The organism is uncultured Jannaschia sp. (assembly GCF_947494025.1).
In the GTDB taxonomy this organism is placed as follows: domain Bacteria; phylum Pseudomonadota; class Alphaproteobacteria; order Rhodobacterales; family Rhodobacteraceae; genus Jannaschia.
In genome coordinates, this window is sequence record NZ_CANLTQ010000006.1 from 1 (window position 1) to 111,597 (window position 111,597).

Annotated in this window: 104 protein-coding genes, 1 tRNA gene and 2 pseudogenes (1 of these 107 only partly in view); 52 read left to right on the forward strand and 55 right to left on the reverse strand. The window is 69.5% G+C overall.

What is annotated here, in order from left to right:
• Nucleotides 1-101: 101 nt before the first annotated feature.
• Nucleotides 102-760 (forward strand): annotated as a pseudogene (locus Q1B08_RS10240) (IS5 family transposase); the annotation flags it as partial.
• A 324-nt stretch (nt 761-1,084) separates the two neighbouring features.
• A pseudogene (locus Q1B08_RS22020) lies at nt 1,085-1,420 on the forward strand (hypothetical protein); the annotation flags it as partial.
• Between the two features lie 33 nt (nt 1,421-1,453).
• On the opposite strand, the gene Q1B08_RS10250 reads toward Q1B08_RS22020, so the two are convergent.
• Nucleotides 1,454-1,813, reverse strand: coding sequence for a hypothetical protein (locus Q1B08_RS10250; RefSeq protein WP_299817868.1), 360 nt, complete (start codon nt 1,811-1,813; stop codon nt 1,454-1,456).
• A gap of 55 nt (nt 1,814-1,868) precedes the next feature.
• Between Q1B08_RS10250 and Q1B08_RS10255 the strand changes: the two genes are divergently transcribed.
• Together Q1B08_RS10255 and Q1B08_RS10260 are read left to right on the forward strand one after the other, a co-directional pair.
• On the forward strand, nt 1,869-2,420 hold the full coding sequence (locus tag Q1B08_RS10255) for a hypothetical protein (RefSeq protein ID WP_299817871.1): 552 nt from the start codon (nt 1,869-1,871) through the stop codon (nt 2,418-2,420).
• Between the two features lie 652 nt (nt 2,421-3,072).
• Nucleotides 3,073-4,212, forward strand: coding sequence for a calcium-binding protein (locus tag Q1B08_RS10260; protein ID WP_299817873.1), 1,140 nt, complete (start codon nt 3,073-3,075; stop codon nt 4,210-4,212).
• Between the two features lie 94 nt (nt 4,213-4,306).
• On the opposite strand, the gene leuC is transcribed toward Q1B08_RS10260, so the two are convergent.
• Nucleotides 4,307-5,710 (reverse strand): 3-isopropylmalate dehydratase large subunit, encoded by a 1,404-nt coding sequence (gene leuC, locus Q1B08_RS10265; RefSeq protein ID WP_299817876.1) that lies wholly within the window; start codon nt 5,708-5,710, stop codon nt 4,307-4,309.
• 245 nt (nt 5,711-5,955) lie between these two features.
• On the opposite strand from leuC, the gene Q1B08_RS10270 reads away from it, so the two are divergent.
• From Q1B08_RS10270 to Q1B08_RS10300, 7 genes are all read left to right on the forward strand, one after another.
• A complete protein-coding gene (locus Q1B08_RS10270) occupies nt 5,956-7,320 on the forward strand; it encodes a mechanosensitive ion channel domain-containing protein (protein ID WP_299817879.1) in 1,365 nt (454 codons plus the stop codon).
• A 247-nt stretch (nt 7,321-7,567) separates the two neighbouring features.
• Complete coding sequence (gene rsfS, locus Q1B08_RS10275) at nt 7,568-7,888, forward strand: ribosome silencing factor (RefSeq protein WP_299818319.1); 321 nt, start codon at nt 7,568-7,570, stop codon at nt 7,886-7,888.
• A 1-nt stretch (nt 7,889) separates the two neighbouring features.
• Nucleotides 7,890-8,354 (forward strand): 23S rRNA (pseudouridine(1915)-N(3))-methyltransferase RlmH, encoded by a 465-nt coding sequence (rlmH, locus tag Q1B08_RS10280; protein ID WP_299817883.1) that lies wholly within the window; start codon nt 7,890-7,892, stop codon nt 8,352-8,354.
• Nucleotides 8,355-8,394: 40 nt separating this feature from the next.
• Nucleotides 8,395-9,903, forward strand: coding sequence for a 2,3-bisphosphoglycerate-independent phosphoglycerate mutase (gene gpmI / locus Q1B08_RS10285; RefSeq protein ID WP_299817886.1), 1,509 nt, complete (start codon nt 8,395-8,397; stop codon nt 9,901-9,903).
• 268 nt (nt 9,904-10,171) lie between these two features.
• Nucleotides 10,172-11,512, forward strand: a complete 1,341-nt coding sequence (locus Q1B08_RS10290) for a S41 family peptidase (RefSeq protein WP_299817889.1) — start codon at nt 10,172-10,174, stop codon at nt 11,510-11,512.
• Between the two features lie 43 nt (nt 11,513-11,555).
• The gene (locus Q1B08_RS10295) at nt 11,556-12,041 is read left to right on the forward strand and encodes an RNA pyrophosphohydrolase (RefSeq protein WP_299817892.1); all 486 of its coding nucleotides are present in this window, start codon (nt 11,556-11,558) and stop codon (nt 12,039-12,041) included.
• A 110-nt stretch (nt 12,042-12,151) separates the two neighbouring features.
• Nucleotides 12,152-12,631, forward strand: a complete 480-nt coding sequence (locus Q1B08_RS10300) for a hypothetical protein (protein ID WP_299817894.1) — start codon at nt 12,152-12,154, stop codon at nt 12,629-12,631.
• A 4-nt stretch (nt 12,632-12,635) separates the two neighbouring features.
• Here the strand turns inward: Q1B08_RS10300 and ggt are convergent, their stop codons facing one another.
• Nucleotides 12,636-14,375, reverse strand: a complete 1,740-nt coding sequence (gene ggt / locus Q1B08_RS10305; RefSeq protein WP_299817897.1) for a gamma-glutamyltransferase — start codon at nt 14,373-14,375, stop codon at nt 12,636-12,638.
• Between the two features lie 59 nt (nt 14,376-14,434).
• Nucleotides 14,435-15,685: an MFS transporter gene (locus tag Q1B08_RS10310; protein ID WP_299817900.1), complete on the reverse strand. Its 1,251-nt coding sequence runs from the start codon at nt 15,683-15,685 to the stop codon at nt 14,435-14,437.
• Nucleotides 15,686-15,769: 84 nt separating this feature from the next.
• On the opposite strand from Q1B08_RS10310, the gene zapE reads away from it, so the two are divergent.
• Nucleotides 15,770-16,816 carry a cell division protein ZapE gene (gene zapE / locus Q1B08_RS10315; protein ID WP_299817903.1) on the forward strand — a complete coding sequence of 349 codons (1,047 nt, stop codon included), beginning with the start codon at nt 15,770-15,772 and terminating at the stop codon, nt 16,814-16,816.
• 65 nt (nt 16,817-16,881) lie between these two features.
• On the opposite strand, the gene Q1B08_RS10320 is transcribed toward zapE, so the two are convergent.
• The 5 genes from Q1B08_RS10320 to Q1B08_RS10340 form a co-directional block, all read right to left on the reverse strand.
• On the reverse strand, nt 16,882-17,244 hold the full coding sequence (locus Q1B08_RS10320) for a hypothetical protein (protein ID WP_299817906.1): 363 nt from the start codon (nt 17,242-17,244) through the stop codon (nt 16,882-16,884).
• Between the two features lie 267 nt (nt 17,245-17,511).
• Nucleotides 17,512-18,069, reverse strand: coding sequence for a hypothetical protein (locus Q1B08_RS10325; protein ID WP_299817909.1), 558 nt, complete (start codon nt 18,067-18,069; stop codon nt 17,512-17,514).
• Nucleotides 18,070-18,120: 51 nt separating this feature from the next.
• Nucleotides 18,121-19,383, reverse strand: a complete 1,263-nt coding sequence (locus Q1B08_RS10330; protein ID WP_299817913.1) for a folylpolyglutamate synthase/dihydrofolate synthase family protein — start codon at nt 19,381-19,383, stop codon at nt 18,121-18,123.
• Nucleotides 19,380-20,315 carry an acetyl-CoA carboxylase, carboxyltransferase subunit beta gene (gene accD, locus Q1B08_RS10335; RefSeq protein ID WP_299817916.1) on the reverse strand — a complete coding sequence of 312 codons (936 nt, stop codon included), beginning with the start codon at nt 20,313-20,315 and terminating at the stop codon, nt 19,380-19,382. The genes Q1B08_RS10330 and accD overlap by 4 nt, the downstream gene beginning before the upstream one ends.
• Nucleotides 20,316-20,381: 66 nt before the next feature.
• Nucleotides 20,382-21,272 carry a type II CAAX endopeptidase family protein gene (locus Q1B08_RS10340; protein ID WP_299817919.1) on the reverse strand — a complete coding sequence of 297 codons (891 nt, stop codon included), beginning with the start codon at nt 21,270-21,272 and terminating at the stop codon, nt 20,382-20,384.
• Between the two features lie 137 nt (nt 21,273-21,409).
• Between Q1B08_RS10340 and Q1B08_RS10345 the strand changes: the two genes are divergently transcribed.
• From Q1B08_RS10345 to Q1B08_RS10365, 5 genes are all read left to right on the forward strand, one after another.
• Nucleotides 21,410-22,057 (forward strand): VPLPA-CTERM sorting domain-containing protein, encoded by a 648-nt coding sequence (locus tag Q1B08_RS10345; RefSeq protein ID WP_299817922.1) that lies wholly within the window; start codon nt 21,410-21,412, stop codon nt 22,055-22,057.
• Between the two features lie 111 nt (nt 22,058-22,168).
• Nucleotides 22,169-23,932: a dihydroxy-acid dehydratase gene (gene ilvD, locus Q1B08_RS10350; RefSeq protein WP_299818322.1), complete on the forward strand. Its 1,764-nt coding sequence runs from the start codon at nt 22,169-22,171 to the stop codon at nt 23,930-23,932.
• Between the two features lie 11 nt (nt 23,933-23,943).
• Nucleotides 23,944-24,711 (forward strand): DUF6478 family protein, encoded by a 768-nt coding sequence (locus tag Q1B08_RS10355; protein WP_299817925.1) that lies wholly within the window; start codon nt 23,944-23,946, stop codon nt 24,709-24,711.
• 4 nt (nt 24,712-24,715) lie between these two features.
• On the forward strand, nt 24,716-25,072 hold the full coding sequence (locus tag Q1B08_RS10360; protein ID WP_299817928.1) for a hypothetical protein: 357 nt from the start codon (nt 24,716-24,718) through the stop codon (nt 25,070-25,072).
• A gap of 207 nt (nt 25,073-25,279) precedes the next feature.
• Nucleotides 25,280-26,185: a LysR family transcriptional regulator gene (locus Q1B08_RS10365; RefSeq protein WP_299817931.1), complete on the forward strand. Its 906-nt coding sequence runs from the start codon at nt 25,280-25,282 to the stop codon at nt 26,183-26,185.
• Nucleotides 26,186-26,188: 3 nt separating this feature from the next.
• Here Q1B08_RS10365 and Q1B08_RS10370 read toward each other — a convergent pair whose 3' ends face one another.
• The 3 genes from Q1B08_RS10370 to Q1B08_RS10380 form a co-directional block, all read right to left on the reverse strand.
• Nucleotides 26,189-27,070 carry an OmpA family protein gene (locus Q1B08_RS10370; RefSeq protein ID WP_299817934.1) on the reverse strand — a complete coding sequence of 294 codons (882 nt, stop codon included), beginning with the start codon at nt 27,068-27,070 and terminating at the stop codon, nt 26,189-26,191.
• A 121-nt stretch (nt 27,071-27,191) separates the two neighbouring features.
• On the reverse strand, nt 27,192-27,923 hold the full coding sequence (locus Q1B08_RS10375) for a GNAT family N-acetyltransferase (protein ID WP_299817937.1): 732 nt from the start codon (nt 27,921-27,923) through the stop codon (nt 27,192-27,194).
• Nucleotides 27,920-28,651 carry a molybdopterin-binding protein gene (locus tag Q1B08_RS10380; RefSeq protein WP_299818324.1) on the reverse strand — a complete coding sequence of 244 codons (732 nt, stop codon included), beginning with the start codon at nt 28,649-28,651 and terminating at the stop codon, nt 27,920-27,922. The genes Q1B08_RS10375 and Q1B08_RS10380 overlap by 4 nt, the downstream gene beginning before the upstream one ends.
• A 148-nt stretch (nt 28,652-28,799) precedes the next feature.
• Here Q1B08_RS10380 and map point away from each other — a divergent pair, with 148 nt between their 5' ends.
• On the forward strand, nt 28,800-29,633 hold the full coding sequence (gene map / locus Q1B08_RS10385; protein ID WP_299817940.1) for a type I methionyl aminopeptidase: 834 nt from the start codon (nt 28,800-28,802) through the stop codon (nt 29,631-29,633).
• Between the two features lie 35 nt (nt 29,634-29,668).
• Nucleotides 29,669-30,415: a DNA repair protein RadC gene (radC, locus tag Q1B08_RS10390; protein WP_299817943.1), complete on the forward strand. Its 747-nt coding sequence runs from the start codon at nt 29,669-29,671 to the stop codon at nt 30,413-30,415.
• Nucleotides 30,416-30,524: 109 nt separating this feature from the next.
• On the opposite strand, the gene Q1B08_RS10395 is transcribed toward radC, so the two are convergent.
• From Q1B08_RS10395 to Q1B08_RS10410, 4 genes are read right to left on the reverse strand one after another with little or no spacing between them, the layout of a single operon-like run.
• Entirely contained in the window at nt 30,525-31,448 is a 924-nt protein-coding gene (locus Q1B08_RS10395; protein ID WP_299817946.1) for a Gfo/Idh/MocA family oxidoreductase, read from the reverse strand.
• Nucleotides 31,445-32,074: an HAD family phosphatase gene (locus Q1B08_RS10400; protein WP_299817949.1), complete on the reverse strand. Its 630-nt coding sequence runs from the start codon at nt 32,072-32,074 to the stop codon at nt 31,445-31,447. The genes Q1B08_RS10395 and Q1B08_RS10400 overlap by 4 nt, the downstream gene beginning before the upstream one ends.
• Entirely contained in the window at nt 32,071-32,871 is an 801-nt protein-coding gene (gene fghA, locus Q1B08_RS10405; protein WP_299817952.1) for an S-formylglutathione hydrolase, read from the reverse strand. The genes Q1B08_RS10400 and fghA overlap by 4 nt, the downstream gene beginning before the upstream one ends.
• Nucleotides 32,868-33,806 carry an AEC family transporter gene (locus Q1B08_RS10410; RefSeq protein ID WP_299817955.1) on the reverse strand — a complete coding sequence of 313 codons (939 nt, stop codon included), beginning with the start codon at nt 33,804-33,806 and terminating at the stop codon, nt 32,868-32,870. The genes fghA and Q1B08_RS10410 overlap by 4 nt, the downstream gene beginning before the upstream one ends.
• A gap of 186 nt (nt 33,807-33,992) precedes the next feature.
• Here Q1B08_RS10410 and hisD point away from each other — a divergent pair, with 186 nt between their 5' ends.
• From hisD to Q1B08_RS10435, 5 genes are all read left to right on the forward strand, one after another.
• Entirely contained in the window at nt 33,993-35,300 is a 1,308-nt protein-coding gene (gene hisD / locus Q1B08_RS10415) for a histidinol dehydrogenase (protein WP_299817958.1), read from the forward strand.
• A gap of 39 nt (nt 35,301-35,339) precedes the next feature.
• Complete coding sequence (locus Q1B08_RS10420) at nt 35,340-36,323, forward strand: alcohol dehydrogenase catalytic domain-containing protein (RefSeq protein ID WP_299817961.1); 984 nt, start codon at nt 35,340-35,342, stop codon at nt 36,321-36,323.
• A 35-nt stretch (nt 36,324-36,358) separates the two neighbouring features.
• Nucleotides 36,359-36,856 (forward strand): sulfopyruvate decarboxylase subunit alpha, encoded by a 498-nt coding sequence (locus Q1B08_RS10425; RefSeq protein WP_299817964.1) that lies wholly within the window; start codon nt 36,359-36,361, stop codon nt 36,854-36,856.
• Entirely contained in the window at nt 36,856-37,410 is a 555-nt protein-coding gene (gene comE, locus Q1B08_RS10430; protein ID WP_299817967.1) for a sulfopyruvate decarboxylase subunit beta, read from the forward strand. The genes Q1B08_RS10425 and comE overlap by 1 nt, the downstream gene beginning before the upstream one ends.
• Nucleotides 37,411-37,475: 65 nt before the next feature.
• Nucleotides 37,476-38,606, forward strand: coding sequence for a carboxylate-amine ligase (locus Q1B08_RS10435; RefSeq protein WP_299817970.1), 1,131 nt, complete (start codon nt 37,476-37,478; stop codon nt 38,604-38,606).
• Here the strand turns inward: Q1B08_RS10435 and Q1B08_RS10440 are convergent, their stop codons facing one another.
• From Q1B08_RS10440 to Q1B08_RS10465, 6 genes are all read right to left on the reverse strand, one after another.
• A complete protein-coding gene (locus Q1B08_RS10440) occupies nt 38,607-39,530 on the reverse strand; it encodes a Gfo/Idh/MocA family oxidoreductase (protein ID WP_299817973.1) in 924 nt (307 codons plus the stop codon). It lies immediately after the preceding gene.
• A gap of 2 nt (nt 39,531-39,532) precedes the next feature.
• Nucleotides 39,533-40,756, reverse strand: a complete 1,224-nt coding sequence (mmsB, locus tag Q1B08_RS10445) for a multiple monosaccharide ABC transporter permease (RefSeq protein WP_299817977.1) — start codon at nt 40,754-40,756, stop codon at nt 39,533-39,535.
• 10 nt (nt 40,757-40,766) lie between these two features.
• On the reverse strand, nt 40,767-42,287 hold the full coding sequence (gene mmsA, locus Q1B08_RS10450; protein ID WP_299817980.1) for a multiple monosaccharide ABC transporter ATP-binding protein: 1,521 nt from the start codon (nt 42,285-42,287) through the stop codon (nt 40,767-40,769).
• A gap of 55 nt (nt 42,288-42,342) precedes the next feature.
• Entirely contained in the window at nt 42,343-43,371 is a 1,029-nt protein-coding gene (gene chvE, locus Q1B08_RS10455) for a multiple monosaccharide ABC transporter substrate-binding protein (RefSeq protein WP_299818327.1), read from the reverse strand.
• A gap of 173 nt (nt 43,372-43,544) precedes the next feature.
• On the reverse strand, nt 43,545-44,375 hold the full coding sequence (locus tag Q1B08_RS10460) for a metallophosphoesterase family protein (RefSeq protein ID WP_299817983.1): 831 nt from the start codon (nt 44,373-44,375) through the stop codon (nt 43,545-43,547).
• The gene (locus Q1B08_RS10465) at nt 44,375-45,271 is read right to left on the reverse strand and encodes a diacylglycerol kinase family protein (protein WP_299817986.1); all 897 of its coding nucleotides are present in this window, start codon (nt 45,269-45,271) and stop codon (nt 44,375-44,377) included. Before Q1B08_RS10465 ends, Q1B08_RS10460 begins: the two co-directional genes overlap by 1 nt.
• 195 nt (nt 45,272-45,466) lie before the next feature.
• On the opposite strand from Q1B08_RS10465, the gene Q1B08_RS10470 reads away from it, so the two are divergent.
• Nucleotides 45,467-46,771, forward strand: coding sequence for a hypothetical protein (locus tag Q1B08_RS10470; RefSeq protein ID WP_299817989.1), 1,305 nt, complete (start codon nt 45,467-45,469; stop codon nt 46,769-46,771).
• 30 nt (nt 46,772-46,801) lie between these two features.
• Nucleotides 46,802-47,836, forward strand: a complete 1,035-nt coding sequence (locus Q1B08_RS10475; protein WP_299817992.1) for a TAXI family TRAP transporter solute-binding subunit — start codon at nt 46,802-46,804, stop codon at nt 47,834-47,836.
• A 583-nt stretch (nt 47,837-48,419) separates the two neighbouring features.
• Here the strand turns inward: Q1B08_RS10475 and Q1B08_RS10480 are convergent.
• The 10 genes from Q1B08_RS10480 to Q1B08_RS10525 all read right to left on the reverse strand — a co-directional run bounded on the left by Q1B08_RS10480 (nt 48,420) and on the right by Q1B08_RS10525 (nt 59,527).
• Nucleotides 48,420-48,824 carry a hypothetical protein gene (locus tag Q1B08_RS10480; RefSeq protein WP_299817995.1) on the reverse strand — a complete coding sequence of 135 codons (405 nt, stop codon included), beginning with the start codon at nt 48,822-48,824 and terminating at the stop codon, nt 48,420-48,422.
• Nucleotides 48,825-48,838: 14 nt separating this feature from the next.
• Nucleotides 48,839-51,130, reverse strand: a complete 2,292-nt coding sequence (locus tag Q1B08_RS10485) for a xanthine dehydrogenase family protein molybdopterin-binding subunit (protein ID WP_299817998.1) — start codon at nt 51,128-51,130, stop codon at nt 48,839-48,841.
• Nucleotides 51,130-51,582, reverse strand: coding sequence for a (2Fe-2S)-binding protein (locus tag Q1B08_RS10490; RefSeq protein WP_299818001.1), 453 nt, complete (start codon nt 51,580-51,582; stop codon nt 51,130-51,132). The genes Q1B08_RS10485 and Q1B08_RS10490 overlap by 1 nt, the downstream gene beginning before the upstream one ends.
• 180 nt (nt 51,583-51,762) lie before the next feature.
• Nucleotides 51,763-52,809 (reverse strand): glycosyltransferase family 4 protein, encoded by a 1,047-nt coding sequence (locus Q1B08_RS10495; RefSeq protein WP_299818004.1) that lies wholly within the window; start codon nt 52,807-52,809, stop codon nt 51,763-51,765.
• Nucleotides 52,806-54,344: an ABC transporter permease subunit gene (locus tag Q1B08_RS10500; RefSeq protein WP_299818330.1), complete on the reverse strand. Its 1,539-nt coding sequence runs from the start codon at nt 54,342-54,344 to the stop codon at nt 52,806-52,808. Before Q1B08_RS10500 ends, Q1B08_RS10495 begins: the two co-directional genes overlap by 4 nt.
• A gap of 62 nt (nt 54,345-54,406) precedes the next feature.
• Nucleotides 54,407-55,204, reverse strand: a complete 798-nt coding sequence (locus Q1B08_RS10505) for an ABC transporter ATP-binding protein (protein ID WP_299818007.1) — start codon at nt 55,202-55,204, stop codon at nt 54,407-54,409.
• Entirely contained in the window at nt 55,194-56,207 is a 1,014-nt protein-coding gene (locus tag Q1B08_RS10510) for an ABC transporter substrate-binding protein (RefSeq protein WP_299818010.1), read from the reverse strand. Before Q1B08_RS10510 ends, Q1B08_RS10505 begins: the two co-directional genes overlap by 11 nt.
• Nucleotides 56,208-56,238: 31 nt before the next feature.
• Nucleotides 56,239-57,153: a lysylphosphatidylglycerol synthase transmembrane domain-containing protein gene (locus Q1B08_RS10515; protein WP_299818013.1), complete on the reverse strand. Its 915-nt coding sequence runs from the start codon at nt 57,151-57,153 to the stop codon at nt 56,239-56,241.
• Nucleotides 57,150-58,763, reverse strand: coding sequence for a sulfatase-like hydrolase/transferase (locus Q1B08_RS10520; protein WP_299818015.1), 1,614 nt, complete (start codon nt 58,761-58,763; stop codon nt 57,150-57,152). The genes Q1B08_RS10515 and Q1B08_RS10520 overlap by 4 nt, the downstream gene beginning before the upstream one ends.
• Complete coding sequence (locus tag Q1B08_RS10525; RefSeq protein WP_299818018.1) at nt 58,760-59,527, reverse strand: CDP-alcohol phosphatidyltransferase family protein; 768 nt, start codon at nt 59,525-59,527, stop codon at nt 58,760-58,762. Before Q1B08_RS10525 ends, Q1B08_RS10520 begins: the two co-directional genes overlap by 4 nt.
• Before the next feature lie 148 nt (nt 59,528-59,675).
• On the opposite strand from Q1B08_RS10525, the gene Q1B08_RS10530 reads away from it, so the two are divergent.
• Nucleotides 59,676-60,260 carry a YceI family protein gene (locus tag Q1B08_RS10530; protein ID WP_299818021.1) on the forward strand — a complete coding sequence of 195 codons (585 nt, stop codon included), beginning with the start codon at nt 59,676-59,678 and terminating at the stop codon, nt 60,258-60,260.
• Nucleotides 60,261-60,544: 284 nt separating this feature from the next.
• Here Q1B08_RS10530 and Q1B08_RS10535 read toward each other — a convergent pair whose 3' ends face one another.
• Together Q1B08_RS10535 and Q1B08_RS10540 are read right to left on the reverse strand one after the other, a co-directional pair.
• On the reverse strand, nt 60,545-63,664 hold the full coding sequence (locus Q1B08_RS10535) for an efflux RND transporter permease subunit (protein ID WP_299818023.1): 3,120 nt from the start codon (nt 63,662-63,664) through the stop codon (nt 60,545-60,547).
• The gene (locus Q1B08_RS10540; protein WP_299818027.1) at nt 63,661-64,827 is read right to left on the reverse strand and encodes an efflux RND transporter periplasmic adaptor subunit; all 1,167 of its coding nucleotides are present in this window, start codon (nt 64,825-64,827) and stop codon (nt 63,661-63,663) included. The genes Q1B08_RS10535 and Q1B08_RS10540 overlap by 4 nt, the downstream gene beginning before the upstream one ends.
• 672 nt (nt 64,828-65,499) lie before the next feature.
• Here Q1B08_RS10540 and Q1B08_RS10545 point away from each other — a divergent pair.
• Genes Q1B08_RS10545 through Q1B08_RS10560 form a run of 4 tightly spaced genes read left to right on the forward strand, consistent with a single transcriptional unit; the run spans nt 65,500 to nt 69,605 of the window.
• Nucleotides 65,500-66,669, forward strand: coding sequence for a hypothetical protein (locus tag Q1B08_RS10545; protein ID WP_299818032.1), 1,170 nt, complete (start codon nt 65,500-65,502; stop codon nt 66,667-66,669).
• A gap of 2 nt (nt 66,670-66,671) precedes the next feature.
• Nucleotides 66,672-67,511, forward strand: a complete 840-nt coding sequence (locus Q1B08_RS10550; RefSeq protein WP_299818035.1) for a mechanosensitive ion channel domain-containing protein — start codon at nt 66,672-66,674, stop codon at nt 67,509-67,511.
• Between the two features lie 13 nt (nt 67,512-67,524).
• Nucleotides 67,525-68,685 (forward strand): M20 aminoacylase family protein, encoded by a 1,161-nt coding sequence (locus Q1B08_RS10555; RefSeq protein WP_299818038.1) that lies wholly within the window; start codon nt 67,525-67,527, stop codon nt 68,683-68,685.
• Nucleotides 68,682-69,605, forward strand: a complete 924-nt coding sequence (locus Q1B08_RS10560; RefSeq protein ID WP_299818041.1) for an acetamidase/formamidase family protein — start codon at nt 68,682-68,684, stop codon at nt 69,603-69,605. The genes Q1B08_RS10555 and Q1B08_RS10560 overlap by 4 nt, the downstream gene beginning before the upstream one ends.
• A 7-nt stretch (nt 69,606-69,612) precedes the next feature.
• On the opposite strand, the gene Q1B08_RS10565 is transcribed toward Q1B08_RS10560, so the two are convergent.
• The 6 genes from Q1B08_RS10565 to Q1B08_RS10590 all read right to left on the reverse strand — a co-directional run bounded on the left by Q1B08_RS10565 (nt 69,613) and on the right by Q1B08_RS10590 (nt 76,209).
• Nucleotides 69,613-70,470, reverse strand: coding sequence for a hypothetical protein (locus tag Q1B08_RS10565; RefSeq protein ID WP_299818044.1), 858 nt, complete (start codon nt 70,468-70,470; stop codon nt 69,613-69,615).
• A gap of 121 nt (nt 70,471-70,591) precedes the next feature.
• The gene (locus Q1B08_RS10570) at nt 70,592-71,542 is read right to left on the reverse strand and encodes an ABC transporter substrate-binding protein (RefSeq protein WP_299818047.1); all 951 of its coding nucleotides are present in this window, start codon (nt 71,540-71,542) and stop codon (nt 70,592-70,594) included.
• Nucleotides 71,543-71,571: 29 nt separating this feature from the next.
• A complete protein-coding gene (locus tag Q1B08_RS10575; RefSeq protein WP_299818050.1) occupies nt 71,572-72,534 on the reverse strand; it encodes an ABC transporter permease in 963 nt (320 codons plus the stop codon).
• Nucleotides 72,531-74,027, reverse strand: coding sequence for a sugar ABC transporter ATP-binding protein (locus Q1B08_RS10580; RefSeq protein WP_299818053.1), 1,497 nt, complete (start codon nt 74,025-74,027; stop codon nt 72,531-72,533). Before Q1B08_RS10580 ends, Q1B08_RS10575 begins: the two co-directional genes overlap by 4 nt.
• On the reverse strand, nt 74,024-75,133 hold the full coding sequence (locus Q1B08_RS10585; RefSeq protein ID WP_299818333.1) for a Gfo/Idh/MocA family oxidoreductase: 1,110 nt from the start codon (nt 75,131-75,133) through the stop codon (nt 74,024-74,026). The genes Q1B08_RS10580 and Q1B08_RS10585 overlap by 4 nt, the downstream gene beginning before the upstream one ends.
• Before the next feature lie 17 nt (nt 75,134-75,150).
• Nucleotides 75,151-76,209 (reverse strand): sugar phosphate isomerase/epimerase, encoded by a 1,059-nt coding sequence (locus Q1B08_RS10590; protein WP_299818056.1) that lies wholly within the window; start codon nt 76,207-76,209, stop codon nt 75,151-75,153.
• A 106-nt stretch (nt 76,210-76,315) separates the two neighbouring features.
• On the opposite strand from Q1B08_RS10590, the gene Q1B08_RS10595 reads away from it, so the two are divergent.
• The gene (locus Q1B08_RS10595) at nt 76,316-77,311 is read left to right on the forward strand and encodes a LacI family DNA-binding transcriptional regulator (RefSeq protein WP_299818058.1); all 996 of its coding nucleotides are present in this window, start codon (nt 76,316-76,318) and stop codon (nt 77,309-77,311) included.
• Here the strand turns inward: Q1B08_RS10595 and Q1B08_RS10600 are convergent.
• Nucleotides 77,304-78,332: an L-idonate 5-dehydrogenase gene (locus tag Q1B08_RS10600; protein ID WP_299818060.1), complete on the reverse strand. Its 1,029-nt coding sequence runs from the start codon at nt 78,330-78,332 to the stop codon at nt 77,304-77,306. The two genes, Q1B08_RS10595 and Q1B08_RS10600, sit on opposite strands and share 8 nt — an antisense overlap.
• Nucleotides 78,333-78,385: 53 nt before the next feature.
• Here Q1B08_RS10600 and Q1B08_RS10605 point away from each other — a divergent pair, with 53 nt between their 5' ends.
• Both Q1B08_RS10605 and Q1B08_RS10610 read left to right on the forward strand, forming a co-directional pair.
• A complete protein-coding gene (locus Q1B08_RS10605) occupies nt 78,386-79,153 on the forward strand; it encodes an SDR family oxidoreductase (RefSeq protein WP_299818062.1) in 768 nt (255 codons plus the stop codon).
• Nucleotides 79,154-79,191: 38 nt separating this feature from the next.
• On the forward strand, nt 79,192-80,154 hold the full coding sequence (locus tag Q1B08_RS10610; protein WP_299818064.1) for a DNA topoisomerase IB: 963 nt from the start codon (nt 79,192-79,194) through the stop codon (nt 80,152-80,154).
• Nucleotides 80,155-80,181: 27 nt separating this feature from the next.
• Here the strand turns inward: Q1B08_RS10610 and Q1B08_RS10615 are convergent, their stop codons facing one another.
• Nucleotides 80,182-81,345 (reverse strand): HupE/UreJ family protein, encoded by a 1,164-nt coding sequence (locus Q1B08_RS10615; protein WP_299818066.1) that lies wholly within the window; start codon nt 81,343-81,345, stop codon nt 80,182-80,184.
• On the opposite strand from Q1B08_RS10615, the gene Q1B08_RS10620 reads away from it, so the two are divergent.
• The 7 genes from Q1B08_RS10620 (at nt 81,344) to Q1B08_RS10650 (ending at nt 87,215) form a co-directional block, all read left to right on the forward strand.
• Nucleotides 81,344-82,153 (forward strand): DUF4198 domain-containing protein, encoded by an 810-nt coding sequence (locus tag Q1B08_RS10620; RefSeq protein ID WP_299818068.1) that lies wholly within the window; start codon nt 81,344-81,346, stop codon nt 82,151-82,153. The genes Q1B08_RS10615 and Q1B08_RS10620 overlap by 2 nt on opposite strands.
• 28 nt (nt 82,154-82,181) lie before the next feature.
• Nucleotides 82,182-82,787: a 3-isopropylmalate dehydratase small subunit gene (gene leuD, locus Q1B08_RS10625; RefSeq protein WP_299818070.1), complete on the forward strand. Its 606-nt coding sequence runs from the start codon at nt 82,182-82,184 to the stop codon at nt 82,785-82,787.
• Between the two features lie 247 nt (nt 82,788-83,034).
• Entirely contained in the window at nt 83,035-83,871 is an 837-nt protein-coding gene (locus Q1B08_RS10630) for a hypothetical protein (RefSeq protein ID WP_299818072.1), read from the forward strand.
• A 98-nt stretch (nt 83,872-83,969) separates the two neighbouring features.
• The gene (locus Q1B08_RS10635; protein WP_299818074.1) at nt 83,970-84,848 is read left to right on the forward strand and encodes an endonuclease/exonuclease/phosphatase family protein; all 879 of its coding nucleotides are present in this window, start codon (nt 83,970-83,972) and stop codon (nt 84,846-84,848) included.
• A gap of 55 nt (nt 84,849-84,903) precedes the next feature.
• A complete protein-coding gene (leuB, locus tag Q1B08_RS10640) occupies nt 84,904-86,010 on the forward strand; it encodes a 3-isopropylmalate dehydrogenase (RefSeq protein ID WP_299818076.1) in 1,107 nt (368 codons plus the stop codon).
• A 54-nt stretch (nt 86,011-86,064) separates the two neighbouring features.
• Nucleotides 86,065-87,051, forward strand: coding sequence for a DMT family transporter (locus tag Q1B08_RS10645; RefSeq protein ID WP_299818078.1), 987 nt, complete (start codon nt 86,065-86,067; stop codon nt 87,049-87,051).
• An 87-nt stretch (nt 87,052-87,138) separates the two neighbouring features.
• Nucleotides 87,139-87,215 (forward strand) — tRNA-Pro (locus Q1B08_RS10650).
• Between the two features lie 110 nt (nt 87,216-87,325).
• On the opposite strand, the gene Q1B08_RS10655 is transcribed toward Q1B08_RS10650, so the two are convergent.
• Nucleotides 87,326-87,829 carry a DUF4334 domain-containing protein gene (locus Q1B08_RS10655; protein ID WP_299818085.1) on the reverse strand — a complete coding sequence of 168 codons (504 nt, stop codon included), beginning with the start codon at nt 87,827-87,829 and terminating at the stop codon, nt 87,326-87,328.
• A gap of 255 nt (nt 87,830-88,084) precedes the next feature.
• On the opposite strand from Q1B08_RS10655, the gene Q1B08_RS10660 reads away from it, so the two are divergent.
• From Q1B08_RS10660 to Q1B08_RS10670, 3 genes are all read left to right on the forward strand, one after another.
• Entirely contained in the window at nt 88,085-90,172 is a 2,088-nt protein-coding gene (locus Q1B08_RS10660; RefSeq protein ID WP_299818088.1) for a hydantoinase/oxoprolinase family protein, read from the forward strand.
• The gene (locus tag Q1B08_RS10665; RefSeq protein ID WP_299818091.1) at nt 90,169-91,878 is read left to right on the forward strand and encodes a hydantoinase B/oxoprolinase family protein; all 1,710 of its coding nucleotides are present in this window, start codon (nt 90,169-90,171) and stop codon (nt 91,876-91,878) included. Before Q1B08_RS10660 ends, Q1B08_RS10665 begins: the two co-directional genes overlap by 4 nt.
• A gap of 94 nt (nt 91,879-91,972) precedes the next feature.
• The gene (locus Q1B08_RS10670) at nt 91,973-92,806 is read left to right on the forward strand and encodes an NAD(P)-dependent oxidoreductase (protein ID WP_299818094.1); all 834 of its coding nucleotides are present in this window, start codon (nt 91,973-91,975) and stop codon (nt 92,804-92,806) included.
• A 143-nt stretch (nt 92,807-92,949) separates the two neighbouring features.
• Here Q1B08_RS10670 and Q1B08_RS10675 read toward each other — a convergent pair whose 3' ends face one another.
• Genes Q1B08_RS10675 through Q1B08_RS10710 form a run of 8 tightly spaced genes read right to left on the reverse strand, consistent with a single transcriptional unit; the run spans nt 92,950 to nt 99,921 of the window.
• The gene (locus Q1B08_RS10675) at nt 92,950-93,075 is read right to left on the reverse strand and encodes a hypothetical protein (RefSeq protein WP_299818096.1); all 126 of its coding nucleotides are present in this window, start codon (nt 93,073-93,075) and stop codon (nt 92,950-92,952) included.
• A gap of 4 nt (nt 93,076-93,079) precedes the next feature.
• Complete coding sequence (locus Q1B08_RS10680) at nt 93,080-94,306, reverse strand: formate dehydrogenase subunit gamma (RefSeq protein ID WP_299818099.1); 1,227 nt, start codon at nt 94,304-94,306, stop codon at nt 93,080-93,082.
• 51 nt (nt 94,307-94,357) lie between these two features.
• The gene (fdh3B, locus tag Q1B08_RS10685; protein WP_299818101.1) at nt 94,358-94,963 is read right to left on the reverse strand and encodes a formate dehydrogenase FDH3 subunit beta; all 606 of its coding nucleotides are present in this window, start codon (nt 94,961-94,963) and stop codon (nt 94,358-94,360) included.
• 12 nt (nt 94,964-94,975) lie between these two features.
• Complete coding sequence (locus Q1B08_RS10690; RefSeq protein WP_299818104.1) at nt 94,976-97,957, reverse strand: formate dehydrogenase subunit alpha; 2,982 nt, start codon at nt 97,955-97,957, stop codon at nt 94,976-94,978.
• A 13-nt stretch (nt 97,958-97,970) separates the two neighbouring features.
• Nucleotides 97,971-98,150, reverse strand: a complete 180-nt coding sequence (locus tag Q1B08_RS10695) for a twin-arginine translocation signal domain-containing protein (protein WP_299818107.1) — start codon at nt 98,148-98,150, stop codon at nt 97,971-97,973.
• Nucleotides 98,151-98,177: 27 nt separating this feature from the next.
• Nucleotides 98,178-98,792, reverse strand: coding sequence for a molecular chaperone TorD family protein (locus Q1B08_RS10700; RefSeq protein ID WP_299818110.1), 615 nt, complete (start codon nt 98,790-98,792; stop codon nt 98,178-98,180).
• The gene (locus tag Q1B08_RS10705; RefSeq protein WP_299818113.1) at nt 98,789-99,373 is read right to left on the reverse strand and encodes a DUF3306 domain-containing protein; all 585 of its coding nucleotides are present in this window, start codon (nt 99,371-99,373) and stop codon (nt 98,789-98,791) included. The genes Q1B08_RS10700 and Q1B08_RS10705 overlap by 4 nt, the downstream gene beginning before the upstream one ends.
• Entirely contained in the window at nt 99,370-99,921 is a 552-nt protein-coding gene (locus Q1B08_RS10710; RefSeq protein ID WP_299818116.1) for a DUF3305 domain-containing protein, read from the reverse strand. Before Q1B08_RS10710 ends, Q1B08_RS10705 begins: the two co-directional genes overlap by 4 nt.
• 110 nt (nt 99,922-100,031) lie before the next feature.
• Between Q1B08_RS10710 and Q1B08_RS10715 the strand changes: the two genes are divergently transcribed.
• From Q1B08_RS10715 to Q1B08_RS10735, 5 genes are read left to right on the forward strand one after another with little or no spacing between them, the layout of a single operon-like run.
• Nucleotides 100,032-101,945, forward strand: a complete 1,914-nt coding sequence (locus Q1B08_RS10715) for a 4Fe-4S binding protein (RefSeq protein ID WP_299818118.1) — start codon at nt 100,032-100,034, stop codon at nt 101,943-101,945.
• Nucleotides 101,946-101,954: 9 nt separating this feature from the next.
• Nucleotides 101,955-102,146: a DUF6494 family protein gene (locus Q1B08_RS10720; RefSeq protein ID WP_299818121.1), complete on the forward strand. Its 192-nt coding sequence runs from the start codon at nt 101,955-101,957 to the stop codon at nt 102,144-102,146.
• The gene (locus tag Q1B08_RS10725; RefSeq protein ID WP_299818124.1) at nt 102,143-103,207 is read left to right on the forward strand and encodes an Mrp/NBP35 family ATP-binding protein; all 1,065 of its coding nucleotides are present in this window, start codon (nt 102,143-102,145) and stop codon (nt 103,205-103,207) included. Before Q1B08_RS10720 ends, Q1B08_RS10725 begins: the two co-directional genes overlap by 4 nt.
• Nucleotides 103,200-103,847 carry a biotin/lipoate--protein ligase family protein gene (locus Q1B08_RS10730; protein WP_299818127.1) on the forward strand — a complete coding sequence of 216 codons (648 nt, stop codon included), beginning with the start codon at nt 103,200-103,202 and terminating at the stop codon, nt 103,845-103,847. The genes Q1B08_RS10725 and Q1B08_RS10730 overlap by 8 nt, the downstream gene beginning before the upstream one ends.
• Entirely contained in the window at nt 103,844-104,317 is a 474-nt protein-coding gene (locus tag Q1B08_RS10735) for a DUF6505 family protein (RefSeq protein ID WP_299818130.1), read from the forward strand. Before Q1B08_RS10730 ends, Q1B08_RS10735 begins: the two co-directional genes overlap by 4 nt.
• Before the next feature lie 46 nt (nt 104,318-104,363).
• On the opposite strand, the gene Q1B08_RS10740 is transcribed toward Q1B08_RS10735, so the two are convergent.
• The 3 genes from Q1B08_RS10740 to Q1B08_RS10750 are packed head-to-tail and all read right to left on the reverse strand — an operon-like array spanning nt 104,364 to nt 106,572.
• Nucleotides 104,364-105,167 carry a substrate-binding domain-containing protein gene (locus Q1B08_RS10740; RefSeq protein WP_299818133.1) on the reverse strand — a complete coding sequence of 268 codons (804 nt, stop codon included), beginning with the start codon at nt 105,165-105,167 and terminating at the stop codon, nt 104,364-104,366.
• Entirely contained in the window at nt 105,164-105,874 is a 711-nt protein-coding gene (locus Q1B08_RS10745; protein WP_299818139.1) for an ATP-binding cassette domain-containing protein, read from the reverse strand. Before Q1B08_RS10745 ends, Q1B08_RS10740 begins: the two co-directional genes overlap by 4 nt.
• Nucleotides 105,868-106,572, reverse strand: coding sequence for an ABC transporter permease (locus tag Q1B08_RS10750; RefSeq protein WP_299818142.1), 705 nt, complete (start codon nt 106,570-106,572; stop codon nt 105,868-105,870). The genes Q1B08_RS10745 and Q1B08_RS10750 overlap by 7 nt, the downstream gene beginning before the upstream one ends.
• A 134-nt stretch (nt 106,573-106,706) precedes the next feature.
• Between Q1B08_RS10750 and Q1B08_RS10755 the strand changes: the two genes are divergently transcribed.
• Nucleotides 106,707-108,536 carry a DUF4422 domain-containing protein gene (locus Q1B08_RS10755; RefSeq protein ID WP_299818145.1) on the forward strand — a complete coding sequence of 610 codons (1,830 nt, stop codon included), beginning with the start codon at nt 106,707-106,709 and terminating at the stop codon, nt 108,534-108,536.
• 51 nt (nt 108,537-108,587) lie between these two features.
• Here Q1B08_RS10755 and Q1B08_RS10760 read toward each other — a convergent pair whose 3' ends face one another.
• A complete protein-coding gene (locus Q1B08_RS10760) occupies nt 108,588-109,745 on the reverse strand; it encodes an NAD-dependent epimerase/dehydratase family protein (RefSeq protein ID WP_299818147.1) in 1,158 nt (385 codons plus the stop codon).
• A 198-nt stretch (nt 109,746-109,943) separates the two neighbouring features.
• Here Q1B08_RS10760 and Q1B08_RS10765 point away from each other — a divergent pair, with 198 nt between their 5' ends.
• Together Q1B08_RS10765 and Q1B08_RS10770 are read left to right on the forward strand one after the other, a co-directional pair.
• On the forward strand, nt 109,944-110,900 hold the full coding sequence (locus Q1B08_RS10765) for an NAD-dependent epimerase/dehydratase family protein (RefSeq protein ID WP_299818149.1): 957 nt from the start codon (nt 109,944-109,946) through the stop codon (nt 110,898-110,900).
• 88 nt (nt 110,901-110,988) lie between these two features.
• A protein-coding gene (locus tag Q1B08_RS10770) for a glycosyltransferase (RefSeq protein ID WP_299818151.1) crosses the window boundary here: on the forward strand, nt 110,989-111,597 show its 5' portion. The gene runs 366 nt beyond the window's last position; the window shows 609 of its 975 coding nt (coding positions 1-609); its start codon is at nt 110,989-110,991; its stop codon lies off the right edge, out of view.

The window sequence follows — 111,597 nt, forward strand, 5'->3', positions numbered from 1 at the left end:
CACCGCCAATGCACTCCTCCGAGACGGAAGGAAATGGACCGAAACCCCCGCTTGATCATCACGGATACTCGGGACATCGCTGCGCGATGCCCTGCCGGGCAATGGACAGCACAGGGATCAAGGTCCGGGGCGAAGGCGAATGGCACGCCCGCAAGCACGGCGGGGCGCACAGGCGGGTTTGGCGCAAGGTCCGCCTTGCCGTCGACGAGAGCACGCTCGAAGTCCGCGCAGTCGAGATCACCGGCAGCGGCGTGGGCGATGCGCCCGTGTTGCCCGACCTGCTCCGTCCCATCCCCGAGGGCCAGGAGATCGCCTCCGTCACCGCCCCCTCTCGGGATCATGCTTCGCATGACCCTGCCGGGCAGTGGACGGCGCCTACGACACCCGTGGCTGTCGTAGGCGCCATCGTAAACCGAGGTGCCGACGCGATCATCCCACCCCGGCGCAATGCCAAGCCGTGGAAGAAGGACAGCCCCGGGGCGGCAGGCAGGAACGAGGCCCTGCGCGCCATCAAGCGCCTCGGCCGGACCATCTGGCGGCGCTGGAGCGGATACCACCGCCGAAGCCGCGCCGAGATCAAGCCTCTCGGGACATTGCTGCGCAATGCCCTGCCGGCCAATGGATGAATTGCATGAAACTGCTCGGTCAGAAGCTCATGTCCCGCGACTTCGACCGTCAGACCGCCGAGCCTCAGGTCCGCATCGCTATCCTCAACCGCTACACCGCCCTCGGCATCCCCGTCACGCGACCCGTCAGCTGAACCCTACAGGGGAAAGGGGCCGCTCGGCCTCCAGGCGTTCCGTGCAACAAGGCCCTGCACGATGCTCGGTCTTCCCCCGCCGTCCGATCCGCATCGCTGCGAGCGGATCGTCGTCGCATCGAACGGAAGTCTCGGTCGATCTCTCGAACTCGCAAGGGCGATCATTTCGAAGACGATCACGGATCAACGAAACGAGGTCGAACTCGAGGTAGCCGGTCGGTTGTACCGGATGCGGACGGGTGCGGGGGAGATCCATCCGTTCATGGCAGAAGAATGGCCGGACGTTCGAAACCGTCTCCTTGAGGAGGGCTGGATGTGACGACGATGCTTCGTACCCGGCTTGCGTACGAGTCCGACGAGACGGCCCTGTCCTTGCTCGGTCGTCTCGCAGCAGTCGAGACCGGTCAGCAGGTGAACCGTATCCTCGCGGATCTCAGCGTTGACCGCATAGGCTTCCTTGTTGGAAGGCCCGGTCCGGTCAGGGATTTCGCGACCGCCATCGGTATGGATTCCGCAATGCTTCTTGACGGCGCGTTTCAGGTTCTGCCACGCGAAACCGTTTTCCGCGGCGAAGGCCTTTCGAAGGATTTTGCGGATTCGTGGGTCAGAAAGGTCTGCCTGCATTGTCTGCGGGACGATGGAGAGCGGAAGGCATGGCGACACCGGCTCCTCTGGTGCTTCCGCGTCGCGCAATCATGCCCGATCCACAATGTTCGGCTGATCGATCTCGACGACGGCAAGGCCGCCGATATTCGGACCTTGCAGGTATCGAAGGCGCTTGATTGGCAGATGCAAGTTCCGGGGGACTCTGTCCGAACGCCGCGCTACCTCGACTGGCTGGATCACCGCATCGCACGGCGTGATGGGCATGACGACTGGACCGACGGGCAGACGCTGGAACAGGTCCTCGCCGCATCGGAAGTCCTTGGGGCCGTGCTGGACCACGGACACGGCGTTAGGCTGCATAGCCTGACGGCTAGTGAGCGGGGAACCGCGCTCGAGCGTGGCTTCGAGATCTATGTTGGAGAGACCTCCATCGATCCGCTCTGCCATCGACGACATTCGCGACCGTGCCGGAACGAAGGCTGCGCGGGTCGGTCCCCTCGCGATGTACGGCCGCCTGTACGACTGGCTGGCGACTCGCTCGAGCTTCATCGATCCCGGTCCGATCCGCGACATCGTGCGCGACCACATCGTAGAGCATTCGGCAGCCGACCGCGGAGGGAGCGTGCTTGGCCAAGTCGTCACGGAGCGTCGCTTTCACTCTCTTGGAAGCCTCGTAGATGCGACCGGTCTGACGCGCCGGCGCCTGTTCTTGCTGCTGCAGAAGCTCGGATACGTCGGTGAGAAAGCGACGGTCGCCGATTGGGGCGACCTTGTTTTTCCGGTCGGTGAACTCGAGGCGATCTGTGCCGATCTCGCAGACCCGGTCCTCCTGCACGATGTCGCTGCCTATGTGAGTGCATCGAAAGCTCAGGCACTCGCTTTATATCGCTCTGGGATCTTCCGCCCGATTTTTCCGGCCGAGGAGCGAGGCGAGATCAGGCGCATAGTCTTCGCACGACGTCATCTGGACGATTTCCTGGCGCGGATTGCCGCTCTTCCGGTGCGGACCGACGACGACGTCCGTCGGTTCGGAACGGTGGCTCTTGCCTGTTAAGGTGGGGCGGGTCCGACGGCGGCCCTCGTTTCCGTGATCCCTTCAGGGGAACGTCATGCCGTTCGCGAGGAGGGTATCCCGGGGATCGAAGGGATTCGCGTCATCATGTAGGCAGGCACTTTCGCCGTAAAGGATCGGTGCTATCGCTCTGACCCGCGGCGAATCATCGTTCTCGATCGACCTGGCGGTTCGCCGATTCGCCGGGTCGGCAGAACTCTTGCCGAATTTGGGCAAACCTTTACTAGAACTCAGGCAAACCTTTACTCGGATGCTTTCTGAGGGGTTCGTAAAATAAGGGGCTTCGATCGGTACTTGGGCAGAACTATCCTCGGAGACACAGGCGGCTTCGCGGGTGCGACGCGCCGCGGCCGGCGGATTGTCGCGAAGAGGGCGACGACCGGCATGATTGTTTCATAGACTTCGGTTCACTTGCGCGGCTTTGCGCCCTATCCATCAATCATTTACACATAGGCCATTCATGACTGATCATTCCTACGAGACCCCGACCTACCTCGACGGCCCGACCGGTCGTTCGGAAGAAATCCTCGCAGCGCCGATGGTGTCCCTGTCTGAGGAGATCCGGGCATCCATGCGCGTCAGCGACGTGTCCGTTTCGCGTCCGGCCGATGGAGGCGATACCGTGCGTGCATCGATGGCCCCCCCCCGAGCCACCTCGGTTCCGGCATACCAGGCCGGCACGGACGAGGCGGACCGTCTGCGCGGAAGCGCGGAGCAGGACGTGCTGGAGGGTCGAAAGGGGGGCGACCGCTTGATCGGTCGCGGCGGCGATGACCGCCTGAAAGGTCAGGGCGGAGATGACACGCTTCGCGGCGGCGGCGACGATGACCGGCTTCTCGGCAATGGTGGCGCGGACAATCTGGCCGGCGGCGGCGGCGACGACTTCCTGAAAGGCGGCGGTGGCCGCGATCTCCTGAAAGGCGGTGCCGGCAACGACGTGCTTCGCGGTCAGGGCGGCGGCGACACGATCAAGAGCGGCGCGGGCAACGACATTCTCGACGGTCACAGCGGCTCCGACGTGCTCAACGGCGGATCGGGCGATGACCAGATCGACGGCGGTTCGGGGAACGACAGGCTTCTCGGCGCCGGCGGGGCCGACACGCTCTTCGGCGGCGACGGCGACGACAGGCTCATCAGCGGCGCCGGAAAGGATGTCCTGTCCGGTCTGGACGGCAACGACACGCTCGTGGGCGGCGACCAGTACGACGCGCTGTCCGGTGGCAAGGGCACCGACATCCTTTACGGAAACAAGGGACAGGATGCGCTGTCCGGGAACGGCGGCGCCGACGATCTGTTCGGCGGCAAGGGCGATGACGGCCTCATGGGCGGCAACGGAGGGGACGCTCTGTTCGGCGGGGGCGGCAACGATCTGCTTCTCGGAGGCGCGGGCAACGACCTTCTCGTCGGCGGTGGCGGCGAAGACGTCCTGTACGGTGGTCGCGGCACCGATATCATCCGTGCTGACGGTGGCAGCGATCTGCTCTACGACGATCTCGGCAATGACCGTATGAACGGTGGCGGCGGCGCGGACGCGTTCTTCTTCGTGGAACGGCGGGCCGATGAGCTCGACGTAATCGAGGATTTCGACGTCGACAGCGATGTTCTCGCGATTGCCGACGCGACCAGCGCGGAGATCGCGTCCATCCGTCTCGCTTCCGGCGACGACGAGGGGGCCTATGCCGACCTGATCATCAACGAGCATACAATCCGCTTCTACGGCGTGACCGAGAACGAGCTTCGAAACGACGTGGAGATCAGTTTCTACGAAAGCTGAGCGTCACGGGGCGATCCGGCCGGTTCGCGCACCGGGTCGCCTCTCGTGCAGGCGGCGGCCGGGGCGACCGCAACGATCGTCCCGGCCGCGATCCTTACATCATCTCACGGACATCGGTCAGCCGACCGGTGATGGCCGCGGCCGCGGCCATGGCCGGCGACATCAGATGCGTCCGGCCGCCGCGACCCTGACGCCCCTCGAAGTTGCGGTTCGAGGTCGCGGCGCAGCGCTCGCCGGGGGCGAGCTGGTCCGGATTCATCGCGAGACACATGGAGCAGCCGGCAAGGCGCCACTCGAACCCCGCCTCCTTGAAGATGTCGGCAAGCCCCTCCTCCTCGGCCTGCGCGCGCACGAGGCCGGAGCCGGGAACGACCATGGCCCGCATCCCCGCCTTGACCTTCTTGCCCTTCAGGATGGCGGCAGCGGCCCGCAGATCCTCGATCCGGCCGTTGGTGCAGGAGCCGATGAAGACGGTATCGATCGGGATCTCGGAAAGCGGCGTGCCGGGGGTCAGGCCCATGTATTGCAGCGCGCGCTTCGCCGCATCGATCTTGCCGCCCGCGAAGTCCTCCGGGGCGGGGACCGCGGCGGTGATCGGCAGGACGTCCTCGGGCGAGGTGCCCCAGGTCACGACCGGCGCGATGTCCTCGCCCGCGATGGTGACGGCCTTGTCCCAATGCGCGTCCTCGTCGGACTCGAGCGTCCGCCACCAGTCGAGCGCCGCCTCCCATTGCGCACCCTTCGGCGCGTGCGGGCGGCCCTTCACATAGGCGAAGGTCGTTTCGTCCGGGGCGATCAGGCCGGCACGCGCGCCGCCCTCGATCGCCATGTTGCAGATCGTCATGCGGCCTTCCATCGACAGCGCGCGGATCGCCTCGCCGCAATACTCGATGACGTAACCGGTTCCCCCGGCCGTCCCCGTCCGGCCGATGATCGTCAGGACGATGTCCTTGGCCGTCACGCCGGGGCGCAGTTGCCCGGTGATCTCGACCCTCATGTTCTTCGACTTGCTCTGGATCAGGGTCTGGGTGGCCAACACGTGCTCCACCTCCGACGTCCCGATCCCGTGGGCCAGCGCCCCGAATGCGCCGTGCGTCGCAGTATGGCTGTCGCCGCAGACGACGGTCATGCCGGGCAGGGTCCAGCCCTGTTCCGGCCCGACGATATGCACGATCCCCTGCCGCACGTCGGAAACGGGATAGTAGTGGATGCCGAAATCCTTGGCGTTCCGGTCGAGCGCCTCGACCTGGATGCGGCTTTCCTCGTTCATGCCGCCATGCGCCCGGTCGGCCGTAGTCGGCACGTTATGGTCGGGCACGGCGATGGTCTTGTCGGGTGCGCGCACCGTGCGTCCCGTCAGGCGCAGGCCCTCGAAAGCCTGGGGCGACGTCACCTCGTGGACGAGGTGGCGGTCGATATAGAGCAGACAGGTGCCGTCCTCGGCCTCGTGCGCCAGATGGGCATCCCAGATTTTGTCGTAGAGCGTCTTGGGGGACATGCGTCCTCTCCCGGTCAGGTGTCGTGTCAGGCTCGTCGGGCGTGCGGTCGGGCTCGACGCCGGGCGAGCACGGAATGCGACGCGCCGAAGAACCGCTCCCGCAGGCGGGCGTGATCGCACAGATCGATGCTGACGGGCGCGGTGTCGGACATGGCGCGCGGAATAGACCTTTCGGGCGTGTCCATCAAGCGTCCGCGACGCGCGACGCCGTTGCCGCAGGGCGGCCGTCGCGTCATATTCCGGCGATGGACGAGGACATTCTCGACGCGTTTCCGCTCCGCGAGGAGATCGCCCTGGCGACGGGGCAGCTCGTCGCCTTCGCGACCGATCTCCTGCGGCCCGGATGGAAGCTCTGGCAGATCCTGATCGTCCTGGCGCTGCTGCTGGCCGCATGGCTTCTGCGACGCTGGGCCGGCGAGCGGATGACGCAGTGGATGCGGACCCAGGCGGGGCGGCCGAAATGGCAGCTGCGCTGGCTGGTGATCGTGCGGAACCGCCTTGGCCTCGTCTGCTTCGCGGCGCTGGTCTGGATGACGTTCCTCATCATGCGGGAGATCACCTGGCCGTCGCGCAGCTACCTCATAGGGCTCGCCGCGACGATCGGGACCGCATGGATGGTGGTGAGCTTCGTCGCCCGGCTCGTGCGGAACCCGTTCCTGCGCAAGATCGTGAATTGGAGCCTGTGGGTTTACGTCACGCTCTTCTACCTCGGCATCCTCGACGAGACGAAGGCGTTTCTCGATTCGCTGGCCATCGAGTTCGGCGACTTCCACCTGTCCGTCCTCGGCCTGATCACCGCGGCGGTGGTGATCGGCCTGCTGTTCATGCTGGCGCGGTTCCTCGCCAAGGCCACGGGAAGCCGGATCTCGCGGAACGAGGACATCAGCCCCTCCATGCGGGTGCTGGTCGTAAAGCTCCTGCAGATCGTCCTTTATGCGGGGGCGTTCTTTCTCGGGCTCAAATGGGTCGGCTTCGACCTCACGGGACTCGCGGTGCTGTCGGGCGCGATCGGCGTGGGGCTGGGCTTCGGCCTGCAGAAGGTGGTCTCGAACCTCGTTTCGGGGGTCATCATCCTTCTCGACAAGTCGATCAAGCCGGGCGACGTCATCACCATCGGCGACACGTTCGGCTGGATCAACGCGCTGACCGCACGTTACGTCTCGATCACCACGCGGGACGGACGGGAATACCTGGTCCCGAACGAGGACCTGATTACCGGGCTGGTGGTGAACTGGTCGCATTCCAACAGCCTCGTCCGCCTGGATATCTTCTTCGGCACGTCCTACACCGACGACCCGCACGAGGTGCGCCGCATCGCGGTCGCCGCGGCGTCCGGGACGGAGCGGGTGCTGACCACCAAGCCGCCTGTCTGCCACATCGTGGGCTTCGGCGAATCCTCGGTGGACTACATCCTGCGGTTCTGGATCACGAACCCGACCGAGGGGCTGACCAACATCCGCGGCAACGTCTATCTGGCGCTTTGGGATGCGTTCCGGGAAAACGGCATCTCGATCCCGTTCCCGCAGCGGGAGGTGCGCGTCCTCGGCGACGGCGGATCCGAGGGCGTGGGGAGGCGCCCCGGCACCGGCATGTCCATGCCGGGGGACTGAGCCGCCGCGTCGCTCTACGTGGCCGGTTGAACGCGCCGCGGCACGATCCCACATGGATGCGGTGATTGCCGGAACGCGGACCCGGTGTTAATCTCTCGACCATGCCTCGCCCCCGCGCGAGGCCCAACATCCGGAGGATCGGCCCCTGCCTTCCGAGACCCACGCGGCCGCTGCATCTGCCGCCTCCGCCCGTCAGGGCGACACCGACAAAGCTGGCTTCGCGGCCAGCGACGCGACCCTCGACCTTATCCGGACGACCCTCGATGCCGAAAAGGCCGAGGACATCGTGCAGATCGACCTGCGCGGGAAATCCGCCGTGGCCGATCACATGATCGTCTGTTCCGGCCGGTCGACCCGACAGGTCACGGCACTGGCGGAGAAGCTTTCCGAGAAGCTCAAGGATCGGCTCGGCCGGTCCGCGCGGACCGAAGGCAAAACGCAGGGCGACTGGGTGCTGCTCGATGCGGGCGACGTGATCGTCCACATCTTCCGTCCCGAGGTCCGCGACTTCTACCAGCTCGAGAAGATGTGGCAGGATCCCTCCTCCGAGGCCGTGCGCCCGAACTGAGGTGAAGCTCCAGCTTTTTGCTATCGGACGGCTCCGCCGTGGGCCGGAAAAGGCGCTCGTCGACGATTATCTCGACCGTTTCGCGAAGACCGGACGCGGCTTGGGCCTGCCGCCGGTCGCGATCGTCGAAATCGACGCGAAGGGCGCGGGCATGGCGGCCGAAGGGGAGCTTCTCGCGAAGGCCCTGCCGGTGGGCGCCGTCACCGTCATGCTCGACGAGCGCGGCGCGCAACTCTCCTCCCCGGCCTTCGCGGCGCGGCTCGGCGGCTGGCGCGACCGGGCGGAGGATGTGACCTTCGTGATCGGCGGGGCCGACGGGCTCGACCCCGCGATCCGCGACCGGGCCGATCTCGCGATCAGCTTCGGCACGATGGTCTGGCCGCACATGCTTGTCCGCGTGATGCTGGCCGAGCAGCTCTACCGCGCCGCGTCGATCCTCGCCGGCGGGCCCTACCATCGCGCGTGATCCCCGCCTAGAACGGCCCCGCGAAACGAAAGGTCCCGCCATGGCAAAGCCCGTCATCCTCTGCATCCTCGACGGCTGGGGCATCTCCGACCGGCCCGAGCAATCGGCGCCGGATTGCGCCGAAACGCCGAACTTCGACCGCCTGATGGCGACCTGTCCGCATGCGACGCTCACCACCTTCGGCCCAGCCGTCGGCCTGCCGGAAGGGCAGATGGGCAATTCCGAGGTCGGGCACATGAATATCGGCGCGGGCCGCGTGGTGCGGATGGATCTCGGCCAGATCAACCATGCGATCGAGACGGGCGGCTTCGCGGAGGAGGCGGCGATCGAGAGCTGGACGCAGAGCGTCCGGCAGTCGGGCGGCACGGCGCATCTGATCGGCGTGATCTCGGATGGCGGGGTCCACGGCCATATCGACCACGTCCTGGCCGCGTGCCGGACCGTCACCGCGAAGGGCATGCCCGTCGTCCTCCATGCCATCACCGACGGGCGCGATGTCGCTCCGCGCTCCGCCGAGCGGTTCGTCGAGAAGCTGATGGCCGAGTTGCCCCGGGGCGCGCGGGTCGGCACGCTGTCGGGACGCTACTTCGCGATGGACCGCGACAATCGCTGGGATCGCGTGCACCGGGCCTGGTGCGCGATGGCGCGAGGCGAGGGCCGCGCGGCCGAGACCGTGCCCGCCGCGCTCTCCGTCGCCCGCGACCACGACGAGAGCGACGAGTTCGTCCAGCCGACCGTGATCGGCGATTACGCCGGCATGCAGGACGGCGACGGCGTGTTCTGTCTCAACTTCCGGGCCGACCGCGCGCGCGAGATCCTGGCCGCGCTCGCGGGGCCGGATTTCGACGAGTTCGAGACCGGCGAGCGGCCCCAGCTGCACATGCTGGGCATGGTCGATTATTCCGACCGGCACGACGAATACATGACCGCTGTCTTTCCAAAACGCACGGTGACGAACACGCTGGGTCACTGGGTCGCCGCGAAGGGCCTGACACAGTTTCACGTGGCCGAGACGGAGAAGTACCCGCACGTCACGTTCTTCCTCAACGGCGGCAAGGAAGCGCCCGAGACGGGGGAAGACCGGCTGATGCCGAAATCCCCGGACGTGGCGACCTACGACCTCCAGCCGGAGATGTCGGCGGGCGAGGTGACGGATGCGCTCGTCGCGGCCATCGGTCGGGGCTACGACCTGATCGTGGTGAACTTCGCGAATCCGGACATGGTGGGCCATACCGGCGATCTCGACGCCGCGACCCGCGCCTGCGAGGCGGTGGATCGCGGATTGGGCCGGGTGCTCGACGCATTGGAGGGGACGGGGGGCGCGATGATCGTCTGCGCCGACCACGGCAATTGCGAGACGATGATCGACCCGGACACGGGCAAGCCCCATACCTCGCACACGCTCAACCCCGTGCCGGTGATCCTGTGGAACGGCCCGACGGGTGCGCGGCTCCGGGGCGGCAAGCTCGGCGATCTCGCGCCCACGGTGCTGGAGCTGATGGATCTCGACAAGCCCGAGGAGATGACGGGCGAGAGCCTGATCGCGTGACGGGCCGCGCCGTCGGTGCGGTGCCGGCAAGTTGAACGATCCGGAGCCGGCGCGACCCGCCGGGGATGTTCTCGCCGTCACCGGAACGGGCTATGACGCGCGAAACGCGGCAATCCGCCCGTTCCGGTGGACGGGGGCACGTTGAATCCTGCGTGATACCGTCACGGACGGTGGCGCTTCCGCGGTCGAGGCGTTTTATATCGAGGCCAGACCGGGCGGGTGGCCCACGAACCCGGCGACGCGCGTCGCCAGCGAACAGGGGAACGAGATGAGGAAATTCGCGATGGCCGCCGGCGGCGGCATCCTGGCCGGCATCCTGGCCACGACGCAGGTGGCCGGTCCGCTCCTTGCGCAGCAGGCCGAGGAAGGCTCGGTCTACGAGCAGCTCGACCTTTTCGGCGTCGTCTTCGAGCGCATCCGCAGCCAGTATGTCGAGGACGTGGAGGAGAGCGAGCTGATCGAGGCCGCGATCAACGGCATGCTCACCTCGCTCGACCCGCACAGCTCCTACCTGCCGCCGCGCGACTTCGAGGACATGCAGGAGGATACGCGCGGCGAGTTCGGCGGCCTCGGCATCGAGGTCACGCAGGAGGAGGGCTACGTCAAGGTCATCACGCCGATGGACGGCACCCCGGCCTTCGAGGCGGGCGTCGAGGCGGGCGACTTCATCACCGCGGTCGACGGCGAGAACATCCTCGGCCTGACGCTCGAGGACGCAGTCGAGATGATGCGCGGCCCCGTTGGCTCCGACATCACCGTGACCATCGTGCGCGAGGGGCTCGAGGAGCCGCTCGACATCACCATCACCCGCGATACGATCCGGCTGACCGCGTCCAGCGTCCGCAAGGAGGGCAACTCGATCGTCATCCGCGTCTCGACCTTCAACGAGCAGACGATGCCCAACATCGAGGACGGGCTGAAGGCCCTTGAGGAGGCGGGCGAGATGGACGGCGTCAACGGGGTCGTCCTCGATCTGCGCAACAATCCCGGCGGCCTGCTGACGGCGGGCGTCGCGCTGGCCGACGCGTTCCTCGATCAGGGCGAGATCGTCTCCACCCGGTCGCGCGACATCACCGACGGGGATCGCTTCAACGCCAAGGAGGGCGACATCACCGACGGCATGCCGCTCGTCGTCCTCATCAACGGCGGCTCGGCCTCGGCCTCCGAGATCGTGGCCGGGGCGCTGCAGGACCATCACCGTGCCGTGGTGGTCGGCACGAAATCCTTCGGCAAGGGATCCGTCCAGACGATCATGCCGGTGCAGGGCGACGGGGCCATCCGCCTGACCACGGCGCGCTACTACACGCCCTCGGGCCGTTCGATCCAGGCGCTGGGCGTGTCGCCCGACATCGTCGTGGCGCAGCCGCCCCGCGATCCCAACGCCGAGGCGGAGGAGAACGAGGAGGACAACGCCCTGACGCCGCTGCGACGTTCGGAATCGTCCCTGCGCGGCGCGATCACCAACGACAGCCTGTCCGCCGAAGAGCAGGAGCAGATCCGCGAGGAGCAGGTCGCCGCCGAGGAGGCCGCCAAGCTTCGCGACGAGGATTATCAGCTGGCTTATGCCATCGATATCCTCAAGGGCCTGGGCGTCATCGAGCCGCGCTGAGACAGGGAGGAAGGGGCGGCGATCGCGCCGCCCCGCCGACGCCATGACGAGTCCGACACCCGAGCATATCGCCAAGCTGCCCTACCGGCCCTGCGCCGGGGTATGCCTGACCAATCCGCAAGGGCTGGTCTGGGTGGGGGAGCGGCTGGACCGGCCCGGCGCCTGGCAGATGCCGCAGGGCGGGATCGACGCGGGGGAAGTCCCCGAGGACGCGGCGCTGCGCGAACTGCGCGAGGAGACCGGGATCGCGCCCGACGCCGTGACGCGGATCGACGCGATGGTCGAGCCCTTGCCCTACGACCTGCCGCACGACCTCGTGCCGCGCATGTGGATGGGGCGCTTCCGCGGCCAGTCGCAGCACTGGTTCCACTTCCGCTACGGCGGACCCGACGACGCGGTGGATCTCGACGCGCATCACCGGGAGTTCTCCCGGTGGCGCTGGATGCCGGGGCCGGAGGTGCTGGCCTCCATCGTTCCTTTCAAGCGCGACATCTACGCCGACGTGCTCGGGCGGTTCGGTCTGCTTTAGCTTGAGGCAGGCAGAGAGCCGCCATTCCGCGTGGCGATATCGTCGCCGCGTCATTGCATGACCGCTGTCCCTGCCGCATCGCCAGCGGGACGTGCATCAGGGAGACCGTCATGACCCGCCTCATTCTCGCCGCACTGCTTTCCACGGTGATCGCCGCGCCGGCGAGCGCGCTGTCCTGCCTGCGTCCGTCGGTGCAGGCGAGCTTCCAAGCCGCCGAGGCTTCGGACGCGGATTACGTCCTCGTCATCGGGCGGATACAGCCGCTGCCCGGGGAGGAGATCGCGCCGGCCGACGACACGCCGAACGACCGCGAGGGCTACGCCGTTCGTGCGCGGTTCGAGGGCGAGGTGGCTGGCGCCGACGGGTTCGGAACGCAGGCGAGCTTTCCGCTGATGGTGGAGGTCGAATGCGCCGGGCCCTGGTGTGGCGGCGTGCCGCTCGACCGCAACATCCTGTTCGTCGAGCGGCGGGGGGACGAGAATGTCCTCGTCGAGGGGCCGTGCCCGCGCTTCGCGCTCGACGCGACACCGGAAGCGGAGGCGGCGGTGCTGTCCTGCCTTCGGGGCGAGGACTGCACGCCGCCCTCCTGACGCCTCATTCGCCGATGGCGACGCCCTCCCGGCGCGGATCGGCGCCGCCCGACAGCGTCTCGCCGACAGCGATGGCGTGAAGGCCGGAATTGAGGTCGCGTATCTCGGTCTCGAACCCCATCTCGCCCAGCGGTCCCGCCAGCGCCTCGGCGGTGGTGCCGGCCTCGATGTCGTAGGTGCCGAACCGGTTCACCAGATGCGGCATGGCGAGCGCGGCCTGCACGTCCATGCCCCAGTCCATATGCGCGATGATCGCCTGCGCGACGTAGCCGATGATCCGGCTGCCGCCGGGCGAGCCGATCACGAGCTCCGGCGTGCCGTCCCGCATCACGATGGTCGGCGCCATCGAGGAGCGCGGCCGCTTGCCCGGCTCGACCCGGTTGGCGATGGGCACGCCGTCCTCGTGGGTGGAGAAGGAAAAGTCGGTCAGCTCGTTGTTCAGGAGGAACCCGCCCGGCGCCAACAGGTGCGAGCCGAAGCCCCCCTCGATCGTCGTCGTCATCGACAGCGCGTTACCGTCCGCGTCGACGATGGAGATGTGCGAGGTCGACGGCATCTCGATCGCGTCGTCGTCGCCCCAGAGCATCGCATGATCCCAGGGCGGCGAGCCGGCGCTGACCTCGGGGAGCGCGTCGTCGCCCTGCAGCAGCTGCGACCGTTCCTCGAGATAGGCGGCATCGAGCAGGCCGCGCGTCGGCATCGGGACGAAGTCGCTGTCGGCCATGTAGCGTCCGCGATCCGCGAAGGCGAGGCGGGACGCGTCGCCGATCAGCCGCCAGACCTCGGGCGAGTCGGGGCCCATTCCGGCGATGTCGTACGGCTCGATCAGGGCGAGGATCTGCCCGACCGTCAGCCCGCCCGAGGACGGCGGTCCCATGCCGCACACGTCCGCGCCGCGATAAGGCGCGCAGACCGCGTCGCGCTCCACGACCTCGTAGGCGGCGAGGTCGTCCATCGTCAGCTCGCCGGGCTTCTCCGCCTCGCGCACGGTGGCCACGATCCCCTCGGCGATCTCGCCATGGTAGAAGGCCCTCGCGCCCTCCGCCGCGAGCGCCCGCAGCGTCTCGGCATAGGCGGGGTTGGTCAGCGTCGCGCCGTCCGCGATGGGCTGTCCGTCCGGCAGGAAATAGGCCGCCGCACGGGGCGAACCCGGCAGGTATTCGTCCTCTGCCACCAGACCGGCAAGGCGGGGCGAGACCTCGAACCCGTCCTCGGCATGGCCGATCGCGTCCTCGAACAGGCCGGCCCAGTTCGCCCCGCCCCATTTGCGGTGCGCCACCTCCATCAGCATCGGCGTGCCCGGCGTGCCGACCGACAGCCCGCCGATCACCGCGTCGTAGAAGTCCATCTCCTCGCCGTCCCGCTGGAACAGGAGCGGCGTGGCGTCCATCGGCGCCGTCTCGCGCCCGTCGAGCGTGGTGAGCTCGCCCGTCTCCGCGTCGTACCAGACGAGGAATGCGCCGCCGCCGAGGCCCGAGCTTTGCGGCTCGACGAGGCCCAGCACCGCCTGCACCGCGACCATCGCGTCGGCCGCGTTGCCCCCCTCCCGCAGGACGCGAGCGCCGGCTTCCACCGCGAGCGGGTTGGCGGCGGCGACCATCCAGTTCTCCGCCTCCACGGGCGCGGTCGCCTCCACGGACAGGTCGACCGCCCCTTCCGGCGCGACGGCGTCGGCCGCCTGCTGCGCATGGGCGGGCAGGAACGTGAGCATCGACAGCGCGAGGCTGTATCGGATCGGTTGCATGGCGTGTCTCCCTGTCACGATTGGCGACAGGATGGCGAAACCTGACTGCGAGGCAAGCCTCAAGCGGCGCGAAGGCGCAATGGCGTCTCCCGGATGGGCAGATGGACGATGGCCGAAAGGAGGCCGACACCCACGCCCACCCACCAGACCGCGACGTAGCTTCCCGTCGAATCGTAGAGCGTGCCGCCCAGCCAGACGCCGAGGAAGCTGCCGAGCTGGTGCGAGAAGAAGACGAGCCCGTAGAGCGTCCCCATGTAGCGCAGGCCGTAGATATGCGCGACGAGACCGGAGGTGAGCGGCACCGTGGCGAGCCAGAGCCCCCCCATCCCCACGGAGAACAGCACGACCGAGAGCGGCGTGATCGGCAGCGCGATGAAGAGCGCGGCGACGATGGTGCGGCCCAGATAGATGCCGGCGAGCAGGTATTTCCGGCTGAACCGCTTGCCGAGCCAGCCGGCGTAGAGCGTGCCGGCGATGTTCGCGAGCCCGATCAGCGAGATCGACACCGCGCCCAGCGTCGAAGTCGTGGTGATGCCGAGCGAATGCAGCGTCGTGCCCGGCGCGATCGGTCCGCACATCTCGGTCACCAACGCGGGAAAATGGGCGGTGATGAAGGCGAGCTGGTAGCCGCAGGAAAAGAAGCCGACGAAGATCAGCCCGTAGGACGGGTCGCGGACGGCGCGTCCGAGGATCGTGACCATGCTCTCCTCGACCTCCGCACGGTCGGCCACCGGGGCGCGCATCATCGGCAGCGCGAAGAGGGAGAGCGCCACCACGGCCGCGAAGATCAGGAACACCTCCTGCCACGAATAGAACCCCAGAAGCCATTCCGCCGTCGGCGCGCCGAAGACCTGCCCGAGCGAGCCCGCCGCGGTGGCGATGCCGAGGCTCACGGAGCGGTTCTCGTCCGAGGCGGCGCGTCCGACCACGGCGAGGATCACGCCGAAGCCCATCCCCGCGATGCCGAAGCCGACGATGATCTCGAGCAGCTGATGCGCGCCCGGCGTCGTCGCGAAGGACGACAGCACCAGTCCGGCCGCGTAGCAGATCACGCCGAGGACGATGGCCTTGCGATCGCCGAACCGGTCGGCGATGGCCCCGAAGATCGGCTGACCGATTCCCCAGGCGAGGTTCTGGATCGCGATGGCAAGGCTGAACTCCGCCCGCGGCCAGCCGAATTCCGACGCGATCGGGATCTGGAAGACGCCGAAGCTCGCGCGGATGGCGAAGCCCATCATCAGCACGATGCAGCCCGAGACCAGCACGGGCGTGAGCAGGCGGTTCATCGCGGGGGCGGGCAGGGCGGTCATGCGCCCAGTGTTCCCGAAGCGCGGGCGGCGTCAATCGCGATCCTGCGCTTGTGGCGGCCGGCCCCGGGCGGCATGAGGGGCCGCATGACGATGCAGGAGCTCTACGCCGCTCGGGTGGCCGACGGCAGGCTGACGGCCGATCCGGCGCAGGAGGCGGCGCTGGCGCCGCTCGAACGCGTCCGCGCGAAGCTTGCGAAACCCGAAAGGCGCGGCTTCCTGGGCTTCGGATCGAAAGCGCCCGATGGGCCGATGGGCGTCTATCTCTGGGGCGGAGTCGGGCGCGGCAAGTCGATGCTCATGGACCTGTTCCACGAGGCGGCGCCGGTGCGGTCGCGGCGGGTGCATTTCCATGCCTTCATGCAGGAAGCCCACGAGGCGATGCACGAGGCCCGCGCCGCCGGCACCCGCGACGCGCTCGCGCCCTTCGCGCAGGCGGTGATCGACGAGGTCCGCGTGCTCTGCTTCGACGAGATGCAGATCACCGACATCACCGACGCGATGCTGGTCGGACGGCTGTTCGAGAAGCTGTTCGCCGGGGGCGTGCATGTCGTGACGACCTCGAACCGGGTGCCCGACGACCTCTACAAGAACGGGCTGAACCGGGCGCTGTTCCTGCCCTTCATCGACATGGTGAAGGATCGCCTGATCGTGCACGAGCTTGCCGCCCGGCGCGACTACCGGCAGGACCGGCTTTCGGGGCAGCAGACCTATTTCGTGGGCGGCGGGGCGCTGGACGAGGTCTGGGCGGCGCTGAGTTCGGGCGCGACGGAGGGGCTGACGCTGCGGGTGAAGGGGCGCGACCTCCGGCTCGACGATTTCGCTTCGGGCGTGGCGCGCGCCTCCTTCGCCGATCTTTGCGGCCGGCCGCTCGGCGCGGCCGACTACCTCGCCCTGGCGCGGACCGTGCGGGTGCTGATCCTGACGGACGTGCCCAAGCTCGACCGGCGGCACGGCAACGAGGCGCGCCGGTTCGTCACGCTGATCGACGCGCTCTATGAGGCGCGGGCGAAGCTGATCGTTTCGGCCGAGGCGGAGCCCGAGGCCTTGTCCCCCGGCGACGTGTTCGAGTTCGAGCGCACCGCGAGCCGCCTGCGGGAAATGCAGGCCGAGGGTTGGGGCGGGGCCGATTGAACCGCGACCGGCGGGTCCGGTTCGAAGATCGGAGCCTCCGGCGGGGATAACTGGGACGCGAGGATTCAGGCGGCCGCGACATCGAGAAGCGCGTGGGCGGCATGCGGGAGGTCGCCGTGGACCGTGACGTCCCGCACGGCGTCGCGCCCGCGGATCAGACCCGCCTTGCGCCGCCGCCCGCGCCGTTCGTCGTAATCGAACGTGAGGAGGGGGGCGAAGGTGGCGCGGCCCCGGCGGGGTGCCCGGTGGATCGTCGCGCCGGCGTTGATGGCGGAAATCCCGGCCCGATCCCGGACCGGGGTCAACAGGCGCAACGTGTCGTAGACATGCCACTCGCTTTCGTAGCCGAGGAGGCTTCGAGCGTGCAGGTTGTTCCTGCCGAACCTTTCATCGGTCCAGAGGAACACGCGGGCGTTGAGCATCCCCATCCAGTCTGCGGGCGTCAGGTCGTCGTCGAGGATGCCGGCGAGCGTTCGTTCGGAGAGCGGTCGGTTGTCCGTGATCCACGCGGCCCGGCCGCCGGGGAGCCGTATCGAAAGGCGGTCCGGACGGCGCGTGTCGGGAGGGAAGGTCGAGGCCGCCGAGCGCGGCGAGCTCCTGTGCGGGCAGGAGACCGTGGGCGCGGATGCCGGGTAGCGAGTCCACGAAGGCCAGACGGAAGAGCCGGGGATGGCGCGCCGCGAAGACCTCCGGCGTCATCCGGTGCGGCGGGGCCGGGGCAGGGCCGACATCGGCACGGGGCCGCACGGATCCTCGACGCTGGCCGAGATGGCGAGCGGGGTGTCGGGCGGCACGCCGCTCTCGTCGATGAAGGTTCCGTCGACGCAGACGTCCTGCGCGCGGTTTCCGCCGTTGAAGCCGAAGCCGGGCGTGCCGCAATCGGTGGCGGTCCCGTCCGCGTTCCACTGCTGGTAGCTGTTGTCCTCCACGTAGCCGCCCATGCGGAAGGCGAGGGCGTCGGCGTCGAAGCGCAGCATCCAGGACGTCTCGGGCGTCGCGTCCTCCGCCGACCAGCGGCCGAGATAGGCGTCGTCGCGCCAGCCGGTGATGATGAAGGCGGTCACGTCGCGCTCGGTCACGAGGCCGCGCATGTTGTCGGGATAGGCGATCACGCCCTCGATCCTGTAGTCCGCCTCGCCCTGCCAGCAAAAACCGTAGGTGACGGCCTGCGCCGGGGCGGCGAAAACGAGTCCGCCGGCGAGGGCGAGGGCCGCCCGTCGCCGCGGGCCGTCGGTTCGCGTCATCCGGGTCATGCGAAATCCCATGTGCTTCACCGTCGAAACTGCCTGGCGGGGCACGCGGATTCAACCGTTGCTGCGCAGGACATGGCCGGCGAGATAGAGCGAGCCGCAGATCAGGATCCGCGCCTCCGGCGCCGTCACGGCGATCCGCTCCACGGCGACGTCAACGGAACTGGCCTCTGCGGCGCGCATCCCGGCGGCGCGGGCGGCGGCCACGGTCTGCGCCGCGCTGAGCGTGTTGGCCTCGCCGGGGATGGAGACGGCGTGGAGCTGTTCCACCAGGGGCGCGAGCGGGCGCATGTAGCCCGTCGCGTCCTTGGTGTTGAGCATCCCGCAGACAAGGTGCAGCGGCCGCGCGGGCAGGCGGGCGAGCGCCTCCGCCAGGGCGGCCCCGGCGGCGGGGTTGTGGCCGCCGTCGAGCCAGATGTCGGCGGGGGCCGCCCGGACGAGCGGACCGGTCCGGAGCCGTTGCAGGCGCGCGGGCCATTCGGCGCGGGTCATCGCGGCCTCGGCCCCCCGTGCGCGGCCGAGCGCGCGCAGGGCGGCGACGGCCATGCCGGCATTGGCGACCTGATGCGCGCCGATGAGGCGGGGCAGGGGCAGGTCCATCAGCCCGGTCTCGTCCTGAAAGACGAGACGGCCGTCCTCCTCCGCGACATGCCAATGCTGGCCGTGGATCAGAAGCGGCGCGTTCAGGCGGGCGGCGCGGTATTCGATGACCTCGAGCGCGGCCTCGTCCTGCGGGCCGACGATGCAGGGCACGCCGGGCTTCAGGATGCCGGCCTTCTCGGCGGCGATCCGGGGGAGCGTGTCGCCGAGGAACGCCTCGTGGTCCATCGAGACCGGCGCGATCACCGTGAGCCGCGGGTTGACCACGTTGGTCGCGTCGAGCCGCCCGCCGAGGCCCACCTCGAGAAGCGTCCAGTCGGCGGGGGCGCGCGCGAAGGCCAGGATCGCGGCGCAGGTGGTGATCTCGAAATAGGTGATCGGATCGGCGCCGTTCGCCGTCTCGCATTCCTCGAGCAGTCGCGTGAGGTCGGCCTCGCCGATCAACGATCCGGCGACGCGGATGCGCTCGTGGAAGCGCGCGAGGTGGGGGGAGGTATAGGCATGGCAGGTCTCGCCCGCGCCCTCCAGCCCGGCGCGGATCATCGCGAGGGTCGAGCCCTTGCCGTTCGTGCCGGCGATGTGGATCACCGGCGGCAGGCGCGTTTCCGGGTGGTCGAGCGTGGCGAGGAGCCGGTGGACGCGGTCGAGGACGAGGTCGATGACCTTCGGATGAAGCGACATCAACCGGTCCAGGACGACGTCCGAACCGGTGGTCACTCGGCCGGCTCCGCCCGCGGATCGGGTTCGGGCAGGATCGGCTCGACCGGCGCGGGCGCCGGAAGGTCGCCGCGGACCGCCGGCGTCTGCCCGGTCAGCATGCGCACGATGGTGGCGAGTTCGTCGCGATGCTGGCCCCGCGGCGTGACCCGGTCCAGCATGCCGTGGTCGAGCAGATACTCGGCACGCTGGAACCCTTCGGGCAGCGTTTCCCGGATGGTCTGCTCGATGACGCGGGGGCCGGCGAAGCAGATGAGCGCGCCCGGCTCCGCGATCTGGATATCGCCCAGCATCGCGTAGGACGCGGTCACGCCGCCCGTCGTCGGATGCGTCAGAACCACGATATAGGGCAGCCCCGCCTCGCGCAGCATCTCCACCGCGATGGTGGCGCGGGGCATCTGCATCAGGCTCAGGATGCCCTCCTGCATCCGCGCGCCGCCAGCGGCGGAGAACAGGATCAGCGGGCGCTTCGCCTGCACCGCGCGCTCGGCGGCGGCGATGATGGCGTTGCCGACATACATCCCCATGGAGCCGGCCATGAAGCCGAAATCCTGCGCGGCGACGACGACCGGGGTGCGGTGGATCTCGCCTTCGGCCACCAGCATTGCCTCGTGCTCGCCGCTCTGCTTCTGCGCGGCGCGGACGCGGTCGGGGTAGCGCTTCTGGTCGCGGAACTTGAGCGGGTCCTCCACGGGGGCGGGCACCTTCACCTCGGTGAAGACGCCCCCGTCGAAGAGCGCGGCAAAGCGGTCCCGCGGCGGGATGTGCATGTGGTGACCGCAATTGGTGCAGACGTTCAGGTTGTCCTTGAGCTCGCGATGGAACAGCATCGTTCCACACTCGTCGCACTTCGTCCAAAGGTTCTCCGGCACCTCGCGGCGGGAGAACAGCGAGTTGATCTTCGGGCGAACGTAGTTCGAGATCCAGTTCATCGGTGGCTCCGCATGGTCGGCACCGAAATAGACAGAGGGACGGCCGAATGCAATTCGCGCCGACCGTCAGCCCCGCGCGGCCCCGCCGTCCCGCGCCAGCCACAGCCGGATGGAGAGCCAGACGATCACCGTCACCAGCATGTCGTGGAGGATCATCGGCGGCAGGGTCGCCATGTCGTCCGCGCCGAACGGGGTCCGCCAGAGCGCGAGTCCCGACAGCGACCCTTCCAGCGCGAGGATCAGGATCGCGGAGGCGTTGTTGACGAAATGCACCCCCCAGGCCGCCCCGATCCCGCCGGTCACGCGCGTCAGGTCGGCGGCGACGAGGCCGAACAGCACCGCCGCCGCGACGATCCAGGGCGTGTTGGCGCCCGCGGTGGCGGGATCGTAGTGCAATCCCCCGAAGACGAGGGCCGGCACCAGCATCCAGACGAGCGGGCTGCTGAACCGCGCGGCGAGCTGCGGCTGGAGATAGCCGCGGAACACGAGCTCTTCCGCGCCCGTCTGGAGCAGGATGCCCGCGAGCGCGGGGGCGAGGTAGAGAAGGAAGGTGCCGGCGGGCGTTTGCCGCACCGCGTCGAACGGGGCAGGCAGCAGCAGCGTCGCGAGGAAGACGAGCGCGGTGATCGTCGCGGCGAGGGCGAAGGTGGCGGCGGGGCGGGCACCGAACAGCGTGGCCGGCGCAGCACGATGAAACCAGCGGACGACGAGGAGCGGGCCTGTGAACATGCCTGCGAAGCTGCCAAGCAGGACGAGGACGGACTCGGGCGTATCCCCAAAGAAGAACCGGGCGGGCGAGCCGCCGTCCGGTCCGGCCGCGACCGCGAGGCCCGCGATCAGAGCCGCAACCGTCAGGGCGTAGACCGCCAGAATCAGCACCAGCCCGACCGCCAGCCGCCACAGCGCCGGGTGCGCGCGGGCCGGCGCCACGAAGCGCGCGAAGTCATGGGTCCACATTAACCTGACCTTTCGGAACATTGTCTCCCGGATCGCGATGACGGGGCGAAGAAACACGCCCTCGTCGGATCGCTCCGGCTTGTCCAGACCCACCGGGGAAAGGCTACAGTTCGAGTGTTCTTTTAAAGGATTTGATCATGACGAACATTCTTGAAACCGTTTCCGGGGGGGCCGTCGCCCTCGTCCTGACGATGGCCGCCGCGCAGGCCGCGACCGTCAGCCTGGAGCGCGACTACGGCACGGGCGCCGGCAAGGTGGATCCGGGCGGCAACGACGCGCTCAGGACCGACGCGGTCATGATCAGCGACCAGAGCGACTCGCGCTTCTCCGACGTCTTCGACCTGACGTCGCTGGCCGATCGGACGATCGAGAGCTTCGACCTGACCCTGACCTTCGCCAAGGCAGGGCCGGAAAAAATCTTCAACTTCGCTACCGAGGCGTGGTTCGTCCGCGTGCAGGGAAGCGACCGGTCCGCCGGCGCGGTGAGCGACGACTTCATCGCTATGCTCGACGACGCGCAGTCGCCGATGACGTTCCGGATCGACGCGCAGTCCGACGCGAACAATCAAGACGACGCCTTCGCCAGCTCCGTCGCGAACGGCGCGTTCGAGTTCTGGTTCACGGACGAAGGCTTCCTCCCGAACACGTTCGCCCTCGACTCCGCGCGGCTGGACGTGACCGTCGCCGACGAGATCTCGCCTGTGCCGCTTCCGGCGACGCTGCCGCTGCTGCTGGCCGGCTTCGGCGGCTTCGCGGCCCTGCGCCGCCGGACGCGCGCCGCCTGACCCCGGGGCCGGGACCGGATCGCCCGGCGGGTGCCGGGCGATCCCGCCGCGCTTGTCACGCTGCGTCCGCTGGCCTATCCGAAGGGCCGACAGACGCAGGAGACGACCGGGATGCCGACGAACCGTCCGGACAAGAGCAAGCTGCCCAGCCGCCACGTGACCGAAGGGCCGGCCCGCGCGCCGCATCGCAGCTACTTCTACGCGATGGACCTGACCGAGGCGGAGATCGCGCAGCCCTTCGTCGGCGTCGCGACCTGCTGGAACGAGGCGGCGCCCTGCAACATCGCGCTGAACTGGCAGGCGCAGTCGGTGAAGACGGGCGTGAAGGCCGCGCATGGCACCCCGCGCGAGTTCACCACGATCACCGTCACCGACGGGATCGCCATGGGCCACGAAGGGATGCGCTCCTCGCTCGCCTCCCGCGAGGCGATCGCCGACACGGTGGAGCTGACGATGCGCGGGCATTGCTACGACGCGATCGTGGGCCTTGCCGGGTGCGACAAGTCGCTGCCGGGCATGATGATGGCGATGGTGCGGCTCAACACGCCGTCGGTCTTCATGTATGGCGGCTCGATCCTGCCCGGCAAGGTGCCGGAGGGCGCCGACGTGCCGGCGGATTTCGCGTCCCGCGATCTGACCGTGCAGGACATGTTCGAGGCCGTGGGCCGCTATCAGGCGGGCGACGTCTCGGACGCGCAGCTCGCCGTGCTGGAACGCGTGGCCTGCCCCTCGGCCGGGGCCTGCGGCGGACAATTCACTGCGAACACGATGGCCTGCGTCTCCGAGGCGATCGGGCTCGCGCTGTTCAATTCCTCGGGCATGCCCGCCCCCTACGAGAGCCGGACGCAATACGGCGAGGCGTCGGGCCGCGCGGTGATGAACCTGATCGAGCGGAACATCCGCGCGCGCGACGTCGTGACCCGGCACTCGCTCGAGAACGCGGCGCGCGTCGTGGCCTGCACCGGCGGGTCCACCAATGCGGGCCTGCACCTGCCCGCGATCGCGCATGAGGCTGGGATCGACTTCGACCTGGGCGACGTCTGCGACATCTTCCGCGAGACGCCCTATTTCGTCGATCTGAAGCCCGGCGGGCAATACGTGGCCAAGGATCTCTACGAGGCCGGGGGCGTGCCCGTCGTAATGAAGGAGCTGCGTCGCGCGGGCCTTATCCACGAGGATTGCATGACCGCCTCGGGCCGTTCCATGGGCGAGGAACTCGACCGCACCGAGGGCGGGCCGGACCGCAAGGTGATCTACCCGGTCGACGCGCCGATCTCGAAGACCGGCGGCGTGGTCGGGCTGAAGGGCAACCTTGCCCCCGACGGGGCCATCGTGAAGGTTGCGGGCATGAAGGCCGAGGAGCAGGTCTTCTCCGGTCCCGCCCGCGTCTTCGAATGCGAGGAGGACGCCTTTGCCGCCGTGAAGGCGCGCGACTACGAGGAGGGCGAGGTCATCGTCATCCGCAACGAGGGGCCGGCCGGCGGCCCGGGCATGCGCGAGATGCTGGCGACCACCGCCGCGCTTTCGGGACAGGGCATGGGCAAGAAGCTCGCGCTCATCACCGACGGGCGCTTCTCGGGGGCCACGCGCGGCTTCTGCGTGGGCCATGTCGGACCCGAGGCGGCGCAGGGCGGGCCGATTGCGCTGGTCCAAAACGGCGACATGATCACGCTCGACGCGCTGAAGGGCACGATCTCCGTCGACGTCCCCGACGAGGAGATGGACCGGCGCCGGCAGGCCTGGAGCGGTCCGCGCGAGACGATCTACGCCTCCGGCGCGCTGTGGAAATACGCGCAGCTTGTCGGTGCCGCCCGGCTCGGCGCCTGTACCCATCCGGGCGCCAAGGCGGAATCTCACGTCTACATGGACCTTTAAGGCCCGCGCGGATGATGCCCCGCCTGCGCGACGCCTTGCGGTCGCGCCGCGCCCGGCGGCGATGGCGACGCGCGGCGACGGAGGCCGAAACGGCGCAGGCCGCGACGCTGGCCCGCGTCCTGCCCGCCGCGCGGGAAATGGCGGCGACCGCGCGGGAGCTCGTCCAGACGGCGGAGGCGCGGCTGCACGACCACGCCGCCGTTCGCGATGCCGCGACGGTCACGGCCGAGTGGGAATGGCGGCCCGCACCCTGGTCTGCGCCGATACGCCCGGGCGCGGTCGCCGGCGCGCGGGACGGAACGTCCCTGGCCGCGGGCGTCACCCTGTTCCACGATTGCCCGTTGTCCGAGATCACGCTGCGGCAGGCGCGGAACGTCGACGGCCGGTCGGGCGCGCCCTACGCGCTTTCGCTCGACGTGCTGGGCTTCGAGGGGTCCTTCCTGTCGCTCGCGATGGATCTGCCGGGGGACGCGGGACGCGCGCTGCGGTCGGGCCATCTGGTCGAGGTGTCGGCCCGCATCGCGCTGGAGCGCGCCGCGACAATCTATGCGCGCCTGAACCTGCGGCACGGTCCGAACGTGGAGCAGCTCCTCAGTGCACTTTCGGGGGGTGATCGTCCGGCGGGCGAGATGGGCGGGGCCTTCGACCTCGGGTTGCAGGAGATCAATCCGGCAAAGATGGAGGCGGCCTGGCTCGACCTGATCCTCGATGATCCCGGGATGAACGCCCTCCGGATCGACGACCTGGTGCTCACGCGCCGGTCCCGCGCGGATCTCTGAACCGATGGCGTGGGTCCTGCACCGCCTTTCCGTCACGGACGGAACCTATCGCGGCCTCCTGACCGGGTCAGGCGCGCCACCCTCGCTCGAACTGGCGATGGATGACCGCGTGCTGGGACCGGTCGTGGTCGCGCCGGCGGAGGCGGGATGGGAGGTCACGGGGGTGATCGGAACCGCGCCGCTGACGATCGGCACCCATACGATCGCCGTCCGCATCGCCGGGGGCGACATCCTCGACAGCGTCACCATCGTCACCGGATTGGGGGCGCCCGAGGATCTGCGCGCCGAGCTGGGTGCCCTCCGGGCGGAGCTGGCGGTGCTGAAGGCGGCGTTCCGGCGGCACGTGACGCGGGGCGGTTGAGCCCGGCGAATGGGGCAGCGCCGGGTCCGAAGCTTGTTTGGACCCCGTCCGCACCTTATCTTATCAAAGGGTTAAAAGAGACAATCCGTTGTTTCCTGCCCCGCTTTGATCCCGAAACGATCCCGGGATTGACCGGCGCGGGGCACGGTTGCGCCGCATTTCGGCGACACCTTGCCGGCCAATCGGAACGGATCGAAGGGTCGCGCCATGGATCGCCTGTCGGAAATGGAAGCCTTCGCCATGGTGGTGGACCAGGGCGGGTTCACGGATGCCGCCCGAAAGCTCGGCATCTCCAAATCCGCGGTGTCCAAGCACGTCTCCTCGCTGGAGACCCGTCTCGGCGCGCGTCTTCTCAACCGCACGACGCGCCGCGTCTCGCCCACGGAGATCGGGCTGGCCTATTACGACCGCGCCCGGCGCGTCCTCAACGATGCGGGGGAGGCGGATGCCCTGGTGACTTCCATGCAATCGGCCCCCTCGGGGACCCTCCGCGTGTCGGTCGCGACCGATTTCGGCGTCAACCACATCTCGCCGATCCTGGGCACGTTCCTGAACGAATATCCCGACATCACCGTCAACATAGTGCTCAACAACCGGCACGTGGAGCTGATCTCCGAAGGGTTCGATCTGGCCGTGCGGATCGGTGAGCTGGAGGATTCGACCCTGCGGGTCCGGAAGCTCGCCGAGACCGAGAAGCAGATGATCGTCTCGCCGGCCTATCTGGAGAAATACGGGCGACCCACCCGGATCGACGACCTGAACGAGCACAAGCTGCTGCATTATTCGAACCAGGCCAACGGCTCCGTGTGGAAGCTGACCGCGCCCTCGGGCGAGACGCGGCATGTCCGCTCGGCCGGGTGGCTGACGGTGAATGACGGGCAGTCGCTGCTGAACGCCGCGCTGGGAGGGCTGGGGATCGCGTTCCTGCCGGACTTCCTCTACGCCGATGCGTTGCGGGAGGGCCGTCTGGTCCCCGCGATCGAGACCCTCGCGCCCGAGACGCTGGGCATCTACGCGGTCTATCCGCCGGGCCGCTACACGCAGCCCAAGGTGCGCGCCTTCATCGACTTCCTCGTGGAGAGCTTCCGCGACAAGGGGCCCGGCCGCTGGTGAGCGTCACGGAACGGAGGTGATCACCGCCTCCACCCGCCGGTTCGCGCGGCGCCCCGCCTCGGTGTCGTTCGGGGCGACCGGGGTGAAGTAGCCCGCGCCGTAGGTCTCCACGCGTTCGCCGGCCACGCCGTAGCGCCCCGTCAACAGATCCCGCGCGCTTTCCGCGCGGCGGCGCGACAGGGCCATGTTGGCGGCCGCCGGGCCCTGCGCGTCGGTATGTCCGACGAGCGCCACATTCGTCTCCGGACGGGCCTCCAGATACGCGGCGAGTTCGGCAAGCGAGGCGTAGTCCCCGTCTTCGAGCGCTGTGGAGCCGGTCGCGAAAACGAGGTCGTCCAGCACCGCGCGCCCCGTCGCGTCGAGCGCGGCGGCAATGTCCGCGACCTGCGGGACCGGGTCGGCGGCGGGCGGTTTCTCGGGCGGCGGCGGCGGCGGTGGGGCATCCGCCGGGGTCACGGTGGTGACCTGGATGTAGCCTTCGGCGCCGGACGGGCTTGCCACGATCGTCGTCCAGGCATCGTCCTTCCGCGCGGCGAGATAGCGGTAAGCGGCGAGATCCACGAACATCGCCGGGGCCGGGGCGATGTCGAGCTCGAAGCGGAACTCGAACCCGCCGCAAGTCTCCGCCCGGCAGGAAAAGACGACGTCCCACCCCTCCGCCACCAGTTGCTCGCGCAGCGGCGCCAGCAGCTGCAGGCCGGTCGCCTCGGGCGCGTCGAGCCGCCAGACCCGTTGCGTCACATTCCCTTCCGTTCGCGCGAAGGGCAGCGCATTGTCGAAGGGGCCGGTCGCCACGCGCCGGCTGCCGAGCGGGGTTGTCTGCTCGAAGGTGATCTCGCCGGGATAGGGCATGGCGAGTTGCGCCAGCCCGGCACTGGACGACATCAACAGGGCCGCGACCGCCCGGATCAACGCGCCCGGCCGGTGCAAGCGGGCGTGGCCGGGACCACGGGGGACGTGGCGCCGGCCGGTCCGCGGCCGCGCGGGGCTGCGGCGGAGAGCCCGGTCACCGGGGGCTCCAGTAGCGGGAGCCGCCCCGGCGGACGAGCCCCGCACGGGTGTAGAGCGCGACCGCCGCCGCGTTGTTCGCCTCCACCGGCAGGGCGACGAACCGGGCGCCGTTCTCCCGCGCCCAGCGGGCAGCGTGCCGTATGCCGAGGCGGCCGACACCGCGCCGACGCATCTCCGGCAGCGTGAGGACCAAGTGGCAGACGGCGATGTCCCCGTGGATGCCGACGAAGAGCGCACCGGCGGCCCGGCCGTCGAGACGGAGCAGGATCGCGGTCCTGGGCGCGGGGGCGCGGTGCGCGGGGGCGCGACGCTCAGCCGGATTGCCATGCGCGTCCCAGAGCGCGTCGCAGATCGCGAGCGGCGGCCAGTGCGGAAAGCCGCTCGCGGGTGTTACCTCGTCCGGTATGGCCTCCACCGGGCCTGCCATCAGATCGGACAGGCCGCTCGCCGTGTAGCCCCGCGCCGCGAGGAGGTCGGCCAGGGCGTCCTCCGCCCCATCGCGTGTGCCGAAGATCGTGCCGGGCCGCACGGCCTCGACCCCGGCGACCGCCTCCGCGTCGGCCACGGCCCCGGGGACGAGCCGCGCGGAGGTGGCGCGCCGCGTTCCCGCCCGCTCGGCGGGAAGGTCGAACGGGCCGAGACGGTCGAGGCGCGAGGGCGGCCAGGTCGCGCGGATCGCCGCCATGATGCGCGCGCTGTCGGGCAGGGCGAGGAGCGTCCCGCTCATCCGAAGAGCGCCGCCAGCCGCGCCGTCGCCGCGTCGAGCCGGTCGCGGTCCGCGCCGCGGATCACGACATTCGCCCCGTGTACGCCGTTCTGCTGGAACGGGTAGGAGCCGACGGACAGGTCGGCGAACTCCGTCGCGAGCTCGCCCAGCGGCCCGGCGATGTCGCCCTCGCCGCGCTCGATCCGCGTGTTCGTCGACAGGAGCGGCGCCCCCCCGGTCAGCGTCGGCAGGATGGAGGCGACCATCGCCTGAAACACGTTCGGAACGCCGGCCATGACGTGAACGTTGCCGAGCGTGAAGCCCGGCGCGACGGAAACCGGGTTGTCGATCAGCGTCGCGCCCTGGGGGATGCGGGCCATGCGCAGGCGCGCGGTGTTCAGCTCCCGCCCGGTCCGCTCGTAATGCGCGGCGAGCAGCGCGCGCGCGTCGTCGCGGATGTCGACGGGTGCGCCGAAGGCCGCGCCGATCGCGTCGGCGGTGATGTCGTCGTGGGTCGGCCCGATGCCGCCCGAGGTGAAGACGTGATCCCACGCGGCGCGCAGCGCGTTCACCGCCGCGGCGATGGCCGCGTGGTCGTCGGAAACGATGCGGACCTCCCGCAGGTCGATCCCCGACTCGGTCAGCCGCCCGGCAAGATGGTGCATGTTGGCGTCGCGCGTGCGGCCCGACAGGATCTCGTCGCCGATCACCAGCATCGCGGCGGTCGGATTGGGCCTGGTCCGGGTCATCGCGCGCTCCTCGTCCTCGGCATGGGTATAGGTCGACCGGAGGGGCTTCGCCATAGCAGGCGCGTCCGCCGGCAGGGGGGGCGCGGCCCCGCCTATTGGATATGGAGGCCGGTTGGCCTTATATGTCGGCCAGCAAACGGAGGCGGATGTGGACGACGCACGCAGCAGGCTGACACGGGACGGGATCCGCATCTACGAGACGGCGGATTTCGCCGGCATGCACGCGGCCGGGCGTCTGGCGGCGGAGCTCTTGGACCGGATCGCGGAGCATGTCGTGCCGGGCGCCACGACCGGCGGGCTCGACCGGCTCATCACCGACTGGGTCGCGGAGGCCGGCGCCGCCTCCGCCACGATCGGCTACAAGGGCTATGCCCACGCCTCCTGCATCAGCGTGAACCACGTCGTCTGTCACGGCATTCCGGGCAGCAAGATCCCCGGCCGGTCCAGCGACGAGCTTCGCGACGGCGACATCCTCAACATCGACATCACCGTCATCGTCGACGGCTGGTTCGGCGATTCCAGCCGGATGTACGTCGCGGGCGAGGCGAAGCCCTTCGCGCGGCGCCTGCTCGACGTGACGCACGACGCGCTGATGACGGGGATCGACGCGATCCGGCCGGGCAAGACCTTTGGCGATATCGGCCACGCGATCCAGGCCTATGCCGAGGGCAACGGCATGTCGGTCGTGCGCGACTTCTGCGGACACGGGCTTGGGCGGGTGTTCCACGCGCCGCCCAACGTGCTGCATTACGGCCGTCCGGGGACCGGGGCCGTGCTCGAGGAGGGGATGTTCTTCACCATCGAGCCGATGATCAATCTCGGCGGACCGCAGACCAAGGTCCTGTCCGACGACTGGACGGCGATCACGCGGGACAAGAAGCTTTCGGCGCAGTTCGAGCATTCGGTGGGGGTGACGGCGACGGGGGCGGAGATCTTCACGCTCTCGCCCGCGGGCCGCTTCCATCCGACCGCGGGCGATTAACCGCGCCTTAAGTCCCGCCGGCCGATCTGTCCGGCATGACCCGCCCGAAACCGGAACTCGACGAAGCGCCGCTGCCCGATCTGTTCGCGGCCGCGCCGGACGTCGTGGAACCCGACCATCGCCGCGCCCATCGCGCCCGTCTGCGACAGCGCTTCATGGAGGGCGGGGCGGCGGCGATGCCCGACTACGAGCTTCTGGAGCTGATCCTGTTCCGGGCGACCCCGCGCGGCGACGTCAAGCCGCTCGCCAAGCGGCTCCTGCGGGTTTTCGGCGACCTGAACCGCGTCATGGCGGCGCCCGTCGAACGTCTGGTGGAGGTGCATGACGCGGGGCCGTCGGTGGTGGAGCAGCTCAAGATCATGGAAGCGGTCGGGCACCGCATGGCCCGGGCCCGCGTCATCCACCGGCCGGTCCTGTCGTCCTGGGACGCGCTGCTCGACTACCTCAGGACGGCGCTATCGCATCAGGACCGGGAGCGGTTCCGGGTGCTCTATCTCGACCGCCGCAACGTGCTCATCGCCGACGAAGAGCTGGCCGAGGGGACGGTGGACCACGTGCCCGTCTATCCCCGCGAGGTGGTGAAGCGGGCGCTGGCGCTCAACGCCTCGGCGCTGATCCTCGTACACAACCATCCCTCGGGCGATCCGCGGCCGAGCGAGGCGGACATCGCCATGACCCGCGCGATCCGTGACGCTGCGGGCCTGCTCGGCATCGCGCTGCACGATCACCTCGTCATCGGAAAGGGGGCCGAGACCTCCTTCCGGTCGGAGGGGCTTCTCTAGAGCGTCCGACGATGGCCGATACATCGGTGCCTTGCGGGCGATCGCCGCCCCTAGGCGCGGTCGGGGGCTGCCCGACGTGCCGCCGGACCCTCCCGAAACTGCCCTGCTCCTATCGCTTGCCGGCCTCGCCCGCGTCCACGGCGTCGAGGATGTAACGCGCCACCATCAGGTCGAGATGCGCGCCGCCGCCGTTCTTGAAGAGCGTGATCTGGTCTTCCGTCTCCCGTCGCATCGCGTCGCCGTCGTAGTAATCGGCGCGGATGTCGCCGGGGGCGATCACGCCTTGGGCGAGCGGAATCTTCAGCTCGCCGATATGGTCCATCGTCGTGGCCCGCGCGTCGACGAAGATGTCGGCGCGGCGAAGGGCCTCGTCGTCGGCCTCGCGCATGTCGGGGCGGTAGGCGCCGATCAGGTCCACGTGCTGGCCGGGGCGCAGCCACTCGCCGCGGAGCACCGGCTCGGTCGTCATCGTGGCGCAGGTGACGATGTCGGCCTTCCGCACGGCCGCTTCGAGGTCGGACACCGCCTCGATCCCGACCGCCTCCGCGAAGGCCCGCGCCGTCGCCTCCGTCCGCGACCAGGTGGCGAAGGTCGCGTCGGGGAAGGCCGCGGAATAGGCCGCGTGCAGCGCGCGTGCGACGGTGCCGCCGCCGACGATCAGGATGCGTCCGGATTCCGGCCGGGCGAGGCGCATGGCGCCGAGCAGGCTGTCGCCCGCCGTCTTCCATTTCGTCACCAGCGCGAAATCGAGCATCGCGGCCAGCGTGCCGTCGGTGTCCGAGAAGAGCGAGACCGCGCCGCCGACCGCGGGCAGGCCGCGATCCTTGTTGCCCGGGAAGATCGTGGCCGTCTTGACCAGCGCGCCCAGCCCGTCGATCCACGCGGCTCGCGACAGCAGCGTGTCCGGATCGCGGTAGAGGAAGGTGTCGTCGATCTCCGCGCGCGGAAGCTCGTGCCCGGCGGCGATCGCCCGCGCCAGGTCGAGCCAGTCGAGCTTCGCCTCCGCCTCCGTGCCGATGAAAGGTATGCTCATGTCGCCTGCTCCTCGTTCAGTAGTCCTTCCGACACCAGCCGGCGCGCCCAGCCCTCGGCTCCCTCGAACAGGTGCGTCCGCCAGCCCATTGCATCGGCCGCAGCAATGTTCTCTGCCCGGTCGTCGGTGAAGAGGATGGCCCCGCCGGGCAGGCCGAGCCGCTCCGCCACCCGTTCGAAGATCGCGGGCGCGGGCTTGGTGACCTTCATGTGGCCCGACACGAAAAGCTCGTCGAACTCGTGGAGGAAGTCGAAGTTCTCCTGCGCGAGCGCGAAACTCTCCACCCCGAAATTGGTCAGCGCGTGGACCTTCACGCCGTTGCCTCGAAGCGCGCGGAGCAGGCGGACCGAAAGCTCGATCACCGGCGCGGCGAGTTCCAGCCAACGGTCGTGCCACATCCGGATGGCTTCTGCATGGTCTGGATAGGCCTCCGCCGTGGCATAGACCACGTCGCGGAACACCTCGCCCCCGTCGATGCGGTCGTTCATGCCGTGCAGGTCGACGGCCGCGAACATCGCGCGGCGCCGGTCCTCGCCGAACTCGCGGTCGTAGAACCGCTCCGGCTGCCATTCGATCAGCACGTTGCCGATGTCGAAGATCACGGCTTCCACGGCGGTGCCGTTCATTCGAGATGCTCTGCGTGGAAGGCCACATGCGACGCGGCGAAGGTGGAGACGAAGAAGTAGCTGTGGTCGTAGCCCTTCTGCAGCCGCACCGTCCCCTCCTTGCGTGCATCCGCGAGCGCGCCGGCGAAGGCCGCGGTGCCCAGCTTGTCGAAGAACTGGTCCGACGTGCCGGTGTCGGTCAGGACGGGGATGTCGAGCGCGCCGACAAGCAGCGTGGCGTCATGCGCCGCCGGATCGCCGGTATAGGCGGTGAGCTGCGGGATGCCCCAGTCGCTCCGGCTCGGATTGCAGATCGGCGAGAAGGCGGAGACGGAACGAAAGCGGCCGGGATGCTTCATCGCCAGCGTCAACGCGCCGTGGCCGCCCATGCTGTGCCCGGTGATCGCCTGCCGCGCCGCGTCGAGATCGAAGGCCGCGAACACCGTCTCGGGCAGGTCGGCGGTGATGTAGCGCTCCATCCGGAAGTGCTCGGCCCAGGGGCCCTCGGTCGCGTCCACGTAGAAGCCCGCGCCCTGGCCCATGTCGAAGGACTCCTCGTCGGGCACGCCCTCGCCGCGCGGCGAGGTATCGGGAAAGACGACCGCCACACCGGCCTCGGCGGCCCAGCCCTGCAGGCCCGCCTTGGTCATCGCGTTCTCGTGGGTGCAGGTCAGGCCGGACAGGTACCACAACACCGCCCCGGTCGCGTGTTGCGGCATGAACAGCCCGAAGGTCATGTCCGTTCCGGTCGCGTCGGAGGCATGCGAATAGACGCCCTGCAGTCCGCCGAAGCAGCGGTTCTCGGAAATGGTCTTCATGGGATTCCCCCGGTGAGCAGGCCGATGACGGTCGAGACGGTGACGACCGACACGGCGGTTGAGACGAGGATCGCCGCGCTGACCCGTTGCGGCGCGACGCCGTAATGCTGCGCCAGCATGTAGACGTTGCCCGCGACCGGCAATGCCGCCGCCGAAATCATCACCGTCGCCGCGAACGGATCGCCCACCGGCAAGAGGACGAGCGCGGCGAGCGCGACGGCGGCCGGGTGCAGCACGAGCTTGCAGAAGGTGAGCCACGCCGCGACCGAGATCCGCTCCGCCGACTTGCCCGCGAGCGAGGCGCCGATCGCGAAGAGCGCGCCCGGCGTGGCCGCCGCGCCGAGGATCGAGACGAACTCCTCCACCGGGGTCCAGAGCGCGCGGCCCGTCGCCGACCACACGATCCCCACCATGATCGACACGATCATCGGGTTCTTCACGAGACCCAGACCGACATTGCGGAGCGTCCGCAGCGAAACGCGCCCCTCCCGCGAGCCGGTGATGAGGATGACGATGAGCGAGGAGAACACGATGAGGTCGGTCGCCAGCACCATCAGGAGCGGTCCTGCCGACGCCGGTCCGAGCAGGATCACGAACATCGGAATGCCGAGGAACCCGGCATTGCCGATCACCGCGCATTGCGATTCCACGGCCGCTTCCGCGACCGAAAGCTTACGGAACAGGCCGGCCGCCGTCGCAAGCAGATACACGGCCGTTGTTCCGAGAAGGTAGGCCGCGATGATCCGGGGGCTGAAGATCTCGGCCAGCGTCAGGTTCGCCGCGAAGTCGAAGAGCATGGCGGAGAGCGCGAAGAAGAAGACGAACTTCGTCAGCCAGGCCGTCGCCTCCGGCGTGAAGAACCGCGTCCGCCCGGCGCCGTAGCCCAGCCCGATCAGGGCGAAGAAGGGCACGGTTTTCAGGAAGATCGCGAGCATTGCCGACGGCTAGCGGGCGCCGGCCTGCCTGTCCATACGGCCTTGCAATCCTGCGAAACGGCCCCTTAGATCGCCCTGTCCGCGACGTTGCCCGGGGCTTGGGGGGCGCGATGCGGACGGGGAGGGCGATGCCGTCACCGGTCGGATGCGACCGCCGGGGCCTTGCCGTCGCACGGGGAGCATCGATTGGCGCGGGAATATCTGAAGCGGGCCGCGAAGACGCCGCAGAGCGACGCCGTCGACGTGCGTGAGAATGTGGAGGCGATCCTCTACGCGATCGAGAATGGCGGCGATGCGGCGGCGCTCGAATATGCCGCGAAGTTCGACCGCTACGACGGCAATATCGTGCTGACCCCCGACGAGATCGACGCCGCCGCGGACCGGGTGCCGCAAAAGCTGCGGGACGATATCCGCTTCGCGCACGACAACGTCCGCCGTTTCGCCGAGGCGCAGCGGGCGACGCTCCGGGACATGGACTACGAGATCGCGCCCGGCCTCGTCGCCGGCCAGAAGGCGATCCCGGTGAACGCCGCGGGCTGCTACGCGCCGGGCGGGCGCTACAGCCATGTCGCCAGCGCCGTGATGACGGTGACGACGGCCAAGGTCGCGGGCTGCGGCTATGTCACGCTGGCCTCGCCGCCGCGGCCAGGCGCCGGCATCCACCCCGCGATCGTCTACGCCGCGCGGATCTGCGGAGCGGACACGATCCTCGCGATGGGCGGGGTGCAGGCCGTCGCGTCGATGACCTTCGGGCTGTTCGGGCTTCCGCCGGCGAACATCCTCGTCGGTCCGGGCAACCAGTTCGTGGCGGAGGCGAAGCGCATCCTGTTCGGCCGGGTCGGCATCGACATGGTGGCCGGCCCGACCGACAGCCTGATCCTCGCCGACGGGACCGCCGATCCGCATGTCGTCGCCACCGACCTCGTGAGCCAGGCCGAGCACGGCTATAACTCCCCCGTCTGGCTCGTGACCGACGACCGCGCGCTGGCGGAGGACGTGATGGACCGCGTGCCGGACCTGATCGCGGACCTGCCGGGGACGAACCGCGACAACGCCGCCGCCGCGTGGCGCGACTACGCCGAGGTGATCCTCTGCCACGAACGGGAGGCGATGGCGGCCTGCGCCGACGAATACGCGCCCGAGCATCTGACGGTGCAGGCCGCGGAGCTCGACTGGTGGCTGGACCGTCTGACCTGCTACGGCTCGCTCTTTCTCGGGGAGGAGACGACGGTGTCCTACGGGGACAAGGCCGCGGGGCCGAACCACGTCCTGCCGACAAGCCGCGCAGCGGGCTATACCGGCGGCCTGTCGGTCCACAAGTTCCTCAAGATCGTCACCTGGCAGCGGGCCACCCGCGACGGCGCCCGCGGCGTGGCGGAGGCGACGGCGCGGATCTCCCGGCTCGAGGGGATGGAGGGCCATGCCCGCGCCGCCGACGTGCGGCTGGCCAAGTATTTCCCGGGCGAGAACTTCGACCTGTCCGCGCATGACTGATCCCGGCGGAACGGGGCGTCCGCCGGCGGGGCGCCCCGCATGAAGGCGCTGGTCTGCGAGGGCGCGGAAACGCTCCGCTGGCGCGACGTGCCCGATCCGGAGCCCGGTCATGGGCAGCATCTTGTCCGCGTCGCCGCCTCGGGCATCTGCGGTTCGGACATGCATGCCTTTCTCGGCCGCGACGAGCGCCGGCCCGCGCCGCTGATCCTCGGGCACGAGGCGGCCGGGACGATCGAGGGCGGATCGCGCGACGGCGACCGCGTGACGATCAACCCGCTCGTGTCCTGCGGCATCTGCCGGGCCTGCCGGGCCGGGCGCGACAACATCTGTCCCGACCGGCGCATCATCTCCCTGCCGCCGACCGGGGGCGCCTTCGCGCAATACGTCGCCATGCGGGAGGAGAACCTCGTCACCGTGCCGGACGACGTGTCCCTCGACCGCGCCGCGCTGACGGAGCCCTTGGCCTGTGGCTGGCACGCGGTGCGGCTGGGAATGGCGGCGCTGCTGTTGCCGCCCGCCGAGGCGCGGTGCCACGTCATCGGCGGCGGCGCGATCGGCACCGGGGCAGCGCTGGCCCTGCGCGCGCAGGGCGCGACGGACATCACGCTGGGCGAGCCGAACGCGCAGCGACGCACGCGGCTCGCGGCGATCGACGGGTTCGCCACGGTCGAGCCCGGCGCGGTGACGGAGGCCGACCTGGTCGTGGACGCGGTGGGCTACGCCGCGACGCGCGAGGCGGCCTCGGCCATCTGCCGGCCGGGCGGGGCGATCCTGCATATCGGACTGGGCGAGGCCACGGGCGGCCTCGACATCCGCCGCATGACGCTGCAGGAGATCACATTCATCGGCACCTACACCTATACGGCGCAGGATTTCCGGGATACGGCATCGGCGATCTTCGACGGCCGGCTGGGCGCGCTCGACTGGATCGAGCGCCGTCCGCTCGCCGAAGGGCAGCAGGCCTTCGCCGACATCCGCGCGGGACGCGTCGCCGCACCGAAGATCATTCTCGAGCCGTGGTAATTTGCCGCGACAGTGCCAGGAGGGAGAGGGGAACCTTGAGCATCAGCAAGCAGATCGTGGACGACTTCGTCGCCAACGACATCGCGTTCGTCACCACCGTGCCGTGCAAGCAGCTCGGCGGCGTGATCGAGGAGGTCGAGGCCCGGCCGGAGATCTACCACATCCCGTCCAACAAGGAGGACGAGGGGATGGGCCTGTGCGCGGGGGCCTTCATGGGGGGCAAGCGCCCGGCCATCATCATGCAGAACACCGCCATCGGCGTGACGATCAACACGCTCGTCACCCTGACGCAGTTCTACCGCATGCCGCTGCCGATGCTGATCTCCTTCCGGGGCGAGCTGAAGGAGCCGGTCGCCTGTCAGGCGGAAATGGCGATCCACACCAAGCCGCTTCTGCAGCAGCTCGGCATCCCGACCTACCACTTTCACAAGCAGGACGACGTGCGCGAGCTGGACGCGATCCTGAAATACACGTTCATGAGCTCGAAGCCGGTCGCCATCCTGACCGACGCCACGTTCTGGGGAGGCTACTGATGATCCGCTCGGAAATCCTGCGCGAGGTCGCGCCCATTCTCCGCGACCAACTCGTCGTGTGCAATATCGGCCTGCCGAGCCAGGAACTGCACATGATCGACGACCAGCCGACGAACTTCTACATGCTGGGCACGATGGGGCTCGCCTCGTCGATCGGGCTCGGGCTTGCGCTGTCGCAGCCGAAGACCGTGGTGGTGATCGACGGCGACGGCTCGGTGCTGACCAATCTCGGCACGCTGCCCACGATCGCCAACAACGTGGCCGACAACTACATCCTGCTCATCGTCGACAACGGCTCCTACGGCTCCACCGGGGACCAGCCGACCTATGCCGGCAAGAAGACGTCGCTGACGAAGGTGGCGGAAGCCTGCGGCTGCGAGAACGTCGTCGAGTGCCGCGCGGAGGAGACGGGCGAGGTGCTGCAGAAGGCCATCGACGCCAAGCGGATGACGATCATCGTCTGCAAGTGCGAGAGCGGCAACGTGAAGGTGCCGGTCATCACCAAGGATCCGGTCGTCATCCGCGACCGCTTCATGGCCGCCGTCGCCTCCTGAGGATCTTCGTTTCCTCCGCCGCGCGATCCCGCTAGCCTGCGGACACGCGCGACGGGGAGAGCGGCATGGACGAGACACCGGCCTTCACGATCGGCATCGAGGAGGAATATCTCCTCACCGATGTCGAGACCGGCGATCTGGCCCGGGCGCCGGACTCGCTGATGGCGGTGTGCCGGGAGGCGCTGGGCGACCAGGTCAGCCCCGAATTCCTGCAATGCCAGATCGAGGTCGGGACCGGCATCTGCGACGATATCGGCATGGCGCGGGCCGACCTCGCGCATCTGCGCCGTACCGTGGCTGAGCTGGCGGGGGATTACGGCCTTCGCCCCATCGCGGCCTCCTGCCATCCCTTCTCCGACTGGCAGGACCAGAGCCTGACGGAAAAGGCCCGCTACCGGGAACTCGCGCGGGATCTGCGCGCGGTGGCGCGGCGGATGCTGATCTGCGGAATGCATGTGCATGTGGGCGTGGCCGACGAGGCGCTCAGGATCGACCTCTGCAACCAGCTCACCTATTTCCTGCCGCACCTGCTGGCGCTGTCGGCCTCCTCGCCGTTCTGGAAGGGGGAGGATACCGGGCTCGCCTCCTACCGGATGACGGTGTTCGACAACATGCCGCGCACCGGCCTGCCGCCGCATCTCGACGGCTGGGCGGACTGGCGGCGGTCGGTGGACCTTCTGGCGGATCTGGAGGTGATCGAGGACGGCTCGAAGATCTGGTGGGACCTGCGCCCTTCCGAGAACTTTCCGACGCTGGAGGCGCGGATCTGCGACGTCTGTCCGCGGATGGAGGACACGCTGACGCTGGCCGCGACGGTGCAGGCGCTGGTACGGGCGCTCTGGCGGCTCAGGCAGCGGAATCAGAGCTGGCGGCGCTACGACCGGTTCCTGCTGTCGGAGAATCGCTGGCGGGCGCTGCGCTACGGGGCGACGGGCGGGCTGATCGATTTCGGCGCCGGGCGCATCGCGCCGCTGACGGAGCTGGTGGAGGACATCCTCGACCTGATCGGCGAGGATGCCGGGGTGCTGGGCGCATTCGACGAGGTCGCGCGCATCCGCACGCTCGCCGCCGAGGGGAGCAGCGCCGACCGGCAGCGCGCTGTGCGGGATCGGGCGGTGGCGGAGGGTGCCTCGCAGGCGGAGGCGATGCGGGCCGTCGTGGACCATCTGGCCGACCAGTTCACCGCCGGCCTTTGATCACCATCGGAAGGCGGGCGCGGCGACGCGGCGGCCGAGCATGAACGCGTCCGCGACGAGGCGCAGGGGGGCGAGGTCGGCGTCGCGCTCGCCCCGGTCGATCAGCTCGGCGAAGCGCGCATAGAGGTTCGGGTATTCCCGGTTCTCCCCCACCGGCACCGGCACGCCGTCCACCGCCATCTCCGCCCCGCCCTTGGACAGCGTGAGCGTGCCGCTCTCGGTCGCGACCACGATGTCCCATTTCGGCTCCCCCGTCTCGAGCCAGTCGAGCGCCGCCTGCGCCCGGAGCCCGTCCGGTCCCGCGAAGGCGAGGTCGGCGGCGACGGGGGTGTCGCGGTTCTCGGGAAAGCGCAGCTCGGCCGCGGTGAGGCGCAGCGGATGCGGCAGGATCGCCGTCAGGATGGAAAACCCGTTGATTCCCGGATCGAACACGCCGAGCCCGCCGGCCTGCCAGATCCAGTCCTGCCCCGGATGCCAGTGCCGCACGTCCTCCTTCCAGGTCATCGAAACGTTGCGCACCCGCCGATCGGCCAGCCAGTCGCGCGCGGCGGGCACGGCGGCGGCGGCGCGGGAATGCCAGCTCGCGTAGAGGGTCACGCCCCGCGCACGGGCGAGGTCGATCAGTGCCTCCACCTCGCTCAGCGTCGCGCCGGGCGGCTTTTCCAGCATGACGTGCCGACCCTGTTCGAGCGCCAGCCGCGCGTCCTCGTAGCGGAATTGCGGCGGCGTGCAGAGCGAGACGCAGGTGACGTCCGCCCGAGCGTCGAGCAGGCTGGCGAGGTTGCGGTAGCCGTCGATCCCCTCCACCCCCGCGTTCCGGCTGGCCGTCGCCGCGAGGGTGAAGGCGCCGGTGCCCTGCAGGGCCGGGACGTGCTGGTTCCGGGCGATCTCGCCGATCCCGACGAGCGCGAGGGTGTGGGGCATGGTCAACTCTGCTTCTGCCTGTTGTAGACGTCAAAGATCACGGCGGCGAGCAGGACGAGTCCCTTGATGACCTGCTGGTAGTCGATGCCGATGCCCATGATCGACATGCCGTTGTTCATCACGCCCATGATGAAGGCGCCGACCACCGCGCCGACGATCCTGCCCACGCCGCCCGACATCGAGGCGCCGCCGATGAAGACGGCCGCGATCACGTCGAGCTCCAGCGCGAAGCCCGCCTTGGGCGTCGCGGTGTTGAGACGCGCGGCGAAGATCAGACCGGCGAGCGCGGCGAGGAAGCCCATGTTGACGAAGGTCAGGAAGGTCAGCCGCTCGGTCGCGATGCCCGAGAGCTTTGCGGCCTTGGAATTGCCGCCCAGGGCGTAGACGCGGCGGCCGAGCGTCGTCCGCTCCGTCAGGAACGCGTAGGCGACGGTCAGGACGCCCATCGTGAGGAGCACGTTCGGCAGGCCCCGGAACGCGGCGAGCTTCCAGATCAGGAACATCACCGCCCCGGCGACGAGGAGGTTCCGCACCCAGAACAGCGCCGTCGGCTCGTCCTCGATGCCATATTCACGGTTCCGCTGCCGCGTGTGCAGGCCGAGATAGAAGATCGCGCCCACGCCCACGGCGCCCACGACCAGCGCGGTCACGTTCGGGCGCCCGACGCCGAAGAGGTCGGGCACGAAACCGGTGGACAGAAGCTGGAACTCGCCCGGGAAAGGGCCGACCGACTGCCCCTCCAGGAGCCACAGCGACGCGCCCCGGAAGACCAGCATCCCCGCCAACGTCACGATGAAGGACGGGATCGACCAGTACGCCACCCAGTAGCCCTGCGCCGCGCCGATCAGCGTGCCGGCGAGGAGGCAGACGAGCATGGTGACGATGACGGGGATCTGCATCTCGACGATCATCACCGCGGCGAGCGCGCCGACGAAACCCATGACCGAGCCCACCGACAGGTCGATGTTGCCCCCCACGATGACGATCAGCATGCCGAGCGCCATGATGATGATGTAGCTGTTCTGCAGCACGAGGTTGGTGATGTTCCCCGCCCGCAGGAGCGTGCCGTCGGTCATGATCTGGAAGAACAAGATGATCGCGATCAGCGCGAAGAGCAGGCCGTAATCGCACAGGTGATGCCCGATATAGGAGGTCCAGCCGCGGCCATGGCGCGGTTCGTCGACCTGGGTGGTCGTGTCGTCGGGCCGGGTCGTGGTGTCGGACATGGACATCCCCCTAATGCGTCACGATGAGCGACATGATCCGCTCCTGACTGGCCTCGCCGGCGGAAAGCTCGCCCACGAACCGCCCCTCGTTCATCACGAGGATCCGGTCGCACATGCCCAGAAGCTCGGGCATCTCGGAACTGATCATCAGCACGCCTTTGCCCTCCGCGGAAAGCTCGTTGATGATGGTGTAGATCTCGAACTTGGCGCCCACGTCGATGCCGCGCGTCGGCTCGTCGAGGATCAGGACGTCCGGCCCGGCGAAAAGCCATTTGGACAGGACGACCTTCTGCTGGTTCCCGCCCGACAGGTTCAGCACCTTCTGGAAGACGTGCGGCGTGCGGATGTTCATGGCGCTGCGATAGCGCTCGGCCACGGCCGTCTCCTCCTGCTCGCTCACCACGCCGCGGCGCGCGACACCGTGCAGGTTGGCGAGCGTGACGTTGCGCGCGACGGTGTCGTCGAGGATCAGGCCGTATTCCTTGCGGTCCTCGGTCACGTAGGCCAGCCCCGCGTCGATGGCGCGCCGCACGGTGGACAGGTCGGCGGGGACGCCGCCGATCCGCGCCTCGCCGGAGATCTTGCGGCCGTGGCTTTCTCCGAAGAGGCTCATGGCGAGCTCGGTGCGTCCGGCCCCCATCAGCCCGGCGATGCCCACCACCTCGCCCCGGCGGATCGAGAAGCCGATGTCGCGCACGACGAGGCGACCCGCATCCTCCGGATGGGCGACGGTCCAGTCCGACACCTCCAGAAGCACCTCGCCCGCACGGCGTTCGCGCCGCGGATAGCGGTCGGCCATGTCGCGGCCGACCATGTCGCGCACGATCTGGTCCTCGCTCACCTCGGCATGGGCGGCGTCGCGGGTGGCCACGGTCGCGCCGTCGCGCAGGATGGTGATCGTGTCGGCGACGCGGCGCACCTCGTTCAGTTTGTGGCTGATCATGATGGAGGTGACGCCCTGCGTCTTCAGTTCGAGGATCAGGTCGAGCAGGACCTGGCTGTCGGCCTCCGAGAGCGCGGCGGTCGGCTCGTCGAGGATCAGCAGGCGCACCTCCTTCGCCAGCGCCTTGGCGATCTCCACGAGCTGCTGCTTGCCGACGCCGAGCGCACCGACCCTGGTTTGCGGCGCCTCGCGCAGGCCGACCTTGCGCAGAAGCTCCTCCGTGCGCAGATACGTCCCCTGCCAGTCGATGACGCCGCGCCGCGCCCGCTCGTTTCCGAGAAACAGGTTCTCGGCGATCGACAGGAGCGGGACCAGCGCCAGCTCCTGATGGATGATGATGATGCCCTTCGCCTCGCTGTCGCGGATGCCGGCGAAGCGGGCGGCCTCCCCGGCATAGACGATCTCGCCTTCATATGTCCCATGCGCGTGGACGCCGGAGAGCACCTTCATCAAGGTCGACTTGCCGGCCCCGTTCTCGCCGACGAGGGCGTGGATCTCCCCCTCCTCGACGGCGAAGCTGACGCGGTCGAGTGCCTTGACGCCCGGAAACGTCTTGGTGATCGCGCGCATCTCGAGAAGCGTGGTCATCCTGCGGATCCTTCGGGCGCCGGACGCGCCGCGCGGGCGCGCCCGGATGGGCCGGTCACTGGATCTGGTCGGCGGAATAATAGCCGCTGTCGACCAGCCGCTCCTCCCAGTTGGACTCGTCCACAGATTGCGGCTCGAGCAGGTAGGAGGGGACGACCTTGACGCCGTTGTCGTAGGTCTCGGTGTCGTTGATCTCCGGCTCGCCACCCTCCAGCAGGGCCTCGACCATGCCGACGGTCACGCGGGCCAGCTCGCGCGTGTCCTTGTAGACGGTCGAGTATTGCTCACCCGCGAGGATCGACTTGACGGAGGGGATCTCGGCGTCCTGTCCGGTGACGATCGGCATCGGCGTGTCGCCCGAGCCGTAGCCCAGACCCTTGAGCGAGGAAAGGATCCCGATGGAAAGCCCATCGTAGGGCGACAGCACCCCGTGGACCTGATCGCCGGTGTAATGCGCCGATAGGAGGTTATCCATCCGCGATTGCGCCACCGCACCGTCCCAGCGGAGCGTGCCGACCGTGTCCATGCCGGTCTGGCCGGACTTGATCTCGATCCGTCCCTCGTCGATCATCGGCTGCAGCACGCTCATCGCGCCGTCGTAGAAGAAATACGCGTTGTTGTCGTCGGGCGACCCGCCGAAGAGCTCCACGTTCCATGTCTCGACGTCCGGAAAGCGCTCCTTCAGCCCGTCGACCAGCGAATTGGCCTGCAACACGCCGACCTGGAAGTTGTCGAAGGTCGCGTAGTAGTCGACGTCGCCCGAATCGCGGATCAGGCGGTCATAGGCGATGACGGGGATCTCGAGCGCGGCGGCGTTGGCGAGCGCGTTCGACAGCGTCGTGCCGTCGATCGCGGCGATCACCAGGGCGTCGACCTCCTTGGTGATCATGTTCTCGATCTGCGCGAGCTGGTTCGGGATGTCGTCCTCGGCGTATTGCAGGTCGGTCTCGTAGCCGGCCGCCTCGAACTGCTCGACCATGGACTCGCCGTCGGAGATCCACCGCGCGGAGGACTTCGTCGGCATCGCGATCCCGATCGTTCCCTTGTCCTGCGCCAGGACGGGCGCGACCAGCCCGAACGTCATCACGAGGGCCGAAAGGCCCCGTATCATCGTCTTCATATCTTCCTCCCTGAGGCCGATCTCCACCACCGGCCTTCCCTTTCGGTCCGCGGAGGGATCGAGGTCTCTCCGCCCGCGTCGGAGTTTGGTCCGACCGGCCCGGTCGCGCAAACGAAAACTCGGGCCCGCCGCCGACCTCAGGCTTGTCCGGTCGGGGTCGGGTCGGGCGTCGACGTTCCCTCGTCCCGCCATGCACTCCCGACCTTGACGAAGCGGACGGTGCGGGTCGGGGCGAAGTTCGTCGATTCCGCGGCGGCGGTCCATTGCTCCACGGCGACGCGCGGGCCGTCGATCGTCAGGAGGTTGAAGTCGTTGGGCTCGCCGCGGACCCGCGTCGACAGGCCGGTCCCCGCCTGCACGAAGAGCACGCCCGCCTCATCGGCGAAGGGCCGGGCGTGCCACGTGTGCAGATGTCCCGACAGGACGATGTCGGCGCCGCAATCGCCCATCCGCTCCAGCGCTCCGCGCGCCCCGCGCATCAAGCGCTTCTCGACGGTCGGGGAATGCTCCAGGGGATGGTGCAGCATGGCGATGTGCATCCGCCGCCCCGCGTTCCCATCGAAGGCCCGGCAGACCCGGCGCATCGTGCGCCGTCCGATCCGGCCGCGCTGCCACGACCAGTTGTTGACGGTGTTGATCCCGACGATGGCCACCTCCTCGTCCTCCCAGGAGGGTTCCAGCTCGGGGTGGATGTAGTGCCGGTACCGGTCCCATGGCCTCAGGAAACGCACGAACAGGTTGTCGAGCGGCGTGTCGTGATTGCCCGGCACGGCCAGCCACGGCACGGCGAGCTGCGACAGGAAGGCCCGGGCGGCGCGATACTGACCCAGCCGTGCGCGCTGCGTGAAATCGCCGGAAACGGCGACGAGATCGGGGGCGAGCCGGTTGATCATGGCGATGAGCGGCCGCAGGAGCTCCGGCCGGTCGCGACCGAAATGCAGGTCGGAGATATGCAGGATGCGCCGCATCAGGCACGTTCGGGCGCGACGACCGTCAGCGCGTCCTTCAGGACCTCGAAATGGAACGGCGAGTCCATCCGTTCCCGCTCCCCGTCCCGCGCCACGAGGCGACGGCGGTGCGAGGTCTCGATGTCGATGCTCTCGCCGCTGTAATACTCGAAGTCGCGGCCGCGGCGCATCGACCGCCAGGCCAGCCGCACGGCGAAGCGGAACAGTCCGAAGCGCGAGCTGTCCGGCGCGAGGAACAGGGCGTGGCGTCCGGCGCGCACGTCCTCGACGCCCTCGAGCTGGAACTGCTCCAGCTGGAAGTCGCTGCGTGCCACGAAGGCGAGCGGGGTCTTCTTGCGGACCTCCCGCCCGTCGATCATGACCCGCATCGTCAGCGGTCGATGGAAGCGGAAGAAGGTGACGATAACGGACCAGTGCGCGGCGACGCGCGACCGGCCCCAGCGCCGGTAGGTCCCCTCGCGCTGGGCGAGGATCGCGGGATAGATCCCGAGGCTCGCATTGTTGAGGAAGATGCGTCCGTTCACCGCGCCGAGGCTGACCGTCCGGGTCGGGCCGTCGGCCAGCAGGTCGATGCCGGCCTCGACATCCTCCGGCAGACCGAGCCCGCGGGCGAAGAAGTTGAACGTGCCCATCGGCAACACGCCGAGGATGCGCTCGTGACGGTGAGCCGCGGCCGCGACGGCCGAGATCGTCCCGTCGCCCCCGGCCGCGACGATGGTCCGGTAGCCCGCGCCCGCGATCTGGTCGATCTCCGCGATGAAATCGGCATTCTTGCCGATCACGCGGAGGTCGAACCGACCGGGATGCCGGTCGATCGCCGTCTGGATGCGGTCGCGGACGCCCGGGTCCCGCTTTCCGGCCTTGGCGTTCAGGATGATGCAGATGTCCGGTTCCATGCGCGGGCGACCCTGTCTTGAATAGTGGCGCTGGCGCGCGGTGATTGGCGGATCCGGAACGCGCGAACTTGCACGGCGGTTCAGCGAAGCGGCGCCGCCGCCCCGGCCTCGACGCCGAATGTTCGAATGACGTCTTGGCAGCGTCGCCATACCGCGGTTAGTCTCCGAGACGAAAGCGCGATCGCAGGGGGGGACGTGGCGCAGGATCGTATTTTTTCGCGGGTCTCGTCTCGCGCCCTTTGCGTTCTCGTGCTCGCCCTCGGGGCCGGATCGGTGGCGAGCGGACAGGAGGCGGACCCGCGGGCCGAAGAGGCGGACGCGGCGAACGTCGCACCCGCACCGGCCTCTGGTGCCCTGAACGAGACCGCGCCCATCGCCGGCGACGAGCCTGAGGCCACGATGGAGGAATCGTCCGGGGCGTCGACGCCGCGTGGCATTTCCCCGGAGGTCGAGGCGGCCCGGTCCACTTTGGCGCGCCTGTCCGAGGAGCGTGCCGCCGCCGAGGCGGCGCGCGACGACGCCCAGCGCAAGGTGGAGGAGGCCAAGGCGACACGGGACGAGCTGGCCGCCGTCCTCGTCGACATGGAGGCGCGACAGGAAGCGCTGATGGAAGCGCGCGACGCGGCCGAAGCGGCGCGCGACGCAGTGCGCACCGATACGGAGGAGGCCGAGGCCGCGCGCGACCGGATGCGCGCCACGGTCGCCGACCTCGAGGCGCAGCGCGACGCGGTCGCCGCCGAACTGTCGGAGGGGCGCGCCGCGGCGGAAGCGGCGCTCGGCGCCGTGCAGGCCGAGATCGGGGTGGCCGAAGCGGAAGGGGACCGACTCGCGGAGGTCGTCGCGGAGATGGAGGCGCGGCGCGACACTCTCACGGCCGACATCGGCGCGGCCGTCGTCAGCGCGCGGCGGGACCTCGACGCCCTGTCGCGCGAGCAGGCGGAGGTCCAGACGGAGCTCGACGCTGCGCGGGCGGCGCAGCGCGCGGCCCGGGAGGAACTCGAACAGCTGACGACCCGCCAGACGGAGGCCCGGGAGGAGCTCGACACCCTACTGTCGCAGGTCGCCACCGCGCAGGAAGCGCAGGCCACCGCGGCAGAGCTCGCGGAGACGGCGAAGGCGGCCCGCGACGAGATCGCGGCCGAGCGCGACAGCGCCGCGGCCGAACTCGCCGCCCTCCGTGAGACGCTCGGCACCCTGCGCGCGGACCGCGACGCGGTCCGGGCCGAGCTGGAGGAGTTGCGCGTCACGCAGGAGACGGAGGCGGCCGAAGTCGCGGTCGCGGCGGAGCTGCCGCGGCGCGACACGGCGCCGCCCGTGGGCGAGATCGCGCTGGCAATCCGGGCAGCGCCGGGGCTCGACGCGGCGACAGCGGAGGAGCGGACGGAACTGCAGGCGGTACTGGCCGACCGGGTCTGCACCTACGAGGCGCTCGCGGAGGTTTTCGGCACGGTGAACCGGCAGACGCTGGTCTCGATGGTCCGCGACCTGGGGCGCTGCTGAGGCGAACGACGGGATGAAAGGACGACGGTGATGACGAAGCTTGGGCGGATCGCGGCGCTGGCGGTTCTTCTTCTGATTAATCTGGCGCCCGCCACGGCGCAGGAACTCGCGAAGAACATCCTGACCGGCGGGCCGACCGGGACCTACATCAAGATCGGGCGCGACATCGCCGGTGTGATGGAGGGGTGTGGTCAGACGCTGACGGTGCACGAAAGCGCGGGCTCGCTCGAGAATTTCCTCGGCGTGCGGAACCGTCCCGCCACGCAGTTCGGCATCGTCCAGAGCGACGTTCTGGAGTACCTGCAGACCTACTCCGCCGACGATCCGGCCATCGCCCGCGCGGTCGCGGGCGTACGCATCGCGTTTCCGCTCTACAACGAGGAGGTCCACATCCTCGCCGCGCGCGAGATCGAGGACGTGTCGGACCTCGCGGGCCGGCGCGTCGCCATCGGCGTGGCCGACAGCGGCACGTTCTTGACCGCGTCCCTGATTCTCGACCTGACCGGCGTGGAACCGGGCGAGACGCTGACGATCGGGCCCGACGAGTCGATGGCGCAGCTTCTCGACGGCGGGATCGATGCGTTCTTCTACGTCGCCGGCGCGCCGACGGCCCTGTTCGAGGAGACGGAGATCGACCCAGAGCGGTTCCACCTCCTGCCGATCTCGGACGAGGTCCTGCAAGCGGTCTACACGCCGACGGAGATCCCCGCGGACACCTACGCCTTTCAGGATGAGCCGGTGGACGTGGTCGCGGTCAAGGCCGTGCTGATGACCTATGAATACGACCCCGCCCGCAACGCCTATCATCGGGCGAGTTGCGAGGCCGTGTCGGACGTGTCCAACCTGATCCTGACGCAGTTCGAGACGCTCCGGACCGAGGGCCACCCGAAATGGCAGAAGGTCGACCTGAACGACCTGCCGCCGGGCTGGGAGATCGGCACCTGCGTGAACGCGGGCCTCGCCGCCGATTACGTGCCGAACTGCCCGAACCTCGCGCCGCAGATGGAGGAGAACGCCGCGAACTCGGCTTATCGCGACCGGATCTGCGCGGCGATCGGCTGCTGACCGGACAGGCCGATGGAAAGCCGGCAACGGGGCAAAGGCCTGAAGCGATGTTCGCTCGGGTCGACCAGTGCCGGTTTTTCAAAGGCGGGTCCGGGTCGCGGTCGGGGCGTAAAGCCTCCCCGCCATGTCGGAGCGGTCAGGGATCGCCCGGCCCTTGCGGCCGGGTGAAACCATGGCGGACAAGGTGAAACTCAAACGCTCGTCGCGCCTTGGGAACTGGACCGGCCCTCTGGCCCGCGGCGCCGTACCGGAGTCGGAACCGCAGACACCGTTCATCGCCCATTATTGATCCCGGAGGACGTGACGTCGATTGCGTCATCCTGTCGGTGTCGGATCGCATTGACCTGGGCATTCGAAAAAGCGATCCGTCCGCGCCGTCCAGCACCGCGTGAAGCTTGCCCGTAAGTGGCTTCCTTGTCGTTCGGGATAGCCGCCCTGCGGCGAGGCGTCGGGTCCAAAAGCGACAACGCGCCCGGCCTTGTCTTCGAACGCGGCTGGCGCCGGAAGCGTCCGTCGGGCGGGCCGGAACGGAAGGTCCGGCGGCCCGCCAGGATTCCGCCGGGCGAAAACGCCGCCGGAGGCGTCAGTCCTCGAGCAGCGTCAGAACCAGATCGTCCATGGCCTCCGAGCAGGCCGCCTCGTCGCCGCCTTCGGCAAGCTCGCGGGCATTCTGCAGCGCTGTCCGGGCCTGGATGATCCGTTCGCCGCCTTCGCCCGCCTCCTCGGCTTCCTCGACCTCGGCGGCCTCCTCGTCCTCCTCCTGGAAGGGCACCGGATCCTCTGCCCCTTCTTCGGGTGCCTCCATGGCCTGCGCCTCGCGGGCGCCCGCGACGGCCTGCCCTCCGGAGGAGGCGGAGATCGCCTCGCCCGCAGCGCGGTCGAGGATACGCTCGAAATCGTCGATCCGCCCGGCGCAATCCTGCGCGAGGGCCGGCCCCGCCAGAAGCAGCGCAGCCGCGACGATCAGGGATGATTTGATGCTGTGCACGAGGTGACCTTTCGTCAGCTGCGGAGTTGATCGCCGATGGGCAGGGTGCGGATGCGCTTGCCGGTCGCCGCGAAGACCGCGTTCGTGATCGCGGGAACCACCGGCGGCAGGCCGGGCTCGCCCACCCCGCCGAGCGGCTGATCGTAGCCGGAATGCGAGGTCACGAGATGAACGTCGATCCGTTTCGGCGCATCCTCCATCCGCGGGACGAGGTAGGTGTCGTAATTGTCCTGCTCGGCGCGCCCCTTCGCGAAGGTCACCTCGCTCATCAGCGCCTGACCGATCCCCATAAGGACCGCGCCCTCCATCTGCGAGCGGATGCGATCGGGATTGACCTGCGGTCCGCAATCGATGGCGATCGAGACGCGGGGGACGGAGACGAACCCGTCCTCCACCGTCACCTCGGCGGCCACGGCGACGTAGCTGACGAAGCTGTAATGCCCGGCGATGCCGAGGCCGCTGTTCTGCGGCATCTCGCGGCCCCATTCGATTCCCTGCGCCGCCGCCTCGACCACGGCCGCCATGCGGCCCGTGTCGATCGGATAGACATCGGGGTTCTCGCCATAGTTCCAGACGTCGCCCTGGTCCCGCGGATCGACCATCTGCGCCGGGCCGATCACATCCAGGAGGTAATCCTTCGGGTCGCGCCCGGCGGCCTCAGCCAGTTCGGCCACGAAAGACTGGATCGCGAAGGCATGCGGGATATTGGAGACCGAGCGGTACCAGCCGATGCGCACATGGGCCGCCGCCTCCGGGTTCTCCGCGCGGACGTTCTCGATGGCGAGCGGCATGTTGAGAAGCCCCATGCCGAGCTCGAAGGGCAGCTTCTGCATCGGGTCGGGCGCGAAGATCGAGCCGATCGTGGGCGCCGCGGTCCGGTGCAGCCATGCGACCGGCGCGCCGTCCTCGCCCAGACCCGCCTGCATCTTCTCGACCGAGACGGTGTGATAGTAGCCGTGGTTGATGTCGTCCTCGCGCGTCCAGGTCAGCTTGACCGGCGCGCCGTCCATCGCCTGGCTCAGGATGCCGGCCTCGAGCACGAAGTCCGGCTTGGACTTGCGCCCGAACCCGCCGCCCAGAAGCGTCACGTTGACGGTCACGTCTTCCTTTTCGAGTCCCAGCCGCTCCGCCAGCCTGAGCCGCGTCACCTGCGGTGCCTGCGTGCAGGCCCAGGCCTCGGCGCGACCGTCGCGGATCTCGACCAAGGCGGCCGGCGGCTCCATCGGCGCCTGCGCGAGATGCGGAATGTAATATTCCGCCTCCAGCGTCTGCGCCGCGCCTTCCAGCGCCGCGTCGACGTCGCCTTCGTCGCGGATCACCGTGCCGCCCGGCGCATTCGCCGCCTCGGACAGGGTCTTCCGATAGGCCGCGCTGTCGTATGTCGCGTTCGGCCCGTCCTCCCACTCGATCTCGAGCGCATCGCGGCCCTTGATGGCGAGATAGGTGTTGCGCGCGATTACCGCGACGCCGCCCAACGGCGCGAACTCGGTCGGGAAATCGACCGGGTCGATGGCCACCACCTTCTCCACGCCGTCGATGGCGAGCGCCGCGCTGTCGTCGTAGCGCGCGGCACGGCCCCCGTAGACCGGCGGGCGGGCGATCACGGCGTAGAGCATGCCGTCGCGGCGCACGTCGATCCCGTAGGTCGCCTGCCCCGTCGTGATATCCATGTTGTCGACGAGCCCGATCTCCGAGCTGCCGATATAGCGGAACTCGGACGGGTCCATCAGGACGAGCGCGTCGCCCGCGGGCACGTCGAGCTCCATCGCCGCGGCGGCGAGTTCGCCGTAACCGAGCGCCCGGCCGGAGGCCGCATGCGTCACCTCGTGGTTGCCGGCCGTGACCTCGGAGACGTCCACGCCCCACTCGTCGGCCGCCGCCTGCGCGAGCATGGCGCGGGCCGCCGCGCCGGCGCGGCGCATCGGCACGAAGAAGTGCCGCAGGCTGCGGGAGCCGTCGGTATCCTGGTTGCCGTAGGTTTCCTCCTCGCCCGGCGCCTGATCAACCCGGACCCGGTCCCAGTCGGCGCCGAGCTCGTCGGCCACGACCATCGCGATGGAGGTCCGCACCCCCTGACCCATCTCGGAGCGGTGACAGGTGATGGTGACGGTGCCGTCCGCGTCGATGGCGATGAAGACCTTCGGGTCGTCGGACCAGCCGTTCGGCATAGCGTCGCGGCCGAACTCCGGCTCGTCCTCCTGCGCGCGGCCGGGACGCGGCAGCCCCACGGCCAGCACGAAGGTCGCGGCGCCGAGGCCGCCCAGCACGCCGCGGCGGCTTACGTTCAGGATCGGTGTATCGCGCATCACTTCGCCTCCGCCGCTTGCCGGATCGCCGCCCGGATCCGGGTGTAGGTTCCGCACCGGCAGAGATTGCCGCTCATCGCGTAATCGATGTCCTCGTCGGACACGGTCTCGGACCCGTCCACGAGGGCCGCGGCCTGCATGATCTGCCCGGCCTGGCAATAGCCGCACTGGGCGACGTTCAGATCGCGCCAGGCGACCTGAACCGGGTGATCGCCGTTCTCGGACAGGCCCTCGATCGTCGTGACCTCCGCACCCTCGAGCGTACCCACGGGCGTGACGCAGGCGAAGGTGGGAAAGCCGTCCACGTGGACCGTGCAGACTCCGCAGGCCGCGATGCCGCAGCCATACTTCGTTCCCGTCAGCCCGAGTTCGTCGCGGAGATACCACAGCAGCGGCGTTTCCTCGTCCCCGTCGAACTGCCGTTCGGTTCCGTTCACAACGATGTTGACCATCCGCCTATCCCTCCGCGTCGCGTCCGGTCGGCATCGCGCCGCATCGCCCGGACCGGGTGCTCTGTCCAAAGATGCGCCCCGACCGGCATCTGTCCAGCCCCTGTCCCCCCTGGGGGCGACTTTTTCCGATGCGGACGCCTCCGTCGGGTGCCGCGGGGCGCCCGGTTCGCGACCCGGGCCCTAGCGCGGGCCGGGCGCCGCGTCGCGCACGGCTGCGGCGACTTCGCGCGCCGTGTCGGACCAGCGGGGCAGGGCGGCCCCCGCGCGGGCGGAAGCGGCGGAGAACGCGTCGCGCGTCGCGGCGTCCGTGAGTAGCCGGCGCAGCGCCCCGGCGAACGCGTCCGGATCGCCGGGCGGCACGAGGAGGCCGGCCTCGCCGACCGTGTCGGGCACCGCCCCGGCCGCGCAGCTGACGATGGGCAGGCCCCAACCCATCGCCTCTCCGAACGCGATCCCGTAGCCCTCGTAGCGCGTGGCCAGCGCGAAGATCGACGCTTGCGCCCAGACCCCGCGCAGGGCCGCCGTGTCGAGCTCGCCGGCGAAGCCGATACGGTCCGACAGGCCCGCCGCGCGAACCTGCGCCACAAGCGCGTCGGCCACGGCCGGATCGTGGACGGCGCCGACGATCCGGGCCTGCCAGTCGAGATCCGCGATCCGGGCCAGGGCCGCGACGAGGACGTCGTGGCCCTTTCGCTCCGCCAGAAGCCCGACCGAAAGGATCAATGGCGGCGTCGCGGGACGGCGCGGGCCCTCGGGCATCTCGAAGCCGGGCGGCGCCACCGCGATCCGTGCTGCGGGCACGCCGAACTCGGTGGAAAGGATCCGCGCGGTGTGCGGGCTCGGCACGACGATGCGCGCGGCGTGACGCAAGGAGGCCGCCTCGTTGGCCCGGAGGAACGCCGCGCGGTCGGGCGCGAGGCCGGTTTCGAGGCCGAGCGGATGGTGGATGATCGGCACGAGCGGCGCGGCGAGGCGGGCCAGCCCGCCGGGATCCACCGTGCCGGGAACGAAGCCGTCGAGCAGGACGGGCACGTCGGCGGGAACCCGGCCGAGCAGGTGCAGGGTCTCCGCGACCTCCGCCGGGGTGGGGTCGGGAAAGCCGTCGGGCAGTCGCAGATGCGCGATGTCGTGGCCCAGGGCGCGCAGTGTCCGCAGAACCGTCGCCTCGTAGATGAAGCCGCCGGTGCGCCGGTCCATGTCGCCGGGGATCGCGAAGACGGCCCTCATCGCGCGAGTTGCTCGGGGCCGTAGACGCGCAGGACCGCCCGCTCGATCCGCGCGACGAGCGCGTAGGCCAGCGTCGCGGTCAGCGCGACGAGCGCCGTCGCGCTCCAGAGCATGTTGTAGCCCGATGTCGACGCGGTGAGCGCCATGAGCCCGCCGATCCCGCGCCCGGTAGCGAGCCATTCGGCGGTGGTCGCCGCCAGGATCGCCGCCGGCACGCCCATCCGGGCGGCGGCGAAGAAGGCGGGCAGCATGGCGGGCACGCGCGCGAGGGCGAGGGTGCGCCAGCGGCCCGTCGCGTAGCTCGCGAAGATGTCGATCACCTGTCCCGGTGCCTGCCGGAGCCCCTGCAAGGCGGCGACGAGGGTCGGAAAGAAGATCATCACCGCGACGATGGTGATCGTGCCCGTAGCCCCGCGTCCGAGCGCCAGCACGAGAAGCGGCGCCGTCGTCACGATCGGCACCGAGCGCAGCGCGACGGCCAGCGGCAGCACGATTGTCGCCAGACCGGGGGCGAGCACGACGGCGCAGGCGAGCCCCGCCCCGAGCGCGAGCCCGGCAAGGTAGCCCGGCACCGCGTAGAACAGCGTCTCGCCGTAGGCGCCCGCAAGCGCGGCGCGATGCGATGCGGCCCCGGCGTCGGTGACGAGGAAGGCCAGCACGTCGCCGGGGCGCCTGGCGAAGAACGGGCTCAGGCCAAGCGCGTCCATCCCGCCCTGCCAGAGCGCCAGCGTGGCGAGGATCGTGACCGCGAGTTCGCCCGCGCGCCGCATCCGCCCGCGCCGGATTGCCGGGGCGGGCGCGGCGAGAAGCAGCGCGGGCGGGTCCGTTACGAAGCCGAGGAGCGCGCCGAACGCCCGGTAGGCCACGATCGCGATCCCGGCCGCGATCAGCGCGATGGCCCAGGTCGCGTCGACGTCGAGCGCGCGCATGGCTCGGATCGTCAGCACGCCGAGCCCGCGCTCGGCCCCGGTGAACTCCCCCACCATCGCGCCGAGGATGGCCGCCGGGACAGCGATCCGCAGCCCGGCGGCGAGATAGGGCAGGGCCGCCATCGCGCGGATGTGCAGAAGCTGCGCGCCCGCGCCGCGCCCGTAGCTCTCCACGAGGTCGAGCCAGCTTCGCGGCACGGCCCTGAGCCCGACGAGGAGCGCGAGCAGCGTGGTGTAATGCACGGCGAGCGCGGCGAGCGCGATCTGCGGCCCGTTGCCGGGCCCGAGAGCCACGCGCAGGATCGGCCCCGTCGCGACCAGCGGCAGGCAGAAGACCACGAGCGACAGCGCCACGACGCAACGCTCGAGCCGCGGGACGAGCAGGATCGCGGCGGCGAGGGCGACCGCCGCGAGGTTGCCCCAGAGAAAGCCCCAAGCCGCGTTGGCCAGCGTGATCCCGGCGGCGTGCGCGAGCAGGCCGGCATGTTCGACCCCGTAGCGGGTCACGGCGACGGGTCCGGCGAGGACGTAGCTGCCGGCGTTGAGCCGGGCGAGCGCTTCCCATGCGACCAGAAGGCCGGCGACGCTCAGAACCTGCCACGCCACGGGTCCGGCGCGGACGACGATCCGGGCGGCCGGATGCGTGCCGCGTCGGGTCACGGGTGCGTTCACTGGGCGGCCAGGGCGCGGCCGGGGGCGCTGGTCCGCAGCGCGCCGGCGATGCGGGCGATCCGTTCGCGCAGCGCGGAATCGTCCTCGTCCCGCGGGCGGGGCAGGGGGACGTCGATCGCCGCCACGATGGTCGCGGGGCGGGGTGACAGGACGAGGACGCGGTCCGCCAGCATCGCCGCCTCCACCACGGAATGGGTGACGAGGATCGCCGTGGTCCCCTGCCAGAGCGCGGGAAGGTCGCGGTTCAGACGCCGGCGCGTCAGCTCGTCCACCGCGCCGAACGGCTCGTCCAGGAGGAGCAGCTCCGGCGCGCTGACCAGGCAGCGGGCAATGGCCGCGCGCTGTCGCATGCCCCCCGACAGCTCCGCCGGGCGCCGGTCGCCGAAGCCGCCGAGCCCGACCGTCTCGATCAGGCGCTCGACCCGGGCCGGATCGGCGGGCCGGCGGGCGAGCCGCAGGCCGAGCGCGACGTTGCCGCGCACGCTGCGCCAAGGCAGGAGCGCGGCGTCCTGAAACGCCATCGCGAGTCCCGCCCGGCGGGCGAGGTCGTGCGGCGTCCCGCCTCCGATCCGGATCGCGCCCGCGCTCGGCCGTTCCAGCCCCGCGATCATCCGCAGGAGCGTGGACTTGCCGCAGCCCGACGGGCCGACCAGCGCCGTGGTGCGTCCGGCCGCGAAGGTCGCGTTGAGCGGGCCCACCGCCGGCACCGGGTCGCCGGACGCGTCGAACACCTTGACGAGATCGGTGCAGAGAACGGCGTGACCGGGCGCGGCCGGGGCGCCGTCAGGCGCCATGCAGCTCTTCGAGGATCGAGCGGTCCCAGAGTTCGGGACCGACGTCGCGGCCGAGAAGGGCCAGCGTCTCGATATTGGCGGCGACCGTTTCGGGGGTGAACCAACCGAATCCCTGCGCGTCGGTGAGCGGCGAGAACATCAGCGGCACCTGCCGCTCGGCCTGCATCACCTGGGTCGCGAGGTCGAGCCCGGAATCGGGGAACATGCGGACCGTCAGGCGCGCCGCCGCCGCCGGATCCGCGGCGTAGTCCGTCCAGCCCGCGATCTCTCCCCGCATCAGCGCGACGAGCTCCGCGCGGCGCGAAACAAGGCTCTCCTCGGTGGCGATATAGGTCTGCGAGTGCAGCGCGTAGCCGTGATCGGCCATCAGCATCGTGACCGCCTCGATATCCTCCATCGCCATCGCGACCGGCAGGTCCGTGGCCCAGCAGAGCAGGCAATCGACCTGTCCGGCCAGAAGGGGGGCCGCGTCGTATTGCGTCGGCACGACCTCGATCGCGGTCAACGCCACGCCGTTCAGGGTGCAGAGCGCCTCGAGCACCGGCATGTTGGCGAGCGCCATGCCGATGCGCTTGCCCTCCAGATCCTTCGGCACCTCGACCGGATTGCCTGGCAGGGAGGCGATGGCGAAGGGGTTCTTCTGCATGGCCACGCCGATGATCCGGAACGGCGCGCCCTGCGCCACGGCGGCGGCGGTGTAGTCGGCGGCCGAGATCCCGACAAGCGCGTTGCCCGCGACCACGGGAGGCTCCACCGGCGCGTTCGGGCCGCCGGGCAGGAGCGTCACGTCGAGCCCCTCCTTCGCCCAGTAGCCACGGTCCCGCGCGATGTAGCTGCCGCCGAACTGCACCGAATGGAGCCAGGAAAGCTGCAGCGCGACATCCCGGGTCTGTGCGAAGCCCGGCCGCGCGAGCCCGGCAAGGCCCAGCGTCGCGGCGCCGGTGCCGATCAGGCTGCGTCGGGTCAGGCCGGGAGCGGCCCCGATCGTCCTGTCACGTGTCATCGATCCGTCCCTGTCGTCGTGTCGTCACAGGTTAACGTCCGGTTTCTCGCTGCGGCAAGTCACGTTCGATCCAACCGGACAGGACGGGCCAGAGCAGGCCGGGCAGGCTGGCCGCGAGGGCTATGGCACCGAAGGCCAGACTCGCCGCGACGCCCGCCGCCGCCGTGGCGCCCGCGAGCGGAAACAGGAGCGCGGCGGCCCCCTCGCGCCAGCCCCAGCCGGCGACCGAGACGGGAACCAGCATCGCCGTCAGGACGAGCGGGACGAGGGTCGTCGCCGCTTCCGGTCCGAGCCGCGTCCCGGTCGCCCGCGCGCAGGCGGCGAGGTTGAGCGCGACGACGACGAGGGCGAGCGCCGCCTGCCGGGGCCAAACGGCCCGCGCAAGAAGGGCCGTGCGGACGGCTCGGGCGAAGGTCGCGGAAACAGGCAGGCGACGTGCCAGAAGGGGAAGGAGGATCGCGAGGGCCACGGCGGCGAGCAGGATCGCGCCGGTGCCGGCGGGCCAGCCGATGCCGCCGGGACGGAGCAGGGCCAGCCCGAACCCCGCCGTCGCGACGGCGAACATCGCCGCCTGTCCCGCCAGCCGCTCGATCATCACGGCAAGAGCCGCCGTGCCGAACCCTGCCTCCGCGCGGGACCGGACGGCACGGGCGGCATCGCCCAGCACGCCGCCGGGCAGGGTCATGTTCACCGCCTGCGCGAGGTAATACTCGCCCACGGCCCGCCTTCGCGGGATCGCGAGGCCGAGCTGCGCCGCCGTCAGACGCCAGCGCAGCGCCATCAGAACGGTCTGCACCGTCAGCAGGAGCGCCGCCAGCAGGAGCCATCCGCCCTCGGCCTGTCTCAGCCGCGCCACGGCACCGGCGGCGTCGATCCACCACAGGATCAGCGCGACGAGGCCGAAGGAGAACGCGAGGCGCGAAAGCGCCGCCCGGCGGCCCCTCACGAGGGCTCCGCCGGCCGGGCCGTGGTCGTCGCCCGCACGAACCGGTCGCGGAACGCTGCCATCGGCCAGACCGGTGCGCCGGGTCCGGGCACGAGGCCCGGGGTCGGGTTCCAGCCGTCGAAGAGCGCGAGGACGTCCGGCGGGCCGATCAGGTGCAGCGGCACGTCCCGCCCGGCGACCTGCGCGATGGAGGACGCGGGCTGGTGGTCGCCCAGCACGATGATGAGGGGAGCGTCCGGTCCGGCCTGCCGGGCGGCGAAGCCGAGCGCGGCCCGCAGCGCGTAGTCGATGGCTTGCCGGTACTGGTCGCGAACGCGGTCGCGGTCCTGCCAGACGACGCGCGGGGGATCGCCCGCCTCGGCGTAGCGATCGAAGACCCGGCCGTCGCCGATCGCGTCCCAGTCGAGCATCGGCGGAATCGGCATCCAGGGCGCGTGGCTGGAGATCAGCGCGATCTGCACGAAACCGGGGCGCGGATCGGGGGGCAGCAGGCGCGGCCAGGCGGCGAGCGTGTACTGGTCCGGCATCGTGACCCAGTTGAAGGGCCGGCCGCGATAGCCCAGATCCGCTGCCGCGAGGACGGTCTCGAACCCGCTTCGCGGGCCTTCGGGCCAAGGGAGGGTGATCGCCGGCATCACCGCCGCGGTGCGGTAGCCCGCCTCCTGGGCGAGGTGCCACAGCGTGCGGCGGTCGCTCGCCAGCATCGCGCCGTAACGCGCCTGATCCCCTGTCTCGAGGCCGGAGGCGAAGGTGCCGTGGGCGAGCCAGCTCTGCCCGCCGGCGATGGGCGAGGTGAGCCACAGGCTTCTTGCGCCGAACCCCGCATCCGCGAGCCCGGTCGCGGCCGCCTCGAGGGTCGGAACGTGTGTTGTCGAATACAGGGGATTGCTGAAGCTGGCGCGGCCGTAGCTTTCGACGAAGAGAACGATCACGTCGCGCCCTTCCAGCCGGTCGAGGAGGCCGCTCGCCCCCGCGAAGGGGTCGGACGCCGCCGCCCGGCGATAGGCGGTCAGATCCCGCGCGGCGCTTTGCGCGCGGTCGGCATGGGCGAGCGCGATCCGGGTCGTCCCGGCCCTGCCGGGCGGATCCGTCGTTCGCGTCAGATCCGCCGCCGCGACGAGCGCGAAGCCGAGCGCGACGAAACCGGCGACGCCGCGCCGGGCGCCCCCGACGGGCCGCGCCCAGCATCCGAACGCCCAGGCGAGCAGCCAGACGAGAAGCGCGAGCGCCGCGACCGCGAGCGCCACGACGCCCCAGGCGGCGACCGGGCCGAGCGTTCCGGTCAGCAGGTTCAGCGCCGCCGGAAAGACGAAGCGGTCCGTCACCGGGTTGAACGGGCGCGAGAAGGTCTCGTGGAGCGCGAGGTCGGCGAGCTTGAGGATGGTGATCGCCGTGAGGGCCGCAACGAGGAGGATACGCAGCGCCTGCGACAGACGGGGCCGGCCGGCGGTCGCGACGAGAAGGCCCAGAAGAACGGGCAATTCCAGCGGCAGGCGCACGAACGTTCCGACGCCGAGCGCGGAGGGCCGGTTCGGAAGCGCGAGGAGGACCCAGATCACGAGCGCTGACAGGAGAAGGAGCGCGGCCCGCCCCGTCCGCCCGCCGCTCAACCCGGCCTCCGCAGGAGCCAAAGGACGTCACGCCCGAAGGACCACAAAAGCAGGCCGGCGGCGGCGAGGGCAAGTCCTGCCGCGGGCAGGCCCGCAGCGAGGGGCGGAAGCAGGGCGGCGAGCGTGCCGATCTGGATCACGCAGACGACCTTGCGGGACCACCGCGCCGGCAGGGCCGCGCGCAGTCGGGGCCTGATTGCGGCGGCGAGGACGAAGGCGTAGCGCGCAAAGCCGAGGACGAGGAGCGCCGGCAGGGCGAGCGGCCCCCCGACGCCCAGACGGATCGCGATCAGGGCGAGCACGGCGCCGAGGACGGCGTCCGTCTCCATGTCGAAGCGCGCGCCGAAGGCCGAGCAGAGCTCCGCGCGCCGTGCGAGCCAGCCGTCGAGTCCGTCGAGCGCGAGGGCCGCCGCGGCGAGCGCGAAGAGCGCGCCGGATCGCGCCGCGGCCCATTCGGGTGCGAGGACGGCCGTGGCCAGCGTCGCCGCGAGGGCGAGCCGCAGGAGCGTCACGGCGTTGCAGGCCCCGAGGGATCGATGCGGATAGCGTCTGACGAGCCCGCCCGAAGCGATCCCGGTTCCCGCCGCGAAACAGAGCCACGCGGCCGGGAGCGCCCTCATCGGCGCATCGAGGAGATGCAACGTCCCGGCGATCCCGACGGCGTAGAGGCCCGCGAGAGCGCAGAGGGCGCCGACGGGCGTCGCGAGAACGGCGCGGGCCGTCCCTGCGCCGACGCGGGCGCCGCTCCTGTCGAGGTCGGTCATGCGAGCATGAACGCGTCTTCGCGCGATGCCGTCAAGCGGGCGCTGCCGCCCTGCCGAGGACCCGTGCGAAGGGGCAGGGTCCGGGTGGTCACGCGAACCGGATCGGCGTAGTCTCGGAACATGCCCCGCACGGCCGAACGGAGGTGACATGCAACCCGGTCCGATCCTCGCCGCCCTTGTTTTCGCGCTCTCCCCGCCCGCCCATGCGGAGCCGCAACGCTACGCGCTCGATCCCGAGCACACCACCGTGGCTTTCATGATCGACCATGTCGGCTATGCCGCCGTGCTGGGCGTGTTCGGGGAGATCGAGGGCAGCTTCACCTACGATCTCGACAGCCAGGTCCTGTCGGATCTCGAGGTCCGGGTCCGGACCGCGAGCCTCGACACGTTCCACGCCGCGCGCGACGCGCATGTGCGGGGCGACGACTTCCTCGATGCCGAGGCGCATCCCGTGATGACTTTCGTCGCCATGGGCGGCACGCCGTCGGGCGAGGACGCCGGGACGGTGACCGGCGAGCTTACGCTTCTGGGCGAGACGCGGCCCCTGACGCTCGACGTGACGCTCAACAAGGCCGGCGACTACCCGTTCGGACACGGCCGCTTCGTCCTCGGTATCAGCGCCCGTGGCACGCTCGACCGCAGCGCCTACGGCATGACCTATGGGGTTGCGGACGGGCTGGTCGGCGACGAGGTGCGGATCATCGTCGAGACGGAAGCGATGCGGATCGACTGACCCGGTCCTGGCGAGGGCGGGTCGCCGCTTCGCGGGGTTGCCCTCTTCGCGTCAGGGCCATGGGTCGACTCTATCGTCCGGTGTCCCGGACGCTTCGCGCAAGGGACGACCCTCGGGAATCTTTGGCGAGAGCTTCGTGAAGGCGGGGGAGGCATGCCGTACAGGTGATGCGGACCGGTCTCCGTCGCCGGTATGGCCGTTGGCGACATTACGGAGAACGACGTCCGGGCCGGATCCCGCAAGACGCGAGTCCCGGTCGCGTCGCGTCGCAAGCCGGCCCGCGGTCACGCCGGAACGGCGTTGCGGGCCGCCCGAGGGGTCCGGCCGTCGCGCAGCATCAGCATCGCGGGTGTGACGACCAGGGTCAGGATCGTCGCGACGATCAGACCGCCGGCGATGGCGCTGGACAATTCGGTCCAGTACTGCGTCGAGGGGGCCCCGAAGGCCATCTCGCGGGTGAAGAAGTCGACGTTGAGGCCGATCACCATGGGCAGCAGGCCGAGCGCCGTGGTGAGCGAGGTCAGCACCACCGGCCGCAAACGCTGCGCGCCGGTGCGCAGCGCCGCTTCGTGCGGCGACAGGCCGAGGCGGCGCAGGTCGTTGTAGGTGTCGATGAGCACGATGTTGTTGTTCACCACGATCCCGGCAAGCGCGATGATGCCCACGCCCCCCATGACCACGCCGAAGGGGCGGCCCGTGACGACGAGGCCCAGCAGCACGCCGCCCACCGAGAAGACGATGGCGCTCATCACCACGACAGCCTGGAAGAAGCTGTTGAACTGAAGCACGAGGATCATGAACATCAGCAGGATCGCGGCGGCGAAGGCGGTGGCGAGGAAGGCCATGGATTCCTGCTGGTCCTCGGCCTCCCCGCCGAAGGTGTAGCTGCTGCCTTCGGGGAGGTCGGCGCGGTCGAGCGCGGCCTGCAACGCGGCGATCTGGTCGTTGACGAGCAGGCCCGGCGCGACGTTGGCCTCGATCGTCGTCACCCGCTCCTCGTCGATGCGGCGCACGATACCGACCCGCTCCACCGGCGTGAAGGTCACGAAGTTCGAGATCGGGACGAGCCCGGTCGAGGTCGGGACGCGCAGGCTGTTGAGCTCGGCAAGGGAGCGGTCCTCGCTGGGGAAGCGCACCCGGATATCGAGCTCCCCGTCCGCGTCCGAGGGGCGGTAATCGGTGACCGTGATGCCCTGCGTGAGGAGCTGCACCGCCTGTCCGAGCAGGCTGACATCGGCCCCGAACCGGGCGGCCTCGGCCCGATCGACGGTGATCGCCACCTCGACCCCGGGCAGCGGTCGCGTGTCGGTGACGTCGGTGAAGCCGCCGACCCGCTCCATCAGCGCCAGAATCCGCTCCACGGAAGCCATCTGCGCCGCCGGGTCGTCGGCGCGGACCTCGAGGCTCACCGGCTTGCCGCTCGCCGGCCCGCCGCTTTCGGTCTGGACCTGCACGTCGATGCCCGCGATGTCGGCCATCTCGGTGCGGATCCCCTCGCCGATCTCGTCCGCCGTCGGACGACGGTCCCAGTCGACGAGATCGAGCTGGATCGTGCCGATCACCTCCTCGTCGCCCTGTCCCGCGCCGATCGAGGCGCGGGCATAGACACTCGACACGCCCTCCTGGTCGAGGAGCCGGTCCTCGACGCGGCGCACCAGCGCGTCGCGCTCGTAGATCGAGAGGTTGTCGCGGGCATGCAACTCGACCTGCATGAACTCGGGCTCGACCGAGGGAAAGAACGTGACCCCGTTGCCGAAGGTGCCGTAGAGCGCGAAGCCGCCGACAAGGAGCGACAGAGCCAGGAAGAACGTCGCCAGCGGGCGCAGGATCGCCTTCTCGAGAAGGCGCACATAGGTGCCCGTCAGGCCGCCGATCTCGCGCGGGTCGCCCGCTTCGGCCGCCCGGAGCGCGGCCTTCGCCCGCGCCGTCTGCGGCTGCCGCCGGCCGATCAGGCCGCCCACGACGGGAATGAAGATCAGCGCCACGAAGAGCGAGGCGGTGAGCGTCAGGATCACCGTGATTGGCAGGAACTTCATGAACTCGCCGATCAGGCCGGTCCAGAACAGGAGCGGCACGAACACGCTCAGCGTCGTCGCGGTGGAGGCGATGATGGGCCAGGCCATGCGCTTGGCCGCATGGGCGTAGGCCGTTCGCGGGTCGTCGCCCTCCTGCAGGCGGCGGTCGGCGAGCTCCACGGTCACGATGGCGCCGTCGACGAGCATGCCCACGACGAGGATCAGCGAGAACAGCACCACGATGTTCATCGTGTAGCCCAGCATCCAGAGCGCGATGACGCCGGCGAGGAACGCGGTCGGAATCGACAGGCCGACGAGGATCGCCGAGCGCGGCCCGAGCGCGAAGAGGATCACGATCATCACAAGGATCACCGCGGCGATGACGTTCGATTGCAGGTCCGACAGGAGCGTCTTCACCTGCTCGCTCTGGTCCTGAAGGTAGGTCACCGTCACCGAATCCGGCCAGTCGCCGCGCATCGACTCGATCGCCGCCTGCGCCTCGGCCACGGTGTCGATGATGTTGGCGCCGGAGCGCTTGGTGATCTCGAGGGCGAGGGCGGGCTGCCCGTCGATCCGCGCGAAGCTCGTCGGATCCTCGAAGGCGCGGCGCACTGTGGCCACGTCGCCGAAGGTGACGACCGTGTTGCCGTCCACCTTGACGGGCATCTCCATGACGTCGTCGAGGTCTTCGATCAGGCCCGGCACCTTCAGCGCGATGCGCCCGTCGCCCGTCTCGATGGCGCCGGCCGCGATCAGCCGGTTGTTGCGCTGCAGCGTCGTGGTCAGCGCGTCGAAACTCAGGTCGTAGGTCTGGAACACGGTGGGGTCGATCAGCACCTCGAGGAACTCGTCGCGCGCCCCCCCGATATCGACCTCGAGCACGCCGCGAAGCTTCTCGACCTCGGCCTGCACGTCCTCGGCCAGCCGGTTCAGCGTCCGCTCGGGGACGGGGCCGGACAGGATCGCGGTGATGATCGGAAACAGCGCCGTGTTGATCTCGGTCACGGTCAGGTCGTAGGCATCCTCCGGCAACTCTCCCTCGGCGCGGTCGGCGGCCTCGCGCACCTTGTCCAGCGCCTCGTCGATGTCGCCGCCCGCGGTGAACTCGAGCTGCACGCTCGCGAAGCCCTCCGCCGCCTCGCTCGACATCTGCTCGAGCCCCTCGATGGCGCCGAACTCGGCCTCCATCGGTTCGAGCAGCAGCCGCTCGGCATCCGTGGGCGAGATGCCGTCAATGCCGGTTGAGACGTAGACGAGCGGCAGCGGCACCTCCGGGTTCGCTTCCTTCGGGATCGCGACATAAGCCACGGCGCCGACGGCAAGGATCATGCCGAGCAGGATCAGGACCACCCGGCTCCGGGAAAAGGCGGCGTCGATCAGCGCGTTCATTCGCCGGCCTCGCCGGCATTCGCTACGACGTCTGCCGTCTCCGCCGCCTCCGCAGGTTGGACACGCACCGGCTCGCCCTCCTGCACGAAACCCTGTCCGATCGTGATGATCTCGGCCCGCTCCGGCACGCCCGTGGCCCAGACGCCGGCGAGCTCGGCCCGGACGATCTCGATCGGGTGGAAGCGGACGAGGCCGTCTTCGACCGTCTTCACGCCCAGATCGCCCTCGGGGTTGAGCGACACGACCGACGGGGTGACGAAATGCGCCATCGCCTCGCCGGTCGGGATGACGACCTCCGCGGAAACGCCGGCGGGAATCGCCCCGTCCGAGTTGGCGACCTCGATCTCGGCGAGAAAGGTCCGCGTTTCGGCGGCGGCGGAGGTGCTGACGAAGGTGACCCGGCCCTCCCGCGTTTCGCCGGTGATGAAGGTCACCTCGGCTGTCATGCCGTCCTCGATCCGGTTCAGCGCCTGTTGCGGCACCTGGATCGCCACGGTCAGCGGCCGGTTGTCGACGATGCGGCCGATCTGTTCGCCGGCGGAGACGAACTCGCCGCGCGACAGCGACAGCGCCTCGATCCGCCCGGCAAAGGGTGCGAGGATGTCCAGGTCGGAGAGCTCCTGCTCGGCCGTGACGACCTGCGCCTCGGCCGAGGCCAGCGCCGCGCGTGCCTCGGCGACCCGGTCGGCCGTGCCGACGCCGCGTTCGAGGAGCTGCTCGGCATTGTCGCTGTCGCGACGGGCCCGGGTCAGAAGCTCCTCCGCGGTGGCGAGGTCGGCCTCGGCGCGGGTCGAGGACAGGCGCACGACCGGCTGCCCGGCCTCGACCACGTCGCCTTTCCGCACCAGAACCTCGGCCACATCGCCGGTCGCGCTGGCACGCAGCGGCGTGTCCCGATCGGGCTCCGCCTGGCCCTCGGCCTGAAAGGTCAGCGTCACCGGCGCCGCCTGCGACATCCGCGCGACGACGGAGGCCGGCTCGCGCTCGGTCGCCCGCTCGGGCACGGCCGGCGGGGCGGAGGGCAGGACGAAGCCGCTGCCCATCCACGCGACCACCGCGAGCAGGACGCCCCCCGCGATCCAGTTCGAGCGCGACGCGCCGCGATCCGTCTCGAACGCGAGCGGTTCGCGATTTGCCGGGGGCGCCTTCGGTGTCTCGTCCATGTACCGCTCGTCTCCGCATATGTCTCTGACCGCGCAGCTCGACCGCGCGGATTTCGGGTTAAATGCCGACCCTGCCCTGTAATCAAGGCCGATCGAAACCTGACGGAACAGGACGGATCACATCTCCGTCATCGCGCGCAGGGGTACACAAGGAGGGTTAACGACCCGTTTCCTCCCTGTCCGCCGAACGGGTACGGCCGCCCCGGCGGCGCGAAAGGATGCAACGGACGCGCTCGGTGCCGTCGAAACGCACCCGCCCGGAAAGACCCGCAGCCAAGCGTCGCCGTCGTTTCTTCTTCTGTGACGCCAATCGGTGGGCGTATGTATGTCGAAACCGGGGACAGTCACGATCATCGACGATTTCGAGGAGCGGCACAGTCCCGACATCAGTCCAACGACATGGACGTCGCGCTCCATCCCATATCGTCGCACAGTCCTGCCGTCTGCGCCACCTGCGCCGGACGCTCGCGCATGTCGCGGTGGCCGGGGACCGCATCTGGATCACCCGCGCCGGCGCGATCAGCGACCTGTGCCTCGGCAATCTGCGGGACCGGATCGTGTGACGCGCCGCCGGACGCACGGCGGAAATCGGTGAAGGCCGGAATCCGCGAAAGGGGCACTTTCCGACGGCGGCCGGGCGGGATAGCGTCGATGGGACCGACAGGACCGCGCATGCCCGACGACGACCCGCTGGCCCCCAGGCCCTTCCGGACGCTCAACCAGTTCTCCGAACCGTCCATGCCGGCGGACGAGACGTTCCAGCGTCTGTTCGACCGCGCCCGCAACCTGCTCGCGCAGACGAAGCCGGACGAGCCGCTCGTGGATGCGACGCATCTCGGGCGTGCGACGACGGAACGGCTCGACGACATCGTTCCGCCGCCGCCGTGGCAACCGGTTCTGCGCGACCTCGCGCTCAGCTATGCCGAATGGCTTGCGGGACCCGAAGCGGGGTCGCGCGTGCAGGTCGTCACCCTGCCGCCGGGCGGTCGCGGCCTGATCGACGCCTGGACCCGGGCGCAGGATCTTCGCGTGATCGAGGCGCCGAACCGTACGCTCCTCGTCAACGATCCCAGCCCACCGGCGCCCGACCTGACCGGGGAGGACGTCCTCGTCGTGCCGCATCTGGAGGACTGGTTCCTGCGGGACGCCGGCGGCCTCGACACGATCCGCGCCCTGCTCTCCGCGATCGCCGAGGCCGAGCGGCCGGTCTTCGTCGGCTGCGACAGCTGGGCCTGGGCGTATCTGTCGAAGGCGGCGGACGCCGCGGTGCTCCTGCCGAAGCCCTACACGTTCCAGGCCTATGACGGCGCGCGTCTGCAGGCCTGGTTCGGCGCGTCGACCGAGACCGTCCGCGCCCGGGGCACGCAGTTCCGCCGCGCCGAGAACGGCGACAACGTATTCGAGACGGAGGAGCCGCCGCACGAATATTTCGTCCGCCTCGCCGCCCGATCACTCGGAATCCCCTGGGTGGCCTGGGCGCTCTGGCGGGCATCGATCAGCGATCCGCATCCCGACGAGGACGCGGAAGCGGTGCCCGACATCCACGACGGCGACACGTTCTGGATCGCGCCCGTGCCGGAGCCCGCACTGCCCGAGGGCGACCGGCAGAGCGCGCTGCTCACCCTTCACGCACTCCTGATCCACGGCGGCCTGTCGCCGCGCCTGCTGCCGCGCGTCCTGCCGTCGGCCGATGCCGACAACGTCGTGCCGGTCCTGATCGAGGCCGGGCTGGTGGAACGGGTGGGCATGGGGGCGGACATGCGGCTTTCGGTCGTGCCGGCCGCCTATCCTTCGGTGCGCGCCGCACTGGGCGATGCCGGACTTCCACGGGACGGGATGTAGCGATGAACGGGGACGAGGCCAGCGAGAAGGCCGCGAAGCTCATCAACGACCTGCAGGACATCAGCTTCGTCAAGATCGCGCTGATCGTCCTCGGCACTTGGGCCATCATCGTTTTCGTCCGGCGGACCTTTCCGCTTCTTGCGCATAACGGGCCGAGCCAGCTGCGCCTTTACGTGCTGGGGGCGGTGCCGCTGATCCGGCTGTTCCTGTTGTTCGGGGCGATTGTCTGGATCATCCCGATCGTCTTCAACGTCACCTTCCAGAACTTCCTCGTCATCGCCGGCGCGGCCAGCGTCGCCATCGGCTTCGCCTTCAAGGATTACGTCAGCAGCCTGATCGCCGGCGTTGTCGCTATCTTCGAGAAGCCCTACCGTCCCGGCGACTGGGTCAAGGTCGGCGAGGATTACGGCGAGGTCCAGAACGTGGGCCTGCGCGCGATCACCCTGCGGACGCCGTCCGACGACATCGTGACGGCGCCGCATATACGGCTCTGGCAGGAGAACATCGTCAACGGCAACGACGGCGCGCGGACGCTGATGTGCGTGGCCGACTTCTGGGTCGCGCCCGACCACGACGCCAGGGCGCTGCGCGCCGCGCTTCGCGACGTCGCGATGACGAGCGCCTATCTCGATTACGACAACCCGGTCGTCGTCATCCTGTCGGAGACGCCCTGCGGCACGCATTACCGGCTCAAGGCCTATCCGTTCGACATGCGCGACCAGTTCGTCTTCGTCAGCGACCTGACGGTGCGCGGCAAGGCGGCCATCGCGCGCGCAGGCGGGCGGCAGGTCGTCGTCCCCGCCGCGGCGGAGCGGCCGAAGACATCCCCACCCGACCACTGAGAAAGGAACGCCCATGCCCATCCGCAACCGCTTCGCCGAATTGCTGCCGGAGATCACCGTGTGGCGCCGCGACCTGCACGCGCATCCGGAACTGCAATACGACGTGCACCGCACCGCCGGGGCGGTGGCCGACCGCCTCCGCGACTTCGGCTGCGACGAGGTGCACGAGGGAATCGGGCGGACCGGCGTGGTCGGTCTGATCCGGGGCAGGGACGCGGGGCCGACGATCGGGCTGCGCGCCGACATGGACGCGCTGCCGGTCCGGGAGGCGACGGGTGCGGATCACGCCTCCACCGTGCCGGGGGTGATGCATGCCTGCGGCCATGACGGCCACACCGCGATGCTTCTGGGCGCGGCGAAGTACCTTGCCGAGACGCGCAACTTCGCCGGCACCGTGGCCGTCGTGTTCCAGCCGGCCGAGGAGGGCGGGGCGGGCGCGAAGGCGATGCTGGAGGACGGGCTGATCGAGCGGTTCGGGATCGCCGAGATCTACGGGATGCACAATTCGCCGATGTTGCCCGCCGGCGCGTTCGCGATCCGGCCGGGGCCGTTCTACGCCTCGGTCGACAGCTTCCGCATCGACGTTCAGGGCCGGGGCGGGCACGCGGCGCGGCCGCATAACACCGTCGACACCACGCTCACGGCCTCCGCCATCGTGATGGCGCTGCAATCGGTCGTCGCGCGCAACACCGATCCGCAGCAGCCGCTGGTCGTTTCGGTGACCGCCTTCCATACCGACACCGAAGCGTTCAACGTCATTCCCGACCGCGCGACCCTGCGCGGCACGATCCGCAGCTTCGACAAGGGGACCCGGGCAAAGGCGGTGGACGACATCCGCCGGCTCGTGGAGGCGACCGCCGCCGCCTACGGCGCCAGGGCGACGTTCCACCTCGAGGAGGTGCCCTATCCGGTCATGGCGAACCACGAGGCGGAGACGCGCCACGCCGCCGAGGCCGCCCGCGACGTCGCCGGCCATGTGGACACCGACGCGCCGCGGACCACGGGGGGCGAGGACTTCGCCTACATGCTCGAGGTCTGCCCCGGCGCCTATATCCAGATCGGCAACGGCCCGTCCGCCGGGCTGCACCACCCGGAATACGACTTCAACGACGAGATCATTCCGGCGGGCTGCAGCTGGTGGGTCACGCTGGCGGAACGGAGGCTGCCGGCATGATCGTCGATGCCGGACCGAACACCTGCCACTGGGGCTACTTCGATGCCACGCTCGAGCCGGTCGCGGAGGTGGAGAGCGGGGCGGATGTCACGATCCGCACCGTTTCCGGCGGGCCGGACATGCTGCCGGGCGCGGGCTTCCACGTGCCGCCCGAGCTACTGGCCATCCACGCGAAGGGCCTGCCGGGGCGGCCGGGCCACGTCCTGACGGGACCGGTCGCGGTCCACGGCGCGAAGGCGGGACAGGTGCTGCAGGTCGACATTCTCGACGTCGCGCTGCGCCAGGACTGGGGCTACAACGTGATCCGCCCGCTGGCCGGGACGTTGCCGCTCGAGTTCGACACGCCCACGACCCACATCCTGCGCCTCGACGCGGAGGCGATGACGGCGCGGATGCCGTGGGGCGCGGACCTCCCCCTTGCGCCGTTCTTCGGAGTGATGGGCGTGGCGCCGCCGCCGAACTGGGGCCGCATCTCCACCATCGAGCCGCGCGCGCATGGCGGCAACATCGACTGCAAGGAGCTCGTGGCGGGTACGACGCTCTATCTGCCGATCCACGCGGACGGTGCGCTCTTCTCCTGCGGCGACGGACACGGGGCGCAGGGCGACGGCGAAGTCTGCATCACCGCCATCGAGACGGCGCTGGAGGGGCGGTTCCGTCTGACGCTCCGCGACGACCTGCCCCCCCGTATCCGGGCCGAAACGCCGACGCACTGGATCACGCTCGCCACGCATCCCACGCTCGACCGCTGCGCGGAGGACGCGACGCGCGACATGATCGACCTGATCGTGGCCCTGAAGGGCCTGACGCGGGAAGAAGCCTACATGCTCTGCTCGCTCGCCGGCGACCTTCACGTCACGCAGACGGTGAACGGCCACAAGGGCATTCACATGATGCTGGCGAAGACGCATCTGGCCTGACGGCTCCCTAGCGGCGCAGGTCGTGATCCTCGGCCCAGCGCCGGGCGGCCGCGAGGGTCGGTTCGGGCCGTCGCAGGGCCAGACGTCCCAGCCGCGTCGCCGCCCGTTCGAGCTCGGCCGTCCGGCCGCGCGGGATCCGGCCCCGTGCGGCCTCGTCCTCGGCCCGGTCCAGTATGCGGCAGACCCGGACGATGGCGGCGGGGAAATCCATGGCCGGGTCGTCGGGCACGAAGACGCCGGGCAGGGGCGAGGCCGTGACCTGCGTCACGAGACTGCAGAACTCCGGACCGAGCGGGGCGATCCGTTCGAGTTGCCGCGACGGGTCGTCCGGTTCCGTATCGGTCAGCGTATGGACGCGGAGGGCGAAGGCCCGGGCCGCTGTGGTGATCTGCAGGATGGTCAGGATGAAGCTGACCGACAGCGTCAGCACGACCATGCCGTTGACCGCCGCGATCATCGACAGGTTGTCCCACCACCCGTTCGTCGGCTCGACGATCGACGCGCCGAGGGTGGAGAGCGAGGCGCCGACGAAGGCGACCGTCTCGAGCAGCGAGGCCTCGGCGCCGGTCTCCGTCTTCGCCAGCGACCGCCCTGCCGCGAACATGGCGGTGTAGCCGATGAGATGGAGGATGATCCAGGCGAACGCGATCGCCGTCAGGATCAGGGGTCCGATCAGGTTTCGCAGGCCCAGCCCGAAGCGGCGCTCCAGTCGCGGCACCAGACGGCCCGCCAGCCGCCAGAGCGCATAGGTGATCCGGAAGCTGAGCGGCCCGAGACCCGCCATGCTGATGGTCGTGCGGAGGAAATCGTAGAAGACGAAGACGACCAGCGACGTCCCCGCGAGGAATAGAATGGTTCCGGCCATGCGCGTCCCCCTGCCCGGACGGTTCGCGCGCCGTCGTACAGGATGGCATCAGCGGAGACCACGCCGAAAGCGGCCCGGCGGGGATGCCGGGCCGAACGGGACCCCGGGGTTCGGAACCCGATCAGAACGGGCTGTCCTCGAAGTAGTAGTCCTCCGCATTCTCCTGCGTCACGAGGACGGAGCCGATGGTGAACGTGCCCGAAACCGGCGCGGAGGAGGTCAGGCCGACGGCGGTGAGCTCGATCGCGGTGGCGATCATCGCCGGCGGGTAGGTGACGTTCGCGGGGATCATCGGATCGCCGTCGCGGGTGCGGGCGATCATCTCCTTCATGCCGGCCCCGCCGAGGACGAACTGCACGTCGTCGCGCCCCGCCGCCTCGATCGCGGCGAGCACGCCCACCGCCATGTCGTCGTCGGAGGCCCAGACCGCGTCGATCCGGTCGTGCTTCGACAGGAAGTCCTGCATGACGGTGAAGCTGTCGTCGCGGTTCCAGTTGCCGTGCTCCATGTCGATGATCTCGATGCCGGAGCCTTCGATGGCCTGCTCGAACCCTTCGACCCGCTCGTTGTCGATGGTCGTGGGGATGCCGCGCAGCGCCACGATCTGGCCGCCATCGGGCAGCGCCCCGGTCATGTACTCGCCCGAGACCCGGCCGAACCCGGAATTGTCGCCCGCGACATAGAGATCCTCGATCCCCTCCTGCGCCAGCCCGCGATCGACCACCGTGACCCAGGCCCCGCTGTCGGCGACGGCCTTGACCGGGCCGGTCAGCGGCTCGGATTCGAAGGGCAGAACGACAAGCGCGGAGATGTTCCGCGTGGCGAGCATGTCCTCGATGTCGTTGACCTGCTTCGAGGGATCGGACGCCGTGGCGAGCACGAAGTCGAGCTCCGGATAGACCTCCTCCAGCCGGTCGATCGCCTCCTGCGCGTGGAAGTTCATGCCGCCGGCCCAGCCATGCGTCGCCGCGGGGATCGAGACGCCGATCACCTGCGTCTCCTGCGCGAAAGCAGGCAGGGCGGTCGCGGTCGCGAGCGCGGCGCCGAGAAGCGTTGTCGTGAGATGTTTCATGTCGGTCCTCCCTTGGGTGTTCCGAGGGTTCAGCCCCCGGCCTTGCGTTCCCGCTGCAAGATGACGGCGAGAATGATGATGACGCCCTGGATCGCCCCGTTCAGGTAGGGGCTGACCCCGTCGGTCAGGTTCAGGATGTTGTCGATCAGGCTCAGGATCAGGACGCCGATCACCGTGCCCCAGATGCGGCCGAACCCGCCCTTGAGCATCGTGCCGCCGATGATGACGGCCGCGATCGCCTCCAGCTCCCACAGCACGCCGGTCGAGGACGAGGCGGAGCCGAGGCGGGGGACGTACATGATCGTGGCGATCCCGACGAGAAGGCCCAGGAACACGTAGGTCAGCATCCGCACGCGGTTCACGTCGACGCTGGAATACCGCGCCACCTGATCGTTGGAGCCGACCGCCGCGGCATGCCGGCCGAAGGCGCCGCGGCGCATCACGATCTCGCCCAGCACGGCGACCAGCGCGAAGACGATGATCGGCCAGCTGATCCCGAGGATGCCGTCGTAGTAGATCGGCCGGATCACCGTGCGCATCCCGAAATCGAGCGAAAGCGTGCCGCCGTCGGCGAGCCATGTGACGAGCGAGCGGTAGATGCCCATCGTGCCGAGCGTGACGATGAACGCCTCGATCCGCATCGTCGTGACGAGAAAGCCGTTCAGGAACCCCGCGATGAGGCCCGCGACGATCGCCGCGCCGACGCCCACGCCCACGAGCGGCCAGCCCGGCCCCATCGTCGGCAGGAGGCCGTTCATCACGAGGATCATCAGCCCGGCGATAAAGGCCGCCATGGAGCCCACGGATAGGTCGAGCCCGCCCGCAGTGATGACGAAGGTCATGCCGACCGCGATGATGCCGATAAAGGCCGAGCGCGACAGTACGTTGGTCACGTTCGCCGCGCTGAGGAAGTTCGAGTTCATCGCCGCGCCGACGAGGATCAGGGCGACGAGCGCGAGGATCGGGCCGAGGACGTGAAGATCGGGCTTCATGCCGCCGCCCCCCGCATCCCGTCGAGCCCCATGGCGAGGCGCACGATCCGGTCTTCGCCGATCTCGTCGCCGGTGAGCTCGCCCGCGACGCGGCCCTGCCGCATGACGAGGATGCGGTCGGCGAGGCCGATCACCTCCTGCATCTCCGAGGAGATGACGATGACGGATTTCCCGTCCGCCACCAGCGCGTGGATGAAGGCGTAGATCTGCTGCTTGGTGCCGATGTCGATGCCGCGCGTCGGCTCGTCGATGACGACGATCTCCGGGTCGGCGAGCATGGTCTTGGCGAGGAGCAGCTTCTGCTGGTTGCCGCCGGACAGGTTGCCCACCTCCACCTTCCGGTGCGGCGCGCGGATGTCGAAATCGGCGATGGCGCGGTCAAGCGCGCGATCCTCCGCCCGCTCGTCGATCAGGAACGCGGTGAAGTCGGACAGGCTTTGAAGGGTCAGGTTCTCGCGCATGCCCTTGGCGAGCAGGAGGCCGCGCGCCTTGCGGTCCTCCGTGAGGTAGGCCACCCCCGCCGCGAGCGCGGCGCGCGGGCGGTCGAAGCGGACCTCCCGCCCGTGCATCTCGATCCGGCCGGTCGCGGTCCTGAGCCCGACCAGCCCCTCCATCGTCTCGGTCCGGCCCGACCCGATCAGGCCCGCGATCCCGAGGATTTCGCCGCGACGGAGGTCGAAGGAGACATCCGCGGCGTGACCGGGCACGCTGAGGCCCCGCACGGAAAGCACGACCTCCTCACCGACGGGGCGCGTGCGCGCGGGATAAAGGCTGGAGACGTCGCGGCCGACCATCGCGGTCGCCATGTCGTCCTCGCTCATCTCCGCGGTCGCCGCCTGCGCCACGACGCGGCCATCGCGCATGACGGTCACGCGGTCGGAAATCCGCTTCACCTCGTCGAGCTTGTGGGACGTGAACAGGAGGGCGACGCCCTCCGCGCGAAGCCGGTCGACCTGCTCGAACAGCACCTCCGCCTCCCGCTCTGTCAGGACGGCGGTCGGCTCGTCCATGACCAGCACGCGCGCCTCACGTCCAAGGGCCTTGGCGATCTCCACCATCTGCTTGTCGGGGTTGGAGATGTCGCGCACCCGCGCGTCGAGCGAGACCTGGCAATTCAGACGATCCAGAAGCTCCCGCGTCCGCGCCCGCATCGCCCGTTTGTCGAGGAACGGGCCGCGCTTCAGCTCGTGGCCGAGAAAGACGTTCTGCTCCACGGTAAGCTGCTCGGCGAGGTTGAACTCCTGGTGGATCAGCACGACGCCGCGCGCTTCCGCGTCCTGCGAGCCGGCGAAGGTCACCGGCGCGTCGTCGAGCAGGACCTGCCCGGCGGTGGGCGCGAGGTAGCCCGACATGATCTTCATCGTCGTGGACTTGCCCGCCCCGTTCTCCCCGATCAGCGCGTGCACCTCGCCCGGGTTCAGGACGAGATCGACGTCGAACAGCACCTGCACGTCGCCGAAACGGCGGTCGATGCCGGAGAGCGTGAGCTTCACAGCTCGACCCAGGCGGCGTTGCGCTTGGCGGAGCGGATGCAGGCGTCGATGAAGCGCACGCCGCGCAGCCCGTCCGCGACCGTCGGCAGGAGGTGTTCCGGCGTCCGGCCCTCCCGGCGCGCCTCGATCAGGTCGGCGGCTTCGGAATAGATGTTCGCGAAGCCCTCGAGATAACCTTCGGGATGTCCCGCCGGAATACGGCTGCCGCTCTCCTCCGTGAAACCTGCGCCGCCGCGCGTGAGCTTGCGCTTCGGCTCGCCAAAGGGTGTGTGCCAGAGATAGCCCGGATCCTCCTGCGCCCATTCGAGCCCGCCCCGGTCGCCGTAGACCCGCAGGCGCAGCCCGTTCTCGTTGCCCGGCGCGACCTGACTGCACCAGAGCGTCCCACGCGCGCCGCTCGCGTAGCGCAGCAGCATGTGGGCGTTGTCGTCCACCCGGCGCCCCTCGACGAAGCTTTGCAGGTCGGCGGCGAGGCTTTCGACGGCGAGCCCGCTCACGAACTCCGCGAGGTTGAAGGCATGGGTGCCGATGTCGCCGATCGCGCCGCCCGCGCCGGAGCGTTCGGGATCGGTGCGCCATTCGGCCTGCTTGTTGTCGCCCGTGGCCTCCGCCGCCTCCGTCAGCCAGTCCTGCGCGTATTCGACCTGCACCAGCCGGACCTTCCCGATTGCGCCTTCGGTCACCATGCGGCGCGCCTGCCTGATCATCGGGTAGCCGGTGTAGTTGTGGGTCAGCACGAAGAGCGCGTCGGACTTCTCCGCCGCCGCGGCCATCTTCTTCGCGTCCGCCAGCGTCGAGGTCAGCGGCTTGTCGCAGATGACGTGGATGCCGCGGCGCAGGAACTCCCGCGCGGCGGGGAAGTGGACGTGGTTCGGCGTGACGATCGCAACCGCCTCGATCCCGTCGCGGAGCCGCGTCTCGCGACGGGCCATCTCCGCGTAGTCGCCGTAGCTCCGCTTCGGATCGAGCCCGAGCGCGCGGCCCGACGCTTCCGCCTTTTCCGGCGTCGCGCTGAGCGCGCCGGCGACCAGCTCGAACCGGTCGTCGAGCCGGGACGCGATGCGGTGCACCCCGCCGATGAACGCGCCGGACCCGCCACCGACCATGCCCAGACGGATGCGGCTCACCGATCCAGCCCCAGCATGGCGCGGTTGGCCGCGTCGTCGGTGCCGCCCGCGGCGAAGTCGTCGAAGGCCTGCGGCGTCACGCGGATGATATGGTCGCGAACGAATCGCGACCCTTCGCGCGCGCCGTCCTCGGGGTGCTTCAGGGCGCATTCCCACTCGACCACGGCCCAGCCGTCGAAATCGTTCGCCGCCATCTTGGAGAACACCGCGCCGAAATCGACCTGACCGTCGCCCAGCGACCGGAACCGGCCGGCGCGGTCCACCCAGGACTGGTAGCCGCCATAGACGCCCTGCCGCCCCGTCGGGTTGAACTCCGCGTCCTTGACGTGGAACATCCGGATGCGGTCGCGGTAGATGTCGATGTTGTCGAGGTAATCGAGGCATTGCAGCACGTAATGGCTCGGGTCGTAGAGCATGTTCGCCCGCGGATGCTGATTCAGGCGGTCGAGGAACATCTCGAAGGTCACGCCGTCGTGCAGGTCCTCGCCGGGATGGATCTCGTAGCAGATGTCGACGCCGTTCTCCTCCGCGTGGTCGAGGATCGGGCGCCAGCGCGCGGCGAGCTCGTCGAAGGCCGCGTCGACGAGGCCCGCGGGGCGCTGCGGCCAGGGATAGACGTAGGGCCAGGCCAGCGCGCCGGAAAAGCTCGCCATCCGGTCGATCCCGAGATGCCGCGACGCGGTGATCGCCATGCGCACCTGCTCCACCGCCCATTCCTGCCGCGCTTTCGGGTTGCCGTGGACCGAGGGATCGGCGAAGCCGTCGAAGGCCACGTCGTAGGCCGGATGGACGGCGACGAGCTGGCCCTGCAGGTGGGTGGAAAGCTCGGTCACCTCCACGCCGTTCGCGCGCGCCTGACCGGCCCATTCCTCGCAGTAATCCTTGCTTTCCGCCGCTTTCGAGAGGTCGAGGAACCGTGCGTCCCAGCTCGGCGCCTGCACACCGGCATAGCCGCAATCGGCCGCCCATTCCGTGATGCCGGTCCAGCTGTCGAACGGGGCCGCGTCGCCGGCGAACTGCGCCAGAAACAGGCCGGGGCCCTTGATCGTCTTCATCGCTATCCTCCCTCGGCGGGTGGTTCGCCCCCTCCGGCGCACCGCTCATGTAATCGTTTACACGGTCCACATCGTCTGGCAAGCCGCTCGCAAAGGAACGGTTCGAATGACGCGCAAGCCCCGGATCGCCGATGTCGCGCAACTTGCGGGCGTCTCCACCGCCACGGTCAGCCGGACGCTGTCGCGGCCCGACCGGGTGGAGGAGATCACCCGCGCCCGCGTGCTCCGGGCGGTGGCGGCGACGGGCTACCGGGTGAACGCCGCCGCGCGCGACCTGCGCTCTCGCCGGGCCCGGGCGATCACCCTGCTCGCGCCGAACCTCGCCAACACCTTCTTCAGCCGCATCGTCGCGGCCGTGCAGGACGTCGCCGGATCGGCCGGGCTGGTGGTGCAGATCTCGGATTCGCAGGTCGAGGCGGCGCGCCTTTCGGCCATCGGCACCGACGGGCGCACCGATGGCATCCTGCTGCTCGACGGGGCGGTGGACCCGGCCATCGTGGCGAGCTGGACGGTGCCGGTGGTGATGGTCTGCGAATGGCTGGAGGGCGTGGACCTGTCCTCCATCGGGACCGACAATGCCGGCGGGATCGGACAGGCTGTGGACCACCTGGCCGGGCTCGGCCATCGCCGGATCGCCTTCCTGTCCGGGCCGTCCGGCAACGTGCTGAGCGTCGCGCGGGCGGCGGGATACGAGGCCGCGATGCGGCGGCTCGGGCTGGCCGTGGCGGCGCCGGACCGTTTGCCGGGCGACTTCACGATGCGGAGCGGGGCGGCGGCGGCGGTCCGCTGGGCGGCCGTGCCGGACCGGGCGACGGCCGTGGTCTGCGCCTCCGACGAATCCGCGATCGGCTTCGTCAGCGAATGCGACCGGAAAGGGTTCGCCTGCCCGCGCGACGTGAGCGTGGTGGGCTTCGACGACATCGAGTTCGGGGACCGGTTCATCCCGCCGCTGACGACGGTGCATCAGCCGCGCGACCTTTTGGGCCGGCGGGCGGCGACCCTGCTGGTGGAGGCGCTGTCCGGTGGCGCGCCGCTCCGGCCGGGGCGGCGGATGCTGCCGTCGCGTCTGGTGGTGCGCGGCTCGACGGCGGCGCCTAGCTGAAGGCGATCTGCGCCTTCATCGCGCGGCTGCGGTCGCCCGCCGTCTCGAAGGCCTCGATCACGTCCTCGACCCCGAAGCTGTGGGTGACGAACGGCCCGACGTCGATCAGCCCCTTCCGCATCAGCGACACGCCGGCGGCGAACTCCTCATGGAAGCGGAAGCTGCCCCGGAGCGTCAGCTCCTTCGCGGTCAGCGCCTGCATCGGGACGACCATGTCGCCGCCGAGGCCGAGCTGGACGACCGTGCCCCCCGGCCGCATCGCCGCGATCCCGGCGGCGAGCGCCGGCGCCGCGCCGGAACATTCGTAGAGCACGTCGAACGTCCCCTTCTCCGCCTCCCAAGCCGAAAGGTCGCCGTTCCGCATGTTCACCGTCGCGTCCGCACCGGCCGTCCGCGCCATCTCCAGCGTGAAATCCGACAGGTCGGTCGCGACGATCAGATCCGCCCCCGCGCGCCGGGCGCAGAGGATCGACAGGATGCCGACCGGGCCGCAGCCGGTCACGAGCACCGCGCGGCCGACCATCTCGCCGGCCTGCCGCGTGGCATGGAGGCAGACGGCGAGCGGCTCGGCCATCGCGGCCTCCGCAGGGGTCAACCCGTCGGCCGGGACGCATTGCGCCGCCTCGGCGACGAGCACCTCGCGGAACGCGCCCTGAATGTGCGGAAACGGCATGGCGGAGCCGTAAAATCGCATGTTGAGGCAGTGGTTGGGCTTCCCTTCCAGGCAATACCGGCATTCCCCGCAGGGCCGCGACGGCGAGACTGCCACGAGCTGCCCGACCGACAGCCCCTCCACGCCGGGTCCGAGTGCCGCGACATGGCCGGACACCTCGTGTCCGAGCACCAGCGGCTCGCGCACGCGGATCGCCGTTCCGATCCCGCCGTGCTGGTAGTAATGCAGGTCCGACCCGCAGATGCCGCCTGCCGCCATGCGCACCTGCACCTGTCCGGGGCCGGGCGTTTCGACGGGGCCGTCCTCGATCCGCAGGTCGCGTGCGCCATGAATGACGATGGATTTCATGGGGACGCCTCGCTAGGGAAAGGGTTTCCGATCCATGCAGCCGAGGCTCCGCGATGTCCACGACGCTCTTCGATCTCGCCGGCAGGCGCGCCCTCGTGACCGGATCGAGCCAGGGGATCGGGATCGCCCTCGCACGCGGTCTGGCGGCGGCGGGCGCGTCCATCGTGCTGAACGGGCGCGACGTGGCGAAGCTCGACCGGGCGGCGGAATCCCTGCGCCTCGAAGGGGCGGAAGTCGAGGCGCTCTGCTTCGACGCGACCGACCACGTCGCGGTCCGCGAAGCCATCGACGGGTTCGAGGCCGAGCGGGGGGCGATCGACATTCTCGTCAACAATGCGGGGATGCAGCACCGCACCCCGCTCGAGGATTTTCCGGTCGATGCGTTCGAGCGCCTGCTTCAGACCAACATCGCCAGCGTCTTCCATGTGGGGCAGGCCGTGGCGCGGCACATGATCGGGCGCGGGGCGGGCAAGATCGTCAACATCTGCTCCGTGCAGACCGCGCTCGCCCGGCCGGGGATCGCCCCCTACACCGCGACAAAGGGGGCTGTGGCCAACCTGACGAAGGGCATGGCGACGGATTGGGCCAGGCACGGGCTGCAATGCAACGGGCTGGCCCCTGGCTATTTCGACACGCCGCTCAACCGCGCGCTGGTCGAAGACGCGGATTTCACCGAATGGCTGGCGAAGCGCACGCCCGCCGGCCGCTGGGGCCGGGTCGAGGAGCTGGTGGGCGCCTGCATCTTCCTGTCGTCGGAGGCGTCGAGCTTCGTGAACGGCACCGTGATCTACGTCGACGGTGGCATCACCGCGTCGCTTTAGCGCGGAACCGGCGACGGCCGCCCGGGCGTTTGCCGGGCATGGATTTGCCCGACCTGATCTATTACCCGGACGACCGCCCCGGCATCACGCGGCGTCGCGCCGGGCGCGGCTGGTCCTACAAGGCGCCCGACGGCACGACGATCGACGACGTGAAGGAGCGCGAGCGGCTCAACGCGCTGGCCGTACCGCCCGCCTACAAGCACGTCTGGATCAGCCCCCGCACGCGTGGCCATCTGCAGGCGACGGGCTACGACGAGCGGACGCGGAAGCAGTACCGCTACCACCCGCAATGGTCCGAATGGCGCTCGACCAAGAAATACGCCGAGTTGCCGGCCTTCGGCACGGCGCTGCCCGCACTGCGCCGTCGCGTCGCGAAGGCCCTGGGCGGCGAGGCGGGCGAGAAGGACTTCGCGATCGCCGCCGTCCTGCGCCTCATCGACCGGACGTCGATCCGCGTCGGCTCGGACAGCTACTACGCCGAGAACGGGACCGAGGGCGCGACGACGCTCAGGGCGCGCAACCTGAAGCTGTCGGACAAGGCGGTGCGGCTCGACTGGACGGCGAAGGGCGGCAAGCGCGTACGCCGGCAGCTGAGCGACCGGACGCTGATGCGGGCGCTCCACGATCTGGCCGACCTTCCGGGCTCGCCGATCTTCGAGTGGACCGTCGGGGACGAAGCCTACGCGGTGCATGCCGATCACGTGAACGAATGGCTGCGGGAGGCGACGGGGCTCGAAGGCGCGACGGCCAAGACCTTCCGCACCTGGAACGGCTCCGTGGCCGCGCTCGAGGCGGCGATAAGGGCGGGCGACGGCGTGACGATCAAGGCGATGACCGAGGCCGCGGCGGAAACGCTGCACAACACGCCCACCATCGCGCGGAACAGTTACGTCCATCCCCGGGTCATCGCGCTGGCCGAGGAATGGCGCGAGATCGAGGCGCCCCCCGGTCCCGACGGTCTGCGCCGGGGGGAGCGGGCGCTCCTGTCGCTGCTGAGTTGAGACGCCGGGCGGCCGCGTCGCCCGCTCTCAGGTCAGGTACGGCAGGTCGCCCAGCAGCCCGATCCGGTTCAGAACCCAATAGGCCGCGATCGTCGCGATCACGAGCGAGCCGGGAATGGCGATGCGCCGCCGGTACCAGGGCCTGTCGCCGAAGGGCAGGCCGAGGAGCAGGAACGCCGCCGCGATCACGGTCAGCTGCCCGATCTCGACGCCTACGTTGAACGAGACGAGCGAGGCGACGAAATGGCTGCCCAGCCCGAACTCGGACAGGACCGAGGCGAAGCCCATCCCGTGCAGGAGGCCGAAGCCGAAGACCACCGCGATCCGCCCCCAGCCGATCCGGCCGCGGCCGCCCCGCCAGATGTTCTCGACCGCGACCCAGACGATGGAAAGCGCGATCAGCGCCTCCACGATCCACATCGTCGTCTGCACGATCCCGAGCGTGGCGAGTGCCAGCGTGACGGTATGGGCGATCGTGAAGGCCGAGACCTGCCACAGGAGGGGCCGCCACCTCAGCGAATAGAAGAAAAGCCCCAGTACGAAGAGGATATGGTCGAGCCCCTTCGGGATGATGTGGTCGAACCCCGAAACCACGTAGCGCAGCATGGCCTGGCCGACCGTCTGCGTGGCTACGCCCGTCCGGGGCATCGGCTCCGACAACGCGCCGTCGGTGAGGTAGGCGTCGTAGGCCTCGCCTTCGGCGATCTGCCGCACGACGAGGCCGCCGAGCCTTGCGTCCCACCCGAAGACGACGGGCCCGTCGCCGGGCGGAAGGTCCGCCGCGAGGGTCAGCGTGCTGTCGCGGCGCAGCTCGACGTCGCCCACTTCAGGCACGTCCACCCCGGTCAGCTCCGGCACGAGCGCCACGTCGCCCGATCGAAGGGTGATCCGCGACGCGATGCCGGGCCAGGCGGCCTCGAGCTCGGCGGCGAGCGCATCGGGGGGCAGGGCGCGGAGCGCGTCGCTGCGGTCGGCCTGCGGCGACTCGTCGGTGTCGGCGACCTCCGACAGGTTCACGCCGGCGATGACCGGCTCCAGCGCGGCGGAAATCTCGACGACCACGCGCCCGGACTCCACCGAGACATCGGCGACGGCCGGCTGAACCTCGTGTGCCGAAACCGTGAGGGGACAGGCGATTGACAGCAGCGCGAGGAGGGCCACCCTGAGCGCCGACCGGAGGAATATCGCCATGTCCGTTTCCCTGAAAGCCCTGTCCCTGGCGTCTTGCATCCTCGCCGGACCGCTACAAGCGCACGAGTTCTGGATCGAGGCGGAGGACTACACCGTCGCGCCGGGAGAGCGCGTCACTGCCACCTTCCGCAACGGGGAGGAACTGGAGGGTTCGGCGTTGAGCTACCTTCCCGGAAACTCGAACCGGTTCGACATGGTGATGGACGGCGAGGTGCGGGCGGTGCCCGCGCGCATCGGCGACAATCCGGCCTTCGACGTGGCGGATCTGCCGGAGGGGCTGCTGACGATCGTGCACGAGACAGGCAACCTTTTCGTCACCTACGAAGACTGGGACAGCTGGGCCAGATTCACCGAGCACAAGGATTTTGCCTTCGCGCAGCAGGCGCATCTGGACCGGGGCCTGCCCGAGACGGGCTTCCGCGAGACCTATCGCCGCTATGCCAAGGCGCTCGTCGCGGTCGGGGACGGCGCCGGTCGCGACGCCGCTCGCGGCTTCGAGGTCGAGTTCGTGGCCGAGGCGAACCCCTATACCGACGACCTGTCGGACGGGCTTCCCGTGCGGCTCCTGTACGGCGGCGCGCCACGGGCGGACGGACAGATCGAGATGTTCGCGAGGGACGCGGCGGGCGCGGTCGCGGTGACCTATCACCGGACGGACGCGGAGGGCCGCGCCGTGCTGCCGGTCGAGCCGGGGACGGAATACATGCTCGACCATGTCGAGATCCGGCCCACCGAGCCGGAGCGGGAGGGCGACGCGGTGTGGCGGACGCTTTGGGCCGCGTTGACCTTCGCCACCCCCGAAGCGTAAGCGGTCCGGGCAGAGCCCGGAGGACATCATGGACAAGTTCGAGACCATCACCGGCGTGGCGGCGCCGCTGCCGCTCATCAACGTCGACACCGACATGATCATCCCCAAGCAGTTCCTGAAGACGATCAAGCGCTCGGGGCTCGGCGTGAACCTTTTTGACGAAATGCGCTATCGCGACGACGGGTCCGAAGATCCGGACTTCGTGTTGAACAAACCGGCCTACCGCAACGCGCAGATCCTCGTTTCCGGCGAGAATTTCGGCTGCGGCTCCTCGCGCGAGCACGCGCCTTGGGCGCTTCTGGACTTCGGCATTCGCGCCGTGATCGCGCCGAGCTATGCCGACATCTTCTACAACAACTGCTTCAAGAACGGCATCCTCCCCATCGTCCTGCCGCAGAAGCAGGTCGACGCGCTGATGGAGGACGCGAAGAACGGCGAGAACGCCCGGATCACCGTCGATCTGGAAAACCAGACCGTGAGCGGCACCGACGGCACCGCCTACGCGTTCGAGGTCGACAGCTTCAGGAAGCACTGTCTCCTGAACGGGCTCGACGATATCGGCCTGACGATGGAGAAGGGCGCGGCGATCGACGCCTTCGAAAGCCGCGCCGCGCAGGAGCGTCCCTGGGTCTGACCCGCCCCGCGGGAGGCGCACCCGCCCGATCGCCGGATACCGCAAGCCTTTCCCGGATTCCGGGCGGGGCCTGGGGCATTCCGGACACATAAAAACCTGCTACGCCTTTTTGTTGCCGGTCAGGAGCTTGTTGGCCGAAGTTAAACAAGGCAGGTTGATGGCAATAATGAGGCAGTCGCCCCGCTCGGGGCATCAACGATCAGAGGTTCCGTCATAAGGGGCCCGATCCGGCAAGGAACGGCAGGTTGTGATTCGGCAGCTCCCCGGCGCGTGCCTTCGTGCGCTTCTCGTGGTGGTGATGGTGGCGACGCCATCGCTGCTGTTGCCGGGCGCGACGGACATCTCCGAGATCACGATCCTCGCCGCGCTCGTCGCGGGCGCCTTCGTGCTGTCCGAATACGCCGCCCCGGCCCCGAACCTCCTCGAGTTCCGCTCCGCCCCGCCCTACAACCGCATCCGCTTCGCGATCCTGCTCGCGATGCTGACGCTGATCGCCGTCGCCTTCAGCGGGGGGGGCGGCGGCTCGGTGCTGCAGCGACTGGTCCTCGCCGTGGGTCTCCTTCTCGGAGGCGCCACGGATTTCGTTCTGAGCCCGATCTGGCTGATCCTGCGGTTGATGCCGACGGAGGCGACGCCGGTGCAGGCGCAGACCGTGCGGGCGGCGGCCGGTCTCGCCTATCTTGTCGGCCTCGTCGGACTTTCCGTCTTCGCCATCGCCATCCGCGTCCTCGGTTGGCCCGCGCGCGGCGACGCGCTTAACATCTGGATCAACCTGCCGACCTGCGACCCGAACGCCCGGGGCGATGTGGTGGCTCGGTTGCGACGCGCTGGGGCCGTTAACATCTCGTTAGGGATCCTTGCGCCATACCTGATGCCGCCGCTGGCGCTGCTCGGCGCACGGGCCTTCGGCCTGTCGATGCTGCGAAGCGACCTGCTGCTCGTCTGGGTGATGTCGCTATGGGCCTTTCTGCCGGTTTGCCTGTTCCTGCGCGGGATCGCGCTGCGCCGGCTCGCGCTGACGATCGCGCTGCGCCGCCGGCGCCGGGCCGAGGTGGACGCCGATCCGGGCTTCCTGCCGGCCTGACCGCGCTTCTCCTTGCCTGTGCGGCTTCGTCGGCCGGGGCCGATACGATCCGCGTCGCGACCTACGATACCGGCCTCGGGCGCAAGGGGCCGGGCGTGATGCTGCGTGACCTCGTCACCGGGGACGAACAGGCGGAGGCCGCCCTCGCCGTCATCGCCGCCGCCGACGCGGATATCCTGCTGCTTCTCGACGTGGACTGGGATCACGAGCGGCGCGGCGCCGCGGCCCTCGTGGCCGCGTTGGCCGAGCGCGGGCTGTCCTATCCCCACGCGGTCGCGCTGCGGCCCAATTCCGGGGCGCCTTCGGGGATCGACCTCGACGGCGACGGCGATGCCCACGGCCCCCGGGACGCGCTGGGCTACGGATGGTTCACCGGCGACAGCGGACTGTTGCTCCTGTCCAACCGGCCGCTCGGAGCGCCGCGCGACCTGTCCGGCATGCTCTGGTCGGCGCGCTCGGACGCCGTCGGCGTGTTGCCGGACGCGGCGCGGGACGTGGTCCCGCTGGCGACGACGGCGCAATGGACCGTGCCCGTTACGGTCGGCAGCACCGAAATGACGCTGGTGACGATGGCGGCGGGCACTCCGGTCTTCGACGGCCCGGAGGATCGCAACGGCCTGCGCAACCGCGACGAGCTTGCCCTCGTCGCGGATCTCGCGGCGGCGGCGGAGATGCCGCTTGTGCTGGGCCGGGCCAATCTCGACCCCGGGCGGGGCGAGGGGAGACGCGAGGCGATCGACGCCCTGCTCGCGCATCCCCGGCTTCAGGACCCCGGGCCGGCGGCGCCGGACGGCACAACAGCGACCGCCATATGGGACAGCGTGGGGCCGATGCGCGTCGACTACGTTCTGCCGCCGCGGGCGCTGACCGTGGCCGACGCCGGCATCCTGCGACCCGGCCCGGACGATCCGCTCGCCACGGCGGCGGAGGATGCGGGCAGCGGCCGGCTCGTCTGGGTCGACCTCGTGGTTCCTTGACGACATCGGGGCGGGGGACTACCCCGGCTGCGTTTCCATCGAAAGGCACTGCGACATGGCGACCCCCTCCCTTCTGATCCTGCCGGGCGACGGCATCGGCCCCGAAGTGATGGCGGAGGTGCGCCGGGTGATCGACTGGTTCGGGGCGAACCGCGACCTGGCCTTTGATGTGAGCGAGGATCTGGTGGGTGGCGCGGCCTACGACGCCCACGGCGCGCCGCTATCGGACGCGACCATGGCGAAGGCGCAGGAGGTGGACGCGGTCCTGCTCGGCGCGGTCGGCGGCCCGGCCTACGACAAACTCGACTTCTCGCTCAAGCCCGAACGCGGTCTGCTCCGGCTCCGCAAGGAGATGGACCTCTTCGCGAACCTGCGGCCCGCGCAGTGCTTCGACGCGCTCGCGGACTTCTCCTCCCTCAAGCGCGACGTCGTCGCCGGACTCGACATCATGATCGTGCGCGAGCTGACGAGCGGCGTCTATTTCGGCGAGCCCCGGGGCATCGTGAAGGAGGGCAACGAGCGCGTCGGCATCAACACGCAGCGCTACACCGAGTCCGAGATCGCCCGCGTCGCCCGCTCCGCCTTCGAGCTGGCGCGGAAGCGGTCGAACAAGGTATGCTCGATGGAGAAGGCCAACGTGATGGAATCCGGTGTCCTCTGGCGCGACGTGGTGCAGGAGATCCACGACGCCGAGTACCCCGATGTCGAGTTGAGCCACATGTATGCCGATGCGGGCGCGATGCAGCTCACCCGCTGGCCCAAGCAGTTCGACGTGATCGTCACCGACAACCTGTTCGGAGACATGCTGTCCGACCTCGCGGCGATGCTGACCGGCTCGCTCGGCATGCTGCCCTCGGCGAGCCTCGGCCTGCCGATGGCGAACGGTCGCCCGAAGGCGCTTTACGAGCCCGTCCACGGCTCCGCGCCCGACATCGCCGGGCAGGGCCTCGCCAACCCGATCGCCTGCGTCCTGAGCTTCGCGATGGCGCTGCGCTACTCCTTCGGCGAAGGCGCGGCGGCCGATCTGCTCGAGGGCGCGGTGCAGGACGTGCTGGCGCAGGGGCACCGCACGGCGGACCTGATGGGGCCGGAGGGCGGCACGCCGATCTCGACGGCGGAAATGGGCGACGCGATCCTGGCCGCGCTCGACGCCGCGGCCTGACACCCGGACGGCGGCTCGTCGGGGGAGGGGCACGCCAAGCGAACGGAGACGGCGATGTCGGAACGAACTTCCCCCCTGTCCGGCATTCTTTTGGGACTGGCGGCCTACGGGTTCTTCTCGACCCACGACATCGCCATCAAACTGCTGGGCAGCCGTTACGCGGTCGTGCAGATCGTCTTCTTCGGCGTCATCCTGTCCTTTCCCCTCGTTATCTTCATGCTGCTGCGCGACAACGAGGCGCGCACGCTGAAGCCCGTCCACCCCTGGTGGAGCGCGATCCGGACGCTGTCCGCCGTGCTGACCGGGGCGGGCGCGTTCTACGCGTTCTCCGTCCTGCCGCTCGCGCAGGTCTATGCCATCATCTTCGCCGCGCCGCTGATCATCACCGTCCTGTCGATCCCGATCCTCGGGGAAAGCGTGGGCCCGCATCGCTGGGGCGCGGTCCTTGTCGGGCTCGCGGGCGTTCTCGTCGTGCTCCGGCCCGGAAACGTCGATCTGGGGCCCGGCCATTTCGGCGCGCTGACCGCGGCGGCCTGCAGCGCGCTGTCCTCGGTCATCGTCCGCAAGATCGGGCGGGAGGAACGCTCGGCGGTGCTGCTTCTCTACCCGATGATGGCCAACTTCACGGTCATGGGCATCCTGCTGCCCTTCGTCTATCAGCCGATCCCCCTCGGCGATCTGGGGCTTTGGGCGATGATGGCCGGCCTCGCCTTTCTGGCCGGCCTCACGTTGATCGAGGCCTATCGCCGGACGGAAGCCGTGCTCGTCGCGCCGATGCAGTACAGCCAGATCCTCTGGGCCGCGCTCTACGGCTGGCTCGTCTTCGGCGAGACGATCGACGGGGGCACGGGGCTCGGCGCCGGGATCATCATCGCCAGCGGCCTCTATATCGTTTTCCGCGAAGGGCGCGGCCGGTCGGAGAACGCTCCCGTCCTGCGGACCCGGTCGCGCCCCGAGACGGGCACGACGCCGCGGATCGGCCGGATGCTCTCGGCCGAGGAACGCGCGGTGCCGATGCGCTACCTCAAGTCCGGCCATTAGCGACGGCTTGCGTCCTTCACGGGGCACGACGCATGCCGATAGACCCTTGCCTCGCCTGAGCGGGGCCGATATGTGCCGCCCCACGGTCGGGCAGTGGCGCAGCCTGGTAGCGCACCTGCTTCGGGAGCAGGGGGTCGGAGGTTCGAATCCTCTCTGCCCGACCATTATCCGGAAAAGTGCCCTTGGGCTGCTTCCGGTCACTTGCAATTCCCTGTCTCGCATCGCTGTTTCCGGCACCCTGTCGATCGCCTGGACGGATCGGGTCCGCCCCCCGTCATGATCGGCATCGTTCCAGCCGGAAAAGGAAGGGCCGCTCGAAGCCGCGGTAATCCATGGCGCCGATCACCCTGTCGTCGTCCACGCGGCGGAACGCGTCGATGATCGGCAAGGCGTCGTAGACCATCGCGGCTGTGCAGACCCCCCGATATTCGACCCTCCGCAATCGGGCCGAGGGGCGCCGGGTGGCGAGGAGGCCGAGCGCCACGCGGAACGACGCGGCCCCCACGCGGCTTCGCAGCAGGCCGAGCCGCAGCGCGAACCCGAACGGCAGAAGCCCGGGCGCGATGGCGACGACCCGACCGGTCGAGGAGGTGAAGAGCAGCGGAAAGACATCTTCCCCCGAGTCGAACCGCTTCCCGAACCAGCCGAACCGTTCCAGACACCCGTCGAGAGGATGCCCGCTCGGAAAGCCGGTTCCGCGCCATGTTCCCCGCATCGTCCCGAGCTCGACGGGTTCGAGTCCGTCGAAGAACGCCAGCGCTTCCTCGGGGCCGCGCATTGGCCCCTGCCCATGACGGGGTGCTCCGAAATGCCCGGCAGGCCCGCGATCGTCCAAGCTCCGTCCCTCCCGATCCGACGACGCGGCCATCCTAACCGGGTCTCCGTCCTTCGGCAGGCCCGAAAGCCGTGGAAACGGTGATCGCGCTCGCCAGCGGGCCGGGATCGGCCAGGCGGACGTCATCCTTGCAGGACAAAAATGGACGTTCTCTTTCGGCGCGCGTAGCGTGCGGCGACACCATTCGGAGATCTGCGCATGCCCCCACCCCCGATCCGCCTCGGCGTCGATATCGGCGGCACCTTCACCGACGTCGTGCTGGAACACCCGGGCGGTCGCGCCTCGACCAAGGTGCTGACGACCTATGCCGCGCCGGAGGACGCGATCATCGAGGGGTTGCATCGGGTCTGCGCCGAGGCGGGCGTCGCGGCGGGCGCGATCTCGCAGATCATCCACGGAACGACGCTCGCCACGAACGCCCTGATCGAGCGGCGGGGGGCCAGGACCGCGCTCATCACGACCCAGGGCTTCCGCGACGTGATCGAGATGCGGACCGAGAGCCGGTTCGAGCAATACGACCTCAACCTCACGCTGCCGGAGCCCCTCCTGCCGCGAAATCGCCGCTACACCGTCGCGGAACGCATGGACGCGCAGGGCGGCGTGCTGATCCCGCTCGACCGGGGCGCGGTCGAGGCGCTCGTGGATGAGCTCGCCCGGGCCGGCTACGAGAGTGTCGCCGTGGGCCTTCTGCATTCCTACGTCAACGACGCGCACGAGCGGCTGATCGCGGAGGTGCTGGCCGAGCGGATGCCGGACGCGATGGTGTCGATCTCCTCGGAGGTCTCGCCGCAGATGCGCGAATACGAGCGCTTCAACACGACGATCGCCAACGCCTACATCAAGCCGCTGATGAAGTCCTATCTCGGTCGGTTGAGGGCCCGGCTGGCCGCCGAGGGGGCCGGGTGCCCGGTCTTCCTGATGCATTCCGGCGGCGGAATCATGTCGCTCGAGAGCGCGGCGGAATTCCCCGTCCGGCTCGTCGAATCCGGTCCCGCGGGGGGCGCGATCTTCGCGGCCGACATCGCGGCGCGGCACGGGCTCGACCGCGTGCTGTCCTTCGACATGGGCGGAACGACCGCGAAGATCTGCCTCATTCGGGGCGGCATGCCCAAGACAGCGCGCGTCTTCGAGGTGGCTCGGACCTACCGGTTCAAGAAGGGGTCGGGCATGCCGATCTCCATCCCCGTCATCGACATGGTGGAGATCGGCGCTGGCGGCGGCTCGCTCGCCCATGTCGACAGCATGGGCCAGATCCGCGTGGGCCCCGAAAGCGCCGGGTCCGAGCCCGGCCCGGCCTGCTACGGCCGGGGCGGCGACCGGCCGGCGGTGACGGATGCCGATCTGGTGCTGGGCAAGCTCGATCCCGGCAACTTCGCCGGCGGCTCGATCCCGCTCGACCCGGACGCCAGTCGTGCGGCGCTCGACGCGGCGATCGGCGACAGGCTCGGCATGGACGCCACCGAGGCCGCGTGGGGTCTCGCCGAGGTCGTGGACGAGAACATGGCCAATGCCGCCCGCGTCCACGCGGTCGAGAACGGCGAAGACCTGTCGGACTACACGATGATCGCCTTCGGCGGCGCCGCCCCCCTCCATGCCGCAAGGCTTTGCGAAAAACTGGGCATCGACCGCTGCCTCGTGCCGGAGGGCGCGGGCGTGGGCTCCGCCATCGGCTTCCTGCGCGCGCCGTTCAGCTTCGAGGCGAACCGCTCCGTCTTCATGCGGATGTCGGAGTTCGACGCCGGTTTCGTCCGCACCCTCTTCGCGGAGATGGAGTCGGAAGCGACGGCCTTCGTGCGCTCCTGCGACGCTGCGGTGGAGATCCGGTCCGACCACAAGGTCTACATGCGCTATTCGGGGCAGGGCTGGGAGATCCCCGTCGCGCTTACCCCCGAACAGGCCGCCGCGCCCGATGCCGCGACCTTTCTCGACCTCTTCGAGGCGGACTACACCACACTTTTCGGGCGTCCGGTCGCAGGCATGGAGGTCGAGATCGTCGTCTGGTCGGTCAACGCCCACACCGACGCCGCCATTGCCGAACGACTCGGGGAGGTTGCTCCGGCTGGCGACGCGGCCTCGGGCGGCCGCCGCGACCTCTTCGACCCTGCCAGCGGAACCCGGACGCAGGCAGCCATCGTCGCGCGCCGCGACATGGCACCGGGCCGGGCCGCGCAGGGCCCCGCCGTCGTGACCGAGGCCGAGACCACCGTGATCGTCCCGAGAAGCCGGGAGGTCTTCGCCCATTCCGACGGGACCTTGGACGTCCGTACGAAGGAGACTGCCCGATGAACGCCGCGAAACCCGAACGCAGTCAGGTGGCGCATCAGGTCATGTGGAACCGCATGATCTCCATCGTGGAGGAGCAGGCGCAGGCGCTCGTCCGCACCGCCTTCTCCACCTCCGTGCGCGAGGCGGGCGACCTGTCCGCCGGCGTCTACGACGCGTCCGGGCGGATGCTCGCACAGGCGGTCACCGGCACGCCGGGCCACGTCAACGCGATGGCGGACGCGGTGGGCCATTTTATCCGGCGCATCGGCCGGGATACGATGGAGGAGGGCGACGTCTACCTGACCAACGACCCGTGGGAGGGCACGGGGCACCTGCACGACATCACCGTCGTCTCGCCGTCTTTCCATGAGGGGCGCCTGATCGGCTTCTTCGCCTGCACCGCGCATGTCACCGATGTCGGCGGGCGCGGTTTCGGCGTGGACGCGAACTCCGTCTACGAGGAAGGGCTCTACATCCCGATCATGCGCTTCGCCACGAGGGGTGAGGTGGACCGGACCCTCCTCGCCATCGTCCGCGGCAATGTACGCGAGCCGGATCAGCTCGTCGGCGACCTCTACGCGCTCGCCACCTGCAACGAGATCGGCCATCGCCGCCTCATCGAGATGATGCGGGAGTTCGGCCTCGCGGACCTCGCCGGCATCTCCGACTTCATCCTGACCAATTCGCGACGCGCCACGCTCGAGCGGATCGCGGCGCTGCCGCCCGGCTCGGCCGAAGGTCACATGCGGATCGACGGCTATTCGACGCCGATCGATCTGCGCGTGAAGGTCACGATCGAGGCCGACCGCATCCTGTCGGACTGGTCGGGGACGAGCGGGCCGGACCCGAAGGGCATCAACGTGCCACTGGTCTATACCAAGGCCTATTCCTGCTACGCGCTCAAATGCGCCATCGCGCCGGAGATCCCGAACAACGCCGCCTCGCTCGAGCCCTTCGAGATCACCGCGCCGGAGAACACCATCGTCAACGCGCGCCACCCCGCTCCGGTCGCGCTGCGTCACGTCATCGGGCACATGGTTCCCGACACGGTCTACGACGCGCTCGACCGGTTGCTGCCGGACCTCGTGCCGGCGGAAGGGGCGGGCAGTCTCTGCAACTTCCAGGTCAGCCTGCGGCCGCGCACCGATGCGGCCGCGCCGGACGGCGCCCGGCGGGCCGAGGTGCTGACCTTCAATTCCGGCGGGTCGGGCGCGCGGCCGACGCTCGACGGGATGAACGCGACCGCGTTCCCCTCGGGCGTGATGACCATGCCGGTCGAGGCGACCGAGCAGGTCGGCCCCGTGCTGATCTGGCGCAAAGAGCTGCGCCCCGATTCCGGCGGCGCGGGCCGGCAGCGCGGCGGGCTCGGGCAGTTCATGGACGTGGGCGCGCGGGAGGGGCACGAGTTCGACATCTCCGCCATGCTCGACCGCGTCGATCATCCCGCGCGGGGCCGCCGCGGCGGGCAGTCCGGCGCGCCCACGATCATCGCGCGCGACGACGGCGTGCCGATGCGCGGCAAGGGACGCCAGTTCGTGCCGCACGGCCGGATCGTGCGCATGGCCTTTCCCGGGGGCGCGGGCTACGGCGACCCCGCGGCGCGCGACCGCGCGGCCATCGCCCGCGATCTGGCGCTGGGCTACATCAGCGCGGATTACGCGCGGGCGCAGCACGGGCTCGAGGACCAGGAGATCGCGGAGATCCTCGCGGGTCGCGAACGGGGCTGAGATGCGTTAACCCGGCCGCCGGGCCTGTCGCACATCGATACCGGCTTGGTCGCCGCCTGGGCGGGACCGCCTTGTTTCAGGAAGGGAACACAATATGAAGATCGTCCTCACCGGCGCGGCCGGCCGCCTCGGCTCCTACCTTCGGGAGCCGCTCGTCCGGCTCTGCGACGAACTGATCTCCTCCGACATCGCCGAGGATATCGGCAAGCTCTACGACGGCGAGCGCTACGTGCGGGCCGATCTGGCCGAGTACGACCAGATCCACGCCCTCCTCGAAGGGGCGGACATGGTCGTCCATTTCGGCGCCATCGTCGACGAGGCGCCGTTCGAGACGCTGCTCGGGCCGAACTTCGTCGGCGCCTACAACGTCTGGGAGGCGGCGCACCGGCACAAGCTGCGCCGGGTCGTCTACGCGTCCTCCATCCACGCCGTCGGCATGTATCCCCGGCAGGAGCATATCGGCACCGACGTGCCGCACCGGCCCGACACGTTCTACGGCCTTGCCAAGTGCTTCGCCGAGGATCTCGGGCGGATGTACTGGGAAAAGCGGGGACTCGAATCCGTCCACCTGCGCATCCTCTCCTGCGCGCAGGTCACGTCGCCCCGCGCGCTCGGCACGTGGCTCAGCTACGACGACCTGATCCAGCTCGTGACGCGCGCGATCGACACGCCGACAGTGGGTTTCTCCGTGGTCTACGGCGTTTCCGGCAACGACCGGACGCCGGTGGACAATTCCGCCGCGTCCTATCTGGGATACAGGCCGAAGGACAATGCGGAGCAGTTCGCGGACACGATCCTCGCCACGGGCGAGCGCTCCGATCCGACCGATCCGGCGCAGATGTGTCACGGCGGCCCCTTCGCGTCGGTCGATCTGGGCGAAAGCGGTCTGGCGCAAATGACGATTGTGGACGACCGCAAGACGAGCTGACCGGCGCAGGCGGTTGATTACGACAGCGGGACGCGACTCGGCCCCCGTCCGAAGAGGATGGGGGCAACACCGGATCGAATGGGACGCTGAACCCGGATCCGATCGACCCTTGGCATCGCCGCCATCGCCCGATGGCGGCGGGGTCAGTCGAGGCGCACATTCTCCGCGGATTGCCGCTCGGCGGAACTGAAGGGCAGGGCGTCGAACGTGTATTGCGCGGCGAAGGCGATCAGGATCGCGACGGCAAAGGCGCTGAGCATGGTCTTCATCGGGTCACTCCGCCGGTGTCGGGTTCGCGTCGGGCGAACCGGTCTGCTTGCGTCGCGGGTCGTCGCGTTCCGCCATCACCTTGTCGGCCCAGATCGAATGATGCTCCCGCGCCCACTGCTCCTCGACGCGGCCCTTGCCCATCGCGTCGTAGGCGCCCTCCATCCCGATCGAGCCGAGATAGATATGGGCGAAGATGATCGCGATCATGACGAAGGCCACGATCCCGTGCCAGAGTTGCGAGAGCTGCATCTCCTCCTGCGGCGCGAGATCGGTCGGTAGCCCGCCGAACAGCCCACCGATGCCCCAGTCGTTCAGATGGGTGAAGGTGGAGGCGAAGAGCGGCATCTCGAACGGAAACAGGAGCGACAGGCCCGATACGCTGAGCGATGCGCCAAGGATGATGACAGCCCAGAAGATCGCCTTCTGACCCGCGTTGAACTTCTTGGCCGGCACATGCCCGCCGCCGAAGATGCCACCGGCCCGCTTGAGCCATTGCCAGTCGCTCCGGTCGGGGATGTTCTGGAGGACCCACAGCACGAACACCATCACCAGGGCGAGCATGAAGGCCCAGCTGATGTTGTTGTGGACCCACTTCGTAACGATCGCGACAGGCCCCCAGACCTCGTGGCCGAAGATCGGAATGATCGCGATGCGTCCGAACAGGACGAGCAGACCCGTGACGGCGAGCGCGAGGAAGCTGCCCGCAAGGAGCCAGTGCGCGAACCGCTCGTAGACGCGGAAGCGGACCAGGGTGCGGCCCGTACGCGGTCCGTCGATACGGATGCGACCACGCAGGAGGAAGAAGATGCCGAGCGCGACAAGCGTGAAGAACAGCAGGCCACCGCCCCAGACGCGCAGCGGTCCAGCCCGGCGTTCGAGCCATTCCATGCCGCCCGTCTGGATCAGAGTGGTCGCCGCCGGGCCGCGGATCTGGGAGCGCATGTCGAGATCGTCGTAGCGCACACCGCGCCAGATGCCGGGGTCCGACCAATCATTTGTCTGCCCCATCGTGCCGTCGGCGGTGAGGCCGATACCGTCCGCCACAGCCTCGTCCGGCCCGCCTTGCCGGTCGCGTACGGCCCGGACGCTCTCGTCGCCATCGGCCAGCGCCCGTTGGCGCGCCATGATGTCCTCGACCGTCTGGGTGCCGGCCGGAACGAAATCGCTGTCCTGCGCCGCCGCCGGAACGGCGAATGCGAGGGTGAAAAGGAGGAGCAGGGCTCGGATCATCGTTCGGTTCCCCGGTCGGTCAGGTCCGGCCGCCCGAGGGCGGCCGGCTCGTCAAAATTCGGCCTGCGTCGGCGTTTCACCGTAGGCGGTGCCCCAGCCCCAGGCGCCGGAGCCGAAGCCGCGCGCCACGACGCGCTCGCGGTATATCTCCGATACCGTGTCGGCATCGCCCGCGAGTAGAGCCTTGGTCGAACACATCTCGGCGCAGATCGGCAGCTTGCCCTCGGCGATGCGGTTGCGGCCGTACTTCACGAACTCCGCCTCGGAGAAGGTCTCCTCCGGGCCGCCCGCGCAGAAGGTGCATTTGTCCATCTTGCCGCGTGAGCCAAAGTTGCCGGCGGTCGGATATTGCGGCGCGCCGAACGGGCAGGCGTAGAAGCAGTAGCCGCACCCGATGCAAAGATCCTTGGAATGCAGCACGATCCCGTCCGCCGTCTGGTAGAAGCAGTCGGTCGGGCAGACGGCCATGCAGGGCGGATCGGAGCAGTGCATGCAGGCGACCGAGATCGACCGCTCGCCCGGCTCGCCGTCCTGGATGGTCACGACCTTGCGGCGATTGATGCCCCAGGGGACTTCGTGCTCGTTCTTGCAGGCGGTAACGCAGGCATTGCACTCGATGCAGCGCTCGGCGTCGCAGAGGAATTTCGCTCTTGCCATGATGTTGCTCCTTTACGCCGCGGTAATCTTGCACAGCGTGGTCTTGGTCTCCTGCATCTGGGTGACCGAGTCGTAGCCGTAGGTCTGCGCCGTGTTCGTGGATTCGCCCAGGACGATCGGGTCCGCCCCTTCCGGGTAGTTCTCCCGCAGATCGCGTCCCTCGAAGATGCCCCCGAAATGGAACGGCATGAAAGCCACCCCCTCGCCAACGCGCGGAGTCACCATCGCCTTGACGATGATGCGCCCGCCTTCCGGCCCCTCGACCCAGACATTCGCCCCCTCGGTGATGCCCAGATTGCCGGCGTCGCGGGGATTGATCTCGACGAACATCTCCTGCTGCAGCTCGGCGAGCCACGGGTTCGACCGCGTCTCGTCGCCGCCGCCCTCGTATTCGACCAGCCGGCCGGAGGTGAGGATGATCGGATACTCCTGACTGAAGTCCTGCTGCTGGATGGACGCGTAGCGCGTCGGCACACGCCAGAACTTCTTGTCGTCGTAGGTGCCGTATTCCGCCACCAGATCACGGCGCGGCGTGTAGAGCGGCTCGCGGTGCAGCGGCACCGGATCGGGGAAGGTCCAGACCACGGCGCGCGCCTTGGCATTGCCGAACGGGGCGCAACCATGCGCGATGGCGACCCGCTGGATGCCGCCCGACAGGTCGGTCTTCCAGTTCACGCCGCCCACCTGCTCGTTGTAGTCGGTCGGCCGTTCGCCCTGGAACTCCACTTCGCCGACCTCCGGCGTGCCGGGCCGCGTGTCGCGAAAGCCCGAGACCCATTCGATCATCGCGCGCTCGTAGGGCGTCAGGTCGGCGTCCCAGCCGAGATCCTGCAACATCTGCATGGTGAACTCGGGATAGCCGTCCTCGATCTCCGAGCCGGGCGTGGCGACGCCCTCGGCCAGGAGGTTCTCGCCGTCGCGCTCCACGCCGAAGCGGGCGCGGAAGGTCAGTCCGCCCTCGGCCACCGGCATCGACATGTCGTAGAGGTTCGCGGTGCCCGGATGGTTCATCTCCGGCGTACCCCAGGTCGGCCAGGGCAGGCCGTAGAAGTCGCCGTCCGCCGGCCCGCCGACGGCGCGCAGGGTCTTGCGGTCGAACGTATGCTGGTTCTGCATATGCGTCCGCATCCGCTCCGGCGATTGTCCGGTATAGCCGATCGTCCACATGCCGCGATTGTATTCGCGCACTAGATCCTCGATCAACGGCTCGTCGCCGTTGACCTCGATGTTGCGGAAGATGCGGTCCGCGAAGCCGAACTTCACTGCGAACTTGGCCATGATCGTATGGTCGGGCAGGCTCTCGAAGAGCGGCTCCACGATCTTCTCGCGCCATTGCAGGGAGCGGTTCGACGCCGTGACGGAGCCGTAGGTCTCGAACTGCGTGGCCGCCGGCAGGAGGTAGACGCCGTCGGTGCGGTCGTTCATCGCCGCCGTCAGCGTCGGGTAGGGGTCGACCACCACGAGAAGGTCGAGATCCTCCATCGCGGTCTTCATTTCCTTCATGCGCGTCTGGCTGTTGGGAGCGTGGCCCCAGAAGATCATCGCGCGGGTGCGGTTCGGCTGATCGAGATTCTCGGCATCCTCCAGTACGCCGTCGATCCAGCGGCTGACCGGGATACCGGTCTCGTTGATCATCGGCATGTCGGCGCCGTCGGGACCGGCCCCTTCCATGACGTCGAAGTTGCCCTTGAGCCAGTCCAGATCCTCTTCCCAGACGCGGGCCCAGTGCGCCCAGGCGCCGTCGGTCAGACCGTAATAGCCGGGCAGCGTGTCAGCGAGCACGCCCAAGTCGGTCGCGCCCTGCACGTTGTCGTGGCCGCGGAAGATGTTGGTGCCGCCGCCGGCCACGCCCATGTTCCCCAGCGCGAGCTGCAGGATGCAATAGGCACGGGTGTTGTTGTTGCCGTTGGTGTGCTGCGTGCCGCCCATGCACCAGATCACGGTGCCCGGTCGGTTTTCGGCCAGCGTGCGCGCGACGCGTGCAAGCTGTGCGGAAGAGGCGCCAGTGACGCGCTCCACTTCCTCGGGGGTCCAGCGGGCGACCTCCTCGCGGATGCGGTCCATACCCCAGACACGGGTGCGGATGAACTCCTCGTCCTCCCACCCGTTCTCGAAAATGTGCCACAGAAGGCCCCAGACCAGCGCCACGTCGGTGCCCGGCCGGAAGCGCACGTATTCGTCGGCATGCGCGGCCGTGCGCGTGAAGCGCGGATCGCAGACGATCAGCGGCGCGGCGTTCTCCTCCTTCGACTTGAGGATGTGCAGCAGCGAGACGGGATGCGCCTCGGCCGGATTGCCGCCGATGATGAAGATCGCCTTGGAGTTCAGGATGTCGTTGTAGCTGTTGGTCATGGCGCCGTAGCCCCATGTGTTCGCCACGCCCGCCACGGTGGTCGAGTGGCAGATGCGCGCCTGATGGTCGACGTTGTTGGTGCCCCAGTAGGCGGCGAACTTGCGGAACAGGTAGGCCTGCTCGTTGCTGTGCTTGGCCGAACCCAGCCAGTACACGGAATCGGGCCCCGATTCCTGCTTGATCTCGAGCAGCCGGTCGCCGACCTCGTCGATCGCCTGCGCCCAGGAGATCCGCTCCCACACGCCGCCGACCTTCTTCATCGGGTATTTCAGCCGCCGCTCGCCGTGGGCGTGCTCGCGGACCGAGGCGCCCTTGGCGCAATGCGCACCCATGTTGAACGGCGATTCGTAGCCCGGTTCCTGCCCGAACCAGACGCCGTTCTGGACCTCGGCGATCACGGTGCAGCCGACGGAGCAATGCGTGCAGACCGACTTCACCTTGGTGACGCCCTCGTCCACGGGGTATTCGGCCTGCTGGGCCCTGGCGACCGTGCCGCCGGTCGCGCCGATGGCGGCAAGCCCGCCGATGGCGAGGCCCGAACCGCGCAGGAAGGCGCGACGGTCGACGCCGTGCCGCGCCACGCGGTCGATCAGGCCGGTGCCGCCGCTGCGGGGGGCGTCCGTGGTCTTTCTGCGAAGCATCTCGTTCCCTCCCTCAGAAACGTGCGCTGGCGTAATAGGCGCGGGTCTGCTCGGTATCCGCGAGGCCGGTCTCCGACCGGGGCGCCGCCTGGGCCTCCTCCGTTCCCGCGACGCTGGCGGCGGCCGCGGCGGCCGGCGCGGTGGCGGCGAGCTTCAGGAAATTGCGGCGGCTCTTGTCTTTCGTCTCGGTCATCATCGGATCCTCCAGAAGGCGCGGCGCTCAGGCGGCCGCGAGCCGGAACGCCTCGCGTTCGATGTTCATGAATTCACGTCCGACCGCGCCGACCGCGGCATAGACCCGGCCACCCTTCGATGTCGCGAGGTCGTTGAGGAAGTGCCCGGCCCAGGGGCCGACATGCCGTGCCCAGAAGTCGCGCTGTTGCGACATGGCGACCGGCGCGCCGAAGCGGCCGACGATGATCGCGCCCATCACCTCCATCAGCGAGGCGATGCCGTCCTCCGGCTCGAACACCGTCTCGGCCCGTGCGAGCCCGAGGCGGGCGAAGTCCCGGCGCAGAGCCGCGAGCGGCTTTTCGTTCAGGAAGCCCGTCAGGTAATAGCTCGCATAGGGCAGGAGCTCCCCGCGGCCGAGCCCGATAAAGAGCGCGTCGTATTCGCGACGGACCGTCTTCGGATCGGCGCGGCGGGCGACCTGCGCGAGCCCGGAGATTGCACGGCCGAGCGGCGTGCCGTCCCCGGACAGCGCGGCGGTCTGCTCCAGTGTCATCGCATCCATCGGTCGGGCGAGGACGAGACCAAGATAATTGTAGAGGTCCGCCCGCAGCCGATCCTCCTCCGACGGACCGTCATGCGGCAGGGGCGCGGTGGCGTTCATGTCTCCCTGTCCTCCTCGAACGTGAAGCGCATCCGCCTCGATGGCTCCACAGGCGCGGATACGTCCTGCCGCGCTCCGTCTTCCGAGGTGCTAGATTCCACGTTCGCCGGGTCATCGGCAAGTTCTATTTCCGTCTGATCTTGCGGCACATTTTCCTGATTCTTTTCGTCGGAATCCGCTTGGGCGAGCTTGCGCACATGCGCGGCGAGGCCCCGGCCGACTTCGTAGCTCGTTCTCAGCGGCGCGCCGTTGAGGCCGTCGCCGGTGAAATCCCCGTCGTAATCGTTGAGCCCGTCCAGGTTGGCCAGAACCGGGTTCGACCGCCATAGTGCCCGCAGGGCGCGGTTGCGGATGTGTTGCGGCACGATCCGGCGGAGGAACACGGAAACGTCGTCGCCGGAAACGACGCCGTCCGGGTCGGGCAGATTGAGCCGCGCGAGAATCTCCGCGTCGGGTAGATCGTCCAGCTCCGCCTGCTCCGCGCGCAGGGCTTCCGCATCCGCGGCCCCCGCCTCCGCCTCGCGGGCGGCGCGTTCCTCGGCCTCGACGGCTTGCCTGCGGCGGGACCAGAAGTCGCTCATTTGCGGGACCGGAGCGATTGCGGGTTGCGCCAGACATCGGCCTCCTGCGCGATGCGCGGATCGCCCACGCCGTCCTGCGCCGCGCCCTCGCGTCGCCGGTCGCGCTGCCGCTTCACGAAGGGCTCGTCCACGTGGTGGAGGGCCACGAAAGCCTCTACCCATTCGATCATGCCCCCGGGCATCGCCACCTTCTCCACCCGATCCTCGGCGTCGACCTCGTGGAAGCTCGCCTCGAAGGGGGAGGCCGTCACATGCGTCGCGTGCGGCCGGCCCGGGCCGTGCAGCGCGACCCAGACAGAAGGGACCTGCGCCGTCAGATTCTGGATCAGGCTGTCGGTATCCTTGCGGTGAAGCTGCAGCACCAGCGTCGTGGCGTGGAACTCCTCGACCGGCCCGTCGCGGAAGACCGGCTTCCATTGCGCCGGTCCGGCATGCGGAACGATTCCGGCCAGCGTCCAGACCTCGGACATCCAGCGGGTCACGCCGGGACTGCGGCGGATCAGGACACCGACGGGCATCTCGGCGATCTTGGGGGCGGCATCATGCATCGGCGCAGATTGCCGCATTCCGCCCCGGAGGCGAAGCGAAAAAGCGCGCGACGCTTGCAACCGGGGCGCGTGCATGTGCATCTGCCTCCGATCTTCCAGGAGGGACCACCATGGCCGGACGTCTCGTCTTGTGTAGCTGTGCCGGAACGCAGGACGTCCGGGCTGAGGCCCTCGCCTCGGCGTCCGGGCGGAGCTGCGACCGCGTTCATTCGGCGCTGTGCTGCGCCGCGCCCGAGGTCGTGGCCGAAGCCTTCGCCGCGCCCGACACGTTGATGGCCTGCGAACAGGAGGCGGCGCGTCTCACGGCGCTCGCGGCGGAGGGGGGCGTCGGCGCGCCGCGCTTCGTCGACATCCGCGACCGGGCGGGCTGGACCGACGACGGCGATCCGACCGCCAAGCAGGCCGCGCTCCTGGCCGAGGCGGCGTTGCCGGTTCCGGATACACCGATGATCGACGTCGCTTCCGAAGGGCTCTGCCTCGTTGTCGGGCCGGAAGACGTCGCGATGGCGGCGGCGCTCCGCCTGAAAGACATCCTGGCCGTCACCGTTCTGCTGCCCGAAGGGGCCGAGGCGCCCGAGGAACGGGGCGTCGAGGCCGTTTCCGGCCGCATCCGCCGGGCCAGCGGCGGGTTCGAGCTGACGCTCGATGGGCTGCGGCAGATCGACCCGGCGGGCCGCGAGATCGTTTTCGGGGCGCCCCGCGACGGCGCCCGGACGCGGTGCGACGTGATCCTCGACCTTTCGGGCGGCACCCCGCTCTTTCCCGCGCATCACAAGCGCGACGGCTACCTGCGCCCCGATCCCGGTCGCCCGCAGGCGGTCGCGGATGCGGTGCTGGCCGCGTCGCAACTCGTCGGAACGTTCGAGAAGACGCTGCATGTGCGTGTCGAGCCGTCGCTCTGCGCCCATTCGCGGGCCGAGCAGACGGGCTGCACCCGCTGCCTCGACCTTTGCCCGACCGGGGCGATCTTGCCGGCGGGGGAGCACGTGACCGTCGATCCCATGGTCTGCGCCGGCTGCGGCGCCTGCGCCTCCGTCTGCCCCTCCAGCGCCATCACCTACGACGCGCCGCCGGTCGAGGACACGTTCCGCCGGATCGAGGTGCTGGCGCGGACCTATCGGGACCGCGCCGCCGACCCGACGCTCCTCGTCCACGACGAGCACGGGCGGGAGATGATCGCGCTCGCCGCCCGTCACGGGCGTGGCCTTCCGGCCCATGCCGTGCCGCTGGAACTGCCGGCCCTCGCGGCCTTCGGCCATGCCGAGTCCATGGCGGCATTGGGCGCGGGCTTCGCACGGGTCGACATCCTGCCGGGACCGCGGACGGAGCGCGATCCGTTGCTGGCGCAGATCGCGCTCGCCAACGCGCTCGCCGGCCGGGAGGCCGTGCGCCTTCTCGACGCGACCGAGCCCGACGCGCTCGAGGCGGAGACCCGCGCCCCGGTGCCGTCCGCCGTGGCCGAGCCCATCCTGCCGCTCGGGACCCGCCGTCAGGTCACGCGCGTGGCGGCCGCGGCGCTTCACGACGGGGCGCCGGTCCTGCCGCTGCCCGAGGGCGCGCCATACGGCGCCGTTCTGCTGGATCGCGACGCCTGCACGCTCTGCCTGTCCTGCGTATCGCTCTGCCCCTCGGGCGCGCTTCTCGACAATCCCGACCGGCCGGAAGTGCGGTTCGTCGAGGATGCGTGCCTGCAATGCGGCCTCTGCGCCAATATCTGCCCTGAGGATGCCATCGCGCTCGAGCCGCGGCTCGACCTGTCTCCCGATGCGCTCTCGCCGCGCGTGCTGAACGCGGAGGAGCCGGCGCTCTGCGTCGAATGCGGCAAGCCCTTCGGCGTCGCCTCCACCATCGAGCGGATCGCCGGGATGCTGGCCGACCGCCATCCGGCCTTCGGAGCGGAGAAGGCGCGGATGATCCGCATGTGCGATACCTGCCGGGTGAACGCGATGGCGCATTCCACCGACAGCCCCTTCGCCGCCGCCCCCCGATTGCGGCCGCGCACCGCCGAAGACTACCTCAACTAGGAGACGATCATGGCCGACGATTTCAACATGTCGATGCGCAAGTTCCTCAAGCAGGTCGGCGTGACCTCCCAGCAGGAGATCGAGAAGGCCGCGCGCGAGAGCGGCCGCGCCGGACCGTTCCAGGCGAAGGTGGTGCTGACGGTCGACGGGCTCGACCTCGAGCACGTCATCACCGGCACGATCAACGGCAGCCCCGAATGAGCGGACCGACGCGCGAGGAGGTCCTCGCGACGCTGAAGGAGGTGCGAACGCCGGAAGGAACGGACCTCGTCTCGGCCGGCCTCGTCCGTGCGCTCTCCGTGGCCGAGGGCGCGGTGCGCTTCGTCATGGAGGTTCCGCCGAGCCGGGGAAGGGCGATGGAGCCGGTCCGCGCCGAGGCGGAAGCGGCGCTCGCCGCGCTGCCGGGCGTGCTGAAGGCGAGCGTCCTGCTGACCGCGCATAACGAGACGGCGCCGCCCGAGCTGACGCCCCGGCGGCCGGCCGAGCCCGCGGGGCCGCAACCGGTCCCGGGCGTGGATCGCATCCTTGCCATCGCCAGCGGAAAGGGTGGGGTGGGCAAGTCGACGCTGACCGCGAACCTCGCCGTGGCGCTGGCGGCCGAGGGGCGGCGCGTGGGGCTTCTCGACGCGGACGTCTACGGACCAAGCCAGCCGCGCATGCTGGGCGTGTCGGGCCGGCCGGCCTCGCCCGATGGCAAGACGATCCTGCCGCTGCGCAACCACGGCGTCACCATGATGTCGATGGGCCTGATGACGAACGAGGATCAGGCGGTCGTCTGGCGCGGCCCGATGCTGATGGGCGCCCTGCAGCAGATGATGAATCAGGTCCAGTGGGGCGCGCTCGACGTGCTGCTGGTGGACCTGCCGCCTGGCACGGGCGACGTGCAGATGACGCTCGCCCAGAAGTTCCGGGTGGACGGCGCCATCGTGATCTCGACGCCGCAAGACGTGGCCCTCATCGACGCGCGCAAGGGGATCGACATGTTCCGGCAGATGAACGTGCCGGTCGTGGGCATGGTCGAGAACATGTCCACGCATGTCTGCTCCAATTGCGGCCACGAGGAGCATATCTTCGGACATGGTGGCGTGACGGTGGAGGCGGCGAAGCTGGGCGTGCCGCTTCTGGCGGAGATCCCGCTTCACCTGTCGATCCGAGTCGCGGCCGATGGCGGCGCGCCGGTCGTCGCTTCGAAGCCGCAGGGGCCGGAGGCGGCGTCGTTCCGCGCGCTTGCCCGCCGGCTGGTGACGGACGGCCATGCCTGACTTCCCGCCGCTCCTCCGCGGCGTGGCGGCGGACGATCCACGGGCTGCGGCGGTGGCGGCGGCGCGGGCCGGCTGCGACGGCGGGACGATCTTCTGGCGGGCCGGCGACGCGCTCGAGGCGGCGGTGGTCTTCGCCCCCGACGTGCCGCTCGACCGCGCCATGCAGATGCTGCCGCTCTGCGCCGTGGCGCTCCGCGACGCGCTGGGGGCGATCGGGCCGTCCGAGCTGCCGGTCCACCTCGCCTGGGACGGGCGGCTGCTCGTGAACGGCGGCGGGGCGGGACGCGTCACTCCGGTCGCGGAAGCACGGGGGACCGACGCGGTGCCCGACTGGCTCCTCGTCCACGTGACCCTCCAATTCCTGCCCTCGGGCGCGACGGAGACGGCCCTTTGGCAGGAGGGGTGCGGCGAGGTGACCGCGGACGCGCTTCTGGAAAGCTGGGCGCGGCATTTGATGCACCGCCTCGCCGAGTGGGAGGATGATCCGCGCGCGCTGCACGCCGAACGCGAGGCCGCCGCCTGGGAGGTCGAGGCGAAGGATGCGACCTATCTCGGCCTCGACGAAAGGTTCGGGCGCTTGCGCCGGGCGGGCGGGGCGACGAGACTGGACCCGCTTACCGATCTTCTGGAGCTGCCGTGAACCTCGCCCGTGCCATCCATTTCGACGAAAGCGACCGCAACGTCTTCCACGTTCCCGCGCGGACCGGGGAATGGTGCATCTCCGGCGGGTTCGAATTCTCGAACTGGACGGAGGGCGACCTTGTCGGCAAGGCGCGGCAGGCCTTCGCGAACGGGTGGCTGGGGCTCGAGACCTTCGGCCGCGTCACCTTCGTGGCCGTCACACGGATCGAGCCGACCGAGCGCGAGGCGCTGATCGCGGCGCTGGCCGATCACTTCGTTACGGTGCACGGTGCGCCCGACCGCGCCGCCGCCTGGCCGGTCGCGATGCAGGAGATCGACGCGATGGCCGATCTTTGCGAGGGGGTGGAGCCGAACCGGGTGATGATCGTCGCGCGCGAGCTGGGCGAGGCCGGGGTGCGCGAGGTGTTCCGCATCCTCGCGCCGCGCGACGCCGAGCTTGCGCAGGTGGCGGTCCACGGCGACGAATGACGCGCGCCGCGGGGGCGGATGCGTATTCCGGTCAGGAAGAAGCGGTCTAGTTCTCCTCCTCGGCGTTGAAGAAGAACACCTGCTCGCCCATGATACGGTAGCTGTCGATCAGCGTCCGGGCGCGTTCCGAGACGAGCCAGTCCTCGAGCTGCGCGGCGAGATCGCCCTTCACGCTTGGATGGGCCTGGGGGTTCACCGGCAGGTAGGCGTACTGGTTGAACATCGCGGGGTCGCCCTCGTAATCGACGGCCATGCCCTCCTGATTGCCGAAGTTGAGCCAGCTCGCCCGGTCCGACAGGACGTAGGCGCCCATGCCGGCCGCCGTGTTGAGCGCCGCGCCCATGCCGGCGCCGACAGGGCGGTACCAGCCGCCCTCCGGCTCGACGCCCGCGGCGTTCCAGAGCGCGAGCTCCGCCTTGTGGGTGCCGCTGTCGTCGCCGCGGCTCACGAAGGGCGCTTCCGTTTCCGCGATGCGGGCCATCGCGTCTGCGGCGGAGGCGGAGCCCTGGACGCTGGCCGGATCCTCCTCGGGGCCGACGATGATGAAGTCGTTGTACATGATCTCCCGCCGGTGCGTGGCATGGCCGGCCTCGACGAAGGCCTCCTCGTCGGGACGCGAATGGACGAGAACGGCGTCGACGTCGCCTGCCTCCCCCAGGCGCAGCGCCTGTCCGGTGCCGACGACGACGAGTTCGACCTCGATGCCCGTGTCGATCTCGATCTCCGGCAGGAGGGTCTCGGCGAGGCCCGAATTCTGGAACGAGGTCGTGGCTGCCATGCGCATCGTCTCGGCATGGCCGAGGGTGGGCAGGACGAGCGCGACCGCGAGCGCGGCGAGGATGCGAATCATTCGACGATGTCTCCCTTCAGGAAGGCGCGGGCCTCGGGGGTCTGGGGCGACGCGAAAAATGTTTCGACCGGCCCGGTTTCATGCACGCGGCCATGCAAGAGGAAGATGACGTCGGATGCAATCCGGCGCGCCTGTCCCATGTCATGGGTGGCGATTATGAGCCGTGTTCGCGCGGATGCCCCGATCAGCCGCGTCTCGATCTCCCGCATCGCGCGCCCATCGAGCGCGGCGCAGGGCTCGTCCGCGAAGAGGATCTCCGGCGCGGTGACGAGCGCGCGGGCGAGGGCGAGGCGCTGCATCTCGCCCCCCGAGAGGGAGGGCGCGGATTGCGCGAGCTTGTCGGAAAGGTCGAACCGCGCCGCCTGCGCCTCGGCCCGGGCGTGCGCCTCCGCGCGGGGCAGGCCGCGCAGGCGAAGGGGATACGCGAGGTTGGCCAGAACCGTCCGACGCAGCGCGATCGGCTGCTGGAAGACATAGGCCTGCCGCGTGCGGGCCTGTGTGTCCGGCAGGGACCACTCGACCCGGCCGGAAGCGGGCCGTTGCAGCCCGTGCATCATGCGCAGGAGCGAGGTCTTGCCCGACCCGTTCGGCCCGATCACCGCGGTGATGCTGCCGGCGCCGATCTCGAGGTCGACCGGCCCCACGAGCCGCTTGCCCCGCCGGGCGAGCGTGGCGCCCGAAAGGCGCAGGGGGAGGGCCGTCACCACGTGCCCCGCCGTTCCGTGCGCATGATCCAGTGGCTGGCCCAGCTGACCGTGAGGGACAGGCCGATGAGGACGACCCCGAGCCCGATGGCAAGCGCGAAGTCGCCCCGCCCGGTTTCCAGCGCGATGGCCGTGGTGAGCACCCGCGTGGCGCCGTCGATGTTGCCGCCCACGATCATGATCGCGCCGACCTCGCCGATGGCGCGCCCGAAGCCCGCGAGCGCCGCCGTGAGCAGGGCGCGGCGCCCGTCGATCAGAAGAGTGGCGATGCGCTGCCACCGCGTCGCGTTCATGGAGATCAGCAGGTCGTGGTAGACCGCCCAGAGGTCGCGCAGCGCCTGATGGGCGATCGAGGCGACGAGCGGGGTGATGATGACGACCTGCGCCACGATCATCGCCGCGGGCGTGAACAGAAGCCCAAGCACGCCCAGCGGTCCGGAGCGCGACAGCAGCAGGTACACGACGAGGCCCACGACGACGGGGGGCAGCGCGATCAGCGCGTTCATCGTGGCGATGACGAAGCGGCGTTGGCGGAAGCGCCAGACGGCGAGCGCCCCGCCGAGCGGCAAGCCGATCGCGCAGGCGACCGCGAGGGCCGACAGGGTCACGCGCAGCGACCGGAGCGTGATCTCGATGAGTTCCGCGTCGAGCGTGAGGATCAGGCGCAAGGCCTCGCCCAAACCGGCCAGCAAATCGTTCATCGCGCCTCCCGGCCGCCAGATGGACCGGCCCGGCGCCGGGGTTCAAGTCCCCGCCGGACGCTTCGTTGACGGAGGCGGCTCCGCTGGATAGAGGCGACGACGTCGACGCGCCAGCATTGTCCAGGAACTCCAGCTTGTCCGATAAAACCAGCCTCTACGCCGCCTTCCACAAGACCGCGCCCATGATCGATGCGCCCTTCGTCGTGCCGATCCACGTGGGCCGCGCGACGTCCGCGGCTCCGCTGCGCGACATGATCGGGGATGACACGGGCGACAACATCTCGGCCAAGAATGCCGGGTATTGCGAACTGACCGCGCTTTACTGGGCGTGGAAGAACGACCGGGAAAGCGACCGGATCGGGCTGATGCACTACCGCCGGATGCTCGACGTCGCCGGCACCTTCGAGGGGTCGCAGGCGGAACTCTTCGTGGACCGCTTCAACAGCCGGGACTGGGCGCGGCGGACCGGCGCATGGCTGGAGCGCGACGGCGGGGATTTCGACATCGTCGTGCCGAAGCTGCACGAGATGGGGCGCACGGTCGAGGAGAACTATCGCCACGGCCACGCCGCCGTCGATTTCGACGTGCTGCGCGAGATTATCACGGAGCACTACCCGGAATTCCGCGAGGACTTCGAGACCGACGCGGAAGGCTACACGATTCGCCTCGGCAACATGTTCCTGATGCGCCGTGCGATCTTCGAGCCCTATTGCGAATGGCTCTTCGATATCCTCGGACGGATCGAGGCGCGCGACATCGACCGTTCGAACTACTCGCCTTTCCAGGTCCGCTACCTCGGCTTCATCGCGGAGCGCCTGCTCGGCGTCTACCTGCGCCACCTGCAACGCACCCGGCCCGAGATCCGCGTGCGCGAGGTGAACATCGTCAACACGTCGCGGGCGCTGTTCGTGCCCTACATCACCGACAACAGCTGCAACGCGCCCGAGGACGTAAACATCGCCTTCTCGGCCGACCGGTTCTACCTGCCGCATACGGCGGCGATGCTGCATTCCGTCCTGTCGCGGGCCGACCCGTCGCGCCGGATCAACCTGTTCTTCCTGCATACCGACATCCGGCCTGCGCCGATGTCGATGTTGATGGAGGGCCTCGACGTACATCCGAACGTGCGTTTCCACGAGCTCAATGCGGGCGACACCTTCGCCGAGAGCTATCGCTCCGCAACGCGCGCGCCGTCCAACGCGACCTACAACCGTTTCCTCCTCTTCGAGCTGCTGCCGGGACTGGACCGGCTGCTCTATCTCGACGTCGACATGATCGTGCTGGGCGACATCTGCGAGATCTACGACACCGACATGGGCGGCAAGCCGCTCGGCGCGGTGATGGACCACATCATGACGCGCACGCTGACGGGGGAGACGCCGACGATCGACCCGGAGGTGCCCGACCTGGGCACCTATCAGCGCGAGGTTCTGGGGCTGACCGACGACCAGATCGCGCGCTACATCAATGCGGGGCTTCTCCTGTTCGACTTCCGCGCGATGGACGTGGAAGCGACGGGGCGGACGCTCTTCGCCCGCGCGCGGGAAGGACGCTACCTGTTCCGCGATCAAGACATCCTGAACATGCACTTCAAGGACGACCTCCACATCCTTCCGGACGAGTGGAACGTCTTCAATACGATCGTCGCGGGGTACGATCGTGTGCCGGCCGCGAACCACACGCGCGCCATGGCGGCCCGGAAGGCTCCGAAGCTGATCCATTATGCCGCCGGGGATTACAAACCCTGGAACGCGCTGCCGGTCCCGCTGGCCCGGCATTACTGGGATGCCTTGCGCGAGACGAACTTCTTTGCCGAGGTGGTCGGGCGGGTGAAGAACCGCGCCGGATCCATGCGGCAGGGCCATCTGCTCGTTCGGGCCGGCCGGAACCTTGCGGAGCGTGTGCCCGCGCTGAAGCCGGCCCTTCTGCGCGGCTACGTCATGCTGCGCGATCTCAGACGCTGAAACGAGGAACGGCGCCCGAAGGCGCCGTTTCCCATTTCCATCGCAACCGGCTTACCGCCAGAGCGACACGCAGGGGATCTTCGTCTTGTCGCAGCGCCCGGCGTACTTCGCGGCGATGTCGCGTACCTCGTCCATCACCCCTTCCGAGAGCTTGATCGGCTCGAGGCCGAGCCCCAGAAACCGGTCGTTGGCGACGTGAAGGTCGTTCTCGTCGGCCTCGTTGCGCGGGTTGTCGAGATAGGCGATCTCGGCCCCGAGCTTGTCGGCGATCATCTGCGCGAGGTCGCGCACGCGGTGCGTCTCGGTCATCTGGTTGAGGATGTTGACCCGCTCGCCCTTCTGGGGCGGGTTCTCCAGCGCGAGCTCGATGCAGCGGCACGTGTCCTGGATGTGGATGAAGGCGCGCGTCTGGCCGCCGGTGCCGTGCACCGTCATCGGGTACTTCACCGCCGCCTGCATCAGGAAGCGGTTGAGCACTGTTCCGTAATCGCCGTCGTAGTCGAAGCGGTTGATGAGCCGTTCGTCGCGGCGCGTCTCCTCGGTCTGCGTGCCCCAGACGATGCCCTGATGGAGATCGGTGATCCGGACCTGATCGTTCTTGTTGTAGAAGTGGAAGAACAGCTGATCCTGCGACTTCGTCATGTGGTAGATCGAGCCGGGATTGGTCGGGTAGAGGATTTCCTGCTCGCTCTCGCCCACGGGCGTCTCGACGCGGACCTTGAGGTAGCCTTCGGGGATGCGCATGCCCGCGGTGCCGTAGCCGTAGACGCCCATCGTGCCGAGGTGGACGAGGTGGATGTCGAGGCCGGATTCCACGATTGCGGCGAGCACGTCGTTGGTGGCGTTGAGGTTGTTGTTCACCGTGTAGCGCTTGTGCGCGGCGGACTTCATCGAATAGGGCGCCGCGCGCTGCTCGGCGAAGTGCACGACGGCGTCGGGCTGCTCCTCCTGCAGGAGCGTCAGGAGCCGGTGGTAATGCTCGCCCACGGTGAAGTTGTGGTACTGGATCTCCTTGCCGGTAAGCTCCTTCCAGACGCGCAGGCGCTCCCCGATCGGACGGATCGGCGTCAGGCTGTCCACCTCGAGCTCGAGGTCGATGGCGCGCCGGGACAGGTTGTCGACGATGATGACGTCGTGTCCGCGCGCCGAAAGGTAGAGCGCGTTGGGCCAGCCGCAAAAGCCGTCTCCGCCGAGGATTATCACCTTCATGTGCACGTAGCTCCCATCGAATCGCACGGTCATTCGCGGGGCTGTATCGCCGCATTTGTGGAGGAGGGCAAACACGGCCGTTGCAATCCTGTTACGCGACGGCAGGAGGTTTGCACTTCGGCCACGACGACCTTAGAGGTCCGTCCCAAGCGCCGGCCGGACGTCGCCGGACGGTGAACGGCAAGCGGGGCATTCGGTATGCAGAACTCTTCCTCCCTGATCCTCGTCGGAGGGCTCGGCTTCGTCGGGCGCAACATCCTCGACGTCGTGGCGCGGGAGCCTGAATTCGCGGCGCTGGCGCCCGTGGTGATCGACGACCTGTCGAACGCGGCTCCGGGGCACGAGAAGGTCGACCTTCCGCGCCATGACGGCGGGTACGAGACGGATGCGGCGGTCGCGTTCCTCGACGAGCTGCCGCAGGAGCCTTCGGGGCGCACCTTCGTCTTTCTCGCCGGTGAGACGCGTGTCGCCGAAAGCAAGGATCGCCCCCTCGACTTCATCGAGGCCAACATCACCGGCCCGGCCCGTTTCGTCATGGAGGCGGTGCGCCCGGGCGACCGCTTCATTCTCGTTTCCACCGCGGGAGCGCTTTTCGACGGGACCTTCGAGGTCGGCGTCGACAGCGCCTATTGCCCGAAGAACTTCTACGGCGCGACCAAGGCGGCGGAGGAGATGATCCTCGAGAAGCTGGTCGAGCTCCGGGGCGGGACGTTCCGCGTGGTGCGGCTGACCAACGTGTTCGGCCGGTTCTCCGACAACAAGAAGAGCGCGATCCACGCCTTCACCCGCGCCGCGATCGAGGGGCGGAGCGTGTTCGTGAACGGCGACGGCGGGCAGAGCCGCGACTTCATCTATGCGGGCGACGTGGGCTACGGCATCGCGACGCTCGCGCGGAAGCTGGTCGCGGGCGAGGAGACGGCGCGCATCAACATGCTGGGCAGCGGGCGCTCCACGTCGCTCATGGACGTGATCGCAGCGATCGAGACGGCGACGGGCCGGCCGCTCGCCTACGAGAAGGTGCCGGCCGAGGATCTGCTCGCGACGGAGCCGCGCGACGTGATCGCCAATTCGAACGACGTCCGCCTCCTGCTCGGCGCGCATGTCACGGCCTTCGAGGACGGGATCGCGCAGACCTACAAGTATTATGCGGCCTGACTCGCGCGGGGGCCGCTCGACCGCGCATGCCGCTCGCCCGGCGGCGCGGCATGGCCGGGTGTCGCCCCGTCCGTTCGAAAGACGCTGAATGACGGCTATGCGGGTCTGGGCCGTGGTCGTGACGTTCGACCGCCGGGAACAGCTTGCGGTGACGCTGCGGCGGTTGCTGCAAAGCGGGCCGGCCGATCTTGCCGGCATCCTCGTCGTCGACAACGCCTCGACCGACGGCACCGGCGCCTGGCTGGCCGGATTGAAGGACCCGCGGCTGCATGTCCTGACCCTGCCGCGCAATCGCGGGGGCGCGGGCGGGTTCGAGGCGGGGATGCGGCACGCGATGGCGGAAACGGACGCCGACTGGATCTGCCTGATGGACGACGACGCCCGCCCGGCGGCGGACGCCTTCGCACGCTTCGGGAGCCGGCCGCGCGACGGCCGCGCCGCCTGGTTCGCGGCCGTCACTTATCCCGACGGCGCGATCTGCGAGATGAACCGCCCGTTGCTCGATCCGTTCGGCAGCGCGCGCGGCACGATCGCGGCGCTGTTCCGGGGGCGCGAGACGTTCCATCTTTCCCCCGAAGCCTTCAGGGGGGCGGAGCCGGTGGATATCGACGGCGGCTCCTTCGTCGGCGCGTTCCTGTCGCGGCGGGCGGTGGAGGCGGCAGGCTATCCGGACGGGCGGTTCTTCATCTACGGGGAC

What these genes read in the sequence shown, in the direction of transcription:
- Q1B08_RS10250 (WP_299817868.1), bottom strand. Translation starts at nt 1,813, where the DNA reads ATGGCAGAGCGGATCGATGGAGGTCTCTCCAACATAGATCTCGAAGCC.
- Q1B08_RS10255 (WP_299817871.1), top strand. Translation starts at nt 1,869, where the DNA reads ATGTACGGCCGCCTGTACGACTGGCTGGCGACTCGCTCGAGCTTCATC.
- Q1B08_RS10260 (WP_299817873.1), top strand. Translation starts at nt 3,073, where the DNA reads ATGGCCCCCCCCCGAGCCACCTCGGTTCCGGCATACCAGGCCGGCACG.
- leuC (WP_299817876.1), bottom strand. Translation starts at nt 5,710, where the DNA reads ATGTCCCCCAAGACGCTCTACGACAAAATCTGGGATGCCCATCTGGCG.
- Q1B08_RS10270 (WP_299817879.1), top strand. Translation starts at nt 5,956, where the DNA reads ATGGACGAGGACATTCTCGACGCGTTTCCGCTCCGCGAGGAGATCGCC.
- gpmI (WP_299817886.1), top strand. Translation starts at nt 8,395, where the DNA reads ATGGCAAAGCCCGTCATCCTCTGCATCCTCGACGGCTGGGGCATCTCC.
- Q1B08_RS10290 (WP_299817889.1), top strand. Translation starts at nt 10,172, where the DNA reads ATGAGGAAATTCGCGATGGCCGCCGGCGGCGGCATCCTGGCCGGCATC.
- Q1B08_RS10295 (WP_299817892.1), top strand. Translation starts at nt 11,556, where the DNA reads ATGACGAGTCCGACACCCGAGCATATCGCCAAGCTGCCCTACCGGCCC.
- Q1B08_RS10300 (WP_299817894.1), top strand. Translation starts at nt 12,152, where the DNA reads ATGACCCGCCTCATTCTCGCCGCACTGCTTTCCACGGTGATCGCCGCG.
- ggt (WP_299817897.1), bottom strand. Translation starts at nt 14,375, where the DNA reads ATGCAACCGATCCGATACAGCCTCGCGCTGTCGATGCTCACGTTCCTG.
- Q1B08_RS10310 (WP_299817900.1), bottom strand. Translation starts at nt 15,685, where the DNA reads ATGACCGCCCTGCCCGCCCCCGCGATGAACCGCCTGCTCACGCCCGTG.
- zapE (WP_299817903.1), top strand. Translation starts at nt 15,770, where the DNA reads ATGACGATGCAGGAGCTCTACGCCGCTCGGGTGGCCGACGGCAGGCTG.
- Q1B08_RS10320 (WP_299817906.1), bottom strand. Translation starts at nt 17,244, where the DNA reads ATGGGGATGCTCAACGCCCGCGTGTTCCTCTGGACCGATGAAAGGTTC.
- Q1B08_RS10325 (WP_299817909.1), bottom strand. Translation starts at nt 18,069, where the DNA reads ATGACCCGGATGACGCGAACCGACGGCCCGCGGCGACGGGCGGCCCTC.
- accD (WP_299817916.1), bottom strand. Translation starts at nt 20,315, where the DNA reads ATGAACTGGATCTCGAACTACGTTCGCCCGAAGATCAACTCGCTGTTC.
- Q1B08_RS10340 (WP_299817919.1), bottom strand. Translation starts at nt 21,272, where the DNA reads ATGTGGACCCATGACTTCGCGCGCTTCGTGGCGCCGGCCCGCGCGCAC.
- Q1B08_RS10345 (WP_299817922.1), top strand. Translation starts at nt 21,410, where the DNA reads ATGACGAACATTCTTGAAACCGTTTCCGGGGGGGCCGTCGCCCTCGTC.
- ilvD (WP_299818322.1), top strand. Translation starts at nt 22,169, where the DNA reads ATGCCGACGAACCGTCCGGACAAGAGCAAGCTGCCCAGCCGCCACGTG.
- Q1B08_RS10355 (WP_299817925.1), top strand. Translation starts at nt 23,944, where the DNA reads ATGATGCCCCGCCTGCGCGACGCCTTGCGGTCGCGCCGCGCCCGGCGG.
- Q1B08_RS10360 (WP_299817928.1), top strand. Translation starts at nt 24,716, where the DNA reads ATGGCGTGGGTCCTGCACCGCCTTTCCGTCACGGACGGAACCTATCGC.
- Q1B08_RS10365 (WP_299817931.1), top strand. Translation starts at nt 25,280, where the DNA reads ATGGATCGCCTGTCGGAAATGGAAGCCTTCGCCATGGTGGTGGACCAG.
- Q1B08_RS10370 (WP_299817934.1), bottom strand. Translation starts at nt 27,070, where the DNA reads ATGTCGTCCAGTGCCGGGCTGGCGCAACTCGCCATGCCCTATCCCGGC.
- Q1B08_RS10375 (WP_299817937.1), bottom strand. Translation starts at nt 27,923, where the DNA reads ATGAGCGGGACGCTCCTCGCCCTGCCCGACAGCGCGCGCATCATGGCG.
- Q1B08_RS10380 (WP_299818324.1), bottom strand. Translation starts at nt 28,651, where the DNA reads ATGACCCGGACCAGGCCCAATCCGACCGCCGCGATGCTGGTGATCGGC.
- radC (WP_299817943.1), top strand. Translation starts at nt 29,669, where the DNA reads ATGACCCGCCCGAAACCGGAACTCGACGAAGCGCCGCTGCCCGATCTG.
- Q1B08_RS10395 (WP_299817946.1), bottom strand. Translation starts at nt 31,448, where the DNA reads ATGAGCATACCTTTCATCGGCACGGAGGCGGAGGCGAAGCTCGACTGG.
- Q1B08_RS10400 (WP_299817949.1), bottom strand. Translation starts at nt 32,074, where the DNA reads ATGAACGGCACCGCCGTGGAAGCCGTGATCTTCGACATCGGCAACGTG.
- fghA (WP_299817952.1), bottom strand. Translation starts at nt 32,871, where the DNA reads ATGAAGACCATTTCCGAGAACCGCTGCTTCGGCGGACTGCAGGGCGTC.
- Q1B08_RS10410 (WP_299817955.1), bottom strand. Translation starts at nt 33,806, where the DNA reads ATGCTCGCGATCTTCCTGAAAACCGTGCCCTTCTTCGCCCTGATCGGG.
- Q1B08_RS10420 (WP_299817961.1), top strand. Translation starts at nt 35,340, where the DNA reads ATGAAGGCGCTGGTCTGCGAGGGCGCGGAAACGCTCCGCTGGCGCGAC.
- comE (WP_299817967.1), top strand. Translation starts at nt 36,856, where the DNA reads ATGATCCGCTCGGAAATCCTGCGCGAGGTCGCGCCCATTCTCCGCGAC.
- Q1B08_RS10435 (WP_299817970.1), top strand. Translation starts at nt 37,476, where the DNA reads ATGGACGAGACACCGGCCTTCACGATCGGCATCGAGGAGGAATATCTC.
- Q1B08_RS10440 (WP_299817973.1), bottom strand. Translation starts at nt 39,530, where the DNA reads ATGCCCCACACCCTCGCGCTCGTCGGGATCGGCGAGATCGCCCGGAAC.
- mmsB (WP_299817977.1), bottom strand. Translation starts at nt 40,756, where the DNA reads ATGTCCGACACCACGACCCGGCCCGACGACACGACCACCCAGGTCGAC.
- mmsA (WP_299817980.1), bottom strand. Translation starts at nt 42,287, where the DNA reads ATGACCACGCTTCTCGAGATGCGCGCGATCACCAAGACGTTTCCGGGC.
- chvE (WP_299818327.1), bottom strand. Translation starts at nt 43,371, where the DNA reads ATGACGTTCGGGCTGGTCGCGCCCGTCCTGGCGCAGGACAAGGGAACG.
- Q1B08_RS10460 (WP_299817983.1), bottom strand. Translation starts at nt 44,375, where the DNA reads ATGCGGCGCATCCTGCATATCTCCGACCTGCATTTCGGTCGCGACCGG.
- Q1B08_RS10465 (WP_299817986.1), bottom strand. Translation starts at nt 45,271, where the DNA reads ATGGAACCGGACATCTGCATCATCCTGAACGCCAAGGCCGGAAAGCGG.
- Q1B08_RS10475 (WP_299817992.1), top strand. Translation starts at nt 46,802, where the DNA reads ATGACGAAGCTTGGGCGGATCGCGGCGCTGGCGGTTCTTCTTCTGATT.
- Q1B08_RS10485 (WP_299817998.1), bottom strand. Translation starts at nt 51,130, where the DNA reads ATGCGCGATACACCGATCCTGAACGTAAGCCGCCGCGGCGTGCTGGGC.
- Q1B08_RS10490 (WP_299818001.1), bottom strand. Translation starts at nt 51,582, where the DNA reads ATGGTCAACATCGTTGTGAACGGAACCGAACGGCAGTTCGACGGGGAC.
- Q1B08_RS10495 (WP_299818004.1), bottom strand. Translation starts at nt 52,809, where the DNA reads ATGAGGGCCGTCTTCGCGATCCCCGGCGACATGGACCGGCGCACCGGC.
- Q1B08_RS10505 (WP_299818007.1), bottom strand. Translation starts at nt 55,204, where the DNA reads ATGGCGCCTGACGGCGCCCCGGCCGCGCCCGGTCACGCCGTTCTCTGC.
- Q1B08_RS10510 (WP_299818010.1), bottom strand. Translation starts at nt 56,207, where the DNA reads ATGACACGTGACAGGACGATCGGGGCCGCTCCCGGCCTGACCCGACGC.
- Q1B08_RS10525 (WP_299818018.1), bottom strand. Translation starts at nt 59,527, where the DNA reads ATGACCGACCTCGACAGGAGCGGCGCCCGCGTCGGCGCAGGGACGGCC.
- Q1B08_RS10530 (WP_299818021.1), top strand. Translation starts at nt 59,676, where the DNA reads ATGCAACCCGGTCCGATCCTCGCCGCCCTTGTTTTCGCGCTCTCCCCG.
- Q1B08_RS10535 (WP_299818023.1), bottom strand. Translation starts at nt 63,664, where the DNA reads ATGAACGCGCTGATCGACGCCGCCTTTTCCCGGAGCCGGGTGGTCCTG.
- Q1B08_RS10540 (WP_299818027.1), bottom strand. Translation starts at nt 64,827, where the DNA reads ATGGACGAGACACCGAAGGCGCCCCCGGCAAATCGCGAACCGCTCGCG.
- Q1B08_RS10545 (WP_299818032.1), top strand. Translation starts at nt 65,500, where the DNA reads ATGCCCGACGACGACCCGCTGGCCCCCAGGCCCTTCCGGACGCTCAAC.
- Q1B08_RS10550 (WP_299818035.1), top strand. Translation starts at nt 66,672, where the DNA reads ATGAACGGGGACGAGGCCAGCGAGAAGGCCGCGAAGCTCATCAACGAC.
- Q1B08_RS10555 (WP_299818038.1), top strand. Translation starts at nt 67,525, where the DNA reads ATGCCCATCCGCAACCGCTTCGCCGAATTGCTGCCGGAGATCACCGTG.
- Q1B08_RS10560 (WP_299818041.1), top strand. Translation starts at nt 68,682, where the DNA reads ATGATCGTCGATGCCGGACCGAACACCTGCCACTGGGGCTACTTCGAT.
- Q1B08_RS10565 (WP_299818044.1), bottom strand. Translation starts at nt 70,470, where the DNA reads ATGGCCGGAACCATTCTATTCCTCGCGGGGACGTCGCTGGTCGTCTTC.
- Q1B08_RS10570 (WP_299818047.1), bottom strand. Translation starts at nt 71,542, where the DNA reads ATGAAACATCTCACGACAACGCTTCTCGGCGCCGCGCTCGCGACCGCG.
- Q1B08_RS10575 (WP_299818050.1), bottom strand. Translation starts at nt 72,534, where the DNA reads ATGAAGCCCGATCTTCACGTCCTCGGCCCGATCCTCGCGCTCGTCGCC.
- Q1B08_RS10585 (WP_299818333.1), bottom strand. Translation starts at nt 75,133, where the DNA reads ATGGTCGGTGGCGGGTCCGGCGCGTTCATCGGCGGGGTGCACCGCATC.
- Q1B08_RS10590 (WP_299818056.1), bottom strand. Translation starts at nt 76,209, where the DNA reads ATGAAGACGATCAAGGGCCCCGGCCTGTTTCTGGCGCAGTTCGCCGGC.
- Q1B08_RS10595 (WP_299818058.1), top strand. Translation starts at nt 76,316, where the DNA reads ATGACGCGCAAGCCCCGGATCGCCGATGTCGCGCAACTTGCGGGCGTC.
- Q1B08_RS10600 (WP_299818060.1), bottom strand. Translation starts at nt 78,332, where the DNA reads ATGAAATCCATCGTCATTCATGGCGCACGCGACCTGCGGATCGAGGAC.
- Q1B08_RS10605 (WP_299818062.1), top strand. Translation starts at nt 78,386, where the DNA reads ATGTCCACGACGCTCTTCGATCTCGCCGGCAGGCGCGCCCTCGTGACC.
- Q1B08_RS10610 (WP_299818064.1), top strand. Translation starts at nt 79,192, where the DNA reads ATGGATTTGCCCGACCTGATCTATTACCCGGACGACCGCCCCGGCATC.
- Q1B08_RS10620 (WP_299818068.1), top strand. Translation starts at nt 81,344, where the DNA reads ATGTCCGTTTCCCTGAAAGCCCTGTCCCTGGCGTCTTGCATCCTCGCC.
- Q1B08_RS10615 (WP_299818066.1), bottom strand. Translation starts at nt 81,345, where the DNA reads ATGGCGATATTCCTCCGGTCGGCGCTCAGGGTGGCCCTCCTCGCGCTG.
- leuD (WP_299818070.1), top strand. Translation starts at nt 82,182, where the DNA reads ATGGACAAGTTCGAGACCATCACCGGCGTGGCGGCGCCGCTGCCGCTC.
- Q1B08_RS10635 (WP_299818074.1), top strand. Translation starts at nt 83,970, where the DNA reads ATGCTGCGTGACCTCGTCACCGGGGACGAACAGGCGGAGGCCGCCCTC.
- leuB (WP_299818076.1), top strand. Translation starts at nt 84,904, where the DNA reads ATGGCGACCCCCTCCCTTCTGATCCTGCCGGGCGACGGCATCGGCCCC.
- Q1B08_RS10645 (WP_299818078.1), top strand. Translation starts at nt 86,065, where the DNA reads ATGTCGGAACGAACTTCCCCCCTGTCCGGCATTCTTTTGGGACTGGCG.
- Q1B08_RS10655 (WP_299818085.1), bottom strand. Translation starts at nt 87,829, where the DNA reads ATGCGCGGCCCCGAGGAAGCGCTGGCGTTCTTCGACGGACTCGAACCC.
- Q1B08_RS10660 (WP_299818088.1), top strand. Translation starts at nt 88,085, where the DNA reads ATGCCCCCACCCCCGATCCGCCTCGGCGTCGATATCGGCGGCACCTTC.
- Q1B08_RS10665 (WP_299818091.1), top strand. Translation starts at nt 90,169, where the DNA reads ATGAACGCCGCGAAACCCGAACGCAGTCAGGTGGCGCATCAGGTCATG.
- Q1B08_RS10670 (WP_299818094.1), top strand. Translation starts at nt 91,973, where the DNA reads ATGAAGATCGTCCTCACCGGCGCGGCCGGCCGCCTCGGCTCCTACCTT.
- Q1B08_RS10675 (WP_299818096.1), bottom strand. Translation starts at nt 93,075, where the DNA reads ATGAAGACCATGCTCAGCGCCTTTGCCGTCGCGATCCTGATCGCCTTC.
- Q1B08_RS10680 (WP_299818099.1), bottom strand. Translation starts at nt 94,306, where the DNA reads ATGATCCGAGCCCTGCTCCTCCTTTTCACCCTCGCATTCGCCGTTCCG.
- fdh3B (WP_299818101.1), bottom strand. Translation starts at nt 94,963, where the DNA reads ATGGCAAGAGCGAAATTCCTCTGCGACGCCGAGCGCTGCATCGAGTGC.
- Q1B08_RS10690 (WP_299818104.1), bottom strand. Translation starts at nt 97,957, where the DNA reads ATGCTTCGCAGAAAGACCACGGACGCCCCCCGCAGCGGCGGCACCGGC.
- Q1B08_RS10695 (WP_299818107.1), bottom strand. Translation starts at nt 98,150, where the DNA reads ATGACCGAGACGAAAGACAAGAGCCGCCGCAATTTCCTGAAGCTCGCC.
- Q1B08_RS10700 (WP_299818110.1), bottom strand. Translation starts at nt 98,792, where the DNA reads ATGAACGCCACCGCGCCCCTGCCGCATGACGGTCCGTCGGAGGAGGAT.
- Q1B08_RS10705 (WP_299818113.1), bottom strand. Translation starts at nt 99,373, where the DNA reads ATGAGCGACTTCTGGTCCCGCCGCAGGCAAGCCGTCGAGGCCGAGGAA.
- Q1B08_RS10710 (WP_299818116.1), bottom strand. Translation starts at nt 99,921, where the DNA reads ATGCATGATGCCGCCCCCAAGATCGCCGAGATGCCCGTCGGTGTCCTG.
- Q1B08_RS10715 (WP_299818118.1), top strand. Translation starts at nt 100,032, where the DNA reads ATGGCCGGACGTCTCGTCTTGTGTAGCTGTGCCGGAACGCAGGACGTC.
- Q1B08_RS10720 (WP_299818121.1), top strand. Translation starts at nt 101,955, where the DNA reads ATGGCCGACGATTTCAACATGTCGATGCGCAAGTTCCTCAAGCAGGTC.
- Q1B08_RS10725 (WP_299818124.1), top strand. Translation starts at nt 102,143, where the DNA reads ATGAGCGGACCGACGCGCGAGGAGGTCCTCGCGACGCTGAAGGAGGTG.
- Q1B08_RS10730 (WP_299818127.1), top strand. Translation starts at nt 103,200, where the DNA reads ATGCCTGACTTCCCGCCGCTCCTCCGCGGCGTGGCGGCGGACGATCCA.
- Q1B08_RS10740 (WP_299818133.1), bottom strand. Translation starts at nt 105,167, where the DNA reads ATGATTCGCATCCTCGCCGCGCTCGCGGTCGCGCTCGTCCTGCCCACC.
- Q1B08_RS10750 (WP_299818142.1), bottom strand. Translation starts at nt 106,572, where the DNA reads ATGAACGATTTGCTGGCCGGTTTGGGCGAGGCCTTGCGCCTGATCCTC.
- Q1B08_RS10760 (WP_299818147.1), bottom strand. Translation starts at nt 109,745, where the DNA reads ATGAAGGTGATAATCCTCGGCGGAGACGGCTTTTGCGGCTGGCCCAAC.
- Q1B08_RS10765 (WP_299818149.1), top strand. Translation starts at nt 109,944, where the DNA reads ATGCAGAACTCTTCCTCCCTGATCCTCGTCGGAGGGCTCGGCTTCGTC.